The 114248-nt window shown below is 56.5% G+C and carries 108 protein-coding genes and 1 other RNA gene (2 of these 109 cut by a window edge); 64 read left to right on the top strand and 45 right to left on the bottom strand.

All coding sequences use genetic code 11. The features are described 5' to 3' along the window. The 8 genes from OEU85_RS07095 to OEU85_RS07060 form a co-directional block, all read left to right on the top strand. Positions 1-2052: the 3' portion of an ABC transporter permease gene (locus tag OEU85_RS07095; RefSeq protein ID WP_262690768.1), read on the top strand. Its footprint begins 432 nt before the window's first position; 2052 of the gene's 2484 nt are visible here — the last part of the coding sequence; its start codon lies off the left edge, out of view; its stop codon occupies positions 2050-2052. 89 nt (positions 2053-2141) lie between these two features. Next, positions 2142-4565 (top strand): ABC transporter permease, encoded by a 2424-nt coding sequence (locus OEU85_RS07090; RefSeq protein ID WP_262690767.1) that lies wholly within the window; start codon positions 2142-2144, stop codon positions 4563-4565. A 30-nt stretch (positions 4566-4595) separates the two neighbouring features. Continuing rightward, on the top strand, positions 4596-4877 hold the full coding sequence (locus OEU85_RS07085) for an ABC transporter permease (RefSeq protein ID WP_262690766.1): 282 nt from the start codon (positions 4596-4598) through the stop codon (positions 4875-4877). A 69-nt stretch (positions 4878-4946) separates the two neighbouring features. Further along, on the top strand, positions 4947-7379 hold the full coding sequence (locus OEU85_RS07080; RefSeq protein ID WP_262690765.1) for an ABC transporter permease: 2433 nt from the start codon (positions 4947-4949) through the stop codon (positions 7377-7379). A 27-nt stretch (positions 7380-7406) separates the two neighbouring features. Beyond that, the gene (locus OEU85_RS07075; RefSeq protein ID WP_262690764.1) at positions 7407-9848 is read left to right on the top strand and encodes an ABC transporter permease; all 2442 of its coding nucleotides are present in this window, start codon (positions 7407-7409) and stop codon (positions 9846-9848) included. Positions 9849-9874: 26 nt separating this feature from the next. Then, positions 9875-12394, top strand: coding sequence for an ABC transporter permease (locus OEU85_RS07070; protein WP_262690763.1), 2520 nt, complete (start codon positions 9875-9877; stop codon positions 12392-12394). 243 nt (positions 12395-12637) lie between these two features. Continuing rightward, positions 12638-13606, top strand: coding sequence for a DUF2336 domain-containing protein (locus tag OEU85_RS07065; RefSeq protein WP_262690762.1), 969 nt, complete (start codon positions 12638-12640; stop codon positions 13604-13606). Positions 13607-13806: 200 nt separating this feature from the next. Further along, on the top strand, positions 13807-14778 hold the full coding sequence (locus OEU85_RS07060) for a DUF2336 domain-containing protein (RefSeq protein ID WP_262690826.1): 972 nt from the start codon (positions 13807-13809) through the stop codon (positions 14776-14778). On the opposite strand, the gene OEU85_RS07055 is transcribed toward OEU85_RS07060, so the two are convergent. Next, positions 14775-15347 carry a DedA family protein gene (locus OEU85_RS07055; protein WP_262690761.1) on the bottom strand — a complete coding sequence of 191 codons (573 nt, stop codon included), beginning with the start codon at positions 15345-15347 and terminating at the stop codon, positions 14775-14777. The two genes, OEU85_RS07060 and OEU85_RS07055, sit on opposite strands and share 4 nt — an antisense overlap. 145 nt (positions 15348-15492) lie before the next feature. Here OEU85_RS07055 and OEU85_RS07050 point away from each other — a divergent pair, with 145 nt between their 5' ends. The 3 genes from OEU85_RS07050 (at position 15493) to OEU85_RS07040 (ending at position 17630) form a co-directional block, all read left to right on the top strand. Then, the gene (locus OEU85_RS07050) at positions 15493-15918 is read left to right on the top strand and encodes an arsenate reductase ArsC (protein WP_262690760.1); all 426 of its coding nucleotides are present in this window, start codon (positions 15493-15495) and stop codon (positions 15916-15918) included. Continuing rightward, on the top strand, positions 15915-16970 hold the full coding sequence (arsB, locus tag OEU85_RS07045; protein WP_262690759.1) for an ACR3 family arsenite efflux transporter: 1056 nt from the start codon (positions 15915-15917) through the stop codon (positions 16968-16970). The genes OEU85_RS07050 and arsB overlap by 4 nt, the downstream gene beginning before the upstream one ends. Positions 16971-17099: 129 nt before the next feature. Further along, a complete protein-coding gene (locus tag OEU85_RS07040; RefSeq protein ID WP_262690758.1) occupies positions 17100-17630 on the top strand; it encodes an adenine phosphoribosyltransferase in 531 nt (176 codons plus the stop codon). Positions 17631-17663: 33 nt separating this feature from the next. Here the strand turns inward: OEU85_RS07040 and OEU85_RS07035 are convergent, their stop codons facing one another. Beyond that, a complete protein-coding gene (locus OEU85_RS07035; protein ID WP_262690757.1) occupies positions 17664-18038 on the bottom strand; it encodes a hypothetical protein in 375 nt (124 codons plus the stop codon). A 170-nt stretch (positions 18039-18208) separates the two neighbouring features. Next, complete coding sequence (locus OEU85_RS07030) at positions 18209-19333, bottom strand: M14 family metallopeptidase (RefSeq protein WP_262690756.1); 1125 nt, start codon at positions 19331-19333, stop codon at positions 18209-18211. Positions 19334-19788: 455 nt separating this feature from the next. Here OEU85_RS07030 and ykgO point away from each other — a divergent pair, with 455 nt between their 5' ends. The 3 genes from ykgO to OEU85_RS07015 all read left to right on the top strand — a co-directional run bounded on the left by ykgO (position 19789) and on the right by OEU85_RS07015 (position 21028). Then, a complete protein-coding gene (gene ykgO, locus OEU85_RS07025) occupies positions 19789-19914 on the top strand; it encodes a type B 50S ribosomal protein L36 (protein ID WP_020401326.1) in 126 nt (41 codons plus the stop codon). Positions 19915-19999: 85 nt separating this feature from the next. Continuing rightward, a complete protein-coding gene (locus tag OEU85_RS07020; protein ID WP_262690754.1) occupies positions 20000-20614 on the top strand; it encodes an HAD family hydrolase in 615 nt (204 codons plus the stop codon). 39 nt (positions 20615-20653) lie between these two features. After that, entirely contained in the window at positions 20654-21028 is a 375-nt protein-coding gene (locus OEU85_RS07015; RefSeq protein WP_262690753.1) for a hypothetical protein, read from the top strand. 20 nt (positions 21029-21048) lie between these two features. On the opposite strand, the gene pyk is transcribed toward OEU85_RS07015, so the two are convergent. Then, a complete protein-coding gene (pyk, locus tag OEU85_RS07010; RefSeq protein WP_262690752.1) occupies positions 21049-22500 on the bottom strand; it encodes a pyruvate kinase in 1452 nt (483 codons plus the stop codon). Positions 22501-22670: 170 nt separating this feature from the next. Between pyk and OEU85_RS07005 the strand changes: the two genes are divergently transcribed. The 6 genes from OEU85_RS07005 to OEU85_RS06980 all read left to right on the top strand — a co-directional run bounded on the left by OEU85_RS07005 (position 22671) and on the right by OEU85_RS06980 (position 27696). Continuing rightward, positions 22671-23453 (top strand): N-formylglutamate amidohydrolase, encoded by a 783-nt coding sequence (locus OEU85_RS07005; protein ID WP_262690751.1) that lies wholly within the window; start codon positions 22671-22673, stop codon positions 23451-23453. Positions 23454-23467: 14 nt separating this feature from the next. Further along, positions 23468-23794 (top strand): DUF1244 domain-containing protein, encoded by a 327-nt coding sequence (locus tag OEU85_RS07000; RefSeq protein ID WP_262690749.1) that lies wholly within the window; start codon positions 23468-23470, stop codon positions 23792-23794. A gap of 138 nt (positions 23795-23932) precedes the next feature. Then, positions 23933-24208: a DUF2312 domain-containing protein gene (locus OEU85_RS06995; protein WP_262690748.1), complete on the top strand. Its 276-nt coding sequence runs from the start codon at positions 23933-23935 to the stop codon at positions 24206-24208. A gap of 235 nt (positions 24209-24443) precedes the next feature. Next, entirely contained in the window at positions 24444-25028 is a 585-nt protein-coding gene (locus tag OEU85_RS06990) for a PAS domain-containing protein (RefSeq protein ID WP_262690747.1), read from the top strand. A gap of 266 nt (positions 25029-25294) precedes the next feature. Further along, positions 25295-25909, top strand: coding sequence for a hypothetical protein (locus OEU85_RS06985; protein WP_262690746.1), 615 nt, complete (start codon positions 25295-25297; stop codon positions 25907-25909). After that, on the top strand, positions 25909-27696 hold the full coding sequence (locus tag OEU85_RS06980) for a methyl-accepting chemotaxis protein (protein ID WP_262690745.1): 1788 nt from the start codon (positions 25909-25911) through the stop codon (positions 27694-27696). Before OEU85_RS06985 ends, OEU85_RS06980 begins: the two co-directional genes overlap by 1 nt. Before the next feature lie 4 nt (positions 27697-27700). On the opposite strand, the gene murI is transcribed toward OEU85_RS06980, so the two are convergent. Continuing rightward, positions 27701-28537: a glutamate racemase gene (gene murI / locus OEU85_RS06975; protein ID WP_262690744.1), complete on the bottom strand. Its 837-nt coding sequence runs from the start codon at positions 28535-28537 to the stop codon at positions 27701-27703. Between the two features lie 14 nt (positions 28538-28551). Further along, positions 28552-30009 (bottom strand): sigma-54-dependent transcriptional regulator, encoded by a 1458-nt coding sequence (locus tag OEU85_RS06970; RefSeq protein WP_262690742.1) that lies wholly within the window; start codon positions 30007-30009, stop codon positions 28552-28554. Between the two features lie 244 nt (positions 30010-30253). On the opposite strand from OEU85_RS06970, the gene OEU85_RS06965 reads away from it, so the two are divergent. From OEU85_RS06965 to OEU85_RS06945, 5 genes are all read left to right on the top strand, one after another. Further along, positions 30254-31396, top strand: coding sequence for a Re/Si-specific NAD(P)(+) transhydrogenase subunit alpha (locus OEU85_RS06965; RefSeq protein WP_262690740.1), 1143 nt, complete (start codon positions 30254-30256; stop codon positions 31394-31396). A gap of 1 nt (position 31397) precedes the next feature. Beyond that, complete coding sequence (locus tag OEU85_RS06960) at positions 31398-31694, top strand: proton-translocating transhydrogenase family protein (protein ID WP_020400255.1); 297 nt, start codon at positions 31398-31400, stop codon at positions 31692-31694. Between the two features lie 12 nt (positions 31695-31706). Beyond that, entirely contained in the window at positions 31707-33125 is a 1419-nt protein-coding gene (locus OEU85_RS06955; protein ID WP_262690739.1) for an NAD(P)(+) transhydrogenase (Re/Si-specific) subunit beta, read from the top strand. Between the two features lie 154 nt (positions 33126-33279). After that, positions 33280-33963, top strand: a complete 684-nt coding sequence (locus OEU85_RS06950; RefSeq protein ID WP_262690738.1) for a hypothetical protein — start codon at positions 33280-33282, stop codon at positions 33961-33963. 370 nt (positions 33964-34333) lie between these two features. Then, on the top strand, positions 34334-36427 hold the full coding sequence (locus OEU85_RS06945) for a TonB-dependent siderophore receptor (RefSeq protein ID WP_262690737.1): 2094 nt from the start codon (positions 34334-34336) through the stop codon (positions 36425-36427). Positions 36428-36509: 82 nt separating this feature from the next. On the opposite strand, the gene OEU85_RS06940 is transcribed toward OEU85_RS06945, so the two are convergent. Beyond that, positions 36510-37622: a zinc-binding dehydrogenase gene (locus tag OEU85_RS06940; RefSeq protein ID WP_262690736.1), complete on the bottom strand. Its 1113-nt coding sequence runs from the start codon at positions 37620-37622 to the stop codon at positions 36510-36512. Between the two features lie 217 nt (positions 37623-37839). Here OEU85_RS06940 and OEU85_RS06935 point away from each other — a divergent pair, with 217 nt between their 5' ends. From OEU85_RS06935 to OEU85_RS06925, 3 genes are all read left to right on the top strand, one after another. Continuing rightward, positions 37840-40008, top strand: coding sequence for a DUF4238 domain-containing protein (locus OEU85_RS06935; RefSeq protein WP_262690735.1), 2169 nt, complete (start codon positions 37840-37842; stop codon positions 40006-40008). Positions 40009-40183: 175 nt separating this feature from the next. Next, positions 40184-40774, top strand: coding sequence for a hypothetical protein (locus OEU85_RS06930; RefSeq protein WP_262690734.1), 591 nt, complete (start codon positions 40184-40186; stop codon positions 40772-40774). A gap of 10 nt (positions 40775-40784) precedes the next feature. Next, positions 40785-42284: a PepSY-associated TM helix domain-containing protein gene (locus OEU85_RS06925; protein ID WP_262690733.1), complete on the top strand. Its 1500-nt coding sequence runs from the start codon at positions 40785-40787 to the stop codon at positions 42282-42284. A gap of 93 nt (positions 42285-42377) precedes the next feature. Here the strand turns inward: OEU85_RS06925 and OEU85_RS06920 are convergent, their stop codons facing one another. Continuing rightward, a complete protein-coding gene (locus OEU85_RS06920; RefSeq protein ID WP_262690732.1) occupies positions 42378-43139 on the bottom strand; it encodes a DUF1295 domain-containing protein in 762 nt (253 codons plus the stop codon). A 126-nt stretch (positions 43140-43265) separates the two neighbouring features. Here OEU85_RS06920 and OEU85_RS06915 point away from each other — a divergent pair, with 126 nt between their 5' ends. The 6 genes from OEU85_RS06915 to OEU85_RS06890 all read left to right on the top strand — a co-directional run bounded on the left by OEU85_RS06915 (position 43266) and on the right by OEU85_RS06890 (position 50922). Beyond that, positions 43266-43781 carry a hypothetical protein gene (locus OEU85_RS06915; protein WP_262690731.1) on the top strand — a complete coding sequence of 172 codons (516 nt, stop codon included), beginning with the start codon at positions 43266-43268 and terminating at the stop codon, positions 43779-43781. Between the two features lie 78 nt (positions 43782-43859). After that, positions 43860-44339: a hypothetical protein gene (locus tag OEU85_RS06910; RefSeq protein ID WP_262690730.1), complete on the top strand. Its 480-nt coding sequence runs from the start codon at positions 43860-43862 to the stop codon at positions 44337-44339. Between the two features lie 170 nt (positions 44340-44509). Then, the gene (locus OEU85_RS06905; protein ID WP_262690729.1) at positions 44510-47614 is read left to right on the top strand and encodes an efflux RND transporter permease subunit; all 3105 of its coding nucleotides are present in this window, start codon (positions 44510-44512) and stop codon (positions 47612-47614) included. Between the two features lie 56 nt (positions 47615-47670). Beyond that, positions 47671-48768 (top strand): efflux RND transporter periplasmic adaptor subunit, encoded by a 1098-nt coding sequence (locus OEU85_RS06900; protein ID WP_262690728.1) that lies wholly within the window; start codon positions 47671-47673, stop codon positions 48766-48768. Positions 48769-48796: 28 nt separating this feature from the next. Beyond that, positions 48797-50029, top strand: coding sequence for a sensor histidine kinase (locus tag OEU85_RS06895; RefSeq protein ID WP_262690727.1), 1233 nt, complete (start codon positions 48797-48799; stop codon positions 50027-50029). An 80-nt stretch (positions 50030-50109) separates the two neighbouring features. Then, on the top strand, positions 50110-50922 hold the full coding sequence (locus tag OEU85_RS06890) for a LytR/AlgR family response regulator transcription factor (protein ID WP_262690726.1): 813 nt from the start codon (positions 50110-50112) through the stop codon (positions 50920-50922). A 273-nt stretch (positions 50923-51195) separates the two neighbouring features. Here the strand turns inward: OEU85_RS06890 and OEU85_RS06885 are convergent, their stop codons facing one another. The 6 genes from OEU85_RS06885 to OEU85_RS06860 all read right to left on the bottom strand — a co-directional run bounded on the left by OEU85_RS06885 (position 51196) and on the right by OEU85_RS06860 (position 54511). Beyond that, entirely contained in the window at positions 51196-52011 is an 816-nt protein-coding gene (locus OEU85_RS06885; RefSeq protein WP_262690725.1) for a TIGR00282 family metallophosphoesterase, read from the bottom strand. 40 nt (positions 52012-52051) lie between these two features. Continuing rightward, positions 52052-52633: a 5-formyltetrahydrofolate cyclo-ligase gene (locus OEU85_RS06880; RefSeq protein WP_262690724.1), complete on the bottom strand. Its 582-nt coding sequence runs from the start codon at positions 52631-52633 to the stop codon at positions 52052-52054. A gap of 40 nt (positions 52634-52673) precedes the next feature. Continuing rightward, positions 52674-52833: non-coding RNA, 6S RNA (gene ssrS, locus OEU85_RS06875), on the bottom strand. A gap of 74 nt (positions 52834-52907) precedes the next feature. Continuing rightward, positions 52908-53666 carry a class I SAM-dependent methyltransferase gene (locus OEU85_RS06870; RefSeq protein ID WP_262690723.1) on the bottom strand — a complete coding sequence of 253 codons (759 nt, stop codon included), beginning with the start codon at positions 53664-53666 and terminating at the stop codon, positions 52908-52910. 15 nt (positions 53667-53681) lie between these two features. Beyond that, complete coding sequence (locus OEU85_RS06865) at positions 53682-53999, bottom strand: cell division protein ZapA (RefSeq protein ID WP_262690722.1); 318 nt, start codon at positions 53997-53999, stop codon at positions 53682-53684. A 2-nt stretch (positions 54000-54001) separates the two neighbouring features. Continuing rightward, on the bottom strand, positions 54002-54511 hold the full coding sequence (locus OEU85_RS06860) for a hypothetical protein (RefSeq protein WP_262690721.1): 510 nt from the start codon (positions 54509-54511) through the stop codon (positions 54002-54004). Positions 54512-54787: 276 nt separating this feature from the next. Here OEU85_RS06860 and tkt point away from each other — a divergent pair, with 276 nt between their 5' ends. From tkt to thiE, 5 genes are all read left to right on the top strand, one after another. Beyond that, positions 54788-56788 (top strand): transketolase, encoded by a 2001-nt coding sequence (gene tkt, locus OEU85_RS06855; RefSeq protein WP_394805388.1) that lies wholly within the window; start codon positions 54788-54790, stop codon positions 56786-56788. A 62-nt stretch (positions 56789-56850) separates the two neighbouring features. Next, the gene (gene gap, locus OEU85_RS06850; RefSeq protein ID WP_262690720.1) at positions 56851-57858 is read left to right on the top strand and encodes a type I glyceraldehyde-3-phosphate dehydrogenase; all 1008 of its coding nucleotides are present in this window, start codon (positions 56851-56853) and stop codon (positions 57856-57858) included. 80 nt (positions 57859-57938) lie between these two features. Then, on the top strand, positions 57939-59102 hold the full coding sequence (locus tag OEU85_RS06845) for a phosphoglycerate kinase (protein ID WP_262690719.1): 1164 nt from the start codon (positions 57939-57941) through the stop codon (positions 59100-59102). Positions 59103-59374: 272 nt separating this feature from the next. Then, positions 59375-60439: a class II fructose-bisphosphate aldolase gene (gene fbaA / locus OEU85_RS06840; protein ID WP_262690718.1), complete on the top strand. Its 1065-nt coding sequence runs from the start codon at positions 59375-59377 to the stop codon at positions 60437-60439. Positions 60440-60578: 139 nt separating this feature from the next. Next, complete coding sequence (gene thiE, locus OEU85_RS06835; RefSeq protein WP_262690717.1) at positions 60579-61229, top strand: thiamine phosphate synthase; 651 nt, start codon at positions 60579-60581, stop codon at positions 61227-61229. Here the strand turns inward: thiE and OEU85_RS06830 are convergent. Both OEU85_RS06830 and OEU85_RS06825 read right to left on the bottom strand, forming a co-directional pair. After that, positions 61222-63081: a methyl-accepting chemotaxis protein gene (locus OEU85_RS06830; RefSeq protein WP_262690716.1), complete on the bottom strand. Its 1860-nt coding sequence runs from the start codon at positions 63079-63081 to the stop codon at positions 61222-61224. The two genes, thiE and OEU85_RS06830, sit on opposite strands and share 8 nt — an antisense overlap. A 286-nt stretch (positions 63082-63367) precedes the next feature. Then, on the bottom strand, positions 63368-63850 hold the full coding sequence (locus OEU85_RS06825; protein WP_262690715.1) for a DoxX family protein: 483 nt from the start codon (positions 63848-63850) through the stop codon (positions 63368-63370). A gap of 357 nt (positions 63851-64207) precedes the next feature. Between OEU85_RS06825 and efp the strand changes: the two genes are divergently transcribed. The 5 genes from efp (at position 64208) to OEU85_RS06800 (ending at position 69062) form a co-directional block, all read left to right on the top strand. Beyond that, positions 64208-64771: an elongation factor P gene (gene efp, locus OEU85_RS06820; RefSeq protein ID WP_262690714.1), complete on the top strand. Its 564-nt coding sequence runs from the start codon at positions 64208-64210 to the stop codon at positions 64769-64771. A gap of 67 nt (positions 64772-64838) precedes the next feature. After that, entirely contained in the window at positions 64839-65648 is an 810-nt protein-coding gene (locus OEU85_RS06815) for an inositol monophosphatase family protein (protein ID WP_262690713.1), read from the top strand. 126 nt (positions 65649-65774) lie between these two features. Further along, positions 65775-66536, top strand: coding sequence for a glutathione S-transferase family protein (locus tag OEU85_RS06810; protein WP_262690712.1), 762 nt, complete (start codon positions 65775-65777; stop codon positions 66534-66536). Between the two features lie 139 nt (positions 66537-66675). Continuing rightward, positions 66676-67971, top strand: coding sequence for a hypothetical protein (locus tag OEU85_RS06805; RefSeq protein ID WP_262690711.1), 1296 nt, complete (start codon positions 66676-66678; stop codon positions 67969-67971). Beyond that, a complete protein-coding gene (locus OEU85_RS06800; protein WP_262690710.1) occupies positions 67968-69062 on the top strand; it encodes a peptidoglycan -binding protein in 1095 nt (364 codons plus the stop codon). Before OEU85_RS06805 ends, OEU85_RS06800 begins: the two co-directional genes overlap by 4 nt. A gap of 10 nt (positions 69063-69072) precedes the next feature. On the opposite strand, the gene OEU85_RS06795 is transcribed toward OEU85_RS06800, so the two are convergent. Beyond that, positions 69073-69876 carry a substrate-binding periplasmic protein gene (locus OEU85_RS06795; RefSeq protein WP_262690709.1) on the bottom strand — a complete coding sequence of 268 codons (804 nt, stop codon included), beginning with the start codon at positions 69874-69876 and terminating at the stop codon, positions 69073-69075. Between the two features lie 178 nt (positions 69877-70054). On the opposite strand from OEU85_RS06795, the gene OEU85_RS06790 reads away from it, so the two are divergent. Both OEU85_RS06790 and OEU85_RS06785 read left to right on the top strand, forming a co-directional pair. Next, positions 70055-71896 carry an SLC13 family permease gene (locus OEU85_RS06790; RefSeq protein WP_262690708.1) on the top strand — a complete coding sequence of 614 codons (1842 nt, stop codon included), beginning with the start codon at positions 70055-70057 and terminating at the stop codon, positions 71894-71896. A gap of 86 nt (positions 71897-71982) precedes the next feature. Next, positions 71983-73044, top strand: coding sequence for a serine hydrolase domain-containing protein (locus OEU85_RS06785; RefSeq protein WP_262690707.1), 1062 nt, complete (start codon positions 71983-71985; stop codon positions 73042-73044). A 17-nt stretch (positions 73045-73061) separates the two neighbouring features. On the opposite strand, the gene OEU85_RS06780 is transcribed toward OEU85_RS06785, so the two are convergent. After that, a complete protein-coding gene (locus OEU85_RS06780) occupies positions 73062-73889 on the bottom strand; it encodes a radical SAM/SPASM domain-containing protein (protein ID WP_262690705.1) in 828 nt (275 codons plus the stop codon). Positions 73890-73973: 84 nt separating this feature from the next. Continuing rightward, positions 73974-75758, bottom strand: coding sequence for an ABC transporter transmembrane domain-containing protein (locus tag OEU85_RS06775; protein ID WP_262690704.1), 1785 nt, complete (start codon positions 75756-75758; stop codon positions 73974-73976). 195 nt (positions 75759-75953) lie between these two features. On the opposite strand from OEU85_RS06775, the gene rpmE reads away from it, so the two are divergent. After that, positions 75954-76178, top strand: coding sequence for a 50S ribosomal protein L31 (rpmE, locus tag OEU85_RS06770; RefSeq protein ID WP_262690703.1), 225 nt, complete (start codon positions 75954-75956; stop codon positions 76176-76178). A 193-nt stretch (positions 76179-76371) separates the two neighbouring features. Further along, on the top strand, positions 76372-76830 hold the full coding sequence (locus OEU85_RS06765) for an Hsp20 family protein (protein WP_262690702.1): 459 nt from the start codon (positions 76372-76374) through the stop codon (positions 76828-76830). A gap of 117 nt (positions 76831-76947) precedes the next feature. On the opposite strand, the gene OEU85_RS06760 is transcribed toward OEU85_RS06765, so the two are convergent. Then, positions 76948-77142 (bottom strand): DUF1192 domain-containing protein, encoded by a 195-nt coding sequence (locus OEU85_RS06760; protein WP_262690700.1) that lies wholly within the window; start codon positions 77140-77142, stop codon positions 76948-76950. 113 nt (positions 77143-77255) lie between these two features. Here OEU85_RS06760 and OEU85_RS06755 point away from each other — a divergent pair, with 113 nt between their 5' ends. Continuing rightward, positions 77256-78242 (top strand): NAD(P)H-quinone oxidoreductase, encoded by a 987-nt coding sequence (locus OEU85_RS06755; RefSeq protein WP_262690699.1) that lies wholly within the window; start codon positions 77256-77258, stop codon positions 78240-78242. 187 nt (positions 78243-78429) lie between these two features. Continuing rightward, positions 78430-79035 (top strand): DUF1013 domain-containing protein, encoded by a 606-nt coding sequence (locus OEU85_RS06750; RefSeq protein WP_262690698.1) that lies wholly within the window; start codon positions 78430-78432, stop codon positions 79033-79035. Between the two features lie 73 nt (positions 79036-79108). On the opposite strand, the gene OEU85_RS06745 is transcribed toward OEU85_RS06750, so the two are convergent. After that, on the bottom strand, positions 79109-79273 hold the full coding sequence (locus OEU85_RS06745) for a YdcH family protein (protein WP_262690697.1): 165 nt from the start codon (positions 79271-79273) through the stop codon (positions 79109-79111). Between the two features lie 154 nt (positions 79274-79427). Between OEU85_RS06745 and OEU85_RS06740 the strand changes: the two genes are divergently transcribed. After that, entirely contained in the window at positions 79428-80015 is a 588-nt protein-coding gene (locus OEU85_RS06740; RefSeq protein WP_262690696.1) for a UbiX family flavin prenyltransferase, read from the top strand. Here OEU85_RS06740 and OEU85_RS06735 read toward each other — a convergent pair. Next, positions 80002-80727 (bottom strand): hypothetical protein, encoded by a 726-nt coding sequence (locus tag OEU85_RS06735; protein WP_262690695.1) that lies wholly within the window; start codon positions 80725-80727, stop codon positions 80002-80004. The two genes, OEU85_RS06740 and OEU85_RS06735, sit on opposite strands and share 14 nt — an antisense overlap. A gap of 81 nt (positions 80728-80808) precedes the next feature. Continuing rightward, positions 80809-81258: a TIGR02444 family protein gene (locus OEU85_RS06730; protein WP_262690694.1), complete on the bottom strand. Its 450-nt coding sequence runs from the start codon at positions 81256-81258 to the stop codon at positions 80809-80811. Positions 81259-81338: 80 nt separating this feature from the next. Between OEU85_RS06730 and OEU85_RS06725 the strand changes: the two genes are divergently transcribed. Next, positions 81339-81536, top strand: coding sequence for a YdcH family protein (locus OEU85_RS06725; protein WP_262690692.1), 198 nt, complete (start codon positions 81339-81341; stop codon positions 81534-81536). A 14-nt stretch (positions 81537-81550) separates the two neighbouring features. Here the strand turns inward: OEU85_RS06725 and OEU85_RS06720 are convergent, their stop codons facing one another. Beyond that, positions 81551-82291, bottom strand: a complete 741-nt coding sequence (locus OEU85_RS06720) for a GGDEF domain-containing protein (RefSeq protein ID WP_262690690.1) — start codon at positions 82289-82291, stop codon at positions 81551-81553. Between the two features lie 217 nt (positions 82292-82508). On the opposite strand from OEU85_RS06720, the gene purE reads away from it, so the two are divergent. The 3 genes from purE to OEU85_RS06705 all read left to right on the top strand — a co-directional run bounded on the left by purE (position 82509) and on the right by OEU85_RS06705 (position 84648). After that, the gene (gene purE, locus OEU85_RS06715) at positions 82509-83006 is read left to right on the top strand and encodes a 5-(carboxyamino)imidazole ribonucleotide mutase (protein ID WP_262690688.1); all 498 of its coding nucleotides are present in this window, start codon (positions 82509-82511) and stop codon (positions 83004-83006) included. An 11-nt stretch (positions 83007-83017) separates the two neighbouring features. Next, a complete protein-coding gene (locus tag OEU85_RS06710; protein ID WP_262690687.1) occupies positions 83018-84091 on the top strand; it encodes a 5-(carboxyamino)imidazole ribonucleotide synthase in 1074 nt (357 codons plus the stop codon). 68 nt (positions 84092-84159) lie between these two features. After that, the gene (locus OEU85_RS06705; RefSeq protein WP_262690686.1) at positions 84160-84648 is read left to right on the top strand and encodes a hypothetical protein; all 489 of its coding nucleotides are present in this window, start codon (positions 84160-84162) and stop codon (positions 84646-84648) included. Here the strand turns inward: OEU85_RS06705 and OEU85_RS06700 are convergent. The 5 genes from OEU85_RS06700 to OEU85_RS06680 all read right to left on the bottom strand — a co-directional run bounded on the left by OEU85_RS06700 (position 84645) and on the right by OEU85_RS06680 (position 89189). Continuing rightward, on the bottom strand, positions 84645-85307 hold the full coding sequence (locus OEU85_RS06700) for a hypothetical protein (RefSeq protein ID WP_262690685.1): 663 nt from the start codon (positions 85305-85307) through the stop codon (positions 84645-84647). The two genes, OEU85_RS06705 and OEU85_RS06700, sit on opposite strands and share 4 nt — an antisense overlap. A 49-nt stretch (positions 85308-85356) precedes the next feature. Then, the gene (fsa, locus tag OEU85_RS06695) at positions 85357-86010 is read right to left on the bottom strand and encodes a fructose-6-phosphate aldolase (protein WP_262690683.1); all 654 of its coding nucleotides are present in this window, start codon (positions 86008-86010) and stop codon (positions 85357-85359) included. Positions 86011-86148: 138 nt separating this feature from the next. Continuing rightward, positions 86149-87705, bottom strand: a complete 1557-nt coding sequence (locus OEU85_RS06690; RefSeq protein WP_262690682.1) for a DHA2 family efflux MFS transporter permease subunit — start codon at positions 87703-87705, stop codon at positions 86149-86151. 9 nt (positions 87706-87714) lie between these two features. Continuing rightward, positions 87715-88743, bottom strand: coding sequence for an HlyD family secretion protein (locus tag OEU85_RS06685; RefSeq protein ID WP_262690681.1), 1029 nt, complete (start codon positions 88741-88743; stop codon positions 87715-87717). Continuing rightward, positions 88740-89189, bottom strand: a complete 450-nt coding sequence (locus OEU85_RS06680) for a MarR family winged helix-turn-helix transcriptional regulator (protein ID WP_262690680.1) — start codon at positions 89187-89189, stop codon at positions 88740-88742. The genes OEU85_RS06685 and OEU85_RS06680 overlap by 4 nt, the downstream gene beginning before the upstream one ends. 154 nt (positions 89190-89343) lie before the next feature. On the opposite strand from OEU85_RS06680, the gene OEU85_RS06675 reads away from it, so the two are divergent. Together OEU85_RS06675 and OEU85_RS06670 are read left to right on the top strand one after the other, a co-directional pair. Beyond that, on the top strand, positions 89344-91578 hold the full coding sequence (locus OEU85_RS06675) for a primosomal protein N' (RefSeq protein ID WP_262690679.1): 2235 nt from the start codon (positions 89344-89346) through the stop codon (positions 91576-91578). 112 nt (positions 91579-91690) lie between these two features. Continuing rightward, positions 91691-92452, top strand: a complete 762-nt coding sequence (locus tag OEU85_RS06670) for a sulfotransferase family protein (protein WP_262690678.1) — start codon at positions 91691-91693, stop codon at positions 92450-92452. 120 nt (positions 92453-92572) lie between these two features. On the opposite strand, the gene OEU85_RS06665 is transcribed toward OEU85_RS06670, so the two are convergent. Then, the gene (locus OEU85_RS06665; RefSeq protein ID WP_262690677.1) at positions 92573-92905 is read right to left on the bottom strand and encodes a hypothetical protein; all 333 of its coding nucleotides are present in this window, start codon (positions 92903-92905) and stop codon (positions 92573-92575) included. A 243-nt stretch (positions 92906-93148) separates the two neighbouring features. On the opposite strand from OEU85_RS06665, the gene OEU85_RS06660 reads away from it, so the two are divergent. From OEU85_RS06660 to OEU85_RS06635, 6 genes are all read left to right on the top strand, one after another. Beyond that, positions 93149-94810, top strand: coding sequence for a glycosyltransferase family 2 protein (locus OEU85_RS06660; RefSeq protein ID WP_262690676.1), 1662 nt, complete (start codon positions 93149-93151; stop codon positions 94808-94810). Positions 94811-95110: 300 nt separating this feature from the next. After that, positions 95111-95671 carry a F0F1 ATP synthase subunit delta gene (locus OEU85_RS06655; protein ID WP_262690675.1) on the top strand — a complete coding sequence of 187 codons (561 nt, stop codon included), beginning with the start codon at positions 95111-95113 and terminating at the stop codon, positions 95669-95671. Further along, positions 95671-97203, top strand: coding sequence for a F0F1 ATP synthase subunit alpha (gene atpA, locus OEU85_RS06650; RefSeq protein ID WP_262690674.1), 1533 nt, complete (start codon positions 95671-95673; stop codon positions 97201-97203). Before OEU85_RS06655 ends, atpA begins: the two co-directional genes overlap by 1 nt. Positions 97204-97228: 25 nt before the next feature. Continuing rightward, positions 97229-98122: a F0F1 ATP synthase subunit gamma gene (locus OEU85_RS06645; RefSeq protein ID WP_262690673.1), complete on the top strand. Its 894-nt coding sequence runs from the start codon at positions 97229-97231 to the stop codon at positions 98120-98122. Positions 98123-98147: 25 nt separating this feature from the next. Next, positions 98148-99566, top strand: coding sequence for a F0F1 ATP synthase subunit beta (gene atpD, locus OEU85_RS06640; protein ID WP_262690672.1), 1419 nt, complete (start codon positions 98148-98150; stop codon positions 99564-99566). A gap of 20 nt (positions 99567-99586) precedes the next feature. Next, positions 99587-99994 (top strand): F0F1 ATP synthase subunit epsilon, encoded by a 408-nt coding sequence (locus OEU85_RS06635; protein ID WP_262690671.1) that lies wholly within the window; start codon positions 99587-99589, stop codon positions 99992-99994. Positions 99995-100043: 49 nt separating this feature from the next. Here OEU85_RS06635 and OEU85_RS06630 read toward each other — a convergent pair whose 3' ends face one another. The 14 genes from OEU85_RS06630 to rplU form a co-directional block, all read right to left on the bottom strand. Beyond that, on the bottom strand, positions 100044-100559 hold the full coding sequence (locus OEU85_RS06630; protein WP_262690670.1) for a hypothetical protein: 516 nt from the start codon (positions 100557-100559) through the stop codon (positions 100044-100046). A 69-nt stretch (positions 100560-100628) separates the two neighbouring features. After that, a complete protein-coding gene (locus tag OEU85_RS06625) occupies positions 100629-101096 on the bottom strand; it encodes an RNA pyrophosphohydrolase (protein ID WP_262690669.1) in 468 nt (155 codons plus the stop codon). Between the two features lie 13 nt (positions 101097-101109). After that, positions 101110-102285, bottom strand: a complete 1176-nt coding sequence (locus OEU85_RS06620; RefSeq protein WP_262690668.1) for a divergent polysaccharide deacetylase family protein — start codon at positions 102283-102285, stop codon at positions 101110-101112. A gap of 59 nt (positions 102286-102344) precedes the next feature. Then, positions 102345-103688, bottom strand: coding sequence for a S41 family peptidase (locus OEU85_RS06615; protein ID WP_449555795.1), 1344 nt, complete (start codon positions 103686-103688; stop codon positions 102345-102347). Between the two features lie 37 nt (positions 103689-103725). After that, on the bottom strand, positions 103726-104700 hold the full coding sequence (locus tag OEU85_RS06610) for a murein hydrolase activator EnvC family protein (RefSeq protein WP_262690666.1): 975 nt from the start codon (positions 104698-104700) through the stop codon (positions 103726-103728). A gap of 241 nt (positions 104701-104941) precedes the next feature. Further along, positions 104942-106522, bottom strand: coding sequence for a 2,3-bisphosphoglycerate-independent phosphoglycerate mutase (gene gpmI / locus OEU85_RS06605; RefSeq protein WP_262690665.1), 1581 nt, complete (start codon positions 106520-106522; stop codon positions 104942-104944). Between the two features lie 58 nt (positions 106523-106580). Continuing rightward, entirely contained in the window at positions 106581-107042 is a 462-nt protein-coding gene (gene rlmH, locus OEU85_RS06600; RefSeq protein ID WP_262690664.1) for a 23S rRNA (pseudouridine(1915)-N(3))-methyltransferase RlmH, read from the bottom strand. 96 nt (positions 107043-107138) lie between these two features. Next, a complete protein-coding gene (gene rsfS, locus OEU85_RS06595) occupies positions 107139-107534 on the bottom strand; it encodes a ribosome silencing factor (RefSeq protein WP_262690663.1) in 396 nt (131 codons plus the stop codon). Continuing rightward, positions 107535-108182 carry a nicotinate (nicotinamide) nucleotide adenylyltransferase gene (gene nadD, locus OEU85_RS06590; protein WP_262690662.1) on the bottom strand — a complete coding sequence of 216 codons (648 nt, stop codon included), beginning with the start codon at positions 108180-108182 and terminating at the stop codon, positions 107535-107537. It abuts the gene before it with no gap. A gap of 3 nt (positions 108183-108185) precedes the next feature. Beyond that, a complete protein-coding gene (locus OEU85_RS06585) occupies positions 108186-109451 on the bottom strand; it encodes a glutamate-5-semialdehyde dehydrogenase (protein WP_262690661.1) in 1266 nt (421 codons plus the stop codon). A gap of 11 nt (positions 109452-109462) precedes the next feature. Continuing rightward, the gene (proB, locus tag OEU85_RS06580; RefSeq protein WP_262690660.1) at positions 109463-110596 is read right to left on the bottom strand and encodes a glutamate 5-kinase; all 1134 of its coding nucleotides are present in this window, start codon (positions 110594-110596) and stop codon (positions 109463-109465) included. A 12-nt stretch (positions 110597-110608) separates the two neighbouring features. Continuing rightward, positions 110609-111682, bottom strand: a complete 1074-nt coding sequence (gene obgE, locus OEU85_RS06575) for a GTPase ObgE (protein WP_262690659.1) — start codon at positions 111680-111682, stop codon at positions 110609-110611. 182 nt (positions 111683-111864) lie between these two features. Continuing rightward, positions 111865-112116, bottom strand: coding sequence for a 50S ribosomal protein L27 (gene rpmA, locus OEU85_RS06570; RefSeq protein WP_262690658.1), 252 nt, complete (start codon positions 112114-112116; stop codon positions 111865-111867). A 32-nt stretch (positions 112117-112148) separates the two neighbouring features. Next, the gene (rplU, locus tag OEU85_RS06565) at positions 112149-112514 is read right to left on the bottom strand and encodes a 50S ribosomal protein L21 (protein WP_262690657.1); all 366 of its coding nucleotides are present in this window, start codon (positions 112512-112514) and stop codon (positions 112149-112151) included. Positions 112515-112794: 280 nt separating this feature from the next. On the opposite strand from rplU, the gene OEU85_RS06560 reads away from it, so the two are divergent. Further along, the gene (locus OEU85_RS06560; protein WP_262690656.1) at positions 112795-113715 is read left to right on the top strand and encodes a carbon-nitrogen hydrolase family protein; all 921 of its coding nucleotides are present in this window, start codon (positions 112795-112797) and stop codon (positions 113713-113715) included. A 24-nt stretch (positions 113716-113739) separates the two neighbouring features. On the opposite strand, the gene OEU85_RS06555 is transcribed toward OEU85_RS06560, so the two are convergent. After that, on the bottom strand, positions 113740-114248 hold the final stretch of the coding sequence (locus OEU85_RS06555; protein ID WP_262690655.1) for a dipeptidase. Its footprint extends 577 nt past the window's final position; the window shows 509 of its 1086 coding nt (coding positions 578-1086); its start codon lies off the right edge, out of view — the gene reads right to left on this strand; its stop codon occupies positions 113740-113742.

Here is a 114248-nt window from a genome sequence, read left to right as displayed (position 1 = left end):
GCAAGCCTTGCGATCAATGAAACATTTGCGCGCAAGTATTTTGGCGATGCCGACCCTATTGGTGAGACGGTCACTCTTAGCGTATGGAGCCTGAAGCGCGATTACCGCATCGGGGCGGTATACAAAGACCTGCCACACAATACCGTGCTTGAATTCCAGGGCATGGCAATGATTGACGAAACCGACTTTGCCGACCAAGGCTGGGAATTTGCAGAATGGTTCAGTGTCAACAACTATGTTTACTTCACCTTGAAGGATGGCGCTTCGATCGAGACGATCAACAGCCGTCTTAATGCGTTCGCCGATCAGCACATTCAGGTACCGGCAAGCGTTGAAGGTGGCAAGGCGTCTGACTATGTGGCGTATTCCACCCAGCCCATTACCAGGATTCAGCTTGATCCCGCGGGCGCGCGCGACGGCGAGATGAAGCCCACTGGCAATATGACGACGGTGCTGACATTTTCTGCCATTGCCGGGCTTATTTTGTTGATCGCCTGTATCAACTTTATGAACCTGGCGACGGCAAAATCCACCCAACGGGCAAGAGAGGTAGCACTGCGCAAGGTGTTGGGAGCGAAGCGTCGCCAACTGGTTATCCAGTTCCTTGGCGAATCTGTGCTTGTTGCGCTGATAGGCCTTGTGTTTGGCGTTGTTCTTGTGGAGACGCTACTGCCTGCGTTCAACGATTTTGTAGATAAGCAACTGGTGTTCAATTATCTGGACGGGATGACGCTGGGGATACTCTTCGGGCTTATCGTCATTGTCGGCATGCTGGGCGGTGTCTATCCCGCGCTGATCCTGTCCGGCTTTCGTCCGGCATCTGTGCTCAAGGCCAACAAGTCAGCTGAATCGAGCGGCTCGGCTCGGCTCCGCAGCGTCCTTGTCGTCATGCAGTTTGCCATTTCGATAGCGCTTATCGTGTCAACAGGAGTTGTGTACGGGCAAAAAATATATGCAACCAACATGGACCCTGGCTTCAACAAGGATAACCTGCTTGTGGTGCGCAATACCGGCCGGTCTGGCGCTGTTGATAAGCGCGAGGCTTTCAAGGAGCAGGTCAAGCGCCTGCCCGGCGTTACCAGTGCCGCCTTCTCTAGCGACTCTCCATCCAGCGGGAATGAAAGCAACAGCATGGTTGTCATTCCCGAGGAAGAGGGCGAACGGTCGGAATTGATCGGTGTTTACCGTGTCGATTATGAATTTTTCGATACGTATCAGATCGACTTTCTGGCTGGTCGTCCCTACAGCCGTGCCCATGCGCTGGATGTCATGCCAAATGGTTTCACCGCAGAAGAGGGGGCTTTGCTTCAGGGTAATCTGATTGTGAACGAGGCAGCACTGCGCCGCTTCGGCTTCGCGTCACCTCAATCGGCAATTGGCCGCGTGGTAAAAAGCTCTGTTGGTAATGGTCGCAGTGCAGAGTTCACCATTGTGGGCGTGGTGCGAGATATCAAGTTCCAGTCCCTGCGCGAGAAAATGCGGCCAGAAATGTATCAGCTGGCAGAGTTTGGCTTTTCCAATCTCAATGTCCGTTTTGATGGTACTGCGACCGAGATTGTCAGCCAGATCGAGTCTATCTGGAAATCGATGATCAGCACCGTGCCGTTTGGCTACGATTATGTCGATGAGGTAATGGCGAGGGAATTCCGGGCGGAAGAAAACCAGTCAATTCTTCTGGCGATCTTTGCTGGCCTTGCGGTGGTGATCGCATGCCTTGGTCTGTACGGACTCGCGTCCTTCACCGCCGAACGCCGCACCAAGGAAATTGGTATCCGTAAGGTTATGGGTGCAACCGTTTTTGATATTGTCCGGCTTCTGCTGTGGCAGTTCTCGAAACCAGTCCTGCTTGCAAACCTCGTCGCGTGGCCGGTTGCAGCTTATGGCATGTTGTCGTGGCTCGAAGGTTTCCCATACCGGATCGACAACTGGGTGCTGGTGCCGCTTTGCCTGCTTGCCGGCGGTATTGCGCTGGCCATTGCGTGGGCAACCGTTGGCGGTAATGCGGCGCGGGTCGCGCGCTCGAACCCCATTGACGCGCTTCGATACGAATAGAGGAAAAGCGCGCGGGCCTGCGCCATGCAGGCTCGCGCCTTAGCTATCTTAGCCGGAAAACCGGCGCTGCGGAAACAGACGAGGAAGCCATGTTCAAGAATTATGCGATGACTGCGATCCGCAACCTGCTGCGCTACAAGCAGTATACGCTGATCAATATTTTCGGCCTGGCGGTTGGCCTTGCTGCCTGCCTTTTAATCCTGCTCTATGTGCATTTCGAGCTGTCCTACGACCAATGGATCCCGGAAAACGAGCGGGTGATGAAATTTGAAACCCGCATGTATGACAAAGGGGGCAACTTCGTCTATAACTCGGACCGCATTCCCCCTGTTACCGCGCCGATTTTTGCTGAACAGTTTCCCGAGATCGAGCTTTACTCCCGTTTCCTGAACGAGAGTGTGGCACTTGCCCTTGATGGCAAGGCGTTTGAACAGCGGCTTACCGTCGCTGACCCCGATGTTTTTGAGCTCATGGGCATTACCTTGCTGTCGGGTGATCCGGCGACGGCGCTGGCGGCCCCTGATGCAATTGTACTGCCTGAAAGTGATGCAAAGCGTTTGTTTGGCGACAGTCCAGCGCTGGGGCAGGTTGTGAAGGTAGACGGTACCTTCCCGGTGAAGGTCACCGGTGTGATGCCTGACTGGCCTGCGGCGTCCGACCTGAACGTTGGCGCTCTTGTACCTTTTTCCAGCCCTGTCGTTGACTACCAGCCCTGGGTCCGGACCAGTTGGGGCAGTTTCTGGGGGCCGACCTATATACGCCTTGCCCCCGGGACAGACCTGGAAGCCTTCGCCAACGATGTCAATGAATTCGCTCGTCGCGTGGGTCCTGCGGACCGCTATCAGGAGCGACTTGATGAGGGCGTTCGCGCATCTTACGAATTTCATTTCACCAAGGCGATTGATGCGCACCTGAAAGGGGAAGGTGGAGACGACCGTTCGTCCATGGTGCACCTGTGGGCTGCTGGTGTGGTGGCCTTCCTCATTCTAGGTATCGCGGCGGTCAATGTCGCGAATCTCGGCACCATGCTCGCGCTCAAGCGTGTGCGGGAAGTGGCGATCCGCAAGGCGCTGGGCGCGAACGCGCGCCAGTTGGTGATACAACTGCTCACCGAAGCCGTCGCGCTTACTTTTGTTTCAATGATTATCGGCGTTGCCCTGGCTGAACTGATGTTGCCAACTTTTGGGCAACTGATGGACCGGGATCTGACGTCCGGCCTTATCTATACCCCGTTCATGCTTTCTGGCTTGCTAGGCGGTACGCTGGTGGTGGGCTGCATCTGTGGCCTGTATCCCGCCCTTGTGGCTGCGCGTTTCCGCCCGGTGGAGTATCTGACAGGCATGAAGCCAACCATCGGTGTCTGGTTCAGGAACTCGCTTGTTGTCCTCCAGTTCGCGGCGACCATCGGACTTCTTGTCACCTGCCTCGTGGTTTTCATGCAGGCACGGTATGCCCGTTCGCTCGACAAGGGGTTCCAAAGCGAACAGCTTGTCGGCATCAGCGGTATCAGCAAGCCCATGGTGCTTGAGCGTGAAAAAGCGCTGCGTGAATCGCTCTCGCGCCTGCCCGGGGTTGAGGAGGTTGCGGCCAGCCACGACATGCCGGATGAGAACCACTATACCAACAGCTCTGGTATCCGCACCGATACGGGTGTCGAAAAGAGCCTGCGCCGTGTTGCTGTATCCGCGGAATTGTTACCAATGATGAAGGCGCAATTGCTCGCCGGTCGCCTGTTTTCAGTTGACCGTGCCGCGGACAGCGAGGTGGAGAAAGACGCGCTGGCCTCCGCGACGGTGGTCCTCAATGAAAAAGCAGTAAATGAACTCGGGTTTGACCGACCTGAAGATGCAGTCGGGCAGGAAATCTATTCGCCCGGCGATGTGCGCTCCACCATTATCGGAGTCATTGCCAACCTGCGCACACGCTCGGCCCGGTCAGAGCCCATGGGCACCTACTATTGGGTTGGTCCGTCTGAGTTCCGTTATGTGGTGCTCAAGGTCGCACCACAGAATATGCCGGAAACCCTTGCGGCCATTGACGAGGCCTGGCGGGGGTTTTTCCCGGAGCTGCCTATCAAGCGCCAGTTCGCCGATGACGCCTTTGCCAAGTATTATGACACCGACCGCCGGCAGGGGTGGCTCTTGCTGTTCAGTGGCGGGGTGATGGTTGTGATTGCGGTCATGGGTCTTTATGCGCTTGCGGCTCTTTCGACCGAACGCCGCTCCAAGGAAATTGGCATCCGCAAGGTGCTGGGTGCGCGCTCCCTTAATATCGTGCAACTCCTGCTGTGGCAGTTCTCCTTGCCAGTGCTGGTCGCCAACATCATCGCTTGGCCGATCGCGTGGTGGGGTCTTGGGCGCTGGCTTGAAGGTTTTGTCGACCGCATCAGCCTGACGCCGCTGCCGTTTCTGGCGGCGGGCCTTGGGGTGCTGTTTATCGCCTGGATCACCATCATCGGCCACACGCTTAAAGTGGCACGGTCCAACCCTATCAAGGCGTTGCGGTATGAATGAGGTGGCAAATGCAAGAGAGGGGATGAAGGCATGATCAGGAATTATATGATTGTTGCCATCCGGCGGCCGCTTCGTAACGCTCTTGGTGCTATGATCAATATCGGCGGGCTTGCCATCGGCTTTGCCGCCGTCATCCTCATAGGCCTTTTTGTCCAGAATGAGCTGCGTTACGACCGTTGGCTCCCTCAGGTCGACCGACTGTACAGAGCTGAATTCACCGAGACAGGGCTGGGGTACAAGCCGCTTGCCTTTGCCACGGCACCAGCGCCGCTGGCGGCACGGGCCGCCAGGATGAACCCATTAACGCACTAAGATACGAATAAAAGTTGCGGGTCCAACCCGCACATTACAAAACGGCACGAGGAAAGACGGAGACAAGCGATGTTCAGGAATTATCTAAAAACGGCTATGCGCAACCTGCTGCGTAACAAGTTGTTTTCATTCATCAATATTGCGGGTCTTGCCATAGGCTTGGCGGCTTTTATCCTGATCACGCTTTTCGTGCGCGATGAATTCTCGTGGGACAGGCACTGGAGCGGTGCGGACGATATCTACCGCATGGAAATGACCTACACCCAGCCCGGACAGGTAGACAGGAAAAGCCCCAATGCGGTTGATCCGCTGAAGGATATTTTCCTCAATACTTTCCCGGAGGTGGAGGCGGTCAGCCGGTACCTGGAATTTGATGTTGGGCTGCGTCAGGGCGATGCCATGTATGGGCAACGGATCCTCTTTGCAGACCATAATTTTCTGGACTTTTTCAACGTTCGTTTTGTTGAGGGCAGCCGTGAGGCGGTGTTCAGCGACCTTGGCGGCGCGGTCATCAGCCAGCGGACCGCGGAAAAATATTTTGGTACAGCGTCCGCGCTTGGCAAAAGCCTGACCCTGCACCTGCCCAACGGCGACCGGGATTTTTACGTGGCAGGGGTTGTTGAGAATCCGAAGCGGGACTCTGTCATTCAGCATGATTTCCTTGTGCCCTTCAATCGCGACTATTTCACCGGTATGCGCTGGTTTACGGAAGACTGGCGGTTTGCTGCGCGCACAAGCTTTGTAAGGTTTGCCCCGGGCACCAATGTGGATGCCATCCGCGCTGCGATGCCGGACCTTGTAGAACGGCATATGCCAAAGGGAACGGACAGCACAGAAACAGGCACAAGCTGGTCGGTAGACGTCGACCTTGTAAAGCTTGGCGATGTGCATCTGTACGGCAACGGTGCCAACGGCGATGCCGGGGTATTGTATGGCTTCCTTGGTATTGCTTTCCTGATCCTGCTGATCGCTGTGGTGAACTTTCTCAACCTGTCGATGGCGCGCACAGCCCACCGGGCCCGTGAGGTGGCGGTGCGTAAGGTTCTGGGCGCGGCTCGTGGGCATGTCATTCAGCAGTTTCTGGCGGAATCGGTTCTGCTTGGGCTTGTGGCGCTGCTGATCGCGCTGGCGATGGTTGAGCTGGCGTTGCCTTATTACAATGCGTTTTTGTCTACCGTCCTTGAGCTCAACCTCATGAGCGAGCCGGTGGTGGCCTTGCTCCTACTGGTGCTGGGCATTGGTGTCGGATTAAGTGCCGGTAGTCTCCAAGCGCTCTATTTTGCCATGCTCAAGCCACGCGATGTACTTTACAGCAGCACAAGCGCCGATAATGGCACGGGGCGCTTGCGGCAGGTTCTGGTGGTTACACAGTTTGCGATTTCCGCCGGGCTGATGATCATTGCTTTCTTCGTTAACCAGCAAACACAGTTCGCCCGTGCGCTTGATCTGGGTTTCAACCCCGACAACCTGTTGGTAGTGGCACGGACCAATAATGATCAGGGCGACACATTCAAGCGCCGCCTGCTGGCAAGCCCCTATATCACGGCCATCGGCCGCTCCTCGGACGTGCCGACACAAGGCAGCGAAGACCGCATGCAGGTGCGCCCGATCACAGGTGACGATACGGTCACGATCGACGGTTTGCCCAGCGGGCCGGATTTTTTCAGGGTCTATCAAATTCCGCTTCTGGCGGGCCGCTACCTTGAGGACATGCCTGCGGACATTACCCGCGCTCGCGGTGAGGAGGGGGAATATCGCCGCTCCAGCAATATCATAATCAATGCGCTGGCGGCCAAACGCCTGGGCTTCGAGAGCCCGCAGGCTGCGATCGGTCAGCTGGTAGCCGCAAACCTGACGCGGGACCTTCGCGTCGATACAACAATTGTGGGTGTGGTCGCGGATTTTCACTTCGACAGTGCCCGCGACGTAATCCGGCCCGGCATTTATTACACCGATGAATATCGTCAATCAGACATGACCGTGCGGTACGACCCGGCAAACAAGGCGGCGGCGCTTGACGTTCTGAACGAAACGTGGCGCGCCACCTATCCGGATAGTATCCTTGAGTATACCTCGATGGAAGATATGGTTGAACGTCAGTATCAGACCGATGCACGGCTGGGTGAGATGCTGACAATGTTCACACTGCTGGCAGTGACGATTTCTGCCATGGGGCTATATGGCCTTGCCTCATTTACGGCAGAACGCCGTACCAAGGAAATCGGGATCCGCAAAGTTCTGGGCGCGCGCCTGCGTGACATCGTGGGCCTGTTCCTGTGGCAATTCTCGAAGCCGATTTTGCTGGCGAACCTGATTGCCTGGCCCGTGGCGTTCTTCTTTCTTGATGACTGGTTGGATGGCTTTGCCTACCGGATTGATCTCAGCCTGCTGCCATTTGTGGGCGCTGCCTGCGCGGCGCTTGCCATCGGCTGGCTGACGGTCGCGGGGCGTGCCTATGTGGTGGCGCGTACCAATCCCATTAACGCGCTTCGGCATGAATGAGACACAAGGATAGGGAAGGATAGGGCAATGCTGAAAAATTACCTTGTGACCGCGTGGCAGCATATCGTCAAAAACAGGCTGTTTTCGATTATCAATATACTCGGGCTTGCCGTGGGGTTGATGGCGGCGCTTCTGATCCTTCTCTATGCCCGGTTCGAACTCTCGTACGACCAGCACTGGGAAAAGGCTGAACGGATCTACCGGGCCGACATGACCTTCCGTACCGGACAGAACCCGCTGGCGAAGGAAGGCTTTGTTTCGGGGCAAGTTCAGGCGGCCTACCAGTCTTATTTCGGGGACCAGATAGAAGCCGCCGCTCGTATGCGGTATCTGGGTGCGACTGTGCGGCGGGGCGACGACGTGCGTGGGGAGGACCTCGTGTGGGCCGACGCCAGCTTGCTTGATATTTTTGAATTTGACGTGTTGGCCGGCGACCTGTCGCAGGCGTTTGCGGATACCTCAAGTATTGCCCTCAGCAAAAGCTTTGCCGAACGATATTTCATTGATGAAGACCCGATCGGGCAAGTGCTCAGCATCAGCAGTTTCAACCTCAAGCGGGATTACCGCGTGGTGGCGGTTTATAAAGATCCGGTAGAAAACAGCATGCTGAACGACCTGCAGGCCCTCGCGCTGATCGACGAAGATGCCTTCAAGGAACCAGTCTGGCTGTTGCGTAACTGGGGTTCTACCAGCGTGGCGCAGTATCTTCTGCTCAAACCGGGCGCCTCCATTGATGCCATCAATGCACAGACACCAGCGATGCTTGACAAGTTCATCCCGGTCGACGGTGGCACGGGGTCGGGCAGCTATGCCTATTCGGCGATGTTGCTGAAGGATTTTCATTCCAAATGGGTCTCGTTCGAGGAGATGTCGACGTTGGGGAAAGTGCGGGTATTGATCGCCATTGCCGTTGTCCTGGTGCTGATCGGTGCGATCAATTTTGTCAATCTCGCCACCGCGCGGGCGATCCGCCGCACACGGGAGGTGGCGCTCAGGAAGGTGATGGGTGCCAGCCGCCGCCAGCTTATTATCCAGTTCCTTACGGAAAGCTATCTGGTGACGATCCTCTCCACCCTGATCGCCATCGTCATGCTCGAGTTGGCGCTGCCCTACTTCTCGGTGTTTCTTGATAAGCCCTTGTCGCTGGATTACACGGACCCGGTTTACTGGGGCACAATAGCAACCATTGTTGCTGTTGTTGGCGGCCTCGCGGGGTTCTATCCGGCCTTCGCCATCAGCGGCAGTCGCCCGGGGCAGATATTGCTGGCGAACAAGTCGTCGGAGAACCGGGGCGCCGTCATCTTGCGGCAGGTGTTGGTGACTATGCAGTTTGCCATATCCATTATTCTTATTGTCGCGACCCTCGTGATTTATGGGCAGACCTGGTACGTCCTCCATATGGACCCGGGCTATGACCGGGAAAACCTTCTTGTCGTGGAGGGGCTAGGCCGGTCAGAAATTGCCCCGCGCATGCTGTCTTTCCGCGACGCTGTTGGCCGGCTTGACGGCGTAAAGGCCTTGTCGATCTCGTCAGAAACACCGTCAGACGGCAACAATAACTTCACCAGCATGGGCCGCACCACGGAACCCGCCCAGCAGATCAACATTGGCGACCAGTGGCTGGATGATGAGTTCTTCAACGTTTATGGCATTCCCATTGTTGCAGGTCGGGCATTGTCGGAAGAAATCGAAGGTGACTTGCATATCCGCAATCGCCGTGAGTCTCCCACACCGGTAGAGCTCAGGATCATGGTCAATGAAACCGGTGCGGCGCGCCTCGGGTTTGCGTCCCCGGCGGAGGCCGTTGACGCAGTGATCTATTGGTACGATGCCACGCCGTTGCGTATTGTCGGGGTGGTCCGCGACGCACAGACACAGTCCATGTCGCAGCCGCAGGGCCCGGAAGCCTATCACTTGTACCCTGAATACGGCATCAACCTGACCATTCGCTACACGGGGTCACCTGCGGCGCTTATCAGCCAGCTTGATGACACGTGGCAGGAGTTCGCTCCTTTTACTCCCTTTGTATACAGCTTTGTGGATGAGGCTGTCGCGCGGGAGTTTGAGCAGGAGGTCCATATGTCGGCTGTGCTCAGCTTCTTCTCGGGCCTTGCCGTGGTGATCGCCTGCATGGGGCTTTATGGCCTTGCAGCGTTCTCGGCCGAACGCCGCACCCGCGAGATCGGAATCCGCAAGGTGTTGGGCGCCAATGTCGGCGATATTGTCCTGCTTCTGTTGCAGCAATTCTCCCGGCCCGTACTGGTGGCAAACCTGCTTGCCTGGCCTGTCGCTTTCTGGATCATGTCCAGCTGGCTTGAGCAATATCCGAACCGTATCGAGGATTGGTACCTGTTGCCTGCCTGTTTTGTGGCGGGCATCGGCGCCTTCCTGATCGCATGGGTGACGGTTGGCGGAAACGCCGCCCGTGTGGCCCGCGCCAACCCTGTAAATGCACTGCGTTACGAGTAAAAATATAAAAAAGCGAGAGATGAACAATGTTTAGAAACTATGTCATGACCGCGTGGCGGCATATCGTTAAAAACAGGCTGTTCTCGCTCATTAATATCCTTGGCCTCGCCATCGGTTTGATGAGCTGTATCCTGATCCTTCTCTTTGTTCGTGACGAGTTGACCTATGATACCTGGGTGCCGGAGGGCGAGCGCGTGGTGCGGTTGCACAGCGCCTTTTACACCCCCGGTCGGCCACCGTTTCTGACAGTCCGCTCCGCCGGGCGTATGAAAGATGCCATGCTTACCTATGCCTCGGCAGAGGTGGAAGCCGGTGTGCGCCTTGTGCGCACCGGTACCACTATCTTGCAGGACGACCGGGCATTCGATGAGGAACTGACCTTTGCTGACGGCAGTTTCTTTGACGTGTTTGAGCTGCCACTTGTGGCTGGCACTCACGAAAACGCGTTCACAAAACCCATGGACCTTGTGATCAGCGAAGACATGGCGATCAAATATTTCGGTCGCACGGACGTGGTGGGCGAAATGCTGACTGCCTGCTGTATGGCAGGCCAGCAGGTTGAGGCGCAGGTCACCGGTGTGTTCAAGAATATTCCGGAAAACAGCCACATGTCTCTGGACCTGTTGGTTTATCTTGACCCGTCGTTTTTTGCCAATGCACCTAATATCCTCGATACTTGGACAAGCGTGAATACTTATACCTACTTCAAGCTGCGCCCCGGTGTGACGGCGGAACAGTTCAAGGAGCGCGTCTGGTACTGGACCGACAACGAAAGCCCATTTGTTCAGATGCTGAAAAACAATGGCATGGACGGCAAGCCGACCGACGCCATCAAGCCGAATGTGATGCCGTTGCATGACCTGCACCTGCGGGCACGCCGGGACGCTGGCAACATGGGCGACCTGACCCCGATGGGGGACGTACAGTCGGTCTATGCCTTTGCGATTGTTGCTATACTGATCCTTGTGATTGCATCGATAAACTTTATGAACCTGGCCACGGCACGGGGTATCCGCCGCGCGCGCGAGGTGGCGATCCGCAAGGTAATGGGCGCATCAAGGCTGCAGGTAGCAAGCCAGTTTCTGGGGGAGGCGGTTGTTGTAGCATTTGCCGCGCTTCTGGTGGCGCTGGTCGGCGTTGAGGCGGCCTTGCCAATCTATAATGACGCCATCGACCGCACGTTGGAATTCAGGTTGATTGATGACCTGCCGCTTCTGGCCACGCTCCTGGCTGCAACCGTTATGGTTGGCCTGCTGTCTGGCACCTATCCGGCGGCGTATCTGTCGCGTTTCCGGCCGTCGAAAATCCTCAAGGCGAACAAATCCTCTGATGCAGGTGGCGCCAGCAAGTTCCGCACTGCGCTTGTGGTGTTCCAGTTCGCGATTTCGATCGGCCTGATCGTGTGTACCGCCGTCATTTACGGCCAGACGCTATATGCTCGCACCATGGATGTCGGTTACACCTATGACAGCAAGCTGGCGCTTTTGGGCATGCGGCGTGACAGCGTTACCGAAGAACGCGATGCTATTGTGCAGGAACTGCGCAAATTGCCGGGCGTTGAGCAGGTTGTGCTGTCAAGTGAGGCACCGAGCCAGGACAATGAAAACAACAGTGGCTTCACGCTTCTGGCAGGTGCGGATGCTGGCACGACAGGCGAGCAGGTCATCCTCAACTATCATTCCATGGGCTACGGCTTTTTCGAGGCTTATGACATCAAACCGCTGGCGGGGCGCACGTTTGACGAGGCTTATGGCACCGACGAGATTACGGCTATCCCGGAGGGGGAGGAGCGTTCCGGCAATGCATCAGCCATTATTAATGAAACAGCCATGCGCTCGCTGGGGCTAAGCTCTCCGTCGGCGGCTGTTGGGCGGGTTCTTCGTTCCAACCTGTTCCAGGCTGGGCAATATGACCTCACCATTGTTGGTGTCGTGCCGGATATCTATTTCCGGTCGCTCAAGTTTGGTGTGCGGCCCACGATCTACCTTAACCAGCCGAACCGCTTCAATGTGGCGACGGTTGCGTTCAATACCAATGATGTGTCTGGTTTGCTTGCGGATGTACAGCGTGTGTGGACACAGCATGTGCCGCTCGTGCCTCTGCGTCGGCAGTTCCTCAATGACATGATTGACGCCCAGTATCAGGCAGAGGATTCGCAGGCGACCATGTTTGCGGCTTTCTCGGTGCTGGCGGTGGTGGTGGCCTGCCTCGGGCTTTATGGACTTGCCTCCTTCACGGCGGAACAGCGCACCAAGGAAATTGGTATTCGCAAGGTGCTGGGTGCGCGTGTGCGGGATATTGTAAGCCTGCTGGTCTGGCAGTTCTCCCGGCCTGTGCTTATAGCCAATATTATCGCATGGCCCGCCGCCTGGTTCCTGATGTCCGGTTGGCTGGAAGGTTTCCAGTATCGCCTGGGCGGTGGCTATATCTGGATGATGGCACTGGCCGCGGGTTTGCTGGCACTTTTGGTCTCGTGGCTTACGGTCGCGTCACGGGCCATCCGTGTGGCGCAAACCAACCCAATCCACGCGCTGCGATACGAATAGCGGCGCTAAAGCAATCTCTCGCGTCGGGGGGCAACCCCCGGGCATCAACTTGATGGGGGCCTCGTGCCCCCACTTTTTTAGTGTTCAGGTTGCATTCGGGACTGCGCAAACTTAGTTAACATTTTAACCATTCCTTGACGAAATGCTCAGCTTTACATGAGATAACGGGGTGATCAGGCATGTAACTTTTTCCTAGGCCGACAGGCACCTAATACGGCCTATACGTTGAGTAACATGAGAACAATGATGTTGATCGATACGGTGAAACTGGAAAAAATGGCCCTCGCGAAGCGGGTTGGCCAATTTCTTGTTGCTGAGCAGGTCAAGGAAGAACGCGTAACGGTTGAGAATGTTGCGCGGGTTCTGGCGCAGGATGTCAGCGCGCAGGTGCGTGAAGTACTGGCCTACGAGCTTAGGAAATGCACGGTGCTGGCACCGGACCTTGCCGAAAAAATCGCCCGTGATGTTGAGACTGTTTCCGGCGCATTCCTGAGCGAGACACATGTTTTCAGCGAAAAAGAATGGTTGCGCCTGATTCCGGGCCTTAAGGAGCCAAGCCTCGTAACACTGGCACGGCGTACGGACTTGTCAGACGCCATCCAGGTTCAGCTCGCCACTGTCGGGCAGGAGCCAACCGTCACATCGCTGGTGCGTAATGACAGTCTGGAGCTCGCAGAAAAAGCCTGTGATAAAATCGTTGATCGTTTTTCGGATAACCGCCGCATGATGGATCATCTGGGGGGGCGGGCCGATCTCCCGCTCCGGGTGGTGGAACGAATCATCAGCAGTGTTTCCGACCACTGCCGCGAGATGCTGGTCGAGCATTATGCCGTTGATAGCGGTGTAGCATCGAAAGTAACCGAAGACAGCAAGATCGAGGTCTTGTGGGCGCAGATTAAAACCGCCGGACCATCGCAAATCCACGCGTTCGCGACAGACCTGCGCAATGATCGCCGCCTGAATTATCTGCTGGTGATAGAGATCGCCGGACGCGGTTGTTATCAGTTCATGGAAAGCGCGCTTGCGCTTGAGGCAGGGCTGCCGGTCGGCCGGATTCGCGAGATATTGACGCTCGATGACCCTGCAGCTTTTGTACGCCTGATGCAGATGGCGAATGTCAGCAAGACCATGGCGCCACGTTTCTTGCAGCTTGCGAAACGCTATTATGGCAACAAAAGCGTGCCGCTGACGCCCGAACCAGCCGTCGCCTGACCTTGAGCGTTGACAGGGTTTTCCGCCGTTTTCCTCAGGGGAGACAACGGGCTGAAGGTGTGCCCTAGTTTTGGCATTTTGGGCCGGAGCCGAATTTTAAGACAAATTTTACCGGTTCTTTGGTTAAATACTAACACTTGGGTGCCACACTATAGTCCGCCGAACTTCGGCGTAGTGTTATTTATTGGAGTCACGAAGTGATGAATTTGGCCCTGGGTAATCTTGTAAACGCGGACCGCTTAGAAAAAGTGGTACTGGCCAAGCGCGTTTCTCGTTTTTTAGCGACCACCGGGCATGGTGAGGCCGAGATCGATGCCGCCAGCAATATCGCCCGCGCGCTTGCGCAGGACCTGAGTATTCAGGTCCGTGAAACGCTTTCGTTTGAGCTGCGCCTGTGTCGCAATATCCCTCATGACCTGGCGGCACGTATTGTCAGTGATATCGATAGCGTCTCCGGCCCGTTTATCGAGGTAACGGAAGCGCTGAGCGATGGACAGTGGGCCGGGCTTGTCCCCCATCTTGAAGAGCATGCGCATTTGCGTCTTGCCCGGCGCAAGGATATCGGCGAGCAGACCGCTTATGCGCTGGTTGCCAACGGGTCTGAGCAGACCGCCGCCCGTGTGATGGCCAACATTGAGATCAGACTGACGGAACGGGTCTATGACAAAACCATAGACCGGTTCTCAAGCAGTGAACTGGTGCTGGGTGAAATGAGCCGCCGCGATGACCTGGCCCTTCGTATCGTTGAACGCATCATCGGCCTTGTGTCTGAGGACTATAAGCGCATCCTTTTGTCAAATTATGCCCTACCCAAAGAGGTGGTGGCGGAAATTGTTTTCAAGACCCAGCACGAAACACTGTGGCGGCAGATCGCAAAAGCCGGGCCTGCCCAGGTGCATGGTTATGTGGTTGACCTCAAGCGCGAAGGCCGGTTGAGCGAAACACTGACCCTTGAAATGGTGGAACGTGGCAGCTTCCAGTTTCTCGGTAGCGCCTTGGCAATCGAGGCCGGTGTAACCCTTGGCGCGGTGCGCGCGGTGCTTGAACAGGGCGACCTGCGGGAAGTGCTTAAGCTGGTATATGCCGCAGGGTTTGGCAGGGGGGGCGCGCAACGCATCTGTCGTGTGCTGAAGGAAAACCAGATTGCCGTACGCCGGTCGGCCGTGAATTAATCATCCTTCTGTTTTACCAAAACATCTCTCAGGTCGCTGCGACGCGCTAGAAGGAAGGCGGGCAATAGCATGAGCATTGCCGCTACAAGGCCCGCGGCGAGGCTGGCCAACGGCCCTGTTTTTTCAAACCAGCCAGCGGACAGTGTCACCAGCAGCATCAGCGTGAGCGACCACAGCGTTGCGCCGATGCTGTTTACCACAAAAAAATGTACCACCGGCATGCGCAGATACCCAAAACCGACGAAGACTATGGTGCGACTGCCCGGTAGTGCACGCGCCAGGGCCAGAACAAGCGTTCTTCTGTCTTGAAGCCATGCTGCCGCGCGGGCGATGTGGCGGGTGGGGACAAATCGCCTGAGTAAGATATTATTGCCCGCCAATGCACCAAACAGGTATAGGGCGCCATCTCCAACAATCAGGAACAATGGCACTGCAAGAGCGGTTACGCCTGCGGGTAGCAGGCCCTGCGCCACCAGAAGGGCGGCAACGATTGTGGCAGCGCTGTCGGCGAACAGGGACAGGATAAAAATGCCAGCAAGAAGGGTCGGCGGGTCGCCCGACACAGTCATTAATCTATCTAGCCATTCCTGTTCCAGGGCAACCTCCCGCCATTCGGTTTCAAGTGAGGATAAATCGCACCGCCGCGCTTGTCATCCCTGTCAGAGTATGGTTATTAAGCATTAATATCGATTATTCTGGAAATAAGGATTCATAATGAGCGATGCAGCGATAAAGGATGTCCTGGTGCTTTGCACCGGTAACTCATGCCGGTCCATTATGGGCGAGGCGTTGATCAACCACTTGTCGAAAGGACGGTACCGCGCCGTCAGTGCCGGAAGTGACCCGGCTGGCTATGTGCACCAAAAGTCGCTGGAAACCCTTGCGCGACACGGTATCAATATGACGGACGCGCGGAGCAAATCATGGGATGATTTTGCAGACAATCGTTTTGACTATGTTATCACCGTGTGTGATCAGGCGGCTGGCGAAAGCTGTCCGGTTTTTCGCGGTGCGCCGCAAAAGCTGCATTGGAGTACGCCCGACCCTGCGAAGGCAACGGGCAGCGAAGACGACATTACCGCCGCCTTCGATGCGGCATTTGCCATGCTGAAACAACGTATAGAGGAAGACCTGTTATGAGTGAGGCATCATCGGAACCCATGGGCCTGTTCGAACGTTACCTGTCGCTGTGGGTAGCACTCTGTATCGTGCTGGGAGTGGGCCTTGGTGCTGCGTTCCCTTCCGTATTTCAGGCAACCGCTGGCCTTGAATACGCGAACGTCAATCTTGTGGTGGCGGTGTTTATCTGGATCATGATCTATCCGATGATGGTCAATGTGGATTTCGCCTCCATTCGCGATGTAGGCAGGAAACCCAAGGGTCTTTGCATCACGCTGGTGGTGAACTGGCTGGTGAAACCGTTTTCGATGGCTGCGCTTGGCATACTGTTTTTCGAACATGTTTTCGCGGGTTTTGTCGCGCCTGAAACGGCGAAGGAATATATCGCCGGCATGATCCTGCTTGGTGTTGCGCCGTGCACCGCGATGGTGTTCGTCTGGAGCCAGCTTGTCAAAGGGGACGCGAACTATACGCTCGTGCAGGTTTCGATCAACGACCTGATCATGATTGTCGCCTTTGCGCCGATTGCGGCCCTTCTTCTTGGCGTGACCGATATCGTGGTACCGTGGCACACGCTTTTGCTCTCGGTCCTGCTGTATGTGGTGATCCCGCTTGGCGCTGGCTATGTCACACGCAGGAAACTGGACAGCCGGGGGGATCACGACCGCATTGCGGATTTCACTGCCGCGATCAAACCCTTTTCAGTCATGGGGTTGCTGGCGACGGTAGTTCTGCTGTTTGGCTTCCAGGCACCGACCATTCTTGACAGGCCACTGGTCATCGTGCTCATCGCGGTACCGCTTCTGATCCAGAGTTATGGGATTTTTGTCATTGCATACGGCTGGGCCTATGTGTGGCGCGTGCCTTTTTCCACGGCCGCGCCCGCTGCGCTTATCGGCACGTCGAACTTCTTTGAACTGGCGGTTGCTGTTGCAATCAGCCTGTTTGGGCTCAACTCCGGCGCCGCGTTGGCGACTGTGGTTGGCGTGCTTGTTGAAGTGCCGGTCATGCTGTCGCTGGTGGCTTTCGCGAACAGAACGCGGCGGCATTTCCCTGTTAGTTCGTCCAGTTAGCTTTCCTGTCCCCCGCAGCACATTGCCATGCTGTGGGGAATATGGCTCACCTGTCGCAGATATCTTGTTCAAAACCTTTTCCCGGCATAAGCTGTTTACCTGAGCAAACCTTGGGGAGAGGTCTTCCATATGAAGGACTTGAAGTCCTATATCCGTAACATCCCGGACTTTCCGAAAGACGGGATCATGTTCCGGGACGTGACAACACTGTTTTCCAACCCCGCGGCATTCCGTCACGCGGTCGACTCGCTTGTCGCCGCGTTCAAGAATGACCGGGTGCAGAAAGTCGCCGGTATTGAGGCGCGTGGTTTTGTGCTGGCGGGTGCTATCGCACACCGGCTTGGTGCCGGCGTGGTGCCCATCCGCAAGGCGGGCAGGCTGCCGCACCAGACCATCGAGGAAACCTATCAACTGGAATATGGCGACGCCACGCTGGAGATGCATCTTGACGCTTTCGGCGCTGGGGACCGCATCCTGCTGATTGATGACCTGATCGCGACCGGGGGCACCGCTGAAGCGGCACTTTCGCTGATTGAACGACAGAGCGGTGATGTGGTTGGTTGCGGTTTTATCGTTGACCTGCCGGCCCTTGGCGGCAGCGCGCGGGTGCGAACACACTGCGAACGGGTCGTCAGCCTGTGCAGTTTTGACAGTGACTAGAAAAAGGGGCGCCTCGGGCGCCCCTTTTGCCAATCAGGCTTTTGTGTGCTGGAAGACAATCACCGTAAATAGCACCATGGCAATAAAGACAACGATCGACGAGATGGCGGCCAGTGGCTCAAGCATCAGGTAACCGGCAAACATGCCATATAATGCCACAACAAGGCCGATGAGGCCGATGTGCGCCAACCACCGGTGTACCTGCATCAGCTTGCTGACGGGGCCCTCAGCGAGCCCACGGTAAAAAAGGCCATAAAGCCCCATGGAGACCCAACCAAGCAACATGATGTGCGCATGTGTAGGCATTTGGCTGTGGTCGTGTGAAGAGGCCATGTGGATGCCCAGTGCCATGCCGATCAAGGCATATAGGGTGGCGGCCCGAAGGAAGTGTCCGGACAGTGCAGTCATTTGAGTTTTCTCCCGGAAAGTTGACCGGCACCCCTTTGCTTCATAATCGCTATCCGGTCAATTGGGAGAAAATCTATAGCGATCAGCCCGATTTGTATAGCCCTGTCGGTAGCAGGCCTTCATGCGAGGTGTGCCATGAGCCGTGGCCAACCTCGCATGTGGTTCCTGACTTAAAGCTCGTCGATCATCTGTGCAAGCGTGTCGAGGCACGCGCGGCCAAGGTGGCGGCAGCGCTCCGGCGACCAGCCATAAAGCGGGTCCGGTAAGTCGTCATTATCCTTGAACGGCATCTCAAGCGTCATGGCGACGCAGCCGAATGTCTCCGCCATATAGTTGGTGCACATGGCAAGGTTGGCTTCGCCCGGCTTGTCAGTGTCATAGCCGTGTTCTTTCTGGAAGTCAGGGGAGACAACGCACAGGAGATCCTGAAACATCGAATAGTTGGCGGTCTGTTTTTCCGTAAGGGATGGGATGCCCTCAAACCCCGCGATAAAGTTATAGGGCAGGTTTTCGTCGCCGTGCACATCAAGATGGAAGTCGACGCCTGTCTCATGCATTTTCTCGCGCACCAGATAGACCTCGGGGCTCTTGTCCATCGTCGCGCAGTTCCATTCGCGGTTCAGGTTGGCGCCTGCGGCATTGGTGCGCAGGTTGCCGCGACGGGATCCGTCCGGGTTCATGTTCGGCACAATATAGAAATGCGCTTTTTCAAGCAGCCTGCGCGCAACCGGGTTGTCTTCGTCCAGCAGGTAATCAAGCGCGCCTTCCATCCACCACTCGGCCATGGTTTCGCCGGGATGCTGGCGGGCACACATCCAGATTTTCTTACGGCCTTCCGCCCCGAAGCCAACCTCAACAAGGTCCATGTCCTGCCCGTCAAGGGTATGGCCCAGCACGCTGGTGCGCACGAGCGGAGACCCGGAGACTTCTGCAATCAGGTCAGCATGCCGGTCCATCGAATAGGGGGCGAAATAGGCGAAATACAGGCTGTCCTGGTCGGGGGTGATTTGCCAGGAAACGGTCTGTCCATCAAACACGGTATCGACGCGGAACCATGTTTCGCGGTCGTAGGACACACAAACCTTGTAGTTTTCCCAGCCCGGTACGTAGGCCGCGCCGCCCGCGTTTTCGATCGTCAGTTTGCACGCCGTGTCCTCGACGCCCGACAGGCGGAAGTGGAACCACTGATAAAAATCGGAGTTGCTGTCCTTGCGGATGTTGAGGCGGATATCCTTTGGATCGTCGGCTTTGACAACTTCGATATTGCCGCTGTCGAACTGACTGGAAATAAGCATGACCTTTTGCTCCCTCGTGTCGCGGATGTGTTTTGCTGTGTGTCTGCCTAGCCTGTGCCGGGTAGGGGGTCAATGCCCATATGGGCCGCGGCGTAGGAAAACCGCCACTAGGTCAGCCTTTATGACGCTTTATTCCCATGACAAGACAGTCTCGTTTTGGTAGTATGCTTTCACTGACGCGTAGGCGTGAGCGGACTACCCCCGCTATCCAACGGGGGAAATTTGGGGCGTCCCACCGGGCATGGGGGACGCCTCCATTTTTATGAGAACGTTGATGCCGCGCAAAAAGGCAGTAAAAACGGTCTCTTGCACTTGACACTTCCCCCCCTCAACAGTATGTTCCGCCGCCAATGGATTCGAGGAATGACGGATTCGTCGTTCTCACCCTGTGTGCCAAGGCGCCGGCTGGCGTGGCAGGGGTAAAGTTTTTAAGCCGGTTTGTAGTGAGACGAGCCATGAAAATTCGTAACAGCTTGAAGTCTTTGAAAAGCCGTCACCGCGATTGCCGTGTGATTCGCCGCAAAGGCCGCATTTACGTTATCAACAAAACGCAGCGTCGCTTTAAAGCACGCCAGGGTTAAGCCTACCCGCTTAACTTGCACGATCTATGTTGCTTTAGCCGCGCACTCTTGTAGAGTGACGCGGCTAAATCATATTGGGGGAAGTATGACAGAGCGAACAAAAGCGGTTTTGTTTGATATCGGGAACGTGTTTGTCGAATGGGATCCGCGCAACCTATACAGCAAGTTGATAGACGATACGCAGGAGCTGGAAGGCTTTCTGGCGGATGTCGTAACGCTGGAATGGCATACCGAGCATGACCGGGGCAGGCCGTTTGCAGATGGCGTGCGGTTGCTTGCGGACAAATATCCCGAGTATGAGGACCTGATCCGCGCTTTTGATGAGCGTTGGGATGAGACCATCGGCAATACCATCACCGGCACGGTCGATGTTCTCGAGCAGCTTTCAGAACAAGGCATGCGTACCTTTGGCCTCACCAATTTCTCGGCGGAGAAATGGCCGTCCTTTTGTCGGCAATATGCTTTTACCGACCTCTTTGGCGGAGTGGTGGTCTCGGGCGATGAAAAGCTCGTGAAACCCGATCCGCGCATTTATCATGTCGCGATTGAACGCTTCAATCTCGATCCGGAACTCACCATCTATATTGATGACCGCATGGATAATGTGCGCGCCGCGGAACAGCTTGGCATGGTCGGCCATCATTTCACCGACGCTAACAAGTTGGCGAATGATCTGCGCGCAAAAGGCTTTTTGTATTAGAATGGTAGCCTGAACGCTGAGCGTCGAGAAGGGGTTTCCATGCGAAAAGAAGAGTTCCTCAGAGAAGTTGCAAAAGAAATTACACAGGCAAAATCACAAGAACGCGGGTATGGCCGCCTTCATGTCATTACCATTTGTGTCACTATCATTCTGGGTGGGGTGACCACCTATCTGTTGGCGACCGGGTACCAGAACAGCAGCCTGCTTGCGGTTTGTGCTGCCATTGTCACCACCCTGGGCACCTTCGAGAAAACCTTCGGCTTTGGCGGCAAGAAAAGTTTGTACCGGCAGGTCAAAACCGAGTTCGAACATCTGGAAATTGATGCGAAGCGGCTGGGCTCCGACGCCGATGTGCCGCAGGATTTCTTTGATACATTTAAAGGTATCCGCAACCAGAAGCTCACAGAGGGCTGAGAAAGCCCGATGAGCCCGCGTTACGCGAGCTCGTTCCCGCTGATCCAGGCGATATGCAGCACGTTGGTGGCGCCCGGTGTGCCAAAGGGCACGCCCGCGGTGACCACAAGGCGGTCGCCCGCTTTCACCAGCCCGGCCCGCAAGGCCATGCGCTTGGATTTACCAACCATCTCCTCAAAGCTCGTAACATCCTTGGTCTTGACTGTGCGCATGCCCCATACGATGGCAAGGCGGCGCGCCACGGCAAGCCGCGGTGTCAGGGTCAGGATTTCAGCCTCAGGGCGTTCCCGCGCGGCGCGGAGCGCTGTGGCGCCGGATGTCGTGAAGGTCACGATGGCTTTGGCACCCACGGTGCGGGCCACCTGCCGCGCGGCGGCGGTGATGGCATCCTCGGTGGTGGAATTGGGGTTGGCGCGGTCATCGCTGCCCGCCATATGGTAGCCGGGTTCATGCTCCACCCGGTAGGCGACGCGGTCCATCACCTGCACCGCCTCGATGGGATAGTCACCCACGGCGGACTCGGCCGACAACATCACCGCGTCCGCGCCGTCCATCACGGCGGTCGCCACGTCCGACACTTCGGCGCGGGTCGGCACCGGTGACTTGATCATCGACTCGAGCATTTGTGTGGCCACAACAACGGGTTTACCCGCCTGGCGCGCCGCGCGTACAATCTGCTTCTGGATGCCGGGCACGTTTTCAACCGGTTCCTCGACGCCGAGATCACCCCGGGCGACCATAACGCCGTCCGCCAGTTCGATAATTTCATCAAGCGCGACAACAGCGGCAGGTTTTTCGATCTTGGCCATTACAGCGGCTTTTTTGCCAACCAGTTTTTTGGCTTCGGCCACGTCTGCGCCGCGTTGCACAAAGGAAAGTGCGATCCAGTCACAGCCGCATTGCAGCGCGAAGGACAGGTCCTTGCGGTCCTTCGGGGTGAGGGCGGCCAGCGGCAGGACCGCGTTTGGCACATTCACACCCTTGCGATCAGACAGGATGCCGCCAACAATAACCCGGCATCGGGCCTTGTTGGGTTCAATCTGCTCCACTTCAAGGCGGATCTTGCCGTCATCCAGCAGGATATTGGTACCCACCTGAAGCGCGTCGAAAATTTCCTTGTGCGGCAGATAGACCCGCTCATCATTGCCCGGTTGGTCCAGGAGGTCCAGCTTGAAGGCCTGGCCTTCCTTAAGCATGACCTTGCCGTCTTCAAAGAGGCCGATCCTGAGTTTCGGGCCCTGGAGGTCAGCGAGGATCGCAATGGGACGACCACATTCACGCTCAACTGCGCGGATTGTGTGCACCAGTGCTTCCTTGTCCTTGTGTTCACCGTGGCTCATGTTCAGACGGAAGACGTCGACGCCAGCGAGGAACAGCTCCTTGATGCGCTCATAGGATGAGCTCGCGGGACCAAGGGTCGCGACGATACGGGTTTTGCGGCGCCGTCCGGGTGAAACGATGTCGGGCGTCATGGTGGCCTCCTGAACATTTGGGAGCGTGGTGGATGAAATGTTGACTTGACGGGTGAGACCATTAGGGTCAGGCCGTTCGTTTTCAGGGCACATGCTGCTTGATCGCTCGTCTCAGGTCCAGCATTTTTCGCTTTGAAACCAAAGCTTCACGTGCGTGCCCGGTGTACCCTATGAATGATTCTGCTGTCCAGAGCCAAATCCTGAAACCTGAAATCCTCAACGGCGATGCGCTCGGTGGGGTGATCGTGCTGTGCGACCATGCCAGCAACCATGTGCCCGCGGATTACGCCGACCTGGGCCTTGATGCGGCCGAGTTCGAAAAGCACATCGCATGGGATATCGGCGCGGCGGATGTCAGCCGCAAGATATGCGCCATGATGGGCATCGCCGGGGTGCTGGCGCCGGTGTCGCGCCTGTTGATTGACTGCAACCGCGAGCCTGACCACAAGACACTGATCCCGCCCGCGAGCGACGGTGTGAATATCCCGGCGAACAGGGACTTGGGGCCACGGGCGGTCGCGGCGCGCAAGGCAGCTTATTACACACCCTTCCATGACGCCTGTGCGCGGCTTGTGGATGCACACCTGAAGGCAGGTAAAGTGCCGCTGGTAGTGGGCATGCACAGTTTCACGCCGGAGATGGGCGATGAGCCAAGGCGTTGGCACGCCGGTTTCCTGTGGAACAAGGATCCGCGCCTGGCGCAGGCCATGATTGGCATGCTTGAGCGCGAGACGGATCTGGTGGTTGGTGATAATCTGCCTTACTCGGGCCGTGATCTTTATTATACAATGCAGCGCCATGGTGCCGAGCATGGCTTGCCGCAAACCACGATTGAGGTGCGGCAGGACCTCCTGGCCACCGACGCCATGACAACAGAATGGGCCGCCCTGCTGGCCGATATTCTGGACGAGTGCATGAACCGCGCGGACATCGCGGCGATTCGCCATTACTGAGTGAGGAGAGAAGAATGTCGACACCCGAGGACAAGCCAGAGGAAAAGATTGAAGCTGCGGTTTTGCGCCGCTTGCTCAAACATCTGAGCGAACGCGCCGACGTGCAGAATATCGATCTGATGGGTTATGGCGGTTTTTGCCGCAACTGCCTGGCGGACTGGTACAAGGAAGCCGCAGAAGAACAAGGGCTTAGCCTGAGCAAAGACGAAGCGCGCGAGCGCATCTATGGCATGCCGTATGAGGACTATAAGGAAAAGCACCAACTGCCCGCGACCGATGAGCAGATGCGCCGCATGGAGATAAGCGTGGCGAAAAACCGTGTCGCCCGTGCGGATGGCTGAACAGAAAATCAAAACATGATTGAACGGCGCACGCACCGTCGCTAGAGTGCGCGCCCGAAGAAGTGCCCCTATCAATCAGGCGGGCACAGGCGAGATTTATGGCCCTGCATGGGTGCCGACAAGACAGGGAGTAAAAGCATGGTACAAGTACAGGCCGGTGGTGTTGCGGGCGAGCAGCTTCGTTCCTTCATCGAGCGCATTGAGCGCCTTGAGGAAGAGAAAAAAGGCATCGCCGAAGATATCAAGGAAGTCTACGCAGGCGCCAAGGCCGTTGGCTTCGACACCAAGGTGATGCGCAAGGTTATCGCGGTCCGCAAGATGGACCAAGCCGAGCGGCAGGAGCAGGAGAGCCTGCTGGACGTATACCTGCATGCGATCGAGGGTGGGCAAGTGCCGGAAGCTGTTGGCGAATAACAGGCGCTTTCACAAAAGACACCAGAAAAAGCCTCCTGCGGACACGCCGGGGGCTTTTATATTTTCAGGCCAGTATATTTTCAGGCCAGTATATTTTTGATCAGTATATTTCAGGCCAGTCATACTTGCGGGCGTTGCAAAGCCTTGCCTTTCTAGCTTTCTGTGGACAGTGAGCACCTTGAGGGGCAATCTCGGCGTGTGGCATGGCCGTGGGATACCCATGTGAGCAGGGAAAATGGACAGCTTATCCAGAGTGCAACAGCGACTGCTTGAGTATTATAACGCCCTGCGCCCGCCGGACGGTCGCATCCCAAGACGCACGGACCTGAACCCACAAAACATAAAGCCCCTTCTGGCATGGGTTGTGATGGCCCGGTCAAGCGGCCCTGGCAATCTTGTCCCCACGGTGATCGGTAGCGCGGTGGACGAGATCCTTCACATGAGTTTCACGGGCCGCAATTTGCTGGACATGTACCCCGTACCGCTCCGGGAGATTATCGACGGTTTTTACCAGACCATCCTCACCACGCCATGTGGCGGGATGTTCACCCGTAATCTTGGCAGTAGTTTTGGCTCAGTGAAAGGCTACAGAAGCCTGCTGCTGCCCCTTGAGGACCGCGACGGTGAGGTCAGCCAGATGGTTGGCGTTATTACGGTGGCCGGGCTTGAGAATGAAGCGCCGGGCTTTGGAAAGCCAAAGGATGTCAGCAGCGTTCAACTGCTTGATTTGCGTTATCTGGATATTGGTTTTGGCGCGCCGCCCGCGCCCATGGTGCCCCATGAACCCAGTCGCGTCTGGCCCGATGATTCCGAAGAGTGACCCCCGTTTGTAATGGCCGTTCAGCCGCGCCGGTCCGGTGGGGTAAATTTAACACCTCTTTAAGACTAGTATAGCATGCTGTCTGGTACCGGCGAAGGTCTCAACGCCATAGGGAAAAGTCGTGATGCCCCACACTCCTCGTCCCCGCCCGCGCGCCTGGTGCCCCTGTTTTGTATGGCTTTGAGGTAGAGAGCCGTCGTCTTCAACGCCTTCGTGTTCAATGTAGGTCGTTGTTTCGGTTTGACGGCAAGAGAAAGGCATAGCGAATGGGTCGGAACAGAGGATGGTGTGTGCTGCTGATGGTGGCTGCAATGATGTCATTTGGTGCGAGAGCACAGCAGCCGTCGTCCAGCCTGATAACGGAAGATGTGCTTACGGATATTCGTGGATGGCTGTTGGTCCCCGTCGTGTCCATCACCCTGGATGCCCAGAACAAGCGGTACGGGGCGTTGACGGCTCAAGAGGTGAACAATCTAGACAGCCAGTGGCGTACGGAGCGGGAGGCCCAGGCCCAGCCCTTGATCGCGTCCACACTCAACAACCCCTTGTCGACCTATCTGACCCAGGTCCAGGCGGCATCCGCTGGCCTGTTCACAGAGATATTTGTTATTGACGCCAAAGGCCTCAATGCGGGCCAAAGCGCCATCACGTCTGATTTCTGGCAGGGCGATGAAGCCAAATTCCAACAAACCTTCGATGTCGGAGCAGGAGCTGTCTTTATCGACGAGCCGGAGTTTCATGCGCCAACCGCTACATGGCGCGCCCAGGCAAACCTGACAATTGAAGATGATATGGGAACAGCCATTGGCGCAGCGACGATCGAGGTGAACCTGACCGAACTTGCGCGCCGGAACACCCAACGGGCAAAAGGAGAAAACTGATGGTGGATATTATCAGAAAACTCTCGATTCCGGGTAAGGTCATCGCTGCGTTTACAACCTTGATTGCTATTATGCTGGTTGCCTCCATGATCAACTTTACCAACATGTCGCGCTTGGAAGGCGCGCTGGCGAATGCCTCGCGGGTGCAGGAGTCTCGTGTTGCATACGGGGAAATGATCAGCAGCCTCGACCGGCAGCGGCAGGCCATCCTTTACCTGCTGGTTGCCAGCGACAGGTCTGTCCTCAGGCAATACCGCGATGGGGGCGAGCGGTTTGACCTGATGGCGCAGAAGCTGCTCGCGCATGGTGAGCAAATGCCCGAACTCAGCGGACCGGTTGGCCAGATGATTGCCAAGGCCCGTGAATGGCAGACGGACTATGCCGAAAGGCAAATCGAGCTGATGTCTCATTATCTCAGCGTCAATCAGGCGCGCGCAATGGAGGCTGCAGGCGGCCCCGGCGAGATTTTTGACCAAATCAGGCGTCTCGAATCCGAAGTGGATGCGCTGGAGGTGGAAATGGGAGCGGCGGCCCATGCTGCTGCCGAAAGCGCCATTTCAAGCGTCAATATGATGACGTTTGCCTCGAATATCCTGATTATTGTGGTGGCGGTACTCGCGGGGCTGTTCTTCGCGCGGCAGATCGCCGTACCCATCCGCCGCATGACCGCTACCATGCTGACGCTGGCGGACGGCGACAGCACTGTCAAAATTCCCTGTATGCACTTCAAGGACGAGATTGGCAGCATGGCGGGAGCGGTGAATACGTTCAAGGAAAACGCGATTGAGCGTGAAAGGCTGCGCGCCGAAGCCGAGGAGGCCAAAGAGCGTGAGGAACAGGCCGAACGTGACCGCATGGAGGCAGAACGCATCGCGCAGGAAAACGAGATGACCCGGCAGCGCGAAGAAATGGCAGCGCGCGAACGCAGGACGGCGGCCATTACTGAACTGATCTCGGACTTTGATAAGAAAATCCAGGAAACCATGACCGAGGTCGCGACCGAGCTCGACAGTCTGATGGCGATTTCCGGACAACTGGTCGTCACCGCTGACCAGACAGGCGACCGCTCGGCCGCTGCGGCGGCATCGGCGGAAGAATCCAGCTCCAACGTACAGACAGTGGCCGCCGCGACCGAAGAGCTGGGGCAGTCGGTGTCGGAGATCGCGCGGCAGATGGATATGTCGTCACGCCAGTCGCAGGAAACGGCCGAGGCAGCCGGACAGTCCGAGGAAATCATGAGCGAGCTGACAAGTTCGTCGAGCGCGATTGGCGAGATAATCAAACTGATCAACGATATCGCCGAACAAACCAACCTTCTGGCTCTGAATGCCACCATCGAGGCCGCGCGCGCCGGTGAAGCAGGCAAGGGGTTCGCCGTCGTTGCCAGTGAGGTGAAGAGCCTCGCGAACCAGACCGGCAAGGCGACCGAACAGATCAGCGAACAGATCGGCGCGGTACAGGCCCAGACAGAACGTGCGAGCGAAGCGATGAAGTCCATCAGGCGGGGCATCAAAACTATCGCTGAGATGGCGTCGGGCGTGGCTTCAGCGGTAGAGGAACAGCGGGCCGCAACGGATGAGATTGCCCGCAATGTGCAGGAAGCGGCGACCGGCACGCAGGATGTCAGCCGTCACGTCGCTGGTGCCGCCGAAGGCGCGCGCCAGACCCGGGAGGCCTCCACCAGCATGGCCAGCGCTTCCAAGACCATCCATAACTCGAACGAACGTATGCGCAGCGTAACCACGGTCTTTCTCGAAGGGGTCAGACGAGAAATGCTGGACGCCTGACGTCTCAGGACAGACCGCCCTCGAAGCGGCACAGGTGCGGCGGCAGGTAACTGTCGGTCAGGTCCACGTCGCCGGGCTTGCCGGTGGTCATCAGGCGGATTTTACCGCTGCCCTTGCGGCGGAATTCGCCGTGACGGGTGAGATAATCTTCTAGCGATGCCGCGACCACATCAGGCTGGCAAAACAGCTCGACCCCCTCAGGCAAGGCGGCCTCAAAATAGCTGCTGACCAGCGGAAAGTGAGTGCAGCCGAGCAGCACCGCGTCGGGTATGACACCCGCGTCATCAAGGGCTTCGGCGACATATCCTTCGACCAGCCCGGCAAGCGGGCGGGGGCCTGTGCCCCCCTCAATGGCATCCACAAGGCCGGGGCAGGCCTTTTGCACCAGGCGGATGGCGGGGGCGCGTTTGGCGATCTCTTCCACATAAGCGCCGCTTTTGACGGTTTTCTGGGTGGCAAACAGCAGGATGGTTTTACCGCTGCCGTCGTGGCCCACAGGATGTTCCTGGCTCCACGGCACACCGGTGATGGCTTCGACCATGGGCACAAGCACGCCCAATATACGCCGTCCGGGGTAGGCTTGCGGCAGCCACTTCTGTTGCAGGGTCCTGAGGGCGACAGCCGCCGCTGTATTGCAGGCCAGCACGACAAGCGTGCACCCCGCGTCAAATAGCGCGCTCACGTTCCTGCGCGTCATTTCGACAATCTGGTCGTTGGACCGGTGGCCGTAGGGGGCATTGGCGTGGTCACCCAGGTACAGGAAATCCTGATCAGGCAGGCGGCGGTGCAGGGCATCAAGGATGGTCAACCCACCCGAGCCCGAATCAAATATACCAATCAAGTTCTAGCGCCCTTTCAAGACGGCTGGTCGAGCCCGTATTCAGCCACTTTTCTATAGAGGGTCGAACGTCCGATGCCAAGCCGTCTGGCGACCTCTGCCATACGGCCATCATACTTGAGGAGCGTAAGGCGAATGATCTCCGCCTCAAGTTCCGAGAGCGAACGCACATGCCCGTCTGACCCGTGTAACACCAGAATGGCACCACCCTGTGGCATGATTTCGACATTGGCGCCGCCGTGGTTCGGTCTGGCCTCCAGCGCCTGCGCGGGCATGGGCAGGGGTTGCCCCAACAGATGAGGAAAATCACCCTGGGTCAGCACCTCCCCCTCCGAGAGGATCACAGCGCGGAAAAGCGCGTTCTGCAGTTGCCTGATATTGCCCGGCCAGTCATAGCTGGACAGAAGCTGCAGCACATCGGCCGAGATGCGGCGGCGCGATACGCCCTCCATCTCGGATATCTGGGCAAGGAAATGCTCCGTCAACGCCGGGATATCGCTGCGGCGGTCCCTCAGCGGCGGCAACAGCACGGGAAAAACATTCAGCCGGTAATACAGGTCTTCCCGGAAGGCACCTTCCGCTACGCGGTCAGACAGGTTGCGGTTGGTGGCGGAGATAATGCGAATATCAACCCGGATGCTTTGTTTGCCGCCCACGGGGTCGATCTCTTTTTCCTGAATGGCGCGCAACAACTTTACCTGCACGTCAAGCGGCAGTTCGCCCACTTCATCAAGGAAAAGCGTGCCGCCATTGGCTTCCTGGAATTTGCCCACACGGCGTTCGGTAGCGCCGGTGAAGGCACCTTTTTCGTGGCCGAACAGGATGCTCTCGACAAGGTTTTCCGGGATGGCGCCGCAGTTGACAGCAACAAAAGGCGTGCTGCGGCGGTCGCTGGCGCTATGGATAGCGCGGGCAAACACTTCCTTGCCGACGCCGGATTCGCCTTCGATCAGAACCGGGATGTTGGCACTCGCCGCTTTTTTCGCCAAGGTTACCGACCGCTGCATGCCGGGGCTGGTGCCGACAAGGCTCTCGAAGCCGTGGCCCTGCATCTTGCCGGTCATCTGGCCTGAGACCGGCGCGATCTCCCCAACAAAGGAACTGGTCTTGAGCGATGCCTCGATGGCGGTGCGGATACGTTCGGCACTTGCCGGTTTGACGATAAAGTCGTTGGCGCCCGCCCGCATGGCGTCCACCACCGTGTTGATCGACGAATGTGCCGTCAGCATGACAACCGGCAGGTCCGGGTGTTTGGGGCGGATGGCTTCAAGGACTTCGATGCCGTCCATGCCTGGCATGACAAGGTCCAGCAGCACGACGTCTATCTTGGGCAAGGTCCGATCCAGCAGGCGTTTGACCGCCTCGGCTCCCGACATGGCCTTCTCAACCGTGAAACCCGCGCGCGCGATTACCCCCTCAAGCAGGGTTATCTGCGTCAGTTCGTCTTCCACAATAAGGACGCGCTCATGCGTCATTGCCCGTTCCCCCAAATCCACCGAATCGGACTGTATCATTTCAGGACACTTATTAACAAAAGACAAATGATAAAATTTTCAATTTCTGTAATTAAGAGAAAGAATGTTGCTTGAATGCGGTTTTACGCTACCTTTCGTGCTCAGGCGTGCGGCGCACGGGGGCAAAGACCAATCATAATATTACTGAGTTTGGTGCCTGCAGCCTTTTGTTGATTGCCTTTAATCGTTTCACGGAGGATTACTCATGAAACTAGCCGTCATTCGGGAAAGGCGAGACGCGGAAAAGCGCGTTGCAGCCACCCCCGAAACAGTCAAAAAACTCATCGCACTTGGCTTTACCGTCAGCGTGGAAAAGGAAGCGGGGGACGCCGCGTCCATGCCCGACAGCCTATATGCTGATGCCGGTGCGACCATTGGAAAAGACCTCAAGGCCGCACTCAAAGATGCCGATGTCATTTTCTCCGTTCAGGGCCTTGAAGGCGCTGATGCCAAGCTCGCCAAAAAGGGGGCGGCGCAGCTTTCTGTGCTCAATCCCTTCACAGAGGGCGAGCGCCTGCAGGCTTACGCGGATGCGGGGCTGATGGCTTTTGCCATGGAATTTGTACCGCGCATCACCCGCGCGCAGTCGATGGATGTGCTCTCAAGCCAGTCCAACCTCGCGGGGTATAAGGCTGTGCTTGATGCGACCGCCGAATATGGCCGCGCACTGCCGATGATGATGACAGCCGCAGGCACCATCGCACCGGCGCGGGTCATGGTCATGGGCGCGGGGGTTGCCGGGCTTCAGGCCATTGCGACCGCCAAGCGCCTTGGTGCCATTGTCAGCGCGACGGATGTGCGCGCGGCGGCGAAGGAGCAGGTTGAAAGTCTTGGCGGCAAGTTCGTCATGGTCGAGGATGAGGAAACGGCGGCAGCGGAAACCTCGGGTGGTTACGCCAAGGAAATGTCGGACGAGTATAAAGCCAAGCAGGCTGCGCTGATTGCCGAGACACTGGCCAAGCAGGATATCGCCATCACCACGGCCTTGATCCCCGGCCGCCCGGCACCGAAACTGATCACGGAAGACATGATCAAATCCATGAAGCCGGGCAGCGTGATTGTTGACCTTGCGGTCGAAGCTGGCGGCAACTGCGCGCTGTCGGAGCCCGGCAAGGTGGTGGAAGCGCACGGCGTCAAGATTGTCGGGCACAAGAATGTGCCGTCGCGCCTCGCCGCTGACAGCTCCGCGCTTTTCGCCCGCAATCTGGTGCATTTCATCACGCCCATGGTCAAGGAAGGCGCGCTTGCCTTCGATTTTGAAGACCAGATCATCCAGGAATCGCTCATCACCAAAGACGGTGCGATTGTGAATGAGCGCCTGAAGCCACAACCGGCGGGGGAGAAATAATATGGAACAGATTATCGTCAATCCGTTCATCCAGCAGTTCTCGGTTTTCCTGCTGGCCATTTTCATCGGGTATTATGTCGTGTGGTCGGTGACACCGGCACTGCACACGCCGCTGATGAGCGTGACCAACGCCATCTCATCCGTGATCATCGTGGGCGCGCTCATTGCCGCGGGGCCTGACGGCATGAGCATCTCGAAGGTGCTGGGTGCCATCGCCATCGGCCTTGCCGCCGTCAATATCTTTGGCGGTTTTGCGGTCACGGCCCGCATGCTCGCCATGTACAAGAAAAAGAAATAGAGGGAGACGACCATGACACAAATGCACGTTGACCTCACGGCAATCGCCTATCTGGTGGCCGCCGTTCTTTTCATCCTGTCGCTCAGGGGCTTATCCAGCCCTGAGACCAGCCGCAAAGGTAATATCTTTGGCATGGTCGGTATGACCATCGCAGTACTGACAACCATCATGAACCCGGAGATTGTCTCCTACGAGTGGATCATTGGTGCCATCGTCATTGGCGGCGCCATTGGCTTTATCACCGCGCGCAAGATCGCGATGACGCAGATGCCGCAGCTTGTGGCGGCGTTCCACAGCCTCGTGGGCCTCGCGGCTGTGTTTGTGGCGGCTTCGGCGTTTCTCAACCCGGCATCGTTCGGCATTGCGGATGCCATGGGCCATATCCACACCGCGTCAAAGATCGAGATGAGCCTTGGCATCGCCATTGGTGCCATCACTTTCTCGGGCTCGCTCATCGCGTTCGCCAAGCTGAACGGCAATATGTCGGGCACGCCGATCATGCTGCCCGCGCGGCACCTCATCAACATCCTCCTTGGCGCGGCCATCATCAGCGGTATCGGCTGGTTTGTGGTCGATAATGATGCGGCAATCGCCGGGGTGCATATCTTCTGGATCGTGACCGCGCTGAGCTTCCTCATCGGCTTCCTGCTTATCATCCCCATCGGCGGGGCGGACATGCCAGTGGTTGTCTCGATGCTGAACAGCTATTCCGGCTGGGCGGCTGCGGGCATCGGCTTTACGCTTGCCAATACGGCGCTGATCGTGACCGGTGCGCTCGTGGGCTCATCGGGCGCGATTCTCAGCTATATCATGTGTAAGGGCATGAACCGCAGTTTCATCAGCGTGATCCTTGGCGGCTTTGGTGGCGACAGTGCCGCTGCGGCTGGTGGGGCGACAGAGACACGCCCGGTCAAGCAAGGGTCAGCCGAAGATGCGGCCTTCATTATGAAAAACGCGTCCAAGGTGATCATCGTGCCCGGTTACGGCATGGCGGTGGCGCAGGCGCAGCATGCGCTCAAGGAAATGTGCGATGTGCTCAAGAAAGAGGGGGTCGAGGTCAAATACGCCATTCATCCGGTGGCGGGCCGCATGCCGGGGCATATGAACGTGCTGCTGGCGGAAGCCAACGTGCCGTATGATGAAGTGTTCGAGCTTGAGGATATCAACAGCGAGTTTTCGCAGGCCGATGTGGCCTTCGTGATCGGCGCGAACGATGTCACCAACCCGTCGGCCAAGACAGACCCCGCGAGCCCGATTTTTGGCATGCCGGTGCTGGACGTGGAGAAGGCCAAGACAGTGCTGTTTATCAAGCGCTCCATGGGCAGTGGTTATGCAGGCGTGGAGAACGAGCTGTTCTTCCGCGACAACACCATGATGCTGTTCTCGGACGCCAAGAAAATGGTCGAAGAGATCGTTAAAAGCTTCCACTAAAGGCTTTTCAGCTAGGCAACATGCATCCCGGGGTTTCGCCCCGGGGTGTATTTTGCCCCTTAAAAGTTGTTCAGTTTACGTTCAGTTTACACACATTATGCTGTAACCTCTGATGCCAACAGACCAACCAACAGGACCGACGGAGGGCAGTAAAATGCAAAGCAAACAATCCTATAAGCACCGTGTACGTAGTTTATTGGCCGCGAGTGGCCTTACTGTGGCGGCGTTTGCTGCCCCGGCATACGCGGGCGTGGATATACAGTTTGAAGGCTATGTCGCGGACAAGATGGACCGCATTACGTCTATCGAGCGTAACCGCGAAGGTGTTTTCCGCGACTATCGTACTGAAGGCACCCGGACGCAGGTCAAGCCGCGTGACAAGCTGAGGGTCAGCTATTTTGCGGGCACGGAATGGGGCAACGAGCGTATTTTCCCCAGCTATGATGACTATAATGTGCCAGACCTGATCAAGGAAATGATGGAACGCGGTATCAAGGAAGCTGATCCGGACTTCAACGGCACCGTGCAGGTGACGATCGACAAGCTGCGCATCAAGGACTTCTCGCTGGCGGTGATTTCTTCGCATACGACACAGATGTCAGGCACCGTGAAAGTGCTGGATGCAGCGGGTAACGTCACGGCAGAGCATGACATCTGGGCTGGTATTGTGCCTGAGTATAGCGCGTCCAACAACTACAAGGGGCGGAACTATGCCTATGTGGGCGGCGCTGTCGCGACGCGCGTGGGACCGATCGCCGCCGAGTTCACGGAAAAAGCGCTTGAGACCCTGTACCCGGACTATGACGCACCGGGCCTTGTGATCCTGTCCAGCCGGTAAGCCCGGCACCATAAGCCTGAATGAAAAAGGCCGCTGCATTTGAGGTGCAGCGGCCTTTTCCTTAGGAAAGGTAGGAAAGTAGGAAATAGGGGCGGGTAGTTCCGGGCCAATATGGAACTACCCGCCAGAGAAGAGCGCCGCTGTCAGGACCGGCGCGTCAGGTCGAGGCATCCAAAATCAACCTGATGGCCATGGTATCGCATATATGATATTAATAATCAATATCAAAAACAAAAGAATCGGAAAAAATATGCAGGGCGATTTTAGCGCTGCCAGCCCTTTCGTGAAAACCTCTAATTAATATTGACTTTGCGAGTCATTCTTAATAACGTCCGCGCCATTCAAAACAAATGACAGGACTCAGGGTATTATGTTTGCACTTCCCCGCCCCTCGCATGCCCGCCGCATCTTCCACCATCTTGCTTTTGGTGTCGCGGCGATCGCCCTTGTAACCCCGACGTACGCGCAGGACGCGCCCACTGACGATGACAATATCGAAGAAATTATCGTTGAAGGGCGGCTAAGTCGCTATTCGGCCACCAAGATGGACACGCCTATCTTTGAGACAGCGCGGTCGGTCTCGATCGAGGACCAGCAGCAGTTGCTCGATAAGGGTGTGCTTGAACTGGCGGACGCTTATGTCTATGCGCCCGGTGTTATCGGCCAGACCTACGGTTTTGCCACGCGCGGTGACTGGGTGAAGGTGCGCGGCCTTGATGTGCCGGAATACCGTGACAGCCTGCAAGCCCTGTTCGGCAACTATAACAATACCCGCAGCCATGTTTATACGCTGGAGCAGGTTGAAATACTCAAAGGTCCATCGTCTGTGCTCTATGGTCAGGGCTCGCCGGGCGGTCTGGTCAATGTGGTGTCCAAAAGGCCGCAGCAGGAAGCGTCGAACGAAATTGTTGCCGAATACGGAAACTTTGACCGCAAGCAGATCGCCGCTGACCTGACCGGCCCGCTGGATGATGACGGCAGGTTCCTCTACCGTATGACGGCGGTATACCGCGATGCCGATACCCAGATTGATTATGTCGAGGATGATGCGCTGGTGATCGCGCCCTCGATCACATGGCGCCCGAACGAACGCACCAACGTCACCATCCTTGGCAATTATCAGGATTATAACGGCCAGGCAGCCGCGCAGTTTGTGCCCACCCAGGGCGCATTGCTGCCAGCACCCAACGGCGAACATTTTGACCCGAATGTCTTCCTTGGCGAGCCGGAGTTCGACCGCTACGACACCAAGACCAAATCGATCACCTTGCTGGCAGACCATGATTTCAACGCAAGCTGGGGTATGGAAGCCACCGCGCGTTATACCAAGGGCGAAGCAAAATATAATCAGGCATGGCCCGCGTTTATCGGCGGCAACCGCTATCTTGACGATGAGGGCAATGTCGCCCGCACCTTCTATAAAAACGAGGCAGACAGCAAACAGTTTGCTGTGGATGTGCGGATGCGCGGCGAGTTCTCGACCGGCCGTCTCGAGCATAACCTGCTTGTCGGTGTCGACTATCAGGACGTAACCACCAACAGCGACTATTATTATGCCTTCGCACCCGCAGGATACGGCATCAATATATTCAACCCCGTGTATGGCAATGTGCCGACCGACGCCGAACTGGGCCCTTACTACGATAACCCTGAAAACAAGAACAAGCAGATCGGCTTCTCCATTCAGGATCAGGTGCGCATCGGCCAGCTTCTGCTTACCCTTGGCCTGCGCGGCGACAAGGTGGACAGCGACACAGGCTATGTCACACAGCAGGACAAGGAACTGAGCACCAATGTGGGTGTGATGTACCAACTGCCGGGCGGCTTCTCGCCCTACGCCAGCTATTCAGAATCGTTTGAGCCGGTCGTGGGCACCACCTTCGACGGCAGCGCCTACGCCCCGCAAATGGGCAAGCAATATGAAGTGGGCATCAAATACCAGCCCGAAGGCACCACGGCGCTCATCACCGTGAGCTACTTCGATATCGACCAGACCAACCTTCTGACCGCAGACCCCAGCCATCCGGGCTTCTCCGTGCAGGAAGGCGATGTCAGCATCAAAGGCTTTGAATTTGAAGCTGTCGGCAACGTCGGGGACTTTTACCTTGAAGGCAACTACAGCTATCTCGATACCGAAACATCGGATGGTTTCCGCCTGCCCAGCATCCCGGCGCATCAGGCCTCAAGCTGGATCACATGGCGCCCAAGCGAGGTGATGGTGGGTTTCAAGGCCGGTTTTGGCGTGCGCTATGTCGGCGCAAGCTGGGACGGCGCGGACGGCCTCAAGACACCCTCCTACACGCTGGCGGATGCCATGGTGGGTTATGAGACCGACCGCTTCGACATCAGCATCAACGCGCACAACCTGACCAACAAGCAATATTGGTCAACCTGTATCGCGCGCGGTGACTGTTTTGTCGGCAAGGACCGCACCGTGGTCGCCCGCCTTGCGGTGAAGTTCTAACCTCAATTTGCACGGGGGCAGGGCCGCGGCCCTGCCTCATGACCCTACCTCATGATCCTGCCTCTTGGCGCAAGCCTCCGGCTTACGACCAGGGCGTCACCAGATATTTCTCACCCGTCCGCATCGCGCGGTAGTCGGTCACCGCGTCTTTCGTGAGCATTTCTTCAAGGTTCACCCGCTTCTTGTAGCTGCTCGCAAACGTGGTGGTGAGGTTTTCAAGCACGCGCTGGCGCATGCGTGCCGCCACCTCCATACCCACCGATTGCAGGAACGGGAACAAAAGCCAGCCGGACAAGGTCCAGCCGAAACCATAACTCGGCGACAATATCGTCGGGCCAACATCCAGCCGACCGTAAATGAACATGCGCTTTGGCTGGTTGGAGCCATAGCGTGAATATTCGGTCATTTTCTTGACCGCGACCTGTTCCATCGCCTTGAAGGCGGTATCAACCACCTTGCCGCCGCCGATCGGGTCAAAGCCATAGAACGCATCGGTGTCGTCAATCGCGGTCCTGAGCTGGTTCATGAAATCATCGTCTGACGAGTTCACCACATGGGTGGAGCCGAGCTTTTTCAAGAGTTCGACCTGCGCATCCTTGCGCACAATGTTCACCAGCGCGAGGCCGTCCTCGTTGCAAATGCGCGTCAGCATCTGCCCGAGGTTGGAGGCCCCCACCGTGTGCAAAATGGCGTCCTGCCCATCCATCTTGGCGTTCTCGGCAAAGCCAAGCGCCGTCATCGGGTTCACGAATGCGCTCGCGCCGTCTTCCGCCGTATGGTCACCCAGCGGCAGGCACATGTTGGCATCAGCGATACAGTATTGGCTGTAGGCGTTGCCCGGCACACAGGCCACGCGCTGGCCCATCAGCGCCTTGGCCATGTCGCCGTCGCCGGTGGCAACCACGGTGCCCGCGCCCTCATTCCCCGCCGGCAGCTTGAGGCCATGCCGCGCCTTGGAGCCAGTGTTAAAAGGCTCAGGCATGGTGGCGACAAATTTGCCGGTGGAATAATCAGCATTCTCAAGGTCCGCCGCGCTTGTGAGGATCGCGAGGTCCGACGGGTTAATCGGCGCCGCTTCCATCTTGACCAGCACCTGATTGCCGGTCGGGTCCGGGAATGTCACATCTTCAATCGCGACGGTCAGCGTGCCATTGCTTTCAAGCGTGGTGAAAAGTTGTTTGCCCGTTGTGCTCATACCCTTGTCTCCCTCTCATTAATCCGGTTCATGCGCCGCCCGCCAGCCGGGGCCGCCGCATGTGCGTTGCTATTAGGTCATGTAGCGCGGTTGCGCCAAAGGCAAGCGGGCGGGGTGCGGATTGGTGGTGATGGGGGCGCTATTCTATATGGGCTTGATCGTAAGAAAGTTTTTCTACGCCTTTGAACTCAATGGCTAGCGTCCTATCTCCAGAACTATGGCAGGGAAATATCAACACTATATCCAGCAGATGATCCAGAAGGGTTTCCGGCGTCCTGACGGAAGCCGACGCAATCCAAGTGTCTGGGTGTATACAAAAGGCAATGAACCCTACCCAAAAAGAATTGAACGCTTTGGCGGCGAAGACGAGTTTTATTCCCCTCTGAGAAATGGCCAAGATAAGACTCTTGATGACAAAATCACGGACTGGGAATCACACCGGCAGGCAGATGTTCGGACGTGGCGTAATCTGCCGCATGGTGCGCCAGTGGAAGCGTCCAAGGCGGCGGAATTGATTGGCCTGACTGGCGCTCGCACCAAAGCCCTTAGGCAAACGCTACAAAGTGCATTTGAAGAATTTCTGCCGAGGATCGGTGAAATATTTCAGGATCCAGATGTTCTCATGTCGCATATAGATGACAACGAGACGCTAGATCAGGCTATTACTAATGAAATCCTCAGGCATTTAGGCGGCTCGGCTCGATCAACTGAAGAGCTAACATCTTCACTTGAGTTTAAGGCTTTTCGTAGAATACTGAAATACGTCATTGCTGAGGTAGGCGGCCACGCGCTCTCCGGAGTTTTGCGTGAGCTTGACCAGCTGTTTCGCAATGCCCTTGAAGCTGGCGATTTTAATGTCGCAAAAACCCACAAGGGTGCGTTGGAGCGCCATCTGGATGACCATCAGGTTCGAAAAGACCTGCTAGACCTCAACTGGTTCATCGCTGAAAATCAAACCGACCCAGCCTGGGTACTTCCTGACTGCGCAATACTCCAATTGTCAAAAGATAGTGGATATGCCCCGTTCCTTTTTGGTGATGTTGAACAACGCCAAGCCTTGATATTGCCCTTAACCCCCAAAAAAGCCCTTGTTGGCACAGGTCAAAGCCTCGACCAGATCAATTTGTCTGAGCTTACTAAGGGCGCAATATCATGCTGTAGCGAATTCTTTGTCGCTAGTCGGAATGCGCCTGAACTGGAAGAGTTGTCGGATCGAATTGGGACTAGAGCTCAAGACGCTCTTGGAGAGAACATCGATGCGGCGCTTGAAGGCATTGGTTCTCTTCGAACCAAGAAAGACTTGGCCGAAATTCCGCAGCTCAAATCTCTGAACTTTCAAACACATCAGCTAAGTTTAGATGAGGATGGTTGTAGATATGTAGCTGGCAAAATCATGTCGTTCATAAATTTGACGGGTAAAAATTTCGACGTATCTCGCCTCACCATGGTGGTGTTATGCTCTAATGTTCTTGAAGCCGTCAATGACCTTGAGATGACGGAAGAACCGCCGTTCTCAGAAGGCGACGTCAGGCAATATATTTGGTGGAGAGAACTTGGAGAGGAAAAACCCGCATGCAGGCTCTATATACAAAGCGGTGCGGCAGAGGTGCTTTGCAATCCAGATCATGAAGCATTTGACTTTGTGTTGAGTTTATTGTTGCAGAGCCTAGCCCAATTGCATGTTCGTGCTGTTGTCTTAGCTGGTGACAAAACCACCAGCGAGATCCTTGTACAGTATACTAACCCTGAAACTGGTGAGTTCACCCGGGACGTATCAATTAGGTCAGCGTGCGCATTTATGGGCACTTTGTATGGGTGCCGGATCGCATGTGCAGACTCATCGTTTGCTGGCGACATTTGCGATCAACTAATTGAAGCATTAGAATATTTCCACGCGTTGCAACGGCCAATAACGCAAGATAAAGATACAAATAATCAGCGGAGTGCAGATATCGCGAGTGCCATGGATATGGCCTTGTATTGTGCTTCTAAATACTTGGCAATCTGCCAGTACCTGAACGTTTCTCCAGTCGATGGAGCCCACAGCAAATCCCTGAAAGATATATTATCGAAGCACCACCTCCTAGAATGGTTTTATCGCCTTGATTTTGATTTCCAGCGTTTAAGGGTCAACTTCTCTCATCCTCTGGGGCCAAAATATGTGACCGCGCTGCAGCTTCACGCGGAGAGACTGTTGTGGGGAAGAGACATGGCCCTTCTGAACCGTGAAGAGGGGGAGTATATACAGCCGTTTGCAGATCCCGCTTTAAACTTTGACAACATACTCTCGGAACTGAGGACACACTTGGAAACAATGCTACCAGATGGTCTACGCGACGATATCAAGGCCTCCTTCAATTTCGATAGAAGCGATCAAGCTGACTAAGCATTTACTTTGGAATGGTCGATTTACTCTGCGCCGCATAGAATCCACCTCTCCCCCTCTTTGTAATATTGACATTGCAAGTCATTATTAATAGCTTGCCCGCTATTCGGTCATCAGGCGGGTGGCGGGGCGTGTGCCTTGTCGCTTGCTGCACGCGCGCAAACAGGGGGTCGCGATGCCACAACTGTCACCTGTCCTCGTTCTGCTCGGGCTTGCGCTCGCGCTCGCTGGCGTCATGGTCCTGCGCTACACGTGGGGCAAAAAGGGCGCGCGCTCCCGCGCGGAGGTCAGCGCCGGGTGGGGGCTTATCGCCGCGTCCTTCGTGCCGTGGGTCATGGCCAGCACGCCTGACTGGGGCTCGGCTTTGGCGATCTGTCTTTTCATGATCATTGGTGTTGTGTTGATGGGCTATGCTGCCGCGCGGCAACCTGAGGGGCGCAAGGCCCGCGCGGGCCGCGCCGAACGGGCGGCTGCCCCGGCGTCGGCGGTGCCGTTCAACTGGCCGATCACCGGCAGGCGGGTGTTCACCTTCCTGCTGGCGGGGCCAATTGCCGGGGTTGCGGCGCTTTACCTGTGCCTGTGGCTATATGGCGCCATGGGCGGTGGTGCCAGCGCCGGGCAGTTGATGGCGGTACTGTTTGCTTTCCCGCTTTTGTGGGCGGTGCTTTCGGTTTTTGCGACCTATGACATGCCGGTCGTCCGGCGCGGCGGCATTGTGGTTTTAAGCGGTGTGCTTGGGGCCCTTGGCACGTATTTTGTAATTTAGGGGGGCTGTCATGGCATCCGATACCCAAGCGGCGCCAGCGCCGAAGAAAAAAACCGGCTTTGTCGCCCAGATGCTCTCCGGCCACTCGGCGGTCGGGCTTGCGGTGGGTGCGCTGATGTATATTTTGTGCCTGTCGGGTACGCTCATGGTCTTTCATGAGGAATTTGAACGCTGGGAACAGCCGCAGGTGCCGGAGTTTGCCACCGTCACCCCCGAGGCCGCAGGCCGCGCCGCTGACGCGGGCCTTGCGCGCGCCAGCGACGTGCCGCACCATTTTTATATCGGTGTGCCCACCGACGGTATGCCGCGCCTTGGTATCTCGCTTGACGGGGAAGAAGGCTGGTACGCGGACGCGGACGGTACCCTTGGCACGCCCATTCACCACCCGTGGGCGGAGTTCCTTGAAGGCCTGCACTATTACCTGCACCTGCCCACGGTGCTGGGCCTGACGGTTGTCGGCATTCTGGGTGCCATGCTGGTGGGGCTGGTGATCTCCGGCCTGCTCGCGCACCCGCGTATTTTCCGCGATGCTTTTGCCATGCGCATCAGGGGCAACCAGCAACTGGCGCAGGCTGATATTCACAACCGCCTCAGCGTGTGGGGCGCGCCGTTTCACCTTCTGGTGGCGCTGACGGGGGCGGGCATCGGCCTTGCCTCCGTGCTTTCCTATTTTGTTGCCAACAGCTATCTGGACGGTGACATTGAAGCCTTCTATGAGCCGGTGTTCGGCTCCGACCCGGCCGAGGACATAACCCCGGCGCCGGTTTTCAATATCACTGCCGCGCTTGATAACTTTCGCGCCGAACACGGTGACCTTCAGCCGTGGTATGTCATCATGCATGAACCGGGCACGGTGGGCCAAAGCGGGTATATTCTGGCGCGTCATCCGGCGCGGCTGATATACGGCGAAAATTATTACTTCGGGCCGGACGGCACCATCACGGGCAAGCTTGGCCATTCGGACGGGCCAGCGGGCCAGCAGGTTGTCGCCAGCGCCTATACGGTGCACTTTGGCTCGTTTGGCGGGCTGCCGGTGAAGCTTATTTACGGTGTGCTGGGGCTTGCCATCTCCATCGTGTCTGCCACGGGGGTGAATATCTGGCTGATCAAACGGCGCGAGAAAGGCCGCGCCATGCCGCGCCTTGAACGGGCGTGGGCCGCCACCATCTGGGGTACGCCGCTGGCGCTTGCGGTCTGTTTCACCCTGCCGACGGTCACGGCGGTTGAGGGCACCTTGTTGAACGCCATTTTCTGGCTCGTGCTTTTGGGCCTTGTCAGCTTGTCAGCCGTGGTGACAGACCGGGCGGCATTTGCGCGCTTCCTGCGCAGTGCCGCCGGGCTGATGATCATCTTTGGTGTTCTGGTCAAATGGGCAGCACATTTTGGTGCGGTAAATTCCCCTGCCGCGATCGGGGTGAATGTGGTATTATTGGCGACCGCCGCCGTGCTTTTATGGCAGGGTTGGCCGGTCCGCCGCGTGCAAAAGCCGGTGCCGTCAGCGGCGGAGTAAACCCCGCACATATCCCGCACATATCCCGCACAGGTTTCGCACAGTTTCCGCCCAAAAACCGCCCATATTTCGCGCAGTTTTTGGGCTTTTTTGCTATTTTGGCGGGCGCGGGAAAAAGGCGCTGGTGCGCTCGATATAGGCGGCATAATCCGGGCGACGCTTTTTCATCGACCGCTCCGTCATTGGCACGCCGGACCATTTCATCAGGATAAAACTCATCAAAAGCGGCGCGAAAATCAGGCTGATATCGTGCCCGATCAACCACAAACCCCACCAGACGCAGAAGTCGCCAAAATAGTTTGGGTGCCGGGTCCATGCCCACAGGCCTTTGTCTAACACCTTGCCTTCATTGGCGGAATTAGACTTGAAGCGGCTCAGTTGCCAGTCGCCCCCCGCTTCAAAAACAAAGCCGATAGCCCAGATCAGGGTGCCCAGGATTTCAAGCGCGCCAAGGCTGCGCGGAGCACTGGCCAAGGTGCCGATCACCGGCGCGGCCACCACGAGGATCAGCGCACCTTGTAGGATAAATACGATGCCAAGCGAATAAAGATGCCGCCTCAGGCCTTTGCGGTTGCCGATGATTTTCTCGTAGCGACGGTCTTCGCCGTGCGCCAGATACCGCCTGAGAAGATAGATGGAAAGCCTTAAACCCCAAAGGGTTAGAAGGATCAGCGTCAGCGTCTGGGCGGCGCCCAATTGGGATACCCCGCGGGCGGCGGCCAGGCCGGTGATGATAAATCCAGTACCCCAGAAGGCATCAATAAAACTGACATGCCCGCGCCAGATGCTGAAAAGCCAAAGCAGCAGAAGGGCCACGCCCAGGGCGGATGCGCCGGTAATATAAAGCTCAAGCATGATGCCTCCTCAAGTTCCTGTTTTTCTACGAAAACGCTGTAAAGCGGATCATTTCAAACACTTTTTTTGCGGGAAGATTTGCCGCGGGCCATATTCGCGCGCTATATGATGCTGGAAAGGGTGTTTATGGGCGAACAGGCTACCATCATCGATTTTCTTGGCGCCAGCCTTCGCGGGCTGGAAGCGTCTGGCCGACCCCTCCTGTCCCCGCGGGAGCAGGACGTGGCCGATGATATCGCCGCCTCGCTCGACCGCGAGCTTGAGACCATGGTGTCCGGGCTTGAAGCGGTGGCGTCCTGCCAGCAGGAAGATGACGACGATGCGGTGGAGGAGGAACTGCCGCCCTTTGAAGCTTTTTGCGTGGGCCTGAAGCGGATCGGGGGCACGCTGATTCCGCATCTTTTTGACGAGTTTAAGGTCTTGTGCGCCAAGCACAGTGCGCCGGTGGGGCCGTTTGACTGGATCATCCGTGCCCGGGCCGATGCCTTTGTTGCTTACCTGTTGCAGGTGGCGCAAGTGCATGGTCTGGCTTTTGATGACAGCATTGAACGGGTGGGGAAAAACGAACAGATTGTTCTCGCGCATCTGGGGGCGGACCTTCGTATGCTGATGCAACGGGAACTGGACAAGCTTGAAGGGTAGGCGCTGTTTCCGTTCAGGAATTGTTCAGTCTTGCTACGTTAGGTTACAGAGGAAAGTGAGCAAGCCGTGAGAAAAAGAATGAGCAAAAAAACTTTGTGGCCAGCGCTTCTTGTCGCTTTGATGGCGGTCGGGGGCAATACCCTTGCCGATGACGACGATGGCAAGATGACCCGCTCTGAAAAACGCCTCGCGAGGGTCATGGATGACTATAAGCTGACAGGCAAAACCAAAAGCTGTGTACCGCTGCGTTTCCTGCGTGATTCGACAATTATTGACGACCAGACGATTTTCTTCAAAAGCGTGGGCAAGAGGGCATATATCAACCGGATGTCCCACAAATGCCCGCGTCTGGCGTCGGAAGAACGCTTCATGTATTCCACCTCGATCTCCAGCCTTTGCCGCATGGAGATCATCACCGTGCTTGATGGTTTCGGCCGTCAGTGGGGCAGCTGCGGGCTGGGTGAGTTTGAGGAAATGGAAAAGCTGACCGACGCCGAAAAGGCTGAGCGCGCCGCGGCTCAAAGCAGTGACGATGGCCCGAGCGGTCAGTCTCAATAAGAGTTTCTGTTAAAACCTGAGCAGGTGGAGAACGGCTTGGCGTCTGCTTCAGTGCGGCGCCTTGTCGCAGCCGTCATGCGTTTTATCGCATTCAGATTAACGGAGCGCCCCGATGGGTTCATACCGCATTTTGTAACTATATTACAAAGTGGACGCGAGGAACCCCACCCATGAAACTCACAGAGCAGAGCCTGAAAAATCCGGCCGCCGTCATCGTGATTGCCGCTATGGCAATCGTGCTGGGTATCGTCATGCTGTCGAAGCTGCCGGTGCAGCTTTTCCCGGCGATCGAACGCCCGCAGCTGGCGGTGCAAACCTTCTGGCGGGCGGCCAGCCCGTCAGAGATCGAATCAGAGATTGTTGAGCCCATCGAGGAGGTGATGCAGGGCATCCCCGGCCTTGAGGAAATGCGGACTTTCTCGAACCCAAGTTTTGGCTTTGTCTCGCTTGAGTTTGCGCTTGAAACCGACATGGACCGTTCGCTGATTGAGGTAATCAGCCGGCTGAACCGCCTGCCGCCGCTACCGGCCGATGCAGACCGCCCGCAAGTGCTGATGAACGGCGGCGATCCTTCGGGTGAAACCCTGATTTACCTGTTCACCCAGTTCACGGAAAACAGCAAAATATCCCAAAGCGATTACGTCACCTTCATTGAGGACGAAGTGGTGCCCCAGCTTGAAAGCGTTGAGGGCGTTTCCCGTGTATCAGTAGAGGCGGGCAGCGGTTTTGGTGAGCAGTTGCAGATCGAGTTTGACGCAGTACGTGCCGCCGAGCTTGGCATTAACGTCAACGCCATCGCGCGGGTTATCGGCCGCACGGTGGACAGCTCCGGTGGCTACCTTGAAGTGGGCCGCCGCCGGTATCTCCTCAATTTCCAGGGACGGTATGAGCCGTCCGAACTCAGCGCCCAAATACTTGACTGGCGTAATGGCCGGCCTGTCACTCTTGGTGATATCGCCACGGTACGTGTCGCGCCGCCAGACGCCACCCAAGTGGTGTACCAGAACGGCAATCCGGCCGTTGGCATGCGGATCGTGCGCAACAGCGGCGCCAATGTGCTGGCGACTATTGACCGCTTGACCGAAACACTGGATGAGCTGAACGCAGGCATTCTTGCCGAGAAGGGGATCTCGATCCAGAAATCCTTCGATCCGTCTGTCTTCATCAAACGGGCGATCAACCTTCTGTCCACCAACCTGTTTGTTGGCGTGCTGTTGGCGGTGGGTGTTTTGTGGTGGTTCCTGCGGCAGGTGCGCGCGACGCTGCTGATCGCGCTGACAATCCCCGTTTGCCTGCTTACCACCATCATTGTGCTGGCCATGTTTGGCCGAACGGTCAACGTTATCTCGCTGGCGGGGCTGGCGTTTGCCACCGGCATGGTGCTCGACGCCGCGATTGTCGTGCTTGAGAATATCGTGCGGCTGCGGGAACGGGGCGAGAAGCCCAACATAGCATCGCTTACTGGTGCGTCGCAGGTCTGGGGCGCGCTCCTGGCGTCTACCGCTACGACCGTGGCCATTTTTGTGCCCATCCTGTTTCTGAAGGATGTGGAAGGCCAGTTGTTTGCTGATCTCGCGCTTACGATCGCCATTGGCGTCGGTATCTCGCTGATTGTGGCCGTTACGGTGCTACCGGTCGCGGCCCAGCATTGGCTGAAGAAGCTACCCACCAGCGAAAACGCTGGCGGACGCGGCAAGAAATTTGCCGCAAGACTGATGTGGCTGACGGGCACACCGGTTCGCCGCCTGTCGCTGATCGGGGGCCTGATGAGTGGCGCGGTGTTCCTCAGTTGGGCGTTGCTGCCGAACCTCAACTATCTGCCGCCGGTGAAACGCGATGCGGTGGATGCCTTCATGCTGTTCCCGTCCGGCGCCAATGTTGAGACCATTGACAAGGAAATCGCGCAGGTCATCGTCAAACGGCTCGAGCCCTATATGAAGGGTGAAAAAGAACCGGCGCTGAGGAACTATTACATTATCACCTTCCCGAACGGGGCGGCAGGTACACTTGGTATCCGTGCCAAGGATCAGGAAAAAGTGGGTGAACTGCAACGCCTTGTGAACGAGGAAATCCTCGCGGGCTTCCCTGATGTGTTTGCCTTTGGGCAGCAGGGCAACCTGTTCGGTGGCTTCGGCGGCGGCGGGTCTGTACAGTTCAACATCCACTCCAAGGATCTGGATGCCCTGCGCGACGTGACCTCAACGGCCATGCAACTGGTACAGGACAATCTGCCGGGCGCGCGTGCGCAGCCAAACCCAGACCCGAATGTGATCTCGCCCGAGCTGAAGATCCACCCCAATGACCGCCGCCTGGCCGAGGTGGGCTTCACCCGCAATGATGTCGCCCGCATTGTGCGCGCGCTGGGGGACGGTTTGTGGCTTGGCGAACATTTTGACGGTGAACGCCGGGTGGACATGGTGCTGAAGTCGCAGGACTGGTCAGAGCCGGAGATGCTGGAAAGCGTGCCAATTGCCACGCCAAACGGCGGGACCGTCGTGCTGGGTGACCTGGTACAGATCGAACGCGGCGTTGGCCCGACCTTTGTGCAGCGTATGGACCGCAAACGCACCGTCACGCTTAACATCAACCAGCCGGACGGTATGCCGCTTGAGGACATGGTCAAAATCCTCAAGGAGAAGGTTGAGCCTGCCATCAAGCCGCTTCTGCCCCCTGACGGCATCATCAGCTATGGCGGCGATGCGGACTCGCTTGACCGGGCGGTGGGTTCGCTGTCGATGAACTTTGTGCTGGCGCTGGGCCTGCTGTTCATGATTTTGGCGGCGCTATTCCGCTCCCCGCGGGATGCGATGTTTGTGGTTGTCACCATTCCGCTTGCGACCGTGGGCGGCGTGCTGGCGCTTCGCGTCCTCAATATGGTGGCCTTTGCACCGCTGGACCTCCTGACCATGATCGGCTTCATCATCCTGCTGGGTCTGGTGGTCAATAACGCCATCCTTCTGGTCGCGCAGACCCGCGCCGGTGAGGCAGAGGGGCTGACACGGGACGAGGCGGTGGAGCGCGCGCTTGCCCTTCGCATGCGGCCCATCTTCATGAGCACGCTGACATCCATCATGGGCATGCTGCCGCTGGTGCTGTTCCCCGGTGCAGGCAGCGAGATTTACCGCGGCATGGCCACAACAATTGTCGGTGGCATGGCATTGTCGACCGTCTTTACCCTTGTGCTGCTGCCCTGCCTCCTGCGGTTCAAGGAAGCGGGTTTCATTCATGCGGCTGTTGCGCGTCTGCGTGGCCGCAAGCTGCACCCTGCAGAATGATGGACAGAATGATAGGCCGAATGATGAGTAGAATAATAAAAAGCGAGGAATATAGAATGTTTACACTGAGCAAATGGACAAAAGGCATGGGCACGGCGCTGGTTGTTGCCTCTGCCCTGAGTTTTGCGGGCAGCGTTTCCGCACAACAGCAACAACAGCCGCCAGCCCTTGTGGAGGTGGCAGAAGCCAGCGCCGAGATGATGGCTCCGCAAGCTTATATGCCGGGTACGGTTGTCAGCCGGAACGACAGCCGCATCGCGGCCGAGATTTCCGGCAAGGTGAAGTGGGTCGCGCCGGAAGGCACGCTGCTCAAGGAAGGCGATGTGGTGGCGGAAATTGATGACCGCAACCTCCGCCTTGCCCTCGACCGCGCCGAAAGCCAGATCAAACGGCTTGACGCGCGCATCACCTACCTGAAGGCGGACCTTGCCCGTGTGCAGGAACTGGCTGTCAACAAAAACGTGCCGTCTAGCCGGGTTGAAGAAGCCGAAAGCACGCTTTTGATGATGCAGGAAGAACTGGCGCAGGCGCGGGTCACCGCCGAGCAGGCTGAGATCGACCTCGAGCGCACCAAGGTGCGTGCGCCTTTCCCGGGCCGCGTCGTGGAGCGCTTGGCCCAGGCCGGTGAATATTCGGTGCCCGGTCGCCAGATTGCGCGCCTTGTGGACACAGAGCACCTTGAGGTCAGCGCGCAGGCGCCGGTCACCTTGTCCGCTATGCTGATGGACGGGCAGTCTGTTGTGCTGAGGCGCGACGCATTGGTGGTGGACACCAGCATCCGCGCCATCATTCCGGTGGGGGACAGCCTGAGCCGCACCATGGAAATTCGGGTCAGTGTACCGGCGGGCAGCCGCTACGTGGTTGGCACGGCAGTGCAGGTTGGCGTGCCTTCAAGCGCGCCACAGCAGGTGGTGGCCGTGCCGCGTGATGCCCTCGTGCTGAGGAACGATGGCACCTATGTATACCGTGTGAAGGACGACAACACGGCAGAACGTATGCTGGTGACCACGGGGGCCGCCACCGGCAGGCGTGTGGCTGTCACCGGTGGGATAGAGCATGGCGACAAGGTCATTGTGCGGGGCGGTGAACGGCTGCGCCCCGGCCAGGCGGTGCAACTGCGTGAAGGTAGCACGCAGGTTGCCAACGGCCGCTAGACGCCTTTCGCCGTGTTTCGAGTAGCAGATGGCAAGCGTTGACAAAAACAGTGTTGGCGAAGGGCCCCAAGGGGCCCATAATGCCCGCGATGCGGGGGCGGTATTCGACGTCCCCGCCCGCGGGTTTTCTAATGACAGTTTGGAAAACCCGGAGTTTGAAATCAGGGAACGTCGGGGGCAGCTGTCGCGTATGGACAGTCTATTAGGGTCAAAAGAACGCACATTCTGGACATTTCAGGTTGGGGGCTGGATAGGCTATAGCTTCCTGCGTACCTTTCAGGCCATCACCAATGGCCAAGACCTTTATTATTTCTCATGGGTGATTATCGCCGCGGCGCTTGTCGGCCTGTCGATGACCACCATGCTGCGCCAGCTGTACCGCATGGCGCGTAACTGGCCGCTGCAGTGGCTTCTTTTGTTTGTGGTTTCCATCTGCGGGGCGTGCGGGCTTTTGTTCTCGATGATCGAGCTTTACATCGCGCCGCGCATTGTGCCCGGCCTGCCGCCCTTCTCGGGGCTTGAGATGTTTGGCAACGCCATGTTTGAGACCACGGCCCTGTTCGCCTGGTCGGCGCTTTATTTTGGCTATCACTATTACCAAAGCATGCGTGAACAGCAGGAACAGGTGTTGAAGGCCACGGCCATGGCGCATCAGGCGCAGCTCAAGATGCTCCGGTACCAGCTTAACCCGCATTTCCTGTTTAACACGCTGAACGCTATCTCCACCCTTGTGCTGGAACGGGCGGAGACGGACGCCAACAAGATGCTGACCAAGCTGTCGAGCTTCCTGCGCTTCACGCTGGTCAACCAGCCCACCCAGCGCATCACGCTGGAGCAGGAGCTCTATGCCCTTGGGCTTTACCTCGATATCGAGAATGTGCGTTTTGAAGACCGGCTGACGGTCAATTTTGACATTGATGACGACGCCAAAACCGCGCTGATCCCCAGCCTTTTATTACAGCCGCTTATCGAGAACGCGATCAAATATGCCATCGCGCCTTCGATCGAGGGGGGCACTATCTGTGTCAGCGCGCATGTGGACGGCGATAAGCTGGTGGTGGTGTTGAAGGACGACGGCCCTGGTATCGCCGACCTTGGCAACATCGTCAGCCAGTCAGGCTCGGGGGTTGGGATCGTCAACACCAAAGAACGCCTGATGCAGATTTACGGACCACGGCACCGCTTCACGCTCCAGAACCGGGAGCCACGGGGCCTGGGTATTTTTATTGAAATTCCTTGTGAACGGGAAAAACGCTCCTAGAATCGTAAGACTGGGAATCGTAAGACTGGGAATCGCAAGGCGGGAGCGCTTGTGGCGCAAAGACCTACGGGACTGATTTTATGGCTAAAATTCGCACGATACTGGTAGATGATGAACCGCTCGCCATTCGCGGGCTGTCGATCCGGCTGAAACCTTTTGAGGACGTGGAGGTGGTGGACACTTGCTCCAACGGACGGGAAGCCGTGCGCGCCATCAAGGAACTGAAGCCGGACCTTGTGTTCCTCGATATCCAGATGCCGGGTTTTGACGGTTTTTCGGTGTTGCGTTCGCTGGTGGGCGAAGCCGAAATCCCGCTCGTGGTGTTTGTCACTGCCTATGACCAGTATGCGCTTGAGGCCTTTGAGGCCCACGCGCTTGATTACCTGCTCAAACCGGTGGAGGAAGAACGCCTGAGCGAGGCCATGGGCCGCGTGCGCGAGCATATGGCGCAGCGGGTGGCGATTGAGCAGAACGCCCGCCTTGTGGAACTGATCGAAAACCTGCAGGACCCGCCGGTGGAGGCGCTGACCGCGCTTCTGGAAAAACCGGTCGAAAGCAAGGAAGCGCGCTTTGACCCGCACCTGCGCATCAAGGACCGCGGCCATATCACCATTGTCGATGTGGCGGACGTGGATTTCATCGACGCGGCGGGCGATTATATGTGCATTCACGTGGGGGCGAAAACCCACATCCTGCGTGAGACGATGAAAACCATGGAACGCCGGCTTGACCCCAAAATCTTCCAGCGCGTTCACCGCTCCACCATCGTCAACCTCGACAAGGTGCGCGAAGTGAAACCGCATTCAAACGGCGAATGTTTCCTCACCCTTGAAAACGGCACCGAGCTGAAGGTCAGCCGGTCGTATAAAGATGTAGTTGGGCGCTTTTTGTGAGGTGAAATGGTAGGGGGAGTAGATGCAAACGAAGGAAATAAAATCCATTAATGAGCTTGTGTCTGCGGTGCAATCTGATACCGCTGACTGGCGGAATGATGGATTTGTCCGGCCTTAGTTTCATGGTGTGTCTGACGCAAAACAGTATACTCTTCTGCCTTTTCTCCCTCCCGTCACTCACCGGCTTGACCGGTGAGTCCATGGTGGCGTTGGGGTGCGTTGGCGGGTGTGGATTCGCCGATCAAGTCGTCGAATGACGACGTGTGGCGAGGCTTAGAGGCTCGGCACATGCTCCATCAGGCGTGGGCCCATCCTGAGCGGCTCGATGCGCTTCGCGAGGCCTGTGCGGTCGTCGGTTTCGACGAAGGTGCCGCAGATGGTGGCCTCGCCGTCGGCGGGGCTGTAGCGTTCCTTGTTCATTTTGGTCAGGAAGCGGCTGATGGGCTCTTCCTTATTCATGCCAATCACGCTGTTATAGTCGCCGCACATGCCTGCGTCCGTCTGGTAGGCGGTGCCGCCATCCAATATCTGGCAGTCTGCGGTGGGCACATGGCTGTGGGTGCCGACAACAAGGCTGACGCGGCCGTCAAGGAAGTGGCCCATGGCCATTTTCTCTGACGTGGCCTCGCCGTGAAAATCCACGATAATGGCGTTGGCCGTCACACCAAGGCGGTATTTTTTGAGCACCGCATCAACGGCGCGGAACGGGCATTCCATTGCGTTCATGAACACGCGGCCCATGGCGTTGATGACCAGCACCTTTTTGCCCCTGGGGGCATTATAAAGCGCGAAGCCGCGCCCCGGCGTGCCTTCGGGATAGTTGATCGGCCTCAAGATACGGTCGTCATTGTCAATCGCAGACAGGATTTCCTTCTGGTCGAAGGTGTGGTTGCCGCCGGAGATCACATCGGCGCCAGCCTGAATGGTGCTGCCGGCGATCTTGCTGGTGATGCCAAAGCCCGAGGCGGCGTTTTCGCCGTTAACGACAACAAAATCGAGTTTCAGTTTCTCGCGCAAGGTGGGCAGGGCGCTATCGGCGGCAGTGCGGCCGGACCGGCCCATGAGGTCACCCAAAAACAAAAGTCGCATAAAAATCAGTGCCTACTGGTTGGTTATGGCGCGGTGACGGCTATACAGCCTGCTTGCGTGGCAGAATCACGCCTTCTTCGGTGATCACGCCCTGAAGCGGCCAGTCGTGCGCCTCTCTGGGCACATGATCAACGATTTGGGCGCCAAAGGCAAAGCCAAAAGCCTTTATCTCGCTGTGCATGGCAAGCGTGCGGTCATAATAGCCGCCGCCCCAGCCAAGGCGGTAACAGTCCGCGTCATAGGCAAGCAGGGGCACAATCAGCGCGCTGGGCACCACGTCGGGGGCTTCGGCGGTTGGATGCATGGTGCCAAAGGGGCCAGCGTCCAGCGGGTCCCCCTCCGCCCACAGGCGGAAGCTCAGCGGCGTTGCCTTCGCGGTCACCACCGGCAGTGCGGTGCGGTAGCCCGCGCGGGCGAGGGCGTGCATCAGGAATCTGGGATCAAGCTCATCACCCATCGGCAGGTACGCACCGATGATGGCCTGTTTCTCAAAACTGTTGAAAAGCCCAAGACCATGGCGTGCTGCAGCTTCCGCCGCCTTGATGCCATACATCTCATGCGCGCCCATACGAATGCGTTTTGCGTCTTCCCGCATCGTCATTTTGTCTTGGACGGTGGTCATGGTATTGGCGTTCCTGAGGGTGGTTTGTTGGGTTGTGGGTGCGGGGACCGCGACTGCCGTTTGAAGTTTGTACCCTCTGGAACCTGACAAGTCAGGTGGGCGCCGTTTGGATGGGACCACGGTCCCGCCCAGGGACAGCTCCCTAGAGGTATTTATAGCCCCAGGGGTTACTGCGTATCGCACGCACAGTGCAGAGCCCGCGGGCGTGTATGTAAGCCTTCACGCGCCACTATGCAATAGCAGGCGTGCGCGCTACCCCGATTGTGATGTGTGCCTAAAGGCTGCGCAGGAAGTCAAGCAGCTCGCCCGCGTCGTTGAACTTCATTGCTGAAGCTTCGGCGACACGCTCCATGATCAACTGGCGTGAGGGGCGGCAATCGGGGTCGATGTCATAAAGCCGGAACAAGCCACTTGGGTGCGCCTCGATAAATTCCCACTTCAGTGGGAAGTCCTTGTGCGCAAAGGCATAGGCCGCCTGCCATACGTTGCCGGTCCAGAAGCGGGTCTGCTGCGTTGGCGTGGCAACAGCAAGCGAGATTGGCAGCACGTCATGTGACAGGATCTCACCGCCTGGTTTCAGCACAGAAAGCGCGTGATAAATGTCCTTCGCTGTCTGGCGGGCTTCGTGCAGGCCATCAAGGAAGATCAGGTCAAACGCCTGCGCGTATCGTTCGCTGTGCTCGAAGAAAAAATCGTCGCTCAGCATGCCATAGAGTGTGGGCTCACACTCAAGCGGGTGCTTGATGTCAAAGGCCGGGTCCACGCCAACGGCCTTGCAGCCGGGTGCCGCCAGCATCAGCGCGTCACCCCAGCGCACGCCAACTTCCAGATAGTCTCTAACGCCTGCCTTGTGTTTGGTGCTCAGGTAGTTTTTATACTCAAGGTCGGGGAATTCCCGCGTGGCCAGTGCCTCATGAATACGCATCAGCTTGGCGGCCACGTCCTTGTTGCGTGGCTGCCTGAGCAGATGATCTTCCACCATTCGCAGTTCTGCCTTGCTACCGGTTTTCAAATTGACTGAAACTTGGTTCATGAATCGCCTTGCTTCCTAACCCGCACTCAGCCGGTCGGTGATGCCTTCAACTTCAGCCGCCACTTCATTGAGGACCGTCGCCATGTCTGCTTCTGTCAGACCGCCTACCAGGCCGGGACCACCGCCAGTGGACATGCTGTCATGCAGTTCGTCCGCGATCAGCACCGCAGCCATCAGCAGCAGGCGGTTTTCCGCCACATGGCCAAGCTTGGATGTCAGGTCCTTGCATTTGTCATTCACATAGGTCGCCAGTTTGGTGAGGCGCTCCTGATCGCCTTCCGCGCATACAAGCGGGTAGGTCTTGCCGTTAACTGATACATTGATCTGCGCCATTTTTATGCACTCCCTACCATGGTTTCAAGGCGGCCGATTGCGCCGTCCAGCTCCGCCCGCACACCGCTGCGCTCAGCCTCAAGTTCCGTGATGCGGTTCTTGAGCCTGGCATTTTCCGCCGCAAGTTCCGGGCTTGCGTCATCACCATTCCATTCCGTGCCCTTGGCATTTTCCATTGCCTCAAGCTCGTCCTGCAGATGGGCATACTGACGCTTGAGTAGCTGATAGTTCTGTTCAAGCGCGGTTTTTTCCGCCTCCAGTGCGGCAAGAGCTTCGGACTGGTCTTCAGGTACCTCTATCAGCGCATTGGCCGCCACCTGCTCATGGAGCTTCAGGTTTTCCTTCTCAAGCGTGGTCACTCGTTCCACGAGCGCCATCTTCTCTTCAGCAATCTCGCGGGCGGCGTTGACGGTCTCGCGTGTACTGGCCACACCCTGCGCAAGACGGGACAGCGCGCTTTCGAGTCGCGTGCGGGCACCTTCAAGCTCGGTCGGTTTGTTGTTGTCAGCCATGGTTATGGTCCCCCATTTGCCAGCCGCGATGCACAGTGGTGTGCGGGGCCGGATTCGGCATGTTTCCGCCGAAGATAGGTGTTCGGGGGCGGCGGCGTCAATCGCCATCGCACATGCCGCGGCTAATAAAAGCGGGCTTTACCGGCCTAAAAGCGGCTTCTCGGTTGACTAGCGGGGCCTTCCCGGCCATTTTGGCCCAAATTTTTCGGCGCTCCTCTCGTGGCTACCACCAAGGCCGCGTGCGGGTCGCACAGCCCCAGAGACAAGTAGACCAAGATGCACGATACTGAAATCAGCCAAGAAGACCTCCTGCAAACCCGTATGGCCAACGCGATCCGCGCCCTTTCGATGGATGCGGTACAGAAAGCCAACTCGGGCCACCCCGGCATGCCCATGGGCATGGCCGATGTGGCAACGGTCCTGTTCACGAAATTCATGAACTTCGATCCCGCGTGGCCAACATGGCCGAACCGGGACCGCTTTGTGCTGTCCGCAGGTCACGGCTCCATGCTCATTTACTCGCTGCTGCACCTGACAGGCTATGAGCGCCCGACGATGGACGATCTCAAGAATTTCCGCCAGCTTCACAGCCCGACCGCAGGCCACCCCGAGTTTGGCGAATGTCCGGGTGTCGAGACGACAACCGGCCCGCTTGGGCAGGGCCTCGCCACCAGCGTGGGCATGGCGATTGCAGAACGTCTGTCGAACACCGAATATGGCACCGACATTACCGACCACTATACCTATGTGTTGGCTGGTGATGGTTGCCTGATGGAAGGTGTGAGCCAGGAAGCAATTTCGCTGGCCGGTCACCTGAAACTTTCCAAGATGATTGTGCTGTGGGACGATAACTCCATCTCCATCGATGGCGGCACCGATCTTTCCACCAGCGAGGACCACGGCGCACGCTTTGAAGCCGCTGGCTGGCACGTGCAGGCTGTTGACGGTCACGATATGGAAGCCGTTGAAGCTGCCATTCAGGAAGCCAAGAACAGCGACCAGCCTTCGATGATCGCTTGCCGCACCACCATTGGCTATGGTGCCCCCAACAAACAGGGTACATCGGCGACCCACGGTGCGCCGCTGGGTGATGACGAGATCAAGGCAACGCGTGAATTTCTCGGTTGGGACCATGCTCCGTTTGAAATCCCGGCTGATGTGCGGGACGCATGGCTTGAAGCTGGCAGCCGCGGCAAAACTGTATCGGCTGAGTGGAAGAAGAAATTCGACGGTCTCGACGCTTTCGTGAAAGAAGACTTTGAGCGCCGCGCAAACAAAGACATGCCGAAAGGCTTCACCGCCGCGATCAACGAATATAAAGCCAAGCTTGCTGCTGAGCCTGTAAAGGTTGCTACCCGCAAGGCAAGCCAGATGGCGCTTGAAGTGATCAATGGCGTGGTGCCCGAGACGATCGGTGGCTCGGCTGACCTTACCGGCTCCAACCTTACAAAAACCAGCCAGACAGCGCCCATCACGGCAGATGATTTTTCCGGCCGTTACATGTACTACGGCATCCGCGAGTTTGAAATGTGCGCGGCGATGAATGGTATCTCGCTGTATGGCCAGCATGTGCCTTATGGTGGCACCTTCCTTGTGTTCACCGACTATGCCCGTCCGGCGATCCGCCTTGCGGCGCTGATGAAACAGCGCACCATCTATGTGATGACGCATGACAGCATTGGTCTTGGCGAAGACGGCCCGACCCACCAGCCGGTGGAACATATTCCGAGCCTGCGCGCGATGCCGAACCTGAACGTGTTCCGGCCCTGTGATGCTGTTGAAACAGCCGAGTGCTGGGCACTGTCGCTCGAGAGCAAGGAAACACCTTCCGTTCTGTCGCTCACACGCCAAGGTACCATCCAGCAGCGTGTTGATCATACGGACGAGAACCTTTGTGCCAAGGGTGGGTACATCCTCAAGGAAGCCTCCAGTGCGCCAAAGGTGGTGCTGATGGCCTCCGGCTCTGAGGTTGAGCTTGCCGTTGCCGCCCGCGAGACGCTGGAAGCGGACGGCGTGCCGACCCGCGTGGTTTCCATGCCGTGCCTTGAGCTGTTTGACGCGCAGGACGCTGCTTATAAGGCGAGCGTACTGCCGGAAGGCACCGTCCGTGGCTCAATCGAGGCAGCTTCCTCATATGGCTGGGCTAAATACACCGGCCTTGACGGCGTGAATATCGGTATCGACAGCTTTGGTGCATCAGCGCCTGCGGACCAACTTTACAAGCATTTTGGCATCACGGCTGACGCGCTTGTTGCAGCGGTGCGCGAGAAGCTTTAAGAAAGTCTTAACCACAAAATATTGCCCCTACTGACCATCAATTTTCCAGGAGGACCCCGCGGATGACAGTTCGTGTTTCCATCAACGGTTTTGGCCGGATCGGCCGTAACGTGCTTCGTGCCATCTATGAAAGCGGCCGTACCGACATCAAGGTTGTTGCCATCAACGACCTTGGCGATGTTGATATGAACGCATACCTTCTCAAGCGTGACAGCGTACACGGCCCGTTCCCGGGTGAGGTAAGTGTTGACGGTGACTTTATCGTTGTGAACGGTGACCGCATCCGCGTGACCGCCATCCGCAACCCTGAGGAACTGCCATGGGGTGAAGAAAAGGTCGATGTGGCGATGGAATGCACCGGCATCTTCACCGCGCGTGACAAGGCCGCGATGCATCTGACCGCTGGCGCCAAAAAAGTGCTGATCTCGGCACCGGGCGCAAATGCCGACAAAACCATCGTCTATGGTGTGAACCACGACAGCCTGACGGCGGAGGATACGGTTGTCTCCAACGCGTCCTGCACCACCAACTGCCTGTCGCCGGTTGCCAAGGTCCTCAATGACCTCGTGGGCATCGAGCGTGGGTACATGACCACCGTTCACGCCTACACAGGCGACCAGCCGGTCCTCGACACCCTGCACTCGGACCCGCGCCGTGCGCGTGCTGCTGCGCTTTCCATGATCCCGACCTCAACGGGTGCCGCGAAAGCTGTCGGCCTTGTGCTGCCGGAACTGGCTGGCAAGCTTGACGGTTCCGCTGTGCGTGTGCCAACGCCAAACGTTTCCATGGTTGACCTGAAGTTTGATGCCGCCCGCGCGACAACAGCGGATGAGATCAACGCGGCGATCAAGGCTGCGGCTGAAGGCGAGCTCAAGGGCGTACTCGGTTACGAAGACATGCCCGCCGTGAGCATTGACTTCAACCACAACCCGAACAGCTCGACGTTTGACAGCAGCCAGACCAAGGTTATCGACGGCAAGTTCGTCCGTATCCTGACCTGGTACGACAACGAATGGGGCTTCTCCAACCGCATGTCCGACACCGCGGTTGCGATGGCCAAACTCGGCTAAGCTTTGATAAGCGAACAAACATAGGGCGGCCCATTAGGTCGCCCTTTTTTGTCCAACCAGATTTTTCGGAGTTTTGATCAATGGCTTTCAAACGTATTTCCGACCTTGGTGACCTCACCGGCAAGACCGCCGTTGTGCGTGTTGACCTCAACGTGCCGATGGCTGACGGCAAGGTGTCGGACGACACCCGGCTGCAGGCTGTGAAACCGACGGTGGATGCTATCGCGGCCCTAGGCGGCCGCTCGATCCTTCTCGCGCACTTTGGCAGGCCGAAGGGTGAGGTGGTGCCAGAGATGTCCCTGAAGCCCGTTGTGCCGGCGCTTGCAAGCGTGCTTGGCCGCTCTGTCGGTTTTGCGGAGCTGGGTGACGAGCTGCCCGACGATGAGGTGGTGGTGATCGAGAATACCCGTTTTTTCCCCGGCGAGGAAAAAAACGACCCGGCGCTTGCGAAAAAGTTCGCGGCCCTTGGTGACGTATATGTCAACGATGCTTTCTCAGCCGCGCACCGGGCGCATGCGTCCACTGAAGCTGTGGCGCATCTGCTGCCGTCTGCGGCGGGCGAAACCATGGGCGCGGAACTGGAAGCGCTTGAAAAGGCGCTCGGGGAGCCCAAACGCCCGGTGGTGGCTGTTGTAGGCGGTGCCAAGGTGTCCTCCAAGCTGGCTGTGCTTGAAAACCTTGTCGCCAAGGTAAACCACCTCATCATCGGTGGTGGCATGGCAAACACCTTCCTTTATGCACAAGGCTACGACGTGGGCGCCAGCCTGTGCGAAAAGGATCTGAAGGACACGGCGCTGCGGATTCTGGAAAACGCCCAAAAAGCCGATTGTGCCGTGCACCTGCCAACCGATGTGGTTGTCGCCAAAGAGTTCAAGGCATGTGCCGAAAACAAGGTGAAGGCGGTGGACGCCGTGGCGCAGGATGAGATGATCCTTGATGCTGGCCCAGCCACCGTCAGTACGCTCACTAAAGTGCTGGCGGAGTGCAAGACGCTGGTGTGGAACGGCCCGATGGGTGCGTTCGAGATGGAACCCTTCGACGCGGCAACCGTTGGTCTCGCGCAAGCTGCTGGCAAGCTGACGGACGAGGGCAAGCTTTTGACTGTGGCGGGTGGCGGGGACACCGTGGCGGCGCTCGCGCATGCCGGCGTGAAGGATAACTTCACTCATATCTCAACGGCAGGTGGCGCCTTCCTTGAGTGGATGGAAGGCAAGGAGCTTCCCGGCGTGGTTGCGCTCGGCTAATTTTATCATCCGAATCAGCAAAGCCTCCGCCCAACCAGTCGGGGGCTTTTTTTGTGTCCCGAGTCGGGCGGGAAAATGACCATGCTAAATTGACAGCGCTGCCATTTCCATAAAGCCGACAAGTTTCCAGTAAATACTAGTGAAAATAGGGTTTTTCATCCCATCTTGCGTTGCAGCAGATCGGGCATTTGTGTATCTAGAGCCCACCGGTTCCACGCAACATAAAACAAAAGAATCGGGCCCCAAAAAGCTGGAAAATACAGGGAATTATCATGAAACCAGGTGTCGTATTCGGCGAAGACTATGCGGCCCTCGTCCAGAACTGCAAGGACAAGGGCTATGCGCTACCCGCCGTGAATGTGGTGAGCACCAACTCCATCAACGCAGTGATGGAAGCCGCCGCCAAAAACCGTTCGGATGTGATCATCCAGTTCTCCAACAGCGGTGCACAGTTTTATGCCGGTAAGGGCATGAAAGACAGCTTTGGCGCCAAGGTTCTGGGCGCGGTATCCGCTGCCCGTCACGTACAGTTGCTGGCCGAACATTACGGCATTTGTGCTATCCTCCACACTGATCATGCCAATATGAGCCTGGTGCCGTGGGTTGAGGCGCTGGTGGAAGAAAGCCGCAAGAATATCAAGCGTGAAGGTGTGCCGCTGTACACCAGCCATATGCTTGACTTGTCGGAAGAGGCGATTGACGAGAACCTTGACGTTTGCGCGCGCGTTCTGAAGGACATGACGCCGCTGGGCATGAGCCTTGAAATCGAGCTTGGCGTGACCGGTGGTGAAGAGGACGGTGTCGGTGCCGACGTGGGGGACGACTTCGAGAACCCCAGCCTTTATACTCAGCCGGAAGACGTGCTGAAGGCTTATGACCTGCTGACGCCCCTTGGCCATTTTTCCGTTGCTGCATCGTTTGGTAATGTGCACGGCGTCTATAAGCCGGGTAATGTGAAGCTGCGACCTGAGATTTTGAAACATAGCCAGGCGCTTGTCGCAAAAGAACGCGGTACGGGTGATAACCCGCTGAACTTTGTGTTCCACGGCGGTTCGGGCTCCGAGAAAGAGAAGATCACCGAGGCGGTTGGATACGGCGTGTTCAAGATGAACATCGACACCGACACCCAGTTCGCCTTCTCGCGCGCGGCGGGCCAGTATGTGAATGAGAACCCGGACGCGTTCAAATGGCAGGTTCACCCTGAAACCGGCACACCGTTCAAGAAACAGTATGATCCGCGTGTGTGGCTGAGGAAATGTGAAGAGTCGATGGCCGCGCGCCTTGACGAAGCATTCAAGGACCTTGGTGCGCAGGGCCAGTCGATGGCTGACGCCTAAAAGCCACAACAGACAACTATTGCGAACGGGGCGGCTTTGGCTGCCCCGTTTTTGTTGTTTTTAACAGACGCCACTTCCCGCGGCCGGTAAAATCGGGCATATGCGAGGGAACCGCAGTCAATTGAGGTAGGAGCATACCATGTCGCAAAACCCGGAAGCTTGTCGGCTGTACCTGATCACCCCGGATGAAATCACCGACCTGGCCGCGTTTGCCAGCCTGCTGGATGACGCGCTGGCGGCGGGCGACGTTGCCTGTGTGCAGCTTCGCCTCAAAGGAGCTGAGGATGATGAGATCATCAAGGCGGCCAAGGCGCTCATGCCTATCTGCCACAAGTATGATGTGGCCTTTTTTATCAATGACCGCGCTGATATCGCCGCAGAAGTGGACGCGGATGGCGTGCACCTAGGCCAGGATGACGGCGATGTGCCCTCGGCCCGCACTCTGTTGGGGCACAATAAGGATATTGGCGTCACCTGTCATGATAGCCTGCACCTTGCGTATAAGGCCGGGGAGGAGGGCGCCAATTATGTTGCCTTTGGTGCGTTTTTCCCGAGCGAGACCAAAACCACGGAATATCAGCCCGAGGTTGATCTCCTGAGCGTGTGGGACGAGGTAACCGAGATCCCCTGTGTGGCCATTGGTGGCATCACCCCGGAGAATTGCGGCGAACTCGCGGAAGCGGGCGCACATTTCGTTGCGGTGTGCTCAGCGGTGTGGAAGCATGCTGAAGGCCCCGCGGCTGCGGTGCGGGCCTTCAACGAAGCACTTGGCCTTACGCAGGTTATTTGATCGCAGTAACCTGATTGCTGGCGTGTTCCGCATGCTGGTGTGTGTTATCAACCTCGCCCGCCAAAGTGCACAGGCTTTGGTTGATGTCGGCGACTGAGGTCGCAGCGGTTTGCATGTTCGCAGAGATTTCCCGCGTGACAGCACTTTGCTCTTCAATCGCGCCGGCGATGCCGGTCACGCTGGTTTGAAGGTCATGAACGGATGCTGTTATGCTTGAAAGTTGATTGGCTGCCGTATCGGATACGGACTGCATATGCTCAATCTCCTCAGAGATTTGCCCGGTTGCTGCGGCAACCTGCGTCGCCAGACCCTTGACTTCACCCGCCACAATGGCAAAACCTCGCCCGGCTTCGCCTGCGCGCGCAGACTCAATCGTGGCGTTGAGTGCGAGAAGGTTGATCTGGGCCGCGATGTCCTCGATCATCTCCACAATCTTGTTCATGGCAGTGGCGGCTGTTTTCAACTCCTGTGTTGAGGTGTTGGCGAGTTGGGCATCCTCCGCGGTCTTGTCGGACGATGTCCGTGCCAGCGCGACACTGTGGGCGAGATCCTGAAACGACGCGTTCAGTTCTTCGGCTGCCGCAGCAACAGTTTGCACCATGGCGTCAGTTTCTGTCGCGGCGGACGAGGCTGATGTCGCCTGCTCATCCGCGACCCGCGAACTGGCAAGTATCTGGTCCAGATCGCCAAACACAGTTTTTGCCACTTCCTCACGCCGCATGCGATCCACATGCACATTGGTGATGTCGGTTGCGAATTTCACCACCTTGACAACTTCGCCGTCCGGGCCAAGAACCGGATTATACGTCGCCCGCAGCCATATTTCGCGTCCGCCCTTGCCGACGCGCCTGTACTGCGCAGACTGGAATTGTCCCTTGCCAAGTGCCTGCCAGAATGCCGCGTATTCTTTGCTTTGGCGTGTGCCTTCATCGACAAACAGGCTATGTTTCCTGCCTTTGATTTCATCCAGCCGGTAGCCAACAACCGCGAGGAAGTTATCGTTCGCCGTTATGATGGTGCCATCCAGTTCAAATTCGATAACGGCCTGGGCCTTGTTGATGGCCTTGATTTTACCTTCATAGTCGGCGTTTCTCAGTTTGCGTTCTGTAATGTCAGTAGCGAACTTCACCACCTTGATGGGCTGGCCTTCGTCATTCAGAATAGGGTTATAGCTGGCCTCAAGCCAGACGACCTTGCCACCTTTGCCAAGGCGCATAAACTGGGTGCGTAAGGACTTGCCAGCACGCAGGTCATCCCAGAAGGCTAGATACTCTGGTGTTTTTCTATGCTTCTCCGGCACAAACAGGCTGTGAGATCGGCCAACAATCTCTTCCAGTTCATAGCCCATGGTGGCAAGGAAATTCCTGTTGGCGGTGATGACTGTACTGTCGAGGTTGAATTCAATAACGGCTTGCGCGGTGTCGAGCGCTTTCATCTTGCCGCGCATGTCAAGGTCAACTTCATGATTAGCGCTTTGGTCGTTCGCCAGTTTCAGCACGTGGCTGACATTGCCGTGCATGTCGCGCATGGGCAGATAGATGGCCTGCAGCCATATCGGCTTGCCGCCCTTGGCAATGCGCTTGAAGGTGGTTGACCGGCATTTTCCAGCCCGCAGGTCACGCCAGAATGCGTCGTAGCCTGGGCTCTGCGCTTCCGCAGCGTCCATGAAAATGCGGTGGTGCTGGCCCACTATTTCAGCAAGCTCATAACCCATGATGTCAAGGAACTTGTTGTTGGCATTCAGGATAGTACCATCAACCGTAAAGTCGATTATCGCCTGCGTTTCATCAAGGGCGGTGTATAATTCGTCGTGTCTTTTGCCGAAGATCGGCACTTTCAAATCAAAAAACATATTTCACATGACCCCTATCGTGGAAATAACCTCCATATAGGTAGCGAATTTTGTTTAATGAACATTTAAAAAATATCATAAAATTGGTATTTCTTCCGTGATGATTGTGTAATTCAGGTGTTTAACCCAGTAATTATAACTAGTATTATTCTTATGATTTCCTTTGTTTCTTAGCGTGATCTTAACCACATAAGTCTTTGATGTTTTTAGCGCATCAGTTTTTGGCGGCGGCGTGAGAGCTCTGTTTGCCCGTGGTGCCCTCACGCGCCCCGGTTTCCAGTGCCGTTTAGTATTTGATGCCGAGTATGCGGTCGACGCTGTAGTGTCCACCACCGCGCAGCGCGAAGCTAAAGGCAACCACAGCCCACAGGATTGGATATTCCCAGCCGTTGTCGGTCCAGAAGAAGCCGTTCGCGATGTGGAACTGGCTGGCTACCAGTAGCATCACCGTGATGGCAATGGCTGCCGAGCGGGTAAAAAGGCCAAGGGTAAGGGCAAGGCCTGCGAAAAACTCCACTGACCCCGCGCCCATTGCGGCCAGATACCCGTTCGAGAAACCGAGTTGGTTTGCGAAGAACTGGCCGGTTGCTTCAAGGCCGTAGCCGCCGAAGAGCCCGAACAGTTTTTGCGCGCCGTGTGGCATGAGGAAAAGCCCCGCTGCTACTCGGGCCAGTGTGGTACCGACTTCGTTGTAGTCGCCTAATATACCTTCCAGGGTGGGAAGGCCGAAGGGGCCGCGGATGTCCTTAACTGATGTTTGTATCGTCATTTCATATCTCCAGCTTTTGGCATTCATGAAGGCTCGCGCTTGCTTGCCGTTAAGGCCAAGATAGGGTTTCCTTGGTTGCGCGAAAATCGCTTAGTTATGAACAATGCGTTCGCAAATCTGCAACGATAAGCCGCTTTTTTCGGTAAAGTGATTTGGAAGATCTGTTGCCAGGGCCGCTGTTTGACAGGCGGACAGAGGGCAGTGTGACGAGGTTCGAGAAGGACCCGGCCTGAACGCCTGCCTGCGCGACGCGCAAAGCGGCATCGCCGCCCCAAGCCCATTGCATCGCGTTGGCGAATCTGCTACATCGCGGCCCAACTTGTTCTTTGACACTTATGAGATCTTAAGAGGTGCTCCATGAAAATCGACGGTAACGCCGTTCGTCCGGGTAATGTTATTGAGCATAAAGGCGGCCTGTGGCGCGCTGTAAAAATTGCGCACACCCAGCCTGGTAAAGGCGGCGCCTATCTGCAGGTTGAGTTGAAGAACCTGATCGATGGCACCAAGCTGAATGAACGTTTCCGTTCCAGTGAAAAAGTTGAGCGTGTCACGCTTGAGCAGAAGGACTATCAATTCCTGTATGCTGAAGGCGATATGTATACTTTCATGGACCAGGACAGCTACGAACAGATCTCTATCTCCGCCGAAGATATCGGTGAAGACAGTGTCTTCCTTCAGGATGGAATGACCGTGGTGATCGAGCTTTACGGCGAGAAGCCGATTGGCGTGCGCTTGCCAGAGAAAGTTACGCTTGAAGTGACCGAGACCGAGCCTGTGGTCAAGGGGCAGACGGCGTCGAGCTCCTACAAGCCTGCCATGCTTGAGAATGGCTTGCGTGTTGGTGTGCCGCCCTTTGTCAACGTGGGTGACAAGATCATCGTTGCAACCGCTGAACGTGAATATGCCGGTCGCGCGGACTAATCTGTCCGCGCCTTCGTGCGTCTGTTTTTTGTTTTGAGTAATTCCTAACCCAAGATTGGAGAGTTCCATGGCCCGTCGTTCACCGCTGATGAATGTGATGGTATCCGCCATTTTGAAAGCGAGCCGCAATCTGCGCCGCGACTTTGGTGAGGTGGAACAGCTTCAGGTGTCAAAAAAAGGCCCGGCTGACTTTGTTTCGCAGGCCGACAAACGCACCGAGAAGACACTTTTTGAAGAGCTGAGCCGCGCCCGCCCGGACTTCGGCTTCCTGATGGAAGAACAGGGCGAAATTAAAGGAAAGCGCGACGATGTTCGCTTCATCATCGACCCGCTTGATGGCACCACCAACTTTCTGCACGGCCTGCCGCATTTCGCGATCTCGGTTGCGGTGGAAGAGCGTGGCGAGTTGATTGCCGGTGTGGTTTACGCGCCGCTGACTGACGAGCTATTCTGGGCAGAGAAGGGGCAAGGCGCTTACCTCAATGAAGCGCGCCTGAGGGTTTCGGGCCGCAACAAGATGGAAGACGCGCTGCTGGCGACGGGTATCCCGTTCAAGGGGCGGGGCAATCATGATCTGTTCATGGCTGAAATGGCCGAATTCATGCCGAATGTTTCCGGTATCCGCCGTTTCGGCTCTGCAGCACTTGATCTCGCCTATGTGGCAGCTGGCCGCTACGATGGCTTCTGGGAAGCGGGCCTGTCTTCCTGGGATATCGCTGCGGGTATCGTTCTCGTGAGAGAGGCCGGTGGATATGTCAGTGACCTCAAGGGTGGCACAGAGATGCTCAATTCAGGCGATATCATCGCTGCTAACGACCAGCTTCATGCCCCCATGCAGCGCGTGATCAAACGGGTTCATCGGGGCTTTAAAGGCTGACACGCCAGACCTGACAGAATGTATAGAGCCGTCCCCGAAAGAGAGGGCGGCTTTTTTGTATGACCTTCAGGGCTATTCTTTGGTTTACCTTTCAAATTTGCATAACAGGCATACGGGTCTGGAGGCGTGAAAAGCCTTGAGAAGCGCGTGTTTGGGGCTATTCTCACGCTCAGCAGCGAGGAGGACACGTCCATGAAAGACGAGATTACCATCATTGGTACCCCAATTTCCCCATATGTCCGTAAGGTTCTGGCGATTCTGGACATTAAGGGCGTTCCTTTTCGCTGCCACCCACAAATCCCGTTTCTCGGCGATGACGACTTCACCAGAATCAGCCCCTTGCGCCGGATTCCTGTGCTCAGGATCGGTGATTTCACCCTGCCGGACTCGACAGTGATCGCTCAGTTTCTGGAAGAAAAATTCCCTGAGACACCATTGTACCCCGGCGACATCGAAGCCCGCGCCCGTGCGCGCTGGTTTGAGGAATATGCCGATGATCATCTTGGCCGGAACGTATTGTTCCCGCTTTTTTTCCAGCGCCGTGTTCGCCCGGTTGTCTTGAAAGAGCCAACGGATGAAGCCATTGTCGATAAAGCCATCAACGAAGACATGCCAAAGGTGTTGGACTATCTAGAAACAGAAGTGCCGGATGACGGCTACCTGTGCGGCACGCTGTCGGTGGGGGATATCGCGATTGGTTCGATCATGCGCAATGCCTTCTGGGCGGACTGGGCGCTTGACGCCAGCCGGTGGCCCCGTGTTGCTGCCTACCTTGGGCGCTTGTACAGCGAGCCCGCGATCGCCAGGCTGAACAAGCTGGCAGAAAGCATGCTGGGCACCTCGCCCAAGGAACATCCGGCCATCGTGGAAAAGTATTTTGCCGCCTAAATCGGGGTCTTATCTGCAGCTTCCGTAAATCCCCATTTACAGTCATAATATTGCCCTTAAACTGTAGCCAAGTTATTGCTGTGGTTTGAGTTCCGGCATAATGCCGGAACTCACCGTGATTTGGGGAAGTGAGGGCACGATGCAGAAGCCAAGAAAATTTCTGATGCGCATGACGCTGTTTCTGGTGGCGGTGCTGGTGTTGGTGGCCCTGTTGCGAGGTCCGATGATTGACGCCTTCATGGCCAATATCGCCCTCAATGGTGTGATTGTGCTGACGCTTCTGATTGGCATCGGCTTTGCTTATCGTCGGGTGTTCGACCTGACGCCTGAGATCGAGTGGGTTACGGCATTCCAGCGCCATGAGGCGAGCCGCTCATCGGCCGCGCCACGCTTGCTGGCACCTGCCGCGTCGCTTCTCAGCGCTCAGGAAGAGGGGGGCATGCGTCTTTCCACGCTGTCCATGCGCTCGGTGCTGGACGGAATCATTTCCCGTCTTGAGGAAAGTCGTGAGATCAGCCGCTATTTCACAGGCCTTCTTATCTTCCTTGGCCTTCTGGGCACTTTCTGGGGGCTTTTGGGCACCATTGGCGCCATCGGTAAAACCATTAATGGCCTGACGGTTGATGGCGGCGATATGGCGCTGATGTTTGATGAACTGAAGGCGGGCCTTGAAGCCCCACTCTCCGGCATGGGAACGGCTTTCTCAAGCTCGCTGTTTGGTCTCGCGGGCAGTTTGATTCTTGGTTTCATGGATCTGCAAGCCAGTCAGGCACAGACCCGCTTCTATAATAGTGTGGAAGATTGGCTTGCGTCTGTGACACAGTTGTCGCGTACGGAAGTGTCCGATGGCATGGCCAGCCCCAGTTCCTATATGACGGCGCTGATGGAACAGACAGCAGATGGCATTGATCGGCTGCAGCGTACACTTAAACACTCTGAGGATTCGCGTCTGCAGGGCCAGCATACCATGACAAGCATTGCAGAATCGCTTGCGACCCTTGCGGACAAACTGGATGCACAGAGTGCACACATGCAAAAGGGCGACGAGGCCTTCAAGATGCTGGCAACGGCCATCGACAAACTGGCCACCAGCCACAAGACGCCGCCGCCTGCGGCACCGGTGATGGACGATGCCACCAAAGGCCATATCCGTAACCTTGATGTCGGTATCAAACGGCTGATTGATGAACAGGTGCGCACCTCCGATAATCTGGTGGAGGAACTGCGCGCTGAGCTCAAGCTGCTGTCGCGCACGATCGCTGCAAGCATGGACGGTGGCACTGGTACGATACCGGGCCTGCACCGGCCCGCCACGATGCGAGGGCCGCAGCCAGCGCCGAAAGCGGCAAGTCCGTCCCCGAAGGACTATACCGCCGAGCCTGAAGCCAAGCCTACCGGACTTTCGGCACGGCGTGACGAGGGCGATGACGTATGATCGGCGCGCGGCGGCGCATAGGGGGTGGTGGTCAGGACAATAGCTGGCCCGGTTTTGTGGACGCATTATCCACACTGTTGCTCGTCATTATTTTTCTGCTGTCAATGTTCGTTTTGGCGCAGTTTTTCCTTGGGCAGGCCTTGTCCGGGCGTGATCAGGCGCTGGCGGAGCTCAGGGGACAGGTGGCGCAGCTTGGCAACCTTCTGAAGATGGAACAGCAGGCCAATTCTGCGCTCAGGGACAGTATGGCCGAGCTTTCCGCGTCCCTGACATCCGCCAACAAGGACCGGGACCAGCTTTCGGCGACGCTTGACAGCACCCGCGCGGAACTCTCGGACAGCGAAGCCCGCTTGGCCGAGATGACCGAGGCGCGGGAGCGGTTCGAAGCCGCAGCCAGCAGGCTCGAGGAGCAGTACGGCCTTGCCGCTGGTGAATTGGAAGAAGAACGCAGCATATCCGCCCGTGCCCGTGCGGAGGTTGCGCGGCTTCAGCGCAATATCACCGCCCTTCAGGAGCAGCTTGGCAGGCTTGAGGCTGCGCTGCAGGCCAGTGAAGAACGTGACCGCCGCAATCAGGCCGTGATTGTGGATATGGGCCGCAGGCTCAACCGTGCGCTGGCCAGTAAGGTTGAGGAACTGGCGGGATACAGATCTGAATTTTTTGGTCGGCTCAAGGAGGTACTATCCAGCCGCCCTGAAATCAGGATAGAAGGCGACCGATTTGTATTTGCAAGCGAACTGCTTTTCAGCTCGGCAAGCGCGGAACTGGGGCCAGAGGGGCGCGCCGAAATGCGCAAGTTCGCCGAGACGCTTATGGCGATTTCGCGCGAAATTCCGCCTGAGCTGAACTGGATTTTGCGGGTGGATGGCCACACAGACAAGCGCCCGATTTCAAATGCGCAGTTCCGCAACAACTGGGAACTTTCTTCGGCCCGCGCCATTAGTGTGGTGGAGTTTCTTATTTCGGTTGGTGTGCCAGCGGAGCGTCTGGCCGCGACCGGCTTTGGCGAATATCAGCCCATTGACCCGGCCGAAAATATTTTCGCCTACAGTCGAAATCGCCGCATCGAAATGCGTCTGACCCAGAGATAGACCTTGGCTCTTATTTGCAAGAGGCGTCAGCGGCAAAGCAGGGCTCCAGCATTTCATTGACCCGTTGCCGGAGGGCTGCCATGCGTGCCTTATCTGCCCTGACGGCTTTAATGGCTGCCCATATTTCCGCCATCTGCCCTTCCTGCAGGCCCGCCTTGCGGCTGAAGGCGACAAAATGGGGTGTGGACCATAAAGCGGGCTCATGGATCACCAGAGGCTCTTCACTCGTCTCAACATACCGGACTGCGGTACCCCGTAACACCACGGCAGAGGCAATGCGGGAACGCTCCAGCATTTGAAACAGGCTTGATTGTTGCGCCACGATTTGCGCGCGTTTACCTGCCTCCCGTACCGTGTCGGCGGAGCGATATCCCAGAAGAACACCCACGGGTTCCGGTACTGCCTCAATGCTGATGCTTGTGGGTGCCGGGATATCTGCCCGGGTGACAATGACAAATTCCACTTGGCTTATGGCGTCCGGTGGAGCGTCTTCCGGCGCGTCAGCGGGGAAATGGAACAGGCCGTTGCGTTCCTCGGTGAAGGAAATACCGATGATGCCCATCAGTTCACCTGCGGCCACCCGGTCCTGACACCGTTTCCATGGTAATAATACCTGCTCATACTCCCGGCCAATGTCTGCAAAGGCAGCGTCGAGAATCTCCGTATGTTCGCCGATGAGTTTGTCCTTGTGCAGGAAGCTGTAGGGAGGCCAGAATTCCGTACTGTTGCATAGCCGTATGGGCCCGGCGCGCAGCGGCCAGGAAAGGCAGAGGGTAAGCAGAAGCATGTACAGCCAGTTACTGGTTGATTTCAAAGGGCCTTCTCCCGGCGCTGGTCATGTCGTGTATTTTACAACCGTATTTGTGAAGCTTTGCTTAATCGTGCTGGCAAGGCAAGGGCAACCCTCACTCTTTCGCGAGACGTGCCTTTAAAAAAACGATATCCTGATAGCTTGTGGTGGTTGCAGTTACCTCATGCTTATGGAGACCGGCATGGATATGGTTGCAGCGAATATTCACATGTGGGTCAGCTTCGCAGTTATCGTTGGCGCCATTGTGCTTTACGCAACGGAGCGATGGTCTGTCGAGGTCATATCGTTGGGCGTTGTTGCAACATTGCTGCTGCTGTTCCAACTCCTGCCCTATGAAGGCGGCAATAGCGGCACACCGGTAACCAGCCAAAGCCTGCTGGCAGGCTTTGCCCATCCCGCCCTCATCACGATATTGGCCTTGATGGTTATTGGCCAAGCCATGAGCCAGACAGCTGCGCTGGAGGGACCCACCATACTTCTTGTGCGCCACGGCAGGCGCCGGCCCAGGCTGCTGATCTTTGGTTGCCTCATTGGTGTGATGGTGATCAGCGCCTTTCTCAATGATACACCGGTTGTTGTTATGTTTCTGCCAATCATGATCGTGCTGGCCAATAAAATGCGGGAAGCACCCAGCCAGGTACTGATGCCGCTATCCTTTGCCGCGATCCTCGGTGGCATGACGACGTTGATCGGCACCAGCACAAACCTGCTGGTGGCGGGGGCTTACCATTCTATCACCGGGGGCCGCATCGATTTTTTTGATTTCACAGTGCCTGGTATCATCATGGCGCTTTCAGGTTTTGCTTTCATCTGGCTCGCGGCTCCCCGCCTCTTGCCAAAGGACGGGGGTATTGAATCTGGGGTTGAGGTGTCTGGGGGCAGACAATTTATCGCGCAGCTGATCGTTTTGAAAGGTAGCCGCTTTGAGGGTATGCAGTCGGTTTCCGGCATGTTGCCCGGCCTGCCTGACTTGACGGTCTGGTTGATCGAGCGAAAAAGGCAGAGCCTTTTGCCGCCTTTTGATGACATCACGGTGCGTGCGGGCGACAGATTAACGCTTGTCGGTACCCGGGAGAAGCTCGCGGACATCGCCGCCGGTACGCCAGGTGCCTTGACTAATGGGAGCGGAAGTGGCGGTGACAGTAGGGACAGCACCCGGAGCGAGGATACCGCGCATCTTTTTGAGGTTCTGGTTCCACCTGCAAGCCCGCTTGAAGGGCGCACGGTTTTACAGGTGGGGGCAAACCTTTCTGGCGGTGGCACAATCATCGGAGTGCAGCGGCGCACCCGCATGCCGCGCAGCCCCCTTGGCAATATTCGGCTTGAGGCGGGGGACATCCTGCTTGTGTGTGGCACCGGTTCGCAGTTGCGCCACTTGCGAACACGTCGCGATGTCATCCTGATGGAATGGACTGGCCATGCGCTGCCTGAGAAACGGAAAAAATGGATATCGCAGCTCGTTTTCATATCTGTTGTGGTGGCGTCAGCCAGCGGTGCCTTGCCAATCGTCGTCGCTGCCATGATGGGGGCGTTTATTGTGGTTATCACGGGGTGCCTGACTGTGGGGCAAGCAAGCCGGGCGCTCAACCGCAAAGTTTTCCTGCTGGTGGGGGCGGCACTTGCCATGGGTGCGGCCATGGAAGCGACCGGTGGCGCTGCTTTCCTCGGGTACCGTATGGTGTCGCTGCTGGACGGCGCAGGCAGCACGGTAATGCTCTCCGCGTTGTTTATCCTTGTGGCTGGGGTATCCAATATCCTTAGTAACAACACCACGGCAATTCTCTTTACGCCGATTGCGATAGATATGGCGACACGGCTTGACCTGCCTACGATGCCCTTTGTCGTGACGATTATTTTTGCCGCCAACTGCTCGTTCGCCACACCCGTCAGTTATCAGACCAACCTTCTGGTTATGGGGCCGGGCAACTATGCCTTTGCCGACTATATGCGTCTTGGCATCCCCCTTGTGCTGTTGCTTTGGCTGGTATTCACGCTTGTGGTGCCCTGGTATTACGGTCTCTGAAACAGGTGTCAGGTGGTGTGATATTCATCTTGCTGCCTCATTCCTGCATTCTGATGCTGCGGACATAAAATGCTGGGGAGGACAAAATGATACGGGCTATATTGGTCGCGGGTATGCTGGCGGTGTTTGGTGTGGGGTCAGCGGTCGCGCATCCGGCGACTGACGATGTGGTCAGGAAGCTCAAGGCGGGGGACTATGATGGGATCACAGGCGGCATGCTCAGCCTGGGCGGCAAATTGGTGTTTGAGGCCTACGCGCCCGGCTTTGATGCCGGTGAACGGCATGACATACGGTCCGCTACCAAAAGCATCACGGCCCTGTTGATTGGAGAGTTGATTGAAGACGGGCGGCTGAAAAACGTGGACGTAAAGGTCGCGGATATTCTGCCCGACGAATTTGTCGCCGTTCCCAAAGGCAGCGACAAGCGCGACATCACCATTGAGGACATCCTGACCATGCGCACCGGCCTTGCCTGCAATGACTGGGTGCCGGCATCTGTTGGCCATGAAGACAAGATGTATAAAACCCGCGACTGGGCGGCCTTCCTTCTCGGTCAGCCCATCGCCCATGAAGTTGGGAAACATTTCAGCTACTGTACGGGCGGTGTTGTGTTGTTGGGACGTGTACTCAAAAAGCTCTCGGGTAGGGACGTGCCGGCCTATGCCGAGGAGCGATTGTTCCGTCCGCTGGGCATTGAGGGAGCAAAATGGGAGAGTACGCCAAAAGGCTACACCGATACCGGGGGCCACCTGCGTCTGAAGCTCTCCGACCTGCATAAAATAGGTTTGATGGTTGCCGCGCGGGGGGCGACACCGGGCGGCACAGATATGGCGCGAAATGACACAAAACAGACGCAGGTGGTGTCAGAGAAATGGCTCGATAAAGTGACCGAAGAGCACACGAAAATCTATGAAAGGCGACAGCGCTACGGCTACCTTTGGTGGCTTGACAGTGGTGAAGTGAAGGGGAAACCGGTCAGCCTCATCTATGCACATGGTAACGGCGGCAATTTCATTTTTATTATCCCGGAACTGGAGCTGGTTGCAGCATTTACGGGCAAAAATTACGGAAAACCAACGCAGTTCATCCCCATGCAGGTGCTGACGCAGGAGATCGTGCCGTTATTGATTGGCGGGCAGGGAGGCTGACCAACTGCAATGCCAGGTCAGTTGGTTATAGGAACGGCCTTGTGGCATGTGCGACATAAAATGTCTTGGCCACCCGATAACATCTGCTGTTGAACACGTTTGTATTCGGGCGATGTGAACAGGTCTTCATAGCTGTCGGTTGCCAGGTTTCCAATCACATGTCGCAGACCGAAATCCATGCAGCAAAGAGCAACGTTGCCGTTGGGCAACAGCACATTGCCGTTCAGCCGATCGCAGGTGATCGGACCTTGCATATGGATTGTCTCAAGACGCTCCTGCGTTACGTCTATCTCGTTATCTTGCGGAACATTCCCAGCCCGGGAATGAACTTTTCTGAGCGCGTAGGAAACCAGGTGATGCTCTACATCCCGATGGACCTTGTATCCATCGGAGTGAAACCGAAAGTCTGGATGACCCTGAAATATATCCAGTATATCGAAATAGCGTTGATCCAACGTGATGCGCTCTTGTTCCATATCGTTTGCCAGATGCACGAGAAAGCGCTCAAACGGGATATCTACCACTTGCTCTGCCTGTTCCACGGTCATGCCCTCAAGTGTGCTGGACGCGATAAGCTTGTGCCCCTTGGTCGAGGCATATTGCATCAGGGCAACACAGTCCGGATTCAGGAAGGGTTCTGAATAACCACTGAAGGCAAGTTTCACGTCAGTTGGCACGCTGGTCAGGAAATGTTTAAAATCTTCCAGTTTGAGGGCAATCGTCTTGGAGATGTGCCTGTAGGACGAGGTGAGCGCTTTTTGTGGGCAATAGGCACACGCGACACGACATCCTACAACCGTGGTAACCTCTAGCCACCTTCCTGGATTTTCCTGTGCGGGTGCCAAAAAAGCCTTTAACCTTTGCTTTGGTATTTACTTACAATCAACACATTACAAAGGTCGAGCTTGCTGTTGTCAAGGACAGCCACGTCAGCTTCCTGTGCTGAACTGGAGGTCGGCCAGTCGTTTATATAGCCCGCCTTTGGCAACCAGTTCGTCGTGGGTGCCCTCCGCAACGATACGTCCTTCGTCCAATACCACGATACGATCCACCTTCTTCACGGTTGCAAGCCGATGCGCAATCACGAGCGTGGTGCGGCCTTCCATCAGGTGCTCAAGCGCTTCCTGTACTTTAAGCTCGGACTCGGCGTCCAATGCACTGGTCGCTTCATCAAGCAGCAGCACCGGCGCGTCGCGCAGGATGGCCCGGGCAATGGCAATACGTTGGCGCTGGCCGCCCGACAATCGCGTGCCGCGCTCACCAAGGAAGGTGTCGTATCCTTCGGGCGCGCGCTCGATAAACTCCTTGGCTGCAGCGGCGTCGACAGCTCTCTTCACTTCGTCGTCCGTCGCATTCATGCGGCCATAGCGAATGTTTTCGGCGACTGTATCCGCGAAGATAATGGTTTCCTGCGGCACAAATGCCAGGTGCGAGCGGAAGTCCTGTGGAGCGGTCGTGGCAATGTCGACGCCGTCAATGTTGATGTTGCCCACGTCCGGGTCATAAAAACGCAGCAGCAATTGCAGCACGGTCGATTTACCTGCGCCTGAAGGGCCCACAAGTGCAACTGTTTCGCCCGGCTTGATATGAAGGTTGAAATCTTCAAGGGCGGGTATGTCCTTCTTACTCGGGTAATGGAATGTTACGTTATCGAAATGAATATCACCATTCACGGAAGCGGGAAGCGCGGCAGGTTTCGCTGGGGCTTTGATCGTGGCTTCTGCCGCCAGCAGTTCTGCCAGCCTGCCAGCCGCGCCTGCCGCGCGTTGAAGTTCGCTGTAAACTTCGGATAGTGCACCGAAAGCACCGGCAACAAACACAGCCCGCATGATGAAATCAAGCATCTCGCCGCCAGTCATGCTGCCTGCGATAACATCTTGGGCGCCTTCATAAAGCACCAGCGCGATTGCCCCGAAAATGAGGAAAATCATCGCAAAGGTCATGGCGGCGCGCACCGTAATGCGTCGTTTGGCAGCGACAAAGGCGTCGTCCACATGAACGCCAAAGCGTTTTGCCTCGGAACTTTCCTGGGTGAAGGCCTGCACAATGTTGAGGGCGGCGAGCGACTCGTTGGCGCGAGCACCCACATCGGCCACTTTGTCCTGGCTGGTGCGGGACAAAGTGCGCACTTTACGACCTGCAAAAATGATAACCCCCAGCAGCAGGGGAATTACCACAACGATATAGCTCATGAGCTTGGGCGACATGACAAACAGCCAGATAGTGCCGCCGATGGCGATCAGGAAATTACGCGCCCATACCGATACACTTGATCCCACGATGGTCTGCACAAGCGTGGTATCTGCGGTGAGCCGTGAGACAATTTCTCCGGGGCGGTTTTCCTCGAAAAACTCTGGCGACAGGGTGATGAGGCGCTCATAAACGGCTTTGCGGATATCCGCGACGACGCGTTCGCCAAGCCAGGTAACGAAGTAAAACCGGAAGGCGGTGGCGACAGCCATCACCGCGACAATGCCAACAAAAACAAGGAAATAGTCATTTACCTTCTGTGCGTTGTCGGCGGAGAAACCCTTGTCGACAATGTCCCCAAGCGCCGTTGGTACGATCAGCACCGTGGCCGCTGCGACAAGCAGGAAGAAACTGGCAAGAATGAGTTGTGTTTTATAGGGCCTGACAAAAGACCAGAGCGTGCGCAGGTTTTGCAGTTTGCCTTTGGGTGGTTCGTGCTCAAGCCGCACGGCAGAATCAGTCATGTTTTTGTCCCCGTTTATATCCCGGCAGATATAGGCTGCGCACACGCTTATGCCAATGAACCTTTTTGAAAAACTTGTTATTCGGCCGGTATGAAGTGGATTATTTGCCGGAAAGGCCAAAAAAGCGTAGAAACATCCTTGCAATCAGGCAAAACATCCGGTAAACGGACGCCTCGTTTTCGGAGATTAAAGACCATGAAACAAGACATTCATCCCGAGTACCACACAATCAAGGTGGTAATGACCGACGGGACGACTTTTGAGACCCGTTCAACCTGGGGCTCGGAAGGCGACACAATGACACTCGAGATCGACCCGAAATCTCACCCAGCTTGGACCGGCGGTGCTCGTCAGGTTCTGGAAGGGGGCCGTGTGGCTCGCTTCAACAAGCGGTTTGGTTCCTTGTCGCTCAAGAAATAAGTTATTCCCGTATATCAGGTTTTCGGAAAAGGCGCTCCATCTGGGGCGCCTTTTTTGCGTTTCGCCTCTTGCAGAAAAAAGACTGTATCCCCACATAGGTTTCATCCGGTTGCCGCATGAGCGGGACCGGGATTTAACCGGCCCGGCAATGGTTGCGGGCCCCTAATCAGTCGCTTCTGACGGAGGACATGACATGAGAACTTTTGACCTTTCCCCACTGCTGCGTAGCTCTGTAGGCTTTGACCATCTGAACAGGTTGCTTGATTCGACCTTGAATACGGAACAGTCTGCGCCCTATCCCCCTTACAACATCGAAAAGCTGAGCGAAGACGATTACCGTGTCACCATGGCTGTAGCAGGTTTTGCGCCCGATGAGTTGACGGTGACTGTGCAGGAAGGCATGCTTTTGATTGCCGGCAAGGCGCAGGACGACGACAAGGATCGCCGTTACCTGCACCGCGGTATTGCCAAGCGTGCCTTTGAACGTCGCTTTGAGCTCGCTGACACTATTCAGGTTGGTGACGCTCGCTTCGAGAACGGGTTACTGCTTGTTGAGCTCAAGCGGGAAATTCCCGAGCATAAGCGCCCACGCCAAATTGATATCCGTACCGACGAAACGTCGGTGAAAACGATCGAGGCGGATGCCGCCTAAGGCGACTGGTGTCTCTGTAAATTTCCTCCACGACCCCTCGCTGTCGTGAACTTAAGCGAGGGCCGAGCCCACCTCCCCTTGATTGCTCAGCCCTCGTCTTTTTGCGTCCGTATACTATCAGGATTTAAAGAATGCGGCTGCCGCTTCGCGGCTGGCTTTTTTTGATTTTACTTCTTTTTGTGTGCGGTCGATTTCTGCCTGAAGGCGCTCTACCCTCTCTTCAAGCTCCTCGGCGCTGATGGTGGAGAGGTCTTCCCGTTCCACAGCGGTCAGTGGTGTGCCTTTTTTTACCGGTATATCGTCGAAGTCCATTGGCCGGCCTCCTGCCTCCTGAAAACATTCTCTCGCCATGATGCCCAAGAATAAGGGGCTTGTCACCACCGGCTTGCGGCCCCACCTTTGCTCAAGAATAAAGGAGAGCAAACGTGAAGGTTATCGAGATCAAGATGCCGGGGCCGCCGGAAGTGCTGGTGCCAGCAAAACGGGAAATGCCGGAAGCTGGCCCAGGCGAAGTTATCATCAAGGTATTCGCCGCAGGTGTTAACCGTCCCGATATCGTGCAGCGTGAAGGGCGTTATCCACCACCTCCCGGTGCGTCTGACATTCCCGGGCTTGAGGTCGCAGGCGAGATTGCGGCGATTGGTGGGCAGGTTTCCGGCTTTGCGGTCGGAGACAGGGTATGCGCTCTTGTGCCTGGAGGTGGCTATGCCGCCTATTGTAAGGCGCCGGCCGCGACCACCTTGCCGGTGCCTGATGGATTTGATTTTGTGCAGGCGGCGGCGATCCCGGAAACCTTTTTTACCGTCTGGTCCAATGTTTTTGACCGCGCGGCCCTGAAGGCGGGGGAGACTTTACTTGTCCACGGCGGATCAAGCGGGATCGGTTCTGTCGCCATTCAACTGGCAAAGGCGTTTGGCGCCAAGGTAGTCACCACGGTAGGTAGTGATGATAAGGCGGCTTTTTGTGTAAAGCTGGGAGCCGACACAGCCATCAACTACCGCACGGAAGACTATGTCGAGCGTGTGATGGAGGCAACAGGTGGCGCTGGCGTGAACGTTGTGCTTGATATGGTCGGGGGAGATTATATTCAGAAAAATATTGACTGTCTGGCACCGGACGGCCGCCATGTCTCTATCGCATTTCTGCGTGGCCCCTCCGTTGAATTGAATATGTTGCCCGTTATGCTCAAGCGCCTGATCTTGACGGGTAGCACACTGCGCCCGCGTGATAACAGCTTCAAAAGCGCCATTGCGGTCGCTCTGCGGAAGAAAGTTTGGCCGCTCATGGAAAATGGCACGGTTTTGCCGCAAATCGATAAGATATTTCCGCTGGAAGAAGCTGCCGCCGCTCATGCCTATATGGAGGCAAGCGGGCATCGGGGTAAAATTATGCTTGAGGTCTCGCATGAGTAGCGTCAGGCACAAATATCACCGCTTTTTAACCATTATTCGCGGTGACAGGCCGTTTCTGACCTGTTAAAGAGGGGTACGGGAGGAATTTCTCTCGCCCCTTTCAGGAACATTTTGATCTTTCCGGGAGGGCAGGTGGACCCTGGTTCACCTGGACTGGAGGAATTCTGTAATTTGTAGGGATACTGGGATGACACAACCTTTGATGCCGATGGCTACCGCAGTGTGGCTCGTTGACAATACAGCGCTGACATTCAGGCAGATCGCGGAGTTCTGCCAGCTCCATCACCTTGAGGTGCAGGGCATTGCCGATGGCACGGTGGGCACGAATATTGTCGGCCAAGACCCGACAGCCAGTGGCCAACTGACCTGGGATGAAATCAACCGCTGTCAGGAAGATGCAAGTGGTTCGCTCAAGCTGAGTGAAGACGCCGTCAAGGCGCTACCGCGTACGAAAGGCCCGCGCTATACGCCGGTTTCCAAGCGCCAGGACAAGCCTGACGCAATCGCATGGCTGGTGCGCAATCATCCAGAGCTGAGCGATTTGCAGATCAGCCGCCTCGTTGGCACCACAAAGCCAACAATTCTGGCCATTCGTGAGCGTAGTCACTGGAATATTTCGAATATCAAGCCGCAAGACCCTGTGGGTCTTGGTTTATGTCGCCAGATCGAGCTTGATGACGCTGTTCGCACGGCGGCGGAGCGTAAGCGTAAGCAAGAGGACAAGTCATCGGCCACGGCCGAAGCGCCAGTGTCTGACGAGGCCGTAGCGGCACCAAAAACAACGAAAGAATAACGTTCGAACCAGAGTCAAAAAGAGCGTGGGGTCCGCACCTCACGCTCTTTTTTGTGATGAACTTGTTATGACCCTAATGTCTCAGGCGGGCCATTTCCTCTTTCAGACGGAGCTTCTGCTTTTTCAGCTGAGCCAGTCGTATCGTATCAGGACACGGTCGGTGTTCTTCACGGGCGATGATGTCTTCAATTTCAGCATGTTTGGCGTTGAGTGAATTAACATGCGATTCTAGGTTCATACCCGTCACTCCTTTTTTGCATTGGTTGGACTAAGCATTTCATCATTCTGTAATGATATTGTCACGGAAAAGATTGGCGCATTTTTACTAAGCCTGTATCTTCGGGTACTTAGCAAAACCGGCTTTTGAGGGCTTTGAAGGATTATTGCGCAGAATGTCTAAGACTCGCACAAAAAGGCTTGTAATCGCGATTACCGGCGCAAGTGGCGTGGCGTATGGTATCCGCCTTCTGGAGCTGTTGCGCCCGAGTGAGATCGAGACGCACCTTGTGCTGTCAAAGGCCGGTGAGCGAACCATCGCAGAAGAAACAGAGGTGGCAGTCAAGTCGGTTCGGGCACTCGCCGATGTGGTCTATCCAGCCGCAGATATCGGCGCGGCTATCGCCAGTGGCTCATATCGGACCATGGGGATGTTGATCGCCCCGTGTTCAGTCAAAACCATGGGCGAGATCCGCACAGGTATCACGTCGTCGCTCGTCAGCCGCGCTGCGGACGTCATGTTGAAAGAGCGTAGGCGGCTTGTATTGATGGTGCGCGAGACGCCGCTGCACCTTGGGCATTTACGCACCATGACCTCCCTTGCTGAAATGGGTGCCGTCATCATGCCGCCCGTGCCGGCGCATTACGCCAAACCGGCTTCGATCGACGACATGGTCACTTATACTGCCGCCCGGGCGCTTGATCTCTTTGGGCTTGACGCAGCCGAAATCAACCGGTGGGGCGAAGCGCCTAGCGAGGCGTGAGAAGCTGCATGCAATAGTCGGGCACTTTGATGCCATCGTCACCGCTGCGGCTCAGCATCACGTTGTTGAAATAGCCCTCGCTTAAAAGCCTGTCGCCCTCGTATATTTTGAATCTGTGCGGCCACATGACACCGTCAACCATCTGATAGTCCAATTCCTCGCCGGTGGATTTTTCACCATACCATAGGGCGCGGATCAGTCCTGTAGCCTCATCAACGCCTATGTGAAAGCCTTTCCAGCCAGGACGGAAAATATTGTACCACGCAAGGCCCGAATATATGTCGCCCGACGGTGGTGTGCCTTCAGGTGGAGCCAGAATGGTCTGGCTGTCGCTCAGGAGGAAAAGGAAATTGCTATATAGCGAACCCATAAGCTTTTCCTCATCCCGTTCCTCTAGCGGCATACATTGATTGCGAATAAAGCTGTAACTACGTCCAGCGCCCGCGATTTTGCGTTCCACTCCGGCTTCGGTTGTTTCCGATTTGCCAATTGAACGGCCTCTCAGGTCATAATGCAATTCTGTCACATGGGGCAGCTCCTCGCCGACTTTCTGGAGATGGAGCGTCATCCGGGCCGATGTGAGCGACATTAGTTTTTCGCCACCATAAGCGGCGCGCATTTGTGCCAGCATCTTGGTAGGTGGGGGCGCAGCGTGGGCGACAAAACCGGACAGCAGAAAAAGTGCGGCAGCAAAACGCAAAAACAGGGTCATCGAAGTCCTCGTTGTGATTCTCGTCATCTCATGAAAGCCCGCAGGGGAGGCTCGCTCAACCTTCCTGCGATAGAACGGGGCCTAGGCACGCCCGATAGCGGCATGAAGCGGCTTGAGAAGGGATAGCGGTGTGTTGAGGTCTGTCAGGTAGTTACCGCAATTGTTGGGCTGAGCTGCTTGCTCGCGCGGTGGATACTCGTTTGCTATCGCAAGCAAGGCGGCCTGCTCGGCTCTTTCCAGTACAAGCTCGTCGGAAAGTAACGTCTCATAGCCGTCTTTGCCTTTGGCGTCGCGACGTCGCGCGCGGTGAGGAGCCAGTTTTTCCCGCTGCCACAGTACGGAGATTGTCTCAAGTGCCTCATGCGCCTTCTCCGGCACGGCGATGCCCTCCCGGTCGCACCAAAGGTATAAAAGTATGAGGTTTACATCGGCACCATACAGATCCTGCGCTTCAAGGCAGGCATCCTTCACGCCTGCGCAATTATAGATTTCCGCAGAGAACTCCCAAAAATCGACTGCACTGGGTAGCATTGTTGTGGCTTCTCTTCCTTGTGTCACACGGGCATGCTATAACGCTGTTTCTTCACAAGAAACTGGTTTTGAGGCGATTGATGGACGAGGATGAGATCAGGGGACAAATGGCGCTTCTCATTCAGGAACACCGGGACCTTGACGATGCTATTACGGCCGTAGCGCGGGCAGGCACCTTTGACCTGTTACAGGTCCAGCGCCTCAAAAAACGCAAGCTGATGCTCAAGGACGAGATCGCTAAGCTCAAAAACCTGCTGGTGCCGGATATTATTGCCTGACCCTTTGCCGGGCATCAGCGGACCCCGTCTTCGCCCTTCTGTTCTTTCTTGTTCTCGTACATGGCCTTGTCTGCCTTATCGAGCGCGTCGTCGGGCTGATCGCCAGAGCGGAACGTATAAGTCCCGTACGCCAGGCTCATCTTGATCGATTCGCCATTAAGGTTTAGGGGGTGGGCCGCAATTAGCTGAGCCAGGGACGCCGCCTTTTCGGCGCCAACCTGTTCATCCGCCTGCGCCAGGATTACGCCGAATTCGTCACCGCCAAGCCGGGCGATCACATCGGTTCCGCGCACGTTTTCGGTCAGCAGCCGCGCCACATGGAACAGGGCCTTGTCGCCTGCTTCGTGGCCATATTTGTCGTTGATCTGTTTCATGTCATTGAGATCAATAAACATGAGGGTCGACGGTGCGCCATACCGCTCAGCAAACGAAATCATGCGGTTGAGCTCGCGTACAAAGGCACGGCGATTAGGGACTGGCAGCAATGCATCGGTATCGGCCATGTCTTCCATTTCGCGCAGGCGACGTTGTGTATGGTCCAGCTCTCGCCTAAGGCTATCCACCTCTTCCATCAGCGACATAATGGCGCGCTGAACGCGGGGTGTCATTTCCTCAGGCGGAATGGTCTGCACATTGACAGTATCGTCAATCTGGCGCGGCGCGCTCGCGCTCGTGGCGCTTGACGAGGAAGATGTTTTACGGACCTCCCGAGTGGGTGCTGTACGAAAGGCACCGGGTGTGCTGGTAATCTTCATAAATAACCTGTGGTCCGTGGCAATTCATACTCTTCTAGAGCATTATGCCGTCTTTGGGAATCGTCTTGCAAGCGTCGGCTTAAAAAATGCCTACTTTATCGGCCCTTGCATTCAAAATGCGCCTGCCTATAATGCGCGCTCCGCAACCCGGCAGGGTACAGGCGATGTAAGGTTCGCCTTCCTGCGCTAAACTCGTAAGCATGAGGATGTCGACGCTATGACGAGTGAACGCCCCCTTGTTGGTATTATCATGGGCAGCCAGTCCGACTGGCCCACAATGAAACACGCCGCAGAAGCGCTTGAGCAGCTTGGCGTGGCCTATGAGACCAAAATCGTATCCGCGCACCGCACGCCTGACAGGCTTTATGATTACGCGAAGGCAGCGAAGGACCGCGGCCTCAAGTGTATTATCGCGGGTGCCGGTGGCGCTGCGCATCTGCCCGGCATGGCTGCGGCCATGACACCTCTGCCTGTTTTTGGTGTGCCGGTGCAGTCCAGCATGCTCTCGGGCAAGGACAGTCTTCTCTCCATCGTGCAGATGCCGGGTGGTGTGCCGGTGGGCACGCTGGCGATCGGCAAGGCTGGCGCCAAGAACGCAGGCCTTCTCGCTGGTGCCGTGATCGCATTGATGGATGACGGTGTGGCCGCGAAACTTGATGAGTTTCGCGCAGCCCAAACCGCCAGTGTGGCAGAAGAGCCTGTTGACGAGGCCTGAGAGATTTTATTATGACGCAAATCGCACCCGGTGGAACGATTGGTATTTTGGGCGGTGGCCAGCTTGGCCGCATGCTGGCGCTTGCAGCGGCTAACTTCGGCTATCGCTGCCATGTTTTCTGCCCTGACAAAAACAGCCCCGCTTTTCACGTTGCTGACGTTGTGACCATCGCTGACTATGAAGACGAGGAAGCCCTTGAAGCATTTGCGCGCGCGGTCGATGTCGCGACCTATGAATTTGAGAATGTGCCTGGCGTGACAGCCGAACTTGTGGCGCGTGACACGTTGTTGCGTCCGGGGGTGCGGGCTCTCAAGACCACGCAGGATCGTCTGCTTGAAAAAGATTTTCTGAACGCGTCGGGCGTCAAGACCGCACCCTATATGGCGTTTGAAACGGCAGATGAGCTTCAGGCGGCAATCAAGGAAATCGGGCGGCCATGCGTCGCAAAAACCCGGCGCTTCGGCTATGACGGCAAGGGGCAGGTCATGATCAAGGCCCGCTCGGATATCGACCGGGTGATCGAGGTTACCGGCGGGCAGCCGGCAATCCTTGAGGGCTTTGTAAATTTTGACAGGGAAGTCAGCGTTGTCGTGGCGCGCAGCGCGTCAGGTGACGTCGCCGCATTCCCGGTAAGTGAAAATGTGCACACCAATCATATTCTGGACACCACATCGGTGCCGGCTAAAATTTCCGATATGGTAGAGGCCAAGGCCAAAGTCATGGCAACACGGGTAGCCAACGCGCTTGAGTATGTTGGTGTGATGGCCGTTGAGATGTTTGTCAGTGACGGGAGCGGCGAGATCGTCGTCAACGAGATTGCTCCGCGTGTACACAATAGCGGCCACTGGACGATCGAAGGCGCCGAGACCAGCCAGTTTGAGCAGCATATCCGCGCGATTTGCGACCTGCCGCTTGGGCCCACGGATGCGCGCGGCAACGTGCGGATGAAAAACCTGCTGGGGGCTGATATTCTTGATTTCGAGCCGTACCTTGAGGACCCGAAAGCGCACTTTCACCATTACGGGAAAAAGGAACCCCGCCCGGGCCGCAAGATGGGTCATGTCACCTGGGTTGACGTGAAATAGGGCTGGCAAGCCTTATGGTTGATGAAAATTTGTGAAAGTGTATTCTTTCCCTTAATGGGGGAATGAAGATGCGCACCATCTTGTCTGTGATCACTATCATTGTATTGACCTCGTGTACGACGCACAAGGCCATGGGGCCTTGGCCTGATATGGCCCTTGAACGCAAAATTCTTGAGCGTCCTTCCCTTGAGGGGCGTATCATTGCAATTGAACAGGTGCCTCGTTTTCTGGTCTCACGCGGTACGGCCAGCGCGCTGAACCATGATCCATCATTTGATCACTATCTGTTGTGGGACTGGTGCCGCGGCAACGGATTTGAATGGCAAATGATTACCTTGCGCCCTGACGGCAGAGCGTCTTCCGGTTGGTCTTATACCCGTACGGTCATGACGGCTGAAACAGCTGATGGCCGAGACATCAAGGTCACCGAAGGTTTTCTCAAAGGTACGATCGTTGATTACAAGGCCCTAAGGGCGGCAGGCTTGGCTTTCTTCCAACCCGGCGTTTTTACGTGCGACATCAGGACAGCCGATGCGGTGGCCAACGCGGGTGCCTAGCCGCGCTGCAACACCCAAGTGGCGTGGTCGGACTCTATCCTGAAGCCGTGTTTTTCCGCGAAATCTTCGATGATTTGCCGCATGGGAAAGCCCTTCGTGCGGCCCCAGTGCCAGTCATCACCGGTGATTTGCGCGTCAGGCCACAACTCATAACATACCTCGAGGTCGACCGCCTGCTTGTTCGCGTCAATATAGATAAGGTCTGGGATGAAGCCCGTTTCCTTCAGCATGTAAAGCGCATCGGGCGAGAGGCCTCTGACTGGCACAAACCTGCCTTCAAAGCCGTGCAGGTTGGCGAGAGCGGTGGGAAAAGGGCCTTGTGTCTCAATATCCGCTGCGAACTGTTCCTGCACCTCACGGTCAGGGTAGGCGCGGGTGAGGGCCGGGCGACCTACATAGCGGCGGCACTGTTCAATCAGGCCGTCATCCCATGGGTCGACGCCAATAACCTTGATGCGGCTATCAAGCGACAACCAACGCTTGGTGCTGGCGCAAAGGAAACAGCCGATTTCTAGCATGAATGCGGGTTTGCGTTCGCGGATGATGACGTCAATCAGCTGCCGCCCGCCGCCGCCCAGGGTATAGTCCCACGCCTTCAGGCCAATGGTCTCGGGCCATGGGTGCTTTTGCTTCAGGCTGTCAAAGGCTGCTTGTGTCATGCGGATAGAAGCAGGGCGCGAACTGTTGCCCGCGCCCTGCTTTGTGTCCTTAAAGGATTGAGAAGCCGGTGGCTTCCCAGTCCTTGTCAAACGCCGCGAGGCCGCTGGCCGTCAGCGGGTGATTGAAGAGTTTTTTCATCACTTCCCACGGGAAGGTGGAAACGTCTGCACCGATGCGAGCGGCTTCCAGAATGTGTGCCGGGTGGCGAACCGAGGCCACCAGAATTTCGGTGTCGAACTGGTAATTATCGTAAATGGTACGGATGTCTTCAATCAGTTCCATGCCAATAAAGCCGACATCGTCGTGGCGCCCCACAAAGGGAGAGATAAAGCTTGCACCCGCCTTGGCAGCCAACAGTGCCTGGTTTGCAGTGAAGCAAAGCGTGACATTCACCATGATGCCCTCAGCGCGTAGCGCCTTACAGGTTTTAAGTCCCTCAATGGTCAGCGGAACCTTGACAGTGATGTTGTCAGCGATCTTTGCACACTTAAGGCCTTCCTTAAGCATGGTCTCATGGTCGTGTGCTACCGTTTCAGCCGATACCGGACCATCAACTTCCTTGGCGATCTCGGCGATCACCTCAAAGAAGTCGCGCCCTGCTTTTTTGATCAGCGACGGATTGGTGGTCACACCGTCCAGAAGGCCGGTCGCATTTGCTTCGCGGATTTCATCGATGTTTGCGGTATCGAGGAAAAATTTCATGTCATGCTCCTTCATCGCCCGGCGGGCGGTCAATCTTTTGGACGGTAGGTTTATATAACGCTAAACCGTCATCATCGCATCTAAATACGCGCGTCTTGGCGTTTCCCTAATCGAGAAGCTTCGGCTTTGCAAGTTTTCCTAGGTTTCAACGGGATGGGCGCCGCCTTTTTCATCCGAGAGCCGTGTGGGTTTGATAAGGAACGCCGCGATAATGACCGAAGAAGCCGCAATCAGAAGCGCCATATAGGCGTTATTATACGCGATCATGGCCGCCTGCTGGGAGACCATCAGGTTACTGGCCTCAAGCTGCTGCGCCGTGCTTGTCACGCTTGATATAGACCCGGCGGGGGAGAAGGCGCGCAGCGGCGTGAGACGCTCAACCAATTCCGCGTGGTTGATCTGTGTATAGCGGCTGACAAGCGCCACTACGACCGATATACAGGCTGCCTGCCCAAGCCCGCGCACAAGTGAGAACACAGACGATGCCTCCACCTGTAGTTCATGGGGTATGGTGGCGTAGGCGATGGTGGACGCCAGCACAAACATGATGCCAATGCCAAAGCCATGGAAAATGGGCGGCACCGACAACATCAGCGCCGGCGTTTCTGTTGTCAGGAACATGAAGGGCGACAGGCCGCATGCCATGAATACACCACCGATGATAAGCATCATGCGTGGACTGACATGCTGCACAATGCGCGGGGCGAGCATCATGCCCGCCATCATGCCCATACCTCGCCACATCAGCAGAATACCGGTATCAAGCACGGGATAGCCCATGAGGTTTTGCATCATGGGAGGCTGCAGCACCACCGACGCTGTCATATTGCCTGCGGTGATCAGCACCAGAATCATGCCAACCACAAAGTTTCGGTCACGGAACAGCGCACCCGGCAGAAACGGTTTCATTGCGGTGCGGCTGTTGACAGCAAAGATCCATATTGCGCCTGCGCAGATAAGGAAGTAGCTGATGATCTCTGCACTATCGAACCAGTCTTCCGATTCGCCCCGGTCCAGTGCCAGTTGCAGCGCGCCAACCGCCAGCGCCAGTGAAAAGAAACCAAGCATGTTCAGCTTGTGGCCCGGCGTGCGCATGCCGGGTTTCATGGTAGCGCCAATGCCCAGGACTGCAATGATGCCGACGGGCAGGTTGATAAAGAACACCCAGCGCCATGACGCCACATCGGTGATGTAACCGCCCAGTGACGGGCCAAGGACCGGCCCGACCATGGTGCCAAGGCCAAAAAGCGCCATCATGCGGGCGCGTTCGGCGCTGGAGGAAGACAGCCGGTTCATGGTGGCAATGGCAAGTGGAATAAGTGGCGCGCCTGCGGCTCCCTGCAGTAACCGGCTCGCCAGCATGGCTTCAAGCGAAAGCGAGATTCCACACAGGACCGATGACAGTGTAAACAGGGTCATCGCCAGAATGATCAGTCGCTTGACCCCAAAACGGCTGGCGGCCCAGCCGACAAGCGGTGTAAGCACCACCGAAGCGATGATGTAACTGGTCACCACCCACGAAATCTGGTCGAAGGTCGCCTGCAGGCTGCCTTGCATATGTGGCAGCGCTACATTGACGATGGTTGCGTCAATTGTGTGCAATGACACTGCCAGCATCAGGCAGCAGATGAGTCCGTTGCGGTGGTGGGCGATCTCTGCCGTCGCGGCTACCGCCTGTGCATGAGACTGGCTCATTTTGTCAACCTACAGCCCGATGAGGGTGGCGAGGTCTTTGATGCTGCGTTCATGTCCCGTATCAATTGAGACCTCCACGCTAAGGCCGGAACGCAAGGCTTTGGTGTCTTGGTCGCTATCCAGCTTTATCTGAACCGGCACCCGCTGCGTGACCTTCACCCAGTTGCCAGTGGCATTTTGCGCTGGCAATACGGCAAACTCGGCACCAGTGGCGGGGTCGATGGACGCGACCTTGCCTTTGAAGTGCAAGCCGGGCAGGGCGTCGATTGTTACATCAACGGATTGGCCTACCCGAACATGGGCCAGTTCGGTCTCTTTGGGGTTGGCTTCAACACGCAGATCGCCGTCGACTGTCATGCCGTAAATCGGATAACCGGCGGTGATATACTCACCCGGGTGCAGATCAATTTGGGTGATGGTGCCCGCGGTCCGGGTACGTATCTCCAAGTGCTCAAGTGTGACCTTGGCGGCTTCGACGGCGGCAAGAGCTTTCAGTACCATTGGGTGGCGGTCAGGCAGAATATCGGCATCGCCGCCAAGCTGGGTCAGCGCCATCTGTGCCGCTTCCTCAAGGACGACAATCTCGCGCCGGGCTTCTTCTACGTCATGGCGGTGGCCGTCGAGGGCGGATTCTGACAGATTTTGGTCCTTTGCCAGTTGCTCGGCACGGTTCAACTCCCGCGTCTCAAACGCCAATGTCTCTTTTTCTTTATCCAGAAGGGCCAGGCTTTTGCGGTAGTTGGCCCTGAGCGCCGCAACAATATGCCGGGCGCTGATAACGCCAACCTTGGCTTCGGTTAATTTGATTCTGGCGTCACTGTCGTCGAGGCGGGCGATCAGTGTTCCTTCATCCACATGCTGGTTACGCTTGACCAGTACCTCGATCACCTCTCCGGGGACGCGGGAGGCCCCGGTAAGAATGCCCGCACGTACATAGGCGTTGTCTGTGGTGATCTCGCGGCCACCATTCAGATATACAAAACAAACCCCGAGGATGATCAGCGATGGGACACATACGTACAGCAGGATACGTTTCATTTTCGGCCACCCGCCTTGCGGCTGGTGGCGCTATCCACAATACGGTTCAGGAATGTCTGGAAGGTTTTACGCTCTTCAGCACTCAGGGGATCAAGGAACATTTCGGATATTTCATGAACATGGTTCATCACCGTACTGATGATGGGGGAGGTTTTCTCCGTAACATAAAGGCATTTGACCCGACGGTCGGTGTCGCTGGGGCGGCGCTCAATCATGCCGCGTTCTTCCAGCGCGTCGATCTGGCGGCAGACCGACATGGTAGCGATATCAAGCCGCTGTGCCAATGCCTGCTGGCTGATGCCGGGGTTGCGCCAGACAGATATCAACAACTTTGCCTGGGCACGCGTGACCTCGGGACCTTCCTCGGCTTCGAAGCTGGCTTTCATCAAGCGGAAAAGGTCGCCGATCTGGAAGACAAAGGGTTTGTCGCTGTTTTGCTGTGGCATGCTGTGACTCGGAATGTATTTATAAGTTAAGCATATAATAAGCTACCCTTATTAAAATACAAGATCGGAAATTGCCGTTATCGTGCGAGTTGCTTATGGTGCCGGAAGGCGGGGGAGTCTCCTGCCATGAAATTCGTGAGTGAGGCCCCTGTTCGTGCGGCAAGCGCAACTTTTTGAAACGCCTGAGCCAGAGCCAGTACCCGAGGGAGAGCGGGTTCAGGTGCTTTTGCCTGTTCCCTCGCTTGGGGTGCTTGACTACGCCGTGCCCGAGCACCTCGTGGGACAGGTTAAGGAAGGAGCTATCATTGAGGTGCCGCTGGCGGGCCGCATGGCGGTGGGGGTGGTTTGGGACCAGGTACCAGGCAATGGTAAGCCCTTGCCCTATAGCAAGTTGAAGCCGGTAAACCGGGTGCTTGATCTCCCTCCGGTTAGGCTTGATCTCAGGCGATTTGTTGACTGGGTTTCAGCCTATACACTCTCGGCCCCAGGGCCGGTACTCCGCATGGGGTTGTCCGCTTCAAGCGCACTACAGGCCGTGCCGGTGCGGCGGCATTTTGTCAGGACGGTGCAGCCCACTGACGGTATCCGCATGACCCCTGCGCGGGAAGCCGTGCTGAAGGTCTTGGCTGATGGTACGCCGCGGGTGGCGAGCGAGGTGGCAGCACTCGCCGGGGTCAGCGACGCTGTGGTACGAACACTTGAAAAGACCGGTTTGGTTGAAGGGCGCGACATATCTGTTGACCTGCCCTATCCACAGCCTGATGTGGGCCGGGTGGGGCCGGAGCTTTCCGATGAACAAAAGCTCGCCGCAAAAGCGATCGCTGACAAGGTTTGGGAAGGCGGTTTCGCGCCCTTCCTGCTGGACGGCATCACGGGCTCGGGCAAGACAGAGGTCTATTTTGAAGGGCTGGTGGAAGCCCTGAAGGCACCAGGGGCGCAGGTATTGGTTCTGGTGCCGGAAATCGCCCTGACAAGTCAATGGCTTGAGCGCTTTGAAGCAAGATTTGGCGTTGCCCCAGTTGTCTGGCATTCGGAAGTCGGGCAGGCGGAACGCAGGCGCGCATGGCGCGCAGTGGCAAGTGGCGATGCACGCGTTGTCGTGGGTGCGCGCTCGGCCCTGTTCCTGCCTTTCCAGAATCTTGCATTTATTACCGTTGATGAAGAGCATGACCCATCGTTCAAGCAGGAAGACGGCGTACTGTACCACGCCCGGGATATGGCCATTGTGCGGGCGAAGCTGGCTGATTGCCCGATTGTGCTGGCAAGTGCGACGCCGTCGCTTGAGACCCTCGTGAACGCGGATGAGGGTAAATACCAGAAACTTGTACTGCGTGAGCGGCATGGTAGCGCTGTTTTGCCGGAGATGAAGGCCATTGACATGCGTCATGAACCGCCGGACGCGGGGACATGGCTTTCTCCCCTTCTGGTGCGGGAAATGGAGGCCACTCTCGCGGCTGGGGAGCAGTCGATGTTGTTCCTTAATCGCCGGGGTTACGCACCGCTGACGTTATGCCGGACCTGCGGTTTCCGGATAGAATGCCCAAGCTGCTCGGCGTGGCTGGTGGAACACCGGTTCCGGCACGAGTTGCAGTGTCATCATTGTGGACACGTGGAGCCGATCCCGACCGCCTGCCCTGAGTGCAAAAATGAGGAAACGCTTGTAGCCTGTGGCCCCGGTGTTGAGCGCCTGTTTGAAGAAGTGAAGCACCGTTTCCCGACCGCTCGCACATCGGTGATGACCAGCGATACGATGATGAGCCCAAGCGCGACCGCCCATATGGTGCAACAGATTGCGAGCGGTCATCTGGATATCGTGATTGGTACGCAGATCGTGACCAAGGGCTATCACTTCCCAAACCTGACGCTTGTCGGCGTGGTTGATGCGGACCTGGGTCTCAGGGGGGGGGACCTGAGAGCAGGGGAGAGGACATACCAGCAACTGGTTCAGGTCTCCGGTCGGGCTGGCCGGGCTGAAAAGCCGGGCAGGGTTTTCCTGCAATCTTATGAGCCGGAGCACCCGGTGGTGCATGCATTGCTGTCGGGCGACGGCGAGGCGTTCATGGCAGCGGAGAAAGCTGCGCGGGACCGGCATCACATGCCGCCGTTTGGTCGTCTGGTAGCGCTCATTCTTTCCGGGCCTGAGATGGCAGACGTGCTGGAAACTGGCCGAATGCTGGCGAGCAAGGCTCCGGTTGAGCGTGGTGTGTCGGTTGTTGGGCCGGCACCGGCGCCTATGGCTCGTGTGCGAGGGCAGCACCGTTTTCGCCTGCTGGTCCATACGACAAAGATTATCAAGGTACAGCCACTTGTTCGTGCATGGTTGTCGCGGATCAAGGCAAAACGGGGTGTGCGAATCAAGGTGGACATCGACCCCTACAGCTTTATGTGAAACTCCTTCGCCTGGTCGGGGTTAAAAAGAAGGGGCCGGTGTTGTCTCTTCGTATTAGATGAGTATGGTACGCTCCTTCAACTGTCGGAAGCAAATTTAGGAGATTGATACAATGGAGCCAGTGTTTTGCGTTAGTGCGCCCAGGGCAGGTTCGACTCTTTTGACACGTATCCTGAATTGCCACTCAGAAATTGCGGCGCCCTATGAGATACCGATTGCGCGATATTTTTTTGGTGCCAGCAATGAAAGTCTTGTGCTCGATAAGACAATGCAGATTTCAGAGCTGCTCGGCATAGATGTTAAAAAGGCGATGAACGACAGTGACTTTCTGTTCTCAAGCATCGCGACGTATGAGCAAAAGCGCCTCCTCATCGTGAAGGAGCCGACAAACTCGCTTCATTTACCAAGAATCAGGTGTGACTTCGGCGAAGTCCCCCTTATTCATATGGTCCGGGACGCCCGCCAGATGATGTCCAGTAAAGTCCTGCGCCAAGGGGGTGGCGGCGTGAAGCGCTCGGCAAAGATGTGGTACGAGTTTAACGTGCAAATATTGAAATACAGCCGCCTGTTTCCGAGTTTTTGTCTGGTGCGGTATGAGGATTTGACAGCCAATCCCCAGCAGGAAATTACACGTGTACTTGAATTTCTCGGCCTCAAATTTGAAGAAGGAATGCTGGAATACTGGAACTTCCGGCATAGTGATGAAAAACTTGCGTTATGGGATGGGCAGAGACCAAAGGACTCTCCCTGGGCTGTAGAGTTGGGGAAGAAAACTATTGATGCCCGGCAGGCGGAGCCTCCTGAACAGGTTATGGAAATTTATTCTGCCTCAGCCCAACTGCAGCAGTTGAACCAGCGCTTTGGTTACAGTTGAACCCGGACTGCCGCTCCGCAGCAAAGCATAAAACCTGAGGTCACCAAGAGTGCAGGGTGTTGGCCCCGTTTGGCTCAAAAGCGTATGGTCCCTTTGCCGGGAGCAGTATAGGCATAGGCGCTAGCCCTGATACTCTGCTTTCAGGTCTTCCAGTTCTTCTTGGTGGCGTTTCTTCATTTCCTGCTTTTCTTCGGTGTGGTCCTTGAGCACTTCGCGCTGTTCATCTGGCGTCTTGTCCGTCAGCGCCGCAACTTCAGCCCGTTGCTGATCCATCAACTCATTCCATTCCCGGTGTTGGCGATCCTTGAGCGCACGTAATTTGCGTGCAAATTCCCGATCTTTTTCAAGCTGGTCCTGTGCGACACTTGCTTGTGGTGGCGCTGCCGTTACGGCTACGACCGGCACAATGCTGCCACCCATCGCAACAGCAGCTACCAGCAGAGTTTTACTCACAAAATGTCTCATCTCAACACTCCCTTGTCTTAGCCCTTGAGGCCACTATTACTCCTATAACGTGCGCAAAATGGGGCAGGGGGATGGACTAATTGCGGCAGATGCCTAGCCTAGTCGTGACGCGATGTTGACGGCTTATTGGCTCTGTGGCACTAGCGACCTATATTCACGGTCCGCTTTCTGTCGTTATTGCAGAAGGTATAAGATTTTATTTGTTTTCTGCTTTTCCCGGATAGTTTTAAAATGATCAAGCCCGCCAAAATCCTGTCCATTACCATGGTGAAAAACGAACAGGATATCATAGAGCCCTTCGTGCGGCATAATTTACACTTTGTGGATTTCATGGTGGTCATCGACAACAATTCTACCGATGAAACCAGGCGCATACTGGAGATGTTGGCCCGCGAAACCGACCGTATCGCGGTTTTTGACCGTCATGAAGCAAATTTCACACAGGGCGCTTTTCTCACCAGAGTGATGCACGCTGTGCAGTCGGTGTTTTTCGCAGATTTTATTGTCATGCTTGATGGGGATGAATTCATCGGGGCGGAAGATGGCCAGCAGTTTAGAGAGAGCCTGGAAACGATTCCTGAATTCGGTTTTGGCCTGATGCCGTGGATCACCTACGTGTTGCCGGAGGGGCAGGACTTCGACGCGATGACCGCGGACCCGCCAAGAAGCATGCAGTGGGTTCGGCGAGAGGAGGGCGAGCAGTTCTACAAGGTGATTTTGCGCCCGGCAGGCAGGATCCTGCGCGGCTATAATATTTCAAACGGGAACCATTCCGTGTCACATGGTCAGGGTGCCAAATTGGCATCGGTCAAGTTGCCGTCTTTGCCTCTGTTGCATTTTCCGGTCCGGAGCCTTGAGCAGTTGACAGCCAAATGCGTTAACGGCTGGATGGCGATGTTGGCCAAGCAGGCCTCGGGCATCAGGCTTGAACCCAACGAATGTCACCAGTGGCGCGAAAATTTTGAGCGGGCGACAAAGGGGACGTTGCAGCAGGAATTGGCGAAGGCTTCCTATTTCTATTCTCGCAAGGCAGGTACCGTTGACTGGGAGGTCGACGTGGCGGAGCGGGACCACAGGATGAAATATCAGCGGCGGCACAGTGACGGCAGATATGCGGATCCACTCAGGCTGGTGGGTAAAGCATGGGAAGCGACATATGCCGATGCACCGTCCCCGATTCCGGTATCTCTCAGAAGCGCGTTTTTGGACTGGTCCGACAGTCAAGCAGACCAGGACAACCCTCCGGCGAGGCGGCTGGATGTTCCTTTCCTGCGCTGGATCTACGATTATGGTAATCCGAAACGGGTGCTTGAAATCGGATGCGGGTCTGGCGCCAACCTCCTTGTCATGAATCACTTTGGCGCAGAGACCGTCACAGGTGCAGACAGGTTTGAACCCGATGGGATACTTCTCAGGCGTGCGCGTTATTATCAGGGAGCCACCGAGCACTTTACCGGCGTCAAGACGAAGTATGACATGGTGCTATGCCTTGGTGCCTTGTCCGGGTTACAGCGGGATCTGGCTGTCGCGAAGGCCAAAGCCGTAGCGGCCAGTGCAGACAAGCACATCGTATTTCTGGCAGAGACGATTGATGGCGACGGCAATGGCACTCTCTCGCTTCCCCAGTGGTTAAGTGTCTGGCGCCAATTGGGGTGGCTGCCAGATGTTGCCGCGACGCTGTCAGCACGGGCCGTCTCCACGATTGTGGAGCTTCGTCGCTCGGTCATTATACTGTGCCGGGATACCGAGCCAGCTGCAGGGGATGATAGTTTTCTGGTTTGGCACAGTGCGTTTTCGGTCGATGGCGGCGAAAGTGCGGCGGTCATTATAGAGGAGCCCTTTGGCGATTCTACCGTTGAATATTCGCTGGGCTTTCACCGTAAGGCGTCATGACCGGATAATCTGAGTGCAGCGCGTTTGAGTGAAGTTTTGACCGCTGGGGCAACAGCCAATATTGCGCAGTTAAACGGCCCGTAACTCTGGGGCTGCGAATAAGAATCGAAATCAAGGGCGATGGCGGCTTGCAAGGGCGAATTCTCTATGCTAGAGGGAGCACGCATTTCGGCTGGCCAGAGCCGTGAGAGGTATAATTTTCATGCCTGTTAAAACTGGTCGATTGAGCGTAGGCAAGACATCTTTGTCTTGTCTGCTAAGGTTCAACAGGTTCAGACCTAACCTAGGGGAACGTCTGACGTGACCTCGCACAAAGCGATAGTCTCCGGGATTTCCGGCCGCTATGCGGTAGCGCTATTTGAACTCGCTGATGAGGCAAAAGCGCTCGATGCGGTCGAATCCGATCTTTCCGAGCTGAAGGCTATGATGGAAGAGAGCGTAGATATGCGCGATCTCGTCAGCTCGCCGCTCTACAGTCGGGAACAGCAGTCCAATGGTGTTGCGGGCGTGGCGAAAGCTGCGAAACTGCAGGGCCTGACTGAAAAGTTTCTGGGTGTGCTGGCAGCGAATCGTCGCCTGAATGCGTTGGGTGCCATTATTTCTTCTTTCGAGAAGCTTCTCGCGCATCATCGCGGTGAGGTGAAGGCGGAAGTTGTGAGCGCTCGCAAGCTTACCAAAAAGCAGCTCGGTGATCTTGAGAAGAAATTGAAATCGGCTGTCGGCCATGATGTGGCAATCGACGCTTCTGTGGATGAAAGCCTGCTCGGCGGCCTCACGGTTCAGGTTGGCTCCCGTATGGTGGATGACAGCCTTAAAACCAAACTCAACAACCTCGCAATCGCCATGAAAGGGGTTCAGTAATGGATATCCGTGCGGCGGAAATTTCCAAGGTCCTGAAGGACCAGATCGCAAGCTTTGGCTCAGATGCTGAAGTTTCAGAAGTAGGTACCGTTCTCTCTGTTGGTGATGGTATCGCTCGCGTTTACGGCCTCGACCAGGTTCAAGCTGGTGAAATGGTTGAATTCCCGGGTGGTGTTAAGGGCATGGCCCTGAACCTTGAGAGCGACAACGTTGGTATCGTTATTTTCGGTAACGATACGGGCATCAAGGAAGGCGACACCGTTAAACGGACCGGCGCCATCGTTGACGTACCGGTTGGCAAAGGCCTCCTCGGTCGTGTGGTCGATGCGCTCGGCAACCCGATTGATGGTAAAGGCCCGCTGAAAGACGTAAGTCGTAGCCGCGTAGAGGTGAAGGCACCGGGTATTATCCCACGTCAATCCGTGTCCGAGCCAATGCAGTCTGGCCTGAAGGCTATTGATGCCCTCGTGCCGGTTGGCCGTGGCCAGCGTGAGCTGATCATTGGTGACCGTCAGACTGGTAAAACGGCTGTCGCAATTGACACCTTCATTAACCAGAAGTCGATCAACGACGCGGCAAAAGACGACAGCGAGAAGCTGTTCTGTATCTATGTTGCTGTTGGTCAGAAGCGTTCAACGGTTGCGCAGATCGTTAAGTCGCTTGAGGAAAACGGCGCGCTTGAATACTCGATCGTGGTTGCTGCAACCGCGTCCGAGCCAGCGCCGATGCAGTTCCTCGCGCCTTACACTGGTACGGCGATGGGTGAGTTCTTCCGCGACGGCGGCATGCATGCTGTTATCGTTCACGATGATCTGACCAAGCAAGCTGTTGCTTATCGTCAGATGTCCCTGCTGCTTCGTCGTCCTCCGGGGCGTGAAGCTTACCCAGGTGACGTTTTCTATCTGCACTCACGTCTTCTTGAGCGTGCGGCGAAGATGTCTGACGAGCGCGGTGGCGGTTCGCTGACAGCTCTGCCAGTTATTGAGACGCAAGCCGGTGACGTATCTGCATACATCCCGACCAACGTGATTTCGATCACCGATGGTCAGATCTTCCTTGAAACGGAACTGTTCTATAAAGGTATCCGCCCTGCTATTAACGTGGGTCTGTCGGTATCTCGTGTGGGATCGGCTGCTCAGATCAAGGCGATGAAGCAGGTTGCTGGTTCGATCAAGCTTGAGCTTGCTCAGTACCGGGAGATGGAAGCCTTTGCTCAGTTCGGTTCCGACCTCGACGCGGCGACACAGAAGCTTCTTAACCGTGGCGCGCGCCTGACCGAGCTTCTCAAGCAAGGCCAGTACAGCCCGCTGCCGGTTGAAGAGCAGGTTGTGTCCATCTTCGCAGGTGTGAAGGGTTATCTCGACAAGATCGCCACCACGGACGTTACGCGTTTCGAAGAGCAGTTCCTCGCAGAGGTTCGTGCAAAGCATGCTGACGTACTGGCGACGATCCGTAAGGAAGGCAAATTGTCCGACGATACGATTTCCAAGCTGAAATCTATTCTGGACGCCTTTGCGAAGTCCTTTAGCTAAGACCCTGGATAGGAGAGGCTGAGCAATGCCAAGCCTTAAAGACCTAAAAGTCCGTATCAACTCGGTCAAGTCGACGCAGAAGATTACCAAGGCCATGAAAATGGTTGCTGCGTCCAAACTGCGGCGTGCGCAAGACGCCGCAGAAGCGGCTCGACCGTACGCAGAGCGGATGGAAAAAGTACTCACGGGCCTTGGCGTTGCCGTCAAGGACCAGCCGGGTGCTTCCCCTCTTCTTGTAGGAACGGGCAAGGATGATGTTGAGCTTGTGATCGTTGCAACATCCGAGCGGGGCCTCTGTGGCGGCTTCAACACCAATATTGTCAAAGCAGCGCGCGTGCACCTTCGGGCGCAGATCGCTGCAGGCAAGACGGTCAAGGTCCTGTGCATCGGCAAGAAGGGCTACAACGTTCTTCGTCGCGAGTTCAAAGACAAGATCATCGACGTGAAAGACATGTCTGCCGTCAAGCGCCTTGGTTTTGGTGACGCGCAGCCGATCGCAACCGAAGTGCTGGCCATGTTTGAACGTGGCGAGTTTGATGTTGCGACGCTCTTTTATGCGAAGTTCCAGTCCGCACTTGTGCAGATCACGACCAAGCAGCAGCTGATCCCGGCTCCGATGCCAGAAGCAGCGAACGAGAATGAGGGCAGTGATGACCTTGGCGGTGCGGTTTACGAGTATGAGCCGGACGAAGCTGCCATCCTTGAGGATCTTTTGCCTCGTAACGTCGCTGTTCAGCTTTATCGCGGTCTTCTTGAGAATGCGGCATCCGAGCAGGGTGCCCGGATGACGGCAATGGACAACGCAACCCGTAACGCTGGTGATATGATCGACAGTCTTTCGATTACGTACAACCGTACTCGTCAGGCCAACATCACCAAAGAATTGATCGAAATTATTTCAGGCGCTGAAGCGCTTTGAGTGGCTTACACGAAGGAGTGTAAAAATGGCTAAGAATACTGGCCGCGTAACACAGGTAATCGGTGCTGTTGTGGACGTACAGTTCGACGACCAACTGCCAGCGATCCTGTCTGCGCTTGAAACAAAAAATAACGGCGAACGCCTTGTTCTCGAAGTGGCTTCCCACCTCGGCGAAAATACGGTTCGTACCATCGCTATGGACGCAACCGAAGGTCTTGTGCGTGGCGCTGAAGTGACTGATACGGGCGCACCGATCTCTGTGCCGGTTGGCCCTGAGACACTTGGCCGTATCCTGAACGTGATCGGCGAGCCTATCGACGAGCGTGGCCCTGTCGGTCACAAGCAGGTTGCACCAATCCACGCTGAGGCTCCTTCTTTTGAAGACCAGTCGACTGAACAGGAAGTGCTCGTAACCGGTATTAAGGTCGTGGATCTTCTCGCGCCTTACGCAAAAGGCGGTAAGATTGGCCTCTTCGGTGGTGCCGGCGTTGGTAAAACCGTACTTATCATGGAACTCATCAACAACATCGCGAAGGGTCACGGCGGTTACTCCGTGTTCGCTGGTGTGGGTGAGCGGACCCGTGAAGGTAACGACCTTTACCATGAGATGATCGAATCCAAGGTTATCAACCTCGAAGGCGAATCCAAAGCGGCCCTCGTTTACGGCCAGATGAACGAACCTCCGGGAGCCCGCGCACGTGTGGCCCTGACCGGTTTGACCTTGGCCGAATACTTCCGCGATCAGGAAGGTCAGGACGTTCTGTTCTTCGTTGATAACATCTTCCGCTTCACACAGGCAGGCGCTGAAGTGTCCGCACTCCTTGGCCGTATCCCGTCTGCTGTGGGTTATCAGCCAACGCTGTCCACCGACATGGGTGCCCTTCAGGAGCGTATTACCTCCACGAAGAAAGGCTCGATCACGTCCGTGCAGGCCGTTTACGTCCCAGCAGATGACTTGACTGACCCTGCACCTGCGACCTCGTTCGCGCACCTTGATGCGACAACAGTTCTCAGCCGTCAGATTGCCGAGCTTGGCATCTACCCAGCTGTGGATCCGCTCGACAGCACCTCGCGTATTCTTGACCCGCGTGTTCTTGGTGACGAGCATTATGCTGTTGCCCGTTCGGTTCAGGAAGTCCTGCAGAAGTACAAGTCGCTTCAGGACATCATCGCCATTCTGGGCATGGATGAGCTTTCAGAGGATGACAAACTGGTTGTGGCACGTGCCCGTAAGATCCAGCGTTTCCTTAGCCAGCCGTTCCATGTGGCGGAAATCTTCACCGGTATTCCAGGTGAGCTCGTCTCCCTCGAAGACACAATCACTGGCTTCAAGGCCATCGTGGCTGGTGAATACGACCATCTGCCGGAAGCTGCATTCTACCTCGTTGGCAACATCGAGCAGGCTGTAGCGAAAGCTGAGAAACTGGCTGCTGAAGCCGCGTAAGAAAACGGGACAAGGACATCATGACCGATACTCTTCACTATGAGATCGTCTCGCCGGAGCGCCTTCTGAAAGACGCCGAAGCTGCGATGATTGTGGTTCCTGGCGTTGAGGGCGATTTCGCCGCATTGCCAGACCACGCGCCCATGATGTCCACCATCCGTCCTGGCGTGGTTGAGATTTTTGAGACCGAGGGTGCGACACCTGATCGCCTTTTTGTAAAAGGCGGTCTTGCGCAGATCAGCCCATCGGGCCTTACGATTCTCGCTGAAGAGACTATTGCGCTCGATAGCGTTGATACCGGTGAGCTCAACCAGAAAATCGCAGACACCCGCGAAGACATCGACGATGCAAAAGACGATGTGGAACGCGCACGGCTTGAAAAAGAGCTGGCTTGGATGGTGGCATTGTCGGACGTAGTTGCCGGGTAACTGCGATCAGCACAAGAATATGAAAAAGGCGGCTTCATGGCCGCCTTTTTTATGGGGCCTGGGAAGGATTATCGTGTGCCCGCAACCATGACCCCATCGCCGGGAATGCGGGAAGTTCCTTATGGTTGGGCATGCCGGGTGCTGATGTAAGTCCATACCAGGCAAGCAGTGGTAGCCCGGCGATGCATTCCTTACCCTCGTAGTGCTCTTTCAGCCATGTGGCTGACCCTTTATAGCCCTCTTGGTGTAAGACTATTTCTGCCGGGATGCCGCAGGCGACAGATGCGGCGTAGGACCAGGCTTGAGCGGCGATTTCTTCACCCATATCGCCGCCAGCGTCGGCAAAAGCGGTTTTGCGGGCGGAGGGCGCCATACTGGCAATATGCCCCGCCTCATGCAGCATATCTCCAGGGTGTTTTAGCTTGTTGGGGGCGATGGCGAGGCTGCCATGCTCGATACGAATGCCAGGCAGAAAGGTATCATCTGGCAAGGCCTTGTGGAGAACGGGTATGCCAATAGAGTTCAGGAAACCGCTAATACAGCGAATATAGTCCCCGGTCGTCATACATGCCCCTCAATTGTTCTTGTGGGTAGTATATTCTCGCTTTTAAGGGGTAGTAAAGTGCCGGGTTTGTTATGGGAGAAGCTCCGAAAGTACTTTCTCGTACACCGGTCGTTTGAAGGGAACAATTTCGGATAATAATGAATCCGGGTCAGTCCACTTCCAGCGGCGAAATTCCGGATGTTTCGTCTGAATATTGATGGCGTTATCTCCGGTTTTGAGCCGCATCAGGAACCATTTCTGCTTTTGGCCGCGATACCGCCCGCGCCACACTTTGCCTAAAAGATGAGGTGGCAGGTCGTAATATACCCAGTCCGCGGTGCTTGCCAGCACATCAACATGTCTGGCACGGACGCCAATCTCTTCCTCAAGTTCCCTAAGCGCCGCAGCGTCGTGGGTTTCACCCTCATCAATCCCGCCTTGTGGCATTTGCCACGCACCTGGCATGTCGATACGTTCGCCGACAAATATCTGCCCGGTGTTATTTGTGAGCATAATGCCTGCGCAGGGTCGGTACGGAAGGGATGAAAAATCGCTCATATAGTGAAGGCCTTTAACGTGGTGCGGGCTGGCGGTCGGTAACAGACGTGATCGGGACCAGAACAAAGCCGCGTGCTTCAAGGCCAGCGGCCCAGTTTTCGACAGCCTTGATCGTGACGGGGTAATTGTGAGCAACCCCTACTGCAGCACCCGTGGCTCGCGCCTGCTTTTCCAGCTCCTGCAGCTCCGCCGTGATAACGTCCTGCGCAAGGTTGTCGTCGACATAACGGTTATTGTATGCAGATGGTAGACCAATGGCGCGCGCCATGTTCACCGTGCGACTAAACTGAGAAGCCCTGCTGTCGACGACCAACAGGCCACGATTGTTGAGTTCATCAAGAATAGGGCGCAGGCTATCGGCTGCCGCCGTAAAGCGCGAACCCATGTGATTGATAACCCCCACATACCCGGTGAGCGTGCCAAGCGAAGCCTTGAGCATATTCACATTTTCGCGCGTCGAATAACTTGTGAGCAACGATAGCGGCCCTGGGTCGTTCTGCGGATAATTTTGCGGTTCCATCGGGATCATCAGCAAAACTTCATGCCCTGTCCGGCGTGCCTCTTCGCCCCATTCAATGAGGTTGGGCGCGTAGGGTGAGAATGCAAAAGTCACCTCCGGCGGCAGTTCGGCAATTGCGCGGCGTGTGTTGCGCGCCATCATCCCCATGTCGGTTACCACCAGGGCTATGCGGGGCCGTTCAGCTTCCCTGGGGCCGGGGGCTGCATACACCTGATAAGATTTGCGGCCATCGTCAGAAATGCGTGGCAGAGGGCCTTGGTTAGTAGTTTCCAGCAGGGCAGGGTCTGCCTCGACAGGCAACGGGCCGCCGATGGCGATCTGCGGGGCGTCCATGCCGGTATCCGTCGCAGGAACGGTCAGCCCTGTTGTGGGGTCCTGCTGGGCGACAGTTGGCGGGGTATCGGTTTCGTCGTCAGCCATGCCTGTGTCTTGTTCGCCGCTCCGCTCACTGACATCGTCTTGCTTGTTATCCGCCGTATAGGTCGGGATAGTCTCGGTATGTCCGACCTCCTCGGACGGCTGCTCCTGCTGCGGCTGCACGGCATTGGATGGTGGCGTGCCTGCCGGGGCGGGTGGTGTGTAGGTGAACTCAAAAGTCAGCCCACCACCAATCACGATGATCAGGCTGATAGCCCAGGCGATGAATAAGGCATTCCAGTTGGACGGCACTGTTGGCAGTTCCTTTTGATCTGTTGTTCAGTCCCGTCCCTACAGGCTGATTGTCAGGCCTACTCTGTTACGGGACGAGCTTCAGCAACCTGAGATTTAGGCAAGCTGGACATATCTTTCAACAGCTTAATCGCATACCTGAGTTGTACGTCAACAGGTTGTTCGCCTTCCTCAGCAGTCTTGAGCAATTCCTCATCGGTGATCTCGATCTCGGATGCGATATCCTCCTCGCCCGTAAGGTCAAGGTTATCCTGATCATTCTCGATATGACCGGTGAGATCAGCTTCACGACGTGGTGTGCCGTTCTGTCCTTTGCGGCGTGGGAAAAGGACCTGAATATCCGGTTCGACACCACGTTCCTGAATGGAACGGCCGCTTGGTGTGAAATAGCGCGCCGTGGTCAGGCGGATTGCGCGGTCTCCTGTGCGGCCAAGGCGAATTTCACTTTGTACAGTGCCCTTGCCGAAGGTTTTGTCCCCAACTACGACGGCGCGGCGATGGTCCTGCAGCGCGCCCGCTACGATCTCGGATGCCGATGCAGAATAGGCGTTCGTCAATACAACAACAGGTACACCGTCGAGAAGATCACCCGTGGTGGCATACCAGCGGTTATTATTCTGTCGGCGACGACCGCGGGTGGAAACAATCTCGCCACGGTCGAGGAAAGCGTCAGAGACGCGGATAGCTTCGTCCAGCAGGCCACCCGGGTTGTTGCGCAGGTCGAGAATGACCCCATCAAGCGAGCTGCCAAGTTGGCTGGCGATATCCTCGATTGCTTTTTCGACACCTTCACCAGTTTGCATATTGAACGTGGTGATGCGGATATAGCCGATGCTCTCATCCTCAATCCGGTGACGCACCGAACGGACGAGAATTTTTTCTCGGACGATCTCAACGTCAAAGGGTGCATCCTCGCCATCACGCACGACGGTGACAATGATTGGGGAGCCAACGGGCCCGCGCATCGTGCGGACGGCTTCTGTCAGCGTCTTGCCCATTACGGCTTCACCATCAATATGGGTGATGAAGTCGCCGCCCTGAATGCCAGCTTTATCGGCCGGCGTGTCATCGATGGGTGACACCACCTTCACGACGCCATTTTCCATCTGGACCTCTATCCCAAGGCCACCGTACTCACCTTCCATCTGCACGCGCACCTGCTGATACACATCGGGGTTCAGGTAGGTAGAGTGAGGGTCAAGCGAGCGCAGCATGCCCTGAATGGCGGCTTCAATCACTTCCTTGTCGTCGACTTCATCAACATATTCAGAGCGGACACGTTCGAAAATGCGCATGAGAAGGTCTAACTGCTCATAGAAATCATCCTTGTCAGATTTCGCATCTGCCTGCACTGGTAGCGCCATCATTAAGGCCACCAAGGCACCCGTCACCAATTTCCGCATGTTGACACCTTTCCTATATTAAAACTCGTTACCAACTTCATTCCACGCTTGCGGTCTGTCTGCTCAGCCAGGGCACAGGGTCAAGCGTATCACCTTTATGGCGTAACTCCAGATACAGTTCTGTCATCTCGTCCCGGTCTGACATTGTGCCGACCGGTTCACCTGTCAAAACCCATTGTCCCACAGCGGCCTGTAAATCTGCGAGGCCTGCCAGAAGACTGTGGTAGCCATTGCCATGCGATATGATCAACAGTTGACCATAGCCGCGAAATGGCCCGGCAAAAACAATTTGCCCGTCGTAGGGCGATACAATTTGTGCGTTTGTCCTGGCCTTTATTTTGATGCCTTTGGCATGGCCCGCACCTTCTTTGGCGCCATATCGGGTGACAATCTTTCCAACTGCCGGGTATGGCAACAAACCTTTCATCTGGCCCATTGGCTTCATGATTGGTGCAATGGACCTGTCGCGCCCAACCGGGCTAACACGAACCGGTGCAGCCTTGGCCTGTTTTGCGGCCTGCTGTTCCAGTTTGTCGATCAAATCCCGAAGGCTGGTCGCTTTACGGGCAAATTCTGCCAAATCCCTACGTGTTTTTTCCGCAGCAGTTCGCGCTGACGCCGCTTCAGCCTTTCGTTTCTCCAAGAGTGAAGCAAGGTTTAGTTGATGTTGCGTTAACTCTGCCAAAGTATTTTTCAGGCTGAAGCGTTCAGCTGACAGTTTTTTCTGTATATTTGCAAGTGCGCTCAGCTCAGCTTTCAGAGCTGCAGCCCGTGCATTGATGCTAGGCACCAATGTGCCCATCAGCGAAGCGCTTCGCGCAGTCTTGAGCGCTTCTTCCGGCTGAAGGAAGGTAAAGACTGCCGGGCGTGTGGATAGTCGCTCAAGGGAAGATAAAAGCTTTAAAAGTTCCCCTCGGCGGGTTTCCAAAGTTGCTTTTTTATTCCTTGCCTCAATTTCCAGGTCGCTGATTCGCTGTTCCAGGCGAAGCGCGTTTTCTTCGGTCAGGCGCAAGTCCTTTGCGACCGAGACCAAACCCTGTGAAAGTTCTCTTGCTTCTTCAGCAGCTTTTTCCGCCGCAGCTTCCAGTGCAGCTTTTTCTTCTTCGCTCTTTTTAATCTGTTCCTCAAGGCGGGTCAGGTTGCTTTCGGCAGCGTCCTTGCGTTCCTGCGCGATTGCTGCCGGGGGAAGGAACAGCCAGACAAGCGCACACCCTGCGAGGAGCGGGGCGCCGCATCTGTACAGATATGGCGGTTTATGCAGTAGCACGTGCCTTGGTCGACTTTCTTGAAGCGTCGCGGTCCAGAAGACTATGCCCGCTCATCTCCGTTGGTTGCTCGATGCCCAGAAGCTCAAGTACCGTCGGCGCGATATCAGCGAGCCTGCCGTCCTTGAGCCCAGCTTCGCTGCCTATCATCAGGACCGGTACATCAAAACTGGTGTGTGCGGTATGGGCCTGGCCAGTACTCTCGTCTTTCATCATTTCCACATTACCGTGGTCCGCAGTGACGATCAACGCGCCTCCCGCCTTCACGACGGCTTCTTCAAGGCGTGCAATACAGGTGTCGATGGTTTCTACAGCCTTGATGGCAGCAGACAGAATACCGGTGTGGCCGACCATGTCCGGATTGGCGTAGTTGACGATGATGGCGCCATATTTGCCACTTTCAACAGCGTCCACGATCTTGTCAGTAACCTCGGGGGCGGACATTTCGGGCTTCAAATCGTAAGTCGCGACGTCGGGCGACGGGATCAGAATGCGATCCTCGCCTTCAAATACGCTTTCGGCACCGCCATTGAAGAAGAAGGTCACATGGGCGTATTTTTCTGTTTCTGCGATGCGCAGCTGTGCAATGCCTTGGTTTGCCAGCACTTCACCCAGCGAGTTTTTAATATCGGCCGAGGGGAACAATACCGGCAAAAATTCAGACAGTGCGGCCGAATATTCAACCATGCCTGCTTGCGCCGCGAACTTGACCGGCTCCCCACGGTCGAAGCCGTCAAATTCGGGGTCGACGAGTGCAGTCAGGATCTCCCGGGCACGGTCCGCCCGGAAGTTTGCCATAAGAAGGCCGTCTCCATCCGCCATGCCGCGATAATCGCCTAAGATGGTGGCCGCGACAAATTCGTCATTCTCGTCACGTTCATAGGCGGCCTCGACCGCGGCTTTTGCGCTGTCAGCCTTCTCGATGCCATTGCCCTTGACCATGGCGTTATAGGCTTTTGCGACCCGGTCCCAGCGTTTGTCGCGGTCCATGGCCCAGTAACGGCCTGCAATGGTTGCGATGTGGGCGTCTTTGCAATCAGCGATCGCGTCTTCAAATTCTTCAATATATGCCAGAGCCGAACGGGGCGGTGTATCGCGACCATCGAGGAAGGCATGGATACGTACGGGCACCCCGGAACTTGAGATGGCTTTCACAAGAGCTGCCATATGGCGCTGGTGGCTGTGTACCCCGCCGGGAGACAAGAGCCCCATCACATGAGCGACGCCCCCGCTTTTCTCCAGTTTCTCGATAAAGGCAACCAATTGGTCGTTGCTGTTCAGCGTGCCGTTGGCAACCGCTTCATCAATGCGGGGCAGGTCCTGCAACACCACACGGCCGCCGCCCAAATTCATGTGGCCCACCTCAGAGTTGCCCATTTGCCCTTCAGGCAGGCCGACCGCCATGCCGCTTGTTTTCAGCCATGCACGGGACGCACTATCCCACAGGCGGCTGTAGTTCGGTGTTTTCGCAAGCTTGATCGCGTTGTCAGTACTGTCTTCGCGGTATCCCCAACCGTCAAGGATGCAAAGGACTACGGGCTTTGGCGTCTTTGTTGCTTGCTCGCTCATGGCTCAACCTGTGTTTCTCAATAATTGGAATGGGCGCTTGAATATATGTGCCACTATTTTAATCGCGGTGATAGGGGTGCCCAGCATTAATCGACCAAGCGCGGTAAATTTGTTCTGCCAGCAACACCCTCACAAGCATATGTGGCCAAGTTAAGGTGCCAAATGCAAGCTTCAGGTCGGCGCGGGCGTAGACATTTTCATGCAACCCATCAGCGCCGCCGATGATGATGGCAAGGTTGCTGTACCCGGTGGCTTGCCAGGCATCGATTTTCCCGGCAAATGCGCGGGAGTTTAGGGCCTTGCCGCGCTCGTCCAGTACAATCAGGGCAGCGCCATCAGGAACAGCGGCCAGAAGGCGCTCCGCCTCGCGGGCTTTACGCTCCTCCGCGTTGGCTGCTTGTTTTTTGATCTCGATTTCGACAACGGAGGATTTCCAGGGCAGTCGCTTGAGGTATTCGTCTACAAGCTGTTGCTCGGGCCCGCGTTGCATCCGGCCGATCGCGATGATGGAAAGCTGCACAGCACCCTCTTCAAAGCCATGGTAAAATGTGGCTTTGCCTCAATTGTCCAGTGGTCCGGTGCCCACGGCGTGCGCGGGCAGGTCAGCTTGAAACGCTTAGTTCAGCGTTTCGCCTTCTTCAAGCGCCGTGCCCCACATCTTGTCGAGATTATAGAAGCTACGCACTTCAGGCCGGAAGATGTGAATGACAACATCGCCTGCGTCAATCAACACCCAGTCAGCTTGCTCAAGTCCTTGCACAACGATGTCCTTGTGGCCTTCGGATTTTAGGCCCTTGATAACATAGTCGGCCAGCGCGGAAACCTGGCGTTGCGAACGACCGCTCGCAATGACCATATAATCCGCGATGCTGGATTTACCTGCCAAATTGATGGAAGTGATTTCTTCTGCCTTGTTGTCATCAAGGTTGGAAACCGCGATTTTCAAGATGTCCTCGGCCACTAGGGCCTGGTGAGGTTCAGTGACGCCAAGCGTCTCCGATGATGCCTGCAACTAATTTTCCTTTCTCTCGAAACTCGACAGCCATTTTTCACCCAAGAGCTGGCGAGCCTGTGTGGCTGAGGCGGGGTGACGTGGCATTGTCACGAACGCCCAAGCCGGTGACCGGGATGCCTTAAGTTCTTGTGGTGTTTTGCGAAACTGAGCAAAACACCGTGCGAACCGGCTGTTCAACCCACGCACAGCATACCCCGGACGGTCAAAAACCGCAATGGGAAGCGACGTGGCAATATCTTTCCAGCGGCGCCAGGTATGGAAGGAGGCCAGATTATCCGCCCCCATCACCCAGATAAACCGAGTTTCCGGCATGGCGCGCCGGAGCGCCAAAACTGTGTCAGCGCTGTACCGTGTGCCAAGGCGTTTCTCGACATCGGTGACAATCATGCGCGGATGGTGCCCAACCATCATGGCGACGCTTTCGCGTCGCCGCCTGAAGGCGGCCATAGTGTTTTCAGCCTTTTGCGGGTTGCCGGGGCTGATCATGAACCAGATCGCGTCAACATCCAGCCTTTTCAGGCATTCGCGGGCGACGCGCCGGTGGCCTTTGTGGGCCGGGTTGAAGCTGCCGCCATACAGTGCGACGGTACGCCCACGCCACCGGGCAGCCTCAGGTAAGAGCTGATATGTGGGGCGTAATGTCAAACGTCAAGGTCTTGTCTGGCCGTCACCGCGGACCTGATACTTGAAGCTGGTGAGCTGCTCAAGCCCTACAGGCCCGCGGGCATGAATGCGTCCGGTGGCGATGCCGATTTCGGCGCCCATACCAAACTCGCCACCGTCGGCGAACTGGGTTGAGGCATTGTGCATCACGATTGCACTGTCGACCTCATTCAGGAACTTGGCGGCAGCGCCAGCATCCTCAGCGATAATGCTTTCTGTATGGCCGGAGGAATGCTCTGCAATATGTGCGATGGCATCCTCGACCCCGTCCACAAAGCGGGCGGAGATAATCGCATCCAGATATTCGGTATTCCAGTCCTCATCAACGGCTGGCTTGATCCGGTCATCCAACATCTGCATGTCCGTGTCACCGCGCACTTCGCAGCCCGCGTCAAGGAGCGCACCCACAGCAAAAATGGCGATGGCTTCCGCTTTACGGTCAATGAGCAGTGTCTCTGCGGCGCCACAGATCCCGGTACGGCGCATCTTGGCGTTGACCGCGATATCCTTCGCCTTGCTTGGGTCGGCGCTACCATCGATATAGACGTGACAGATACCCTCAAGGTGCGCGAAGACTGGCACCCGACTTTCATTTTGCACCCGTTCAACCAGCGATCGGCCGCCGCGTGGTACGATGATGTCAATGACGCCAGCCATGGTCAGCATCTCGCCTACGGCGGCGCGGTCGCGTGTCGGCACCAACTGGATGGCAGCTTCGGGTAAGCCTGCGTCCGTAAGGCCCGAAACCAGGCAATCGTGGATGGCGCGGCTGGAGTTCAGGCTTTCACTGCCGCCACGCAGGATCACGGCGTTCCCTGCCTTGAGGCACAGGGCACCGGCGTCTGCGGTTACATTGGGGCGGCTTTCGTATATTACACCAATCACACCCAGTGGCACGCGCACACGGGCGATGTTCAGGCCGTTGGGGCGGTCCCATTCCGCGATCACGTTCCCCACAGGGTCTTTAAGGGCTGCGATGTCCTCAAGGCTTTTAGCGATGGCTTTGATACGGTCCTTGTTCAGCACAAGACGGTCGATCATCGCATCTGACAGGCCTTTATTTTTCGCGAACTCAATGTCGTCTGCATTGGCTTTGATGATGTCCTTGGCGCGGGCGCGCATCTGTGCGGCAGCTGTGCGGAGCGCGTGGTTTTTTGCGTCCGTGCTGGCGAGCGCAAGCGCCTTGGCGGCGGTTTTGGCGCGCAAACCCATCTCGGTCATCATTTTGGGGATGTTCTGGGTGTCATTCATGATGATCTCCTTTACATCAGCACAAGATCGTTGCGGTGGACGAGGGCGGACCGGCCGACATGGCCAAGCACCTCATAGGCGTCTTGCATGGTATGGCCCTGCATCAGCGCCGCGTGTTCAGCACTATAGGACGTGAGGCCTTGCCCGACAATGTGGCCATCCGGACCCACAAATGCAACGAGGTCACCCCGGTTAAATGAGCCATCGACCTCTGTTACGCCCGCAGGCAGGAGGCTTGCACCTCGCCTGAGAGCTTTTACCGCGCCCGCGTCAACATGAATGAAGCCCTTCGGTGCCATCAGAGAGGTGATCCACTGCTTGCGCACTGTCAGTGGGTCTGTCGTCGCCGGGAACAGGGTTGACCGCTCACCGTGCTCAAGTCGTGTGACCGGATGGTCCGCGTGGCCGTTCATGATGATCATCGAACAACCGCCCGCGAGTGCGATCTTGGCGGCCTTGAGTTTGGTGATCATGCCACCGGTGCCGGGTGTGATGGCCGCAGGGGGGCCCGCCATGGCCTCTATCTCTGGCGTGATGGCTTCAACACAGTCAAGAAAACGAGCATTCGCGTTTTCGCGCGGGTCGCATTCATAAAGCCCGTCGATGTCACTTAGCAGAATTAGTGTATCGGCATTTGCCATTTGTGCGACGCGGGCCGCGAGCCGGTCATTGTCGCCAAAGCGGATCTCTGCGGTGGCGACGGTGTCATTTTCGTTGATCACGGGGATAACGCCGCGCTCGATGAGTGCTTCAACAGTGTTGCGCGCGTTCAAGTAGCTTGGCCGGTTTTCGAGGTCGTGAATTGTCAGCAGGATCTGGCCGATGACCATGCCCTCCGTGCCAAAAAGGCTTTGGTAAGCTTGGGCAAGGCGGATTTGACCAACGGACGCTGCGGCCTGGGCTTCCTCAAGCCGGGCAGGGCGACGATCAAAGCCAAGGGGTTCAAGCCCCATGGCGATCGCGCCAGATGAGACAAGGATAACCTGTGTGCCCCGTGCCTTGAGGCGCGCAACGTCTTTCGCCAGCGCTTCAAGCCATGTTGCACGCAGTTGGCCTGTTTGTCCGTCAACGAGCAAGGCCGAACCAATCTTGATCACAAGACGGCGAGACTTCTCAATTGTCGCGGGAGCCGTGCGCGCGCTCATGACGTTTTAGCCTCAGATGGGGGACCACTCGCCACCGGTTGTTGAACTGTCTTCTTCGGTGCCTGCGCTGCCCTCTTCCTCTTTGGCGCGCTGGGCCTTGTCTTCCTTGACCACGTCCCAGAGGGCGGAGAGTACATCTTTCACGCCTTCCTGCGTGACACCCGAAAGCGTCATGACAGGCTGGCCGGAGACATCTTGCAGGGCGAGGCGTTTTTCCTCAAGCTCTTCTGCTTCCACGGAATCGCACTTGTTCAGGCCGATGATCATGGGCTTGTCGACAAGCTCACCACCATATTGTTCAAGCTCGTTCATGATGGTCTCGTAGGCGTTTACTACATCCTCTTGCGTGCCGTCGATCAGGTGTAGCAGCACACCGCAGCGTTCCACATGGCCAAGGAACCGGGTACCAAGCCCAACGCCTTCGCTGGCACCCTCAATAAGGCCTGGAATGTCCGCGAGGACAAATTCGTTTTCCCCCACACCGACAACACCAAGTTGGGGTGCGATGGTGGTGAAGGGATAATCGGCAATCTTTGGCTTCGCGCGGGAAACGACGCTGAGAAAAGTTGATTTACCAGCATTAGGCATACCCAGAAGCCCGGCATCTGCGATCAGCTTCAGGCGGAAGACCACATACATTTCCTCGGCTTCACCGCCGGGGGTGGTGCGGCGCGGGGCCTGATTTGTCGAGGACTTGAAGTGTGTGTTGCCAAGCCCGCCGTGACCACCTTTGGCCAAGATCACACGGTCGCCTACCTTGGTGAGGTCCGCGATCAGGAATTCCTTGTCTTCGTCAAAAACCTGCGTGCCGACAGGGACCTTGAGTACAAGGTCCTGACCGTTGGCGCCGGTCATGTTCTTGCCCATGCCATGCTGGCCTTTTTGTGCTTTGTGATGCCGCTTGTATCGGTAATCCACAAGCGTGTTCAGACCTGTGACCGCCTCAACAACAACATCGCCACCCTTGCCGCCGTCACCGCCGTTTGGCCCGCCGAATTCGACAAATTTTTCCCGTCGGAAGGAGACGCAGCCGTTGCCGCCCTTGCCGCTTTGGATGAAGATTCTGGTTTGGTCTACAAATTTCATGGCCCGCTTTTATCAGATCGCAAGGTTGCGGAAAAGGCGCATGACGCCAGAGGTCCGCAATAATTTCTAGGCTTTAGCGCAAAGTTTGTGCGCCGGTTTATCGCGGCGTGATAGCACGCTCACGGAAAAAGGCGGACTCGAGAGCCCGCCTTCTCCAAAATCAACGGCATGTATGCCGGGGATTAATCCTCGATGGAAACGAAAGAGCGACCGCCCCGTCCCTTGGAGAATTTCACGTGGCCTTCGGTCAATGCGAAGAGGGTGTGGTCTTTACCCATGCCTACGTTTTCACCCGGATATACTTTGGTGCCGCGTTGGCGAACAATGATATTGCCCGCGAGAACTGCTTCACCACCGAATTTTTTTACACCCAAACGGCGACCAGCACTGTCACGACCGTTACGGGAACTACCACCAGCTTTTTTATGAGCCATCAGAGTACTCCTTTATCTAATCGGGCCGTGTCTTACTCAGCCGCTGCTTCTTCAGTCTTCTTTTTCGGCGCTGCTTTCTTGGCAGCTGCGCCAGCGATCTTCGTCACACGCAGAACCGTAATTTCCTGGCGATGGCCTTTTTTACGGCGATAGTTCTGACGGCGCTTTTTCTTGAAGACGATGATCTTCTTGTCTTTCTTTTGCTCCAGAACCTCGAAGGTCACTTTAGCGCCTTTTACAAGTGGCTCACCAACTTTGATGCCCTTGTCGTCGCCAAACATGAGGATTTCGTCGAGGGTAATGTTTTTGCCAACTTCGCCATCAAGTTTTTCAACCTTGATCACGTCGCCTTCGGCTACGCGGTACTGTTTACCGCCTGTCTTTACGACTGCGAACATAAATGTTCCTTTCTAATGTACGCCGCAGACAACCGGGTGGACCAAACCCTTTGAAATGTCCCACACTTTGGGCGGTTTCCGCTGGCTTTTTTTCAAAGCAAAAGTGACGGACAGGAATCGTTTCCTTCCGCCAACTCGCGCGGAATATACGGATATGAACGCGTGAGTCAATGGAAAAGGCGGTGGTGCGCAAGGAAAACGCCCGGTCGGTCAAGCGTTGTTTGTTGGCAAAACAACGGGCGAACGTTACAGATGAAGCCTGATTACTGGAGGAGCGGTGATGGATATGGTTGTTGGTGCGGTTGTGCAGGCGGGAACGCCCCTGTTTGACAAGGCGAAAACCTTTGCAAAACTCGGGGACCTGATCAGCGATGCAGCCAGCAAGGGGGCAAAGCTTGTCGTATTGCCTGAAGCTTTTGTGGGCGGTTACCCCAAGGGGCTGGATTTTGGCGTTCGTCTGGGCTCCCGCAGTAATGACGGTCGTGACATGTTCCGGCGCTATGCAGAACAGGCCATCACTGTGCCCGGACCGGACGCGGACGCGATTGGTAAGCTGGCGGCTGCGAACGGTGTCTATCTTGTCGTGGGCGTGGTCGAGCGCGAGGGCGGCACGCTTTATTGCACCTCTTTATATTATGCGACGAGCGGCGAACTGATAGGCAAACACCGCAAACTCATGCCGACCGCGCTTGAGCGGGTAGTGTGGGGCTTTGGTGACGGATCCACGCTTGCTGCGCCAAAAACAGAAATAGGCACCCTTGGCGGCGCGATATGCTGGGAAAACTACATGCCGCAACTCCGCTTGGCGATGTATGGCAAGGGGGTGGAGTTTTACTGCGCCCCCACCGTTGACGACCGCGCCGTATGGTTGCCCACCATGCAGACGATTGCCCTTGAAGGGCGCTGTTTTGTGCTTTCCGCGTGCCAGTATCTTTTGCGGGGGGACGGTCCTGCCGACTATCACCCCATACAGGGCGACGAGCCGGAAACCGTGCTGATCGCGGGAGGCAGTTGCATCATCTCCCCCATGGGGGAAGTGCTCGCGCCTCCCGTTTTTGGCAAGGAGATCATACAGGTGGCAGAGATGGACCGGTCAGCCATCATCCGTGGCAAATATGACCTTGATGTCGTGGGGCACTATGCGCGCCCTGACATTTTCAGCCTGTCGGTCAATGAAAAGCCCATGAAGGTGGTGAGCTAGCTCCCTTGCGTGGGTCTGGCAAGGTCAGCCCAGTGTTTCCCTGAATAGTCGCAACCAGTTCTGACCCAAAAGCTTTTCCATGTCGCCGGTTGAATAACCACGCCGGTCGAGGATCGGCAGCACATTGCGGAACCGGTCAGGTGTGTCCAGTTCGGGAATCCATGATGGCCACTGCACGTCATAAACAGGTTTGAAGCTCTTGAGGCGCGGGTCGTACCAATTTTCCCTGGTTGCCCAGCTTGCAATACCGCGCACCGGGAAATCGGTGGCGAGGCCCACATGGTCAATGCCCATCACTTTGACCGCATGGTCGATATGGTCCACATAGGTTTCAATTGTTGTTTCCGTCCCCGGGTTTTTGCCAAGGAAATACCCCAGAGCCGCGATACCCGCGACGCCGCCACTCTCAGCAAGCTTTTTCAAAACCGCATCCTCCTTTGCGCGCGGGTGGCCGGGGCGCAGGCTTTCACACATGGTATGGGTGAAAGCAATCGGTTTCCTGGAAACGTCAATCGCGTCAAGGGTGGTTTGTT

Source organism: Kordiimonas aestuarii, from assembly GCF_025574465.1.
Classification (GTDB): domain Bacteria; phylum Pseudomonadota; class Alphaproteobacteria; order Sphingomonadales; family Kordiimonadaceae; genus Kordiimonas; species Kordiimonas aestuarii.
The sequence above is the reverse complement of the archived record's forward strand: the minus strand, read 5'-3'. Positions and strand labels throughout refer to the sequence as shown.

Excerpts from the sequence above, each read along its gene's own strand:
- OEU85_RS06815 (WP_262690713.1), top strand. The coding sequence starts at position 64,839 with ATGGCCCGTCGTTCACCGCTGATGAATGTGATGGTATCCGCCATTTTG.
- OEU85_RS07080 (WP_262690765.1), top strand. The coding sequence starts at position 4,947 with ATGTTCAGGAATTATCTAAAAACGGCTATGCGCAACCTGCTGCGTAAC.
- OEU85_RS07070 (WP_262690763.1), top strand. The coding sequence starts at position 9,875 with ATGTTTAGAAACTATGTCATGACCGCGTGGCGGCATATCGTTAAAAAC.
- OEU85_RS06635 (WP_262690671.1), top strand. The coding sequence starts at position 99,587 with ATGACCGATACTCTTCACTATGAGATCGTCTCGCCGGAGCGCCTTCTG.
- OEU85_RS06760 (WP_262690700.1), bottom strand. The coding sequence starts at position 77,142 with ATGGACTTCGACGATATACCGGTAAAAAAAGGCACACCACTGACCGCT.
- OEU85_RS06950 (WP_262690738.1), top strand. The coding sequence starts at position 33,280 with ATGCAAAGCAAACAATCCTATAAGCACCGTGTACGTAGTTTATTGGCC.
- OEU85_RS06845 (WP_262690719.1), top strand. The coding sequence starts at position 57,939 with ATGGCTTTCAAACGTATTTCCGACCTTGGTGACCTCACCGGCAAGACC.
- OEU85_RS06825 (WP_262690715.1), bottom strand. The coding sequence starts at position 63,850 with ATGACGATACAAACATCAGTTAAGGACATCCGCGGCCCCTTCGGCCTT.
- gap (WP_262690720.1), top strand. The coding sequence starts at position 56,851 with ATGACAGTTCGTGTTTCCATCAACGGTTTTGGCCGGATCGGCCGTAAC.
- OEU85_RS06725 (WP_262690692.1), top strand. The coding sequence starts at position 81,339 with ATGGACGAGGATGAGATCAGGGGACAAATGGCGCTTCTCATTCAGGAA.
- OEU85_RS06670 (WP_262690678.1), top strand. The coding sequence starts at position 91,691 with ATGGAGCCAGTGTTTTGCGTTAGTGCGCCCAGGGCAGGTTCGACTCTT.
- OEU85_RS06870 (WP_262690723.1), bottom strand. The coding sequence starts at position 53,666 with ATGAACCAAGTTTCAGTCAATTTGAAAACCGGTAGCAAGGCAGAACTG.
- OEU85_RS07015 (WP_262690753.1), top strand. The coding sequence starts at position 20,654 with ATGCGAAAAGAAGAGTTCCTCAGAGAAGTTGCAAAAGAAATTACACAG.
- OEU85_RS06585 (WP_262690661.1), bottom strand. The coding sequence starts at position 109,451 with ATGAATGACACCCAGAACATCCCCAAAATGATGACCGAGATGGGTTTG.
- OEU85_RS06945 (WP_262690737.1), top strand. The coding sequence starts at position 34,334 with ATGTTTGCACTTCCCCGCCCCTCGCATGCCCGCCGCATCTTCCACCAT.
- OEU85_RS07090 (WP_262690767.1), top strand. The coding sequence starts at position 2,142 with ATGTTCAAGAATTATGCGATGACTGCGATCCGCAACCTGCTGCGCTAC.
- pyk (WP_262690752.1), bottom strand. The coding sequence starts at position 22,500 with ATGACGCCCGACATCGTTTCACCCGGACGGCGCCGCAAAACCCGTATC.
- OEU85_RS06985 (WP_262690746.1), top strand. The coding sequence starts at position 25,295 with ATGGGTCGGAACAGAGGATGGTGTGTGCTGCTGATGGTGGCTGCAATG.
- OEU85_RS06790 (WP_262690708.1), top strand. The coding sequence starts at position 70,055 with ATGGATATGGTTGCAGCGAATATTCACATGTGGGTCAGCTTCGCAGTT.
- OEU85_RS06995 (WP_262690748.1), top strand. The coding sequence starts at position 23,933 with ATGGTACAAGTACAGGCCGGTGGTGTTGCGGGCGAGCAGCTTCGTTCC.
- OEU85_RS06980 (WP_262690745.1), top strand. The coding sequence starts at position 25,909 with ATGGTGGATATTATCAGAAAACTCTCGATTCCGGGTAAGGTCATCGCT.
- rpmE (WP_262690703.1), top strand. The coding sequence starts at position 75,954 with ATGAAACAAGACATTCATCCCGAGTACCACACAATCAAGGTGGTAATG.
- OEU85_RS06890 (WP_262690726.1), top strand. The coding sequence starts at position 50,110 with ATGGCTAAAATTCGCACGATACTGGTAGATGATGAACCGCTCGCCATT.
- atpA (WP_262690674.1), top strand. The coding sequence starts at position 95,671 with ATGGATATCCGTGCGGCGGAAATTTCCAAGGTCCTGAAGGACCAGATC.
- OEU85_RS07030 (WP_262690756.1), bottom strand. The coding sequence starts at position 19,333 with ATGCTTATTTCCAGTCAGTTCGACAGCGGCAATATCGAAGTTGTCAAA.
- OEU85_RS06900 (WP_262690728.1), top strand. The coding sequence starts at position 47,671 with ATGTTTACACTGAGCAAATGGACAAAAGGCATGGGCACGGCGCTGGTT.
- OEU85_RS06690 (WP_262690682.1), bottom strand. The coding sequence starts at position 87,705 with ATGAGCCAGTCTCATGCACAGGCGGTAGCCGCGACGGCAGAGATCGCC.
- OEU85_RS06730 (WP_262690694.1), bottom strand. The coding sequence starts at position 81,258 with ATGCTACCCAGTGCAGTCGATTTTTGGGAGTTCTCTGCGGAAATCTAT.
- OEU85_RS06720 (WP_262690690.1), bottom strand. The coding sequence starts at position 82,291 with ATGAAGATTACCAGCACACCCGGTGCCTTTCGTACAGCACCCACTCGG.
- OEU85_RS06880 (WP_262690724.1), bottom strand. The coding sequence starts at position 52,633 with ATGACCACCGTCCAAGACAAAATGACGATGCGGGAAGACGCAAAACGC.
- arsB (WP_262690759.1), top strand. The coding sequence starts at position 15,915 with ATGAGTGAGGCATCATCGGAACCCATGGGCCTGTTCGAACGTTACCTG.
- OEU85_RS07000 (WP_262690749.1), top strand. The coding sequence starts at position 23,468 with ATGTCGACACCCGAGGACAAGCCAGAGGAAAAGATTGAAGCTGCGGTT.
- efp (WP_262690714.1), top strand. The coding sequence starts at position 64,208 with ATGAAAATCGACGGTAACGCCGTTCGTCCGGGTAATGTTATTGAGCAT.
- OEU85_RS07065 (WP_262690762.1), top strand. The coding sequence starts at position 12,638 with ATGATGTTGATCGATACGGTGAAACTGGAAAAAATGGCCCTCGCGAAG.
- OEU85_RS06630 (WP_262690670.1), bottom strand. The coding sequence starts at position 100,559 with ATGACGACCGGGGACTATATTCGCTGTATTAGCGGTTTCCTGAACTCT.
- thiE (WP_262690717.1), top strand. The coding sequence starts at position 60,579 with ATGTCGCAAAACCCGGAAGCTTGTCGGCTGTACCTGATCACCCCGGAT.
- proB (WP_262690660.1), bottom strand. The coding sequence starts at position 110,596 with ATGAGCGCGCGCACGGCTCCCGCGACAATTGAGAAGTCTCGCCGTCTT.
- purE (WP_262690688.1), top strand. The coding sequence starts at position 82,509 with ATGACGAGTGAACGCCCCCTTGTTGGTATTATCATGGGCAGCCAGTCC.
- OEU85_RS06895 (WP_262690727.1), top strand. The coding sequence starts at position 48,797 with ATGGCAAGCGTTGACAAAAACAGTGTTGGCGAAGGGCCCCAAGGGGCC.
- OEU85_RS06905 (WP_262690729.1), top strand. The coding sequence starts at position 44,510 with ATGAAACTCACAGAGCAGAGCCTGAAAAATCCGGCCGCCGTCATCGTG.
- OEU85_RS06935 (WP_262690735.1), top strand. The coding sequence starts at position 37,840 with ATGGCAGGGAAATATCAACACTATATCCAGCAGATGATCCAGAAGGGT.
- OEU85_RS07035 (WP_262690757.1), bottom strand. The coding sequence starts at position 18,038 with ATGACTGCACTGTCCGGACACTTCCTTCGGGCCGCCACCCTATATGCC.
- OEU85_RS06920 (WP_262690732.1), bottom strand. The coding sequence starts at position 43,139 with ATGCTTGAGCTTTATATTACCGGCGCATCCGCCCTGGGCGTGGCCCTT.
- fbaA (WP_262690718.1), top strand. The coding sequence starts at position 59,375 with ATGAAACCAGGTGTCGTATTCGGCGAAGACTATGCGGCCCTCGTCCAG.
- OEU85_RS06910 (WP_262690730.1), top strand. The coding sequence starts at position 43,860 with ATGAGCAAAAAAACTTTGTGGCCAGCGCTTCTTGTCGCTTTGATGGCG.
- OEU85_RS07040 (WP_262690758.1), top strand. The coding sequence starts at position 17,100 with ATGAAGGACTTGAAGTCCTATATCCGTAACATCCCGGACTTTCCGAAA.
- OEU85_RS06800 (WP_262690710.1), top strand. The coding sequence starts at position 67,968 with ATGATCGGCGCGCGGCGGCGCATAGGGGGTGGTGGTCAGGACAATAGC.
- OEU85_RS07055 (WP_262690761.1), bottom strand. The coding sequence starts at position 15,347 with ATGACTGTGTCGGGCGACCCGCCGACCCTTCTTGCTGGCATTTTTATC.
- OEU85_RS06970 (WP_262690742.1), bottom strand. The coding sequence starts at position 30,009 with ATGACGCATGAGCGCGTCCTTATTGTGGAAGACGAACTGACGCAGATA.
- OEU85_RS06685 (WP_262690681.1), bottom strand. The coding sequence starts at position 88,743 with ATGAAACGTATCCTGCTGTACGTATGTGTCCCATCGCTGATCATCCTC.
- OEU85_RS06765 (WP_262690702.1), top strand. The coding sequence starts at position 76,372 with ATGAGAACTTTTGACCTTTCCCCACTGCTGCGTAGCTCTGTAGGCTTT.
- OEU85_RS07005 (WP_262690751.1), top strand. The coding sequence starts at position 22,671 with ATGAATGATTCTGCTGTCCAGAGCCAAATCCTGAAACCTGAAATCCTC.
- OEU85_RS06830 (WP_262690716.1), bottom strand. The coding sequence starts at position 63,081 with ATGTTTTTTGATTTGAAAGTGCCGATCTTCGGCAAAAGACACGACGAA.
- OEU85_RS06615 (WP_449555795.1), bottom strand. The coding sequence starts at position 103,688 with ATGCGGAAATTGGTGACGGGTGCCTTGGTGGCCTTAATGATGGCGCTA.
- atpD (WP_262690672.1), top strand. The coding sequence starts at position 98,148 with ATGGCTAAGAATACTGGCCGCGTAACACAGGTAATCGGTGCTGTTGTG.
- OEU85_RS06705 (WP_262690686.1), top strand. The coding sequence starts at position 84,160 with ATGCGCACCATCTTGTCTGTGATCACTATCATTGTATTGACCTCGTGT.
- obgE (WP_262690659.1), bottom strand. The coding sequence starts at position 111,682 with ATGAAATTTGTAGACCAAACCAGAATCTTCATCCAAAGCGGCAAGGGC.
- rplU (WP_262690657.1), bottom strand. The coding sequence starts at position 112,514 with ATGTTCGCAGTCGTAAAGACAGGCGGTAAACAGTACCGCGTAGCCGAA.
- OEU85_RS07020 (WP_262690754.1), top strand. The coding sequence starts at position 20,000 with ATGACAGAGCGAACAAAAGCGGTTTTGTTTGATATCGGGAACGTGTTT.
- gpmI (WP_262690665.1), bottom strand. The coding sequence starts at position 106,522 with ATGAGCGAGCAAGCAACAAAGACGCCAAAGCCCGTAGTCCTTTGCATC.
- fsa (WP_262690683.1), bottom strand. The coding sequence starts at position 86,010 with ATGAAATTTTTCCTCGATACCGCAAACATCGATGAAATCCGCGAAGCA.
- OEU85_RS06955 (WP_262690739.1), top strand. The coding sequence starts at position 31,707 with ATGACACAAATGCACGTTGACCTCACGGCAATCGCCTATCTGGTGGCC.
- OEU85_RS06775 (WP_262690704.1), bottom strand. The coding sequence starts at position 75,758 with ATGACTGATTCTGCCGTGCGGCTTGAGCACGAACCACCCAAAGGCAAA.
- OEU85_RS06925 (WP_262690733.1), top strand. The coding sequence starts at position 40,785 with ATGGCATCCGATACCCAAGCGGCGCCAGCGCCGAAGAAAAAAACCGGC.
- OEU85_RS06645 (WP_262690673.1), top strand. The coding sequence starts at position 97,229 with ATGCCAAGCCTTAAAGACCTAAAAGTCCGTATCAACTCGGTCAAGTCG.
- OEU85_RS06625 (WP_262690669.1), bottom strand. The coding sequence starts at position 101,096 with ATGAGCGATTTTTCATCCCTTCCGTACCGACCCTGCGCAGGCATTATG.
- OEU85_RS06560 (WP_262690656.1), top strand. The coding sequence starts at position 112,795 with ATGGATATGGTTGTTGGTGCGGTTGTGCAGGCGGGAACGCCCCTGTTT.
- OEU85_RS06990 (WP_262690747.1), top strand. The coding sequence starts at position 24,444 with ATGGACAGCTTATCCAGAGTGCAACAGCGACTGCTTGAGTATTATAAC.
- OEU85_RS06735 (WP_262690695.1), bottom strand. The coding sequence starts at position 80,727 with ATGACCCTGTTTTTGCGTTTTGCTGCCGCACTTTTTCTGCTGTCCGGT.
- OEU85_RS06745 (WP_262690697.1), bottom strand. The coding sequence starts at position 79,273 with ATGAACCTAGAATCGCATGTTAATTCACTCAACGCCAAACATGCTGAA.
- OEU85_RS06860 (WP_262690721.1), bottom strand. The coding sequence starts at position 54,511 with ATGGCTGACAACAACAAACCGACCGAGCTTGAAGGTGCCCGCACGCGA.
- rpmA (WP_262690658.1), bottom strand. The coding sequence starts at position 112,116 with ATGGCTCATAAAAAAGCTGGTGGTAGTTCCCGTAACGGTCGTGACAGT.
- OEU85_RS06960 (WP_020400255.1), top strand. The coding sequence starts at position 31,398 with ATGGAACAGATTATCGTCAATCCGTTCATCCAGCAGTTCTCGGTTTTC.
- ykgO (WP_020401326.1), top strand. The coding sequence starts at position 19,789 with ATGAAAATTCGTAACAGCTTGAAGTCTTTGAAAAGCCGTCACCGCGAT.
- OEU85_RS06750 (WP_262690698.1), top strand. The coding sequence starts at position 78,430 with ATGACACAACCTTTGATGCCGATGGCTACCGCAGTGTGGCTCGTTGAC.
- OEU85_RS06965 (WP_262690740.1), top strand. The coding sequence starts at position 30,254 with ATGAAACTAGCCGTCATTCGGGAAAGGCGAGACGCGGAAAAGCGCGTT.
- OEU85_RS06940 (WP_262690736.1), bottom strand. The coding sequence starts at position 37,622 with ATGAGCACAACGGGCAAACAACTTTTCACCACGCTTGAAAGCAATGGC.
- OEU85_RS07050 (WP_262690760.1), top strand. The coding sequence starts at position 15,493 with ATGAGCGATGCAGCGATAAAGGATGTCCTGGTGCTTTGCACCGGTAAC.
- OEU85_RS06785 (WP_262690707.1), top strand. The coding sequence starts at position 71,983 with ATGATACGGGCTATATTGGTCGCGGGTATGCTGGCGGTGTTTGGTGTG.
- OEU85_RS06930 (WP_262690734.1), top strand. The coding sequence starts at position 40,184 with ATGCCACAACTGTCACCTGTCCTCGTTCTGCTCGGGCTTGCGCTCGCG.
- OEU85_RS06740 (WP_262690696.1), top strand. The coding sequence starts at position 79,428 with ATGTCTAAGACTCGCACAAAAAGGCTTGTAATCGCGATTACCGGCGCA.
- OEU85_RS06865 (WP_262690722.1), bottom strand. The coding sequence starts at position 53,999 with ATGGCGCAGATCAATGTATCAGTTAACGGCAAGACCTACCCGCTTGTA.
- OEU85_RS06915 (WP_262690731.1), top strand. The coding sequence starts at position 43,266 with ATGGGCGAACAGGCTACCATCATCGATTTTCTTGGCGCCAGCCTTCGC.
- tkt (WP_394805388.1), top strand. The coding sequence starts at position 54,788 with ATGCACGATACTGAAATCAGCCAAGAAGACCTCCTGCAAACCCGTATG.
- OEU85_RS06700 (WP_262690685.1), bottom strand. The coding sequence starts at position 85,307 with ATGACACAAGCAGCCTTTGACAGCCTGAAGCAAAAGCACCCATGGCCC.
- OEU85_RS06805 (WP_262690711.1), top strand. The coding sequence starts at position 66,676 with ATGCAGAAGCCAAGAAAATTTCTGATGCGCATGACGCTGTTTCTGGTG.
- OEU85_RS06680 (WP_262690680.1), bottom strand. The coding sequence starts at position 89,189 with ATGCCACAGCAAAACAGCGACAAACCCTTTGTCTTCCAGATCGGCGAC.
- OEU85_RS06660 (WP_262690676.1), top strand. The coding sequence starts at position 93,149 with ATGATCAAGCCCGCCAAAATCCTGTCCATTACCATGGTGAAAAACGAA.
- OEU85_RS07085 (WP_262690766.1), top strand. The coding sequence starts at position 4,596 with ATGATCAGGAATTATATGATTGTTGCCATCCGGCGGCCGCTTCGTAAC.
- OEU85_RS06710 (WP_262690687.1), top strand. The coding sequence starts at position 83,018 with ATGACGCAAATCGCACCCGGTGGAACGATTGGTATTTTGGGCGGTGGC.
- OEU85_RS07060 (WP_262690826.1), top strand. The coding sequence starts at position 13,807 with ATGAATTTGGCCCTGGGTAATCTTGTAAACGCGGACCGCTTAGAAAAA.
- OEU85_RS07075 (WP_262690764.1), top strand. The coding sequence starts at position 7,407 with ATGCTGAAAAATTACCTTGTGACCGCGTGGCAGCATATCGTCAAAAAC.
- OEU85_RS06885 (WP_262690725.1), bottom strand. The coding sequence starts at position 52,011 with ATGCGACTTTTGTTTTTGGGTGACCTCATGGGCCGGTCCGGCCGCACT.